This window comes from Hymenobacter piscis (genome assembly GCF_018760735.1).
Lineage (GTDB): Bacteria > Bacteroidota > Bacteroidia > Cytophagales > Hymenobacteraceae > Hymenobacter > Hymenobacter piscis.
In genome coordinates this window covers 1-114,130 of record NZ_JAHHZN010000007.1, presented here as the reverse complement: position 1 = coordinate 114,130, position 114,130 = coordinate 1, and the positions used below count along the sequence as shown (strand labels likewise).

The 114,130-nt window shown below is 63.3% G+C and carries 98 protein-coding genes, 1 tRNA gene and 1 pseudogene; 48 read left to right on the top strand and 52 right to left on the bottom strand.

The genetic code is table 11. The features are described 5' to 3' along the window. Positions 1-189: 189 nt before the first annotated feature. From KLP40_RS09635 to KLP40_RS09625, 3 genes are all read right to left on the bottom strand, one after another. Positions 190-867: a carboxypeptidase-like regulatory domain-containing protein gene (locus KLP40_RS09635; protein WP_215593570.1), complete on the bottom strand. Its 678-nt coding sequence runs from the start codon at positions 865-867 to the stop codon at positions 190-192. Positions 868-1,040: 173 nt separating this feature from the next. Then, positions 1,041-1,685, bottom strand: a complete 645-nt coding sequence (locus tag KLP40_RS09630; RefSeq protein ID WP_215593569.1) for a hypothetical protein — start codon at positions 1,683-1,685, stop codon at positions 1,041-1,043. 144 nt (positions 1,686-1,829) lie between these two features. Beyond that, positions 1,830-3,077: a metallophosphoesterase gene (locus KLP40_RS09625; protein ID WP_215593568.1), complete on the bottom strand. Its 1,248-nt coding sequence runs from the start codon at positions 3,075-3,077 to the stop codon at positions 1,830-1,832. 113 nt (positions 3,078-3,190) lie between these two features. Here KLP40_RS09625 and radC point away from each other — a divergent pair, with 113 nt between their 5' ends. The 7 genes from radC to KLP40_RS09590 all read left to right on the top strand — a co-directional run bounded on the left by radC (position 3,191) and on the right by KLP40_RS09590 (position 11,005). Then, positions 3,191-3,943, top strand: a complete 753-nt coding sequence (radC, locus tag KLP40_RS09620) for a RadC family protein (RefSeq protein ID WP_215593567.1) — start codon at positions 3,191-3,193, stop codon at positions 3,941-3,943. Between the two features lie 163 nt (positions 3,944-4,106). Beyond that, complete coding sequence (locus tag KLP40_RS21200; RefSeq protein WP_215593566.1) at positions 4,107-4,721, top strand: DUF1684 domain-containing protein; 615 nt, start codon at positions 4,107-4,109, stop codon at positions 4,719-4,721. Between the two features lie 153 nt (positions 4,722-4,874). After that, positions 4,875-7,331, top strand: a complete 2,457-nt coding sequence (gene pheT, locus KLP40_RS09610; RefSeq protein ID WP_215593565.1) for a phenylalanine--tRNA ligase subunit beta — start codon at positions 4,875-4,877, stop codon at positions 7,329-7,331. 161 nt (positions 7,332-7,492) lie between these two features. Beyond that, the gene (locus KLP40_RS09605) at positions 7,493-7,792 is read left to right on the top strand and encodes a hypothetical protein (protein ID WP_215593564.1); all 300 of its coding nucleotides are present in this window, start codon (positions 7,493-7,495) and stop codon (positions 7,790-7,792) included. A gap of 37 nt (positions 7,793-7,829) precedes the next feature. Further along, the gene (locus KLP40_RS09600) at positions 7,830-8,120 is read left to right on the top strand and encodes a cell division protein ZapA (protein ID WP_215593563.1); all 291 of its coding nucleotides are present in this window, start codon (positions 7,830-7,832) and stop codon (positions 8,118-8,120) included. Positions 8,121-8,367: 247 nt separating this feature from the next. Beyond that, positions 8,368-10,065, top strand: coding sequence for a ribonuclease Y (rny, locus tag KLP40_RS09595; protein WP_215593562.1), 1,698 nt, complete (start codon positions 8,368-8,370; stop codon positions 10,063-10,065). Positions 10,066-10,207: 142 nt separating this feature from the next. Then, the gene (locus KLP40_RS09590; RefSeq protein ID WP_215593561.1) at positions 10,208-11,005 is read left to right on the top strand and encodes a hypothetical protein; all 798 of its coding nucleotides are present in this window, start codon (positions 10,208-10,210) and stop codon (positions 11,003-11,005) included. Between the two features lie 20 nt (positions 11,006-11,025). Here the strand turns inward: KLP40_RS09590 and KLP40_RS09585 are convergent, their stop codons facing one another. Continuing rightward, complete coding sequence (locus KLP40_RS09585; protein ID WP_215593560.1) at positions 11,026-11,559, bottom strand: GNAT family N-acetyltransferase; 534 nt, start codon at positions 11,557-11,559, stop codon at positions 11,026-11,028. Between the two features lie 56 nt (positions 11,560-11,615). Continuing rightward, entirely contained in the window at positions 11,616-13,019 is a 1,404-nt protein-coding gene (locus KLP40_RS09580) for a mercuric reductase (RefSeq protein ID WP_215593559.1), read from the bottom strand. Positions 13,020-13,159: 140 nt separating this feature from the next. Between KLP40_RS09580 and KLP40_RS09575 the strand changes: the two genes are divergently transcribed. Together KLP40_RS09575 and KLP40_RS09570 are read left to right on the top strand one after the other, a co-directional pair. Next, positions 13,160-13,894 (top strand): porin family protein, encoded by a 735-nt coding sequence (locus tag KLP40_RS09575; protein WP_215593558.1) that lies wholly within the window; start codon positions 13,160-13,162, stop codon positions 13,892-13,894. Between the two features lie 293 nt (positions 13,895-14,187). Further along, positions 14,188-14,925, top strand: coding sequence for a hypothetical protein (locus KLP40_RS09570; RefSeq protein WP_215593557.1), 738 nt, complete (start codon positions 14,188-14,190; stop codon positions 14,923-14,925). A 160-nt stretch (positions 14,926-15,085) separates the two neighbouring features. Here KLP40_RS09570 and KLP40_RS09565 read toward each other — a convergent pair whose 3' ends face one another. Together KLP40_RS09565 and sucD are read right to left on the bottom strand one after the other, a co-directional pair. Further along, complete coding sequence (locus tag KLP40_RS09565; protein WP_215593556.1) at positions 15,086-16,285, bottom strand: hypothetical protein; 1,200 nt, start codon at positions 16,283-16,285, stop codon at positions 15,086-15,088. Between the two features lie 114 nt (positions 16,286-16,399). Then, complete coding sequence (gene sucD / locus KLP40_RS09560) at positions 16,400-17,281, bottom strand: succinate--CoA ligase subunit alpha (RefSeq protein WP_215593555.1); 882 nt, start codon at positions 17,279-17,281, stop codon at positions 16,400-16,402. 295 nt (positions 17,282-17,576) lie between these two features. Here sucD and KLP40_RS09555 point away from each other — a divergent pair. After that, positions 17,577-18,551: pseudogene (locus KLP40_RS09555) on the top strand (PLP-dependent cysteine synthase family protein); the annotation flags it as partial. A 59-nt stretch (positions 18,552-18,610) separates the two neighbouring features. After that, complete coding sequence (locus KLP40_RS09550; protein WP_215593553.1) at positions 18,611-19,021, top strand: response regulator; 411 nt, start codon at positions 18,611-18,613, stop codon at positions 19,019-19,021. A gap of 199 nt (positions 19,022-19,220) precedes the next feature. On the opposite strand, the gene ade is transcribed toward KLP40_RS09550, so the two are convergent. After that, positions 19,221-20,954 carry an adenine deaminase gene (gene ade, locus KLP40_RS09545; protein ID WP_215593552.1) on the bottom strand — a complete coding sequence of 578 codons (1,734 nt, stop codon included), beginning with the start codon at positions 20,952-20,954 and terminating at the stop codon, positions 19,221-19,223. Between the two features lie 84 nt (positions 20,955-21,038). Between ade and KLP40_RS09540 the strand changes: the two genes are divergently transcribed. From KLP40_RS09540 to KLP40_RS09485, 12 genes are all read left to right on the top strand, one after another. After that, on the top strand, positions 21,039-21,197 hold the full coding sequence (locus KLP40_RS09540; RefSeq protein WP_215593551.1) for a hypothetical protein: 159 nt from the start codon (positions 21,039-21,041) through the stop codon (positions 21,195-21,197). A gap of 31 nt (positions 21,198-21,228) precedes the next feature. Then, positions 21,229-21,621 (top strand): hypothetical protein, encoded by a 393-nt coding sequence (locus KLP40_RS09535; protein ID WP_215593550.1) that lies wholly within the window; start codon positions 21,229-21,231, stop codon positions 21,619-21,621. Positions 21,622-21,668: 47 nt separating this feature from the next. Then, positions 21,669-22,373 carry a (d)CMP kinase gene (cmk, locus tag KLP40_RS09530; RefSeq protein ID WP_215593690.1) on the top strand — a complete coding sequence of 235 codons (705 nt, stop codon included), beginning with the start codon at positions 21,669-21,671 and terminating at the stop codon, positions 22,371-22,373. A gap of 141 nt (positions 22,374-22,514) precedes the next feature. Then, on the top strand, positions 22,515-23,405 hold the full coding sequence (locus KLP40_RS09525; RefSeq protein WP_215593549.1) for a 4-hydroxy-3-methylbut-2-enyl diphosphate reductase: 891 nt from the start codon (positions 22,515-22,517) through the stop codon (positions 23,403-23,405). Between the two features lie 152 nt (positions 23,406-23,557). Next, positions 23,558-24,112, top strand: a complete 555-nt coding sequence (locus tag KLP40_RS09520) for a DUF502 domain-containing protein (RefSeq protein WP_215593548.1) — start codon at positions 23,558-23,560, stop codon at positions 24,110-24,112. Positions 24,113-24,257: 145 nt separating this feature from the next. Continuing rightward, on the top strand, positions 24,258-24,545 hold the full coding sequence (locus tag KLP40_RS09515) for a 2TM domain-containing protein (protein ID WP_215593547.1): 288 nt from the start codon (positions 24,258-24,260) through the stop codon (positions 24,543-24,545). A gap of 121 nt (positions 24,546-24,666) precedes the next feature. Further along, the gene (locus KLP40_RS09510) at positions 24,667-25,791 is read left to right on the top strand and encodes a PQQ-dependent sugar dehydrogenase (protein ID WP_215593546.1); all 1,125 of its coding nucleotides are present in this window, start codon (positions 24,667-24,669) and stop codon (positions 25,789-25,791) included. A 191-nt stretch (positions 25,792-25,982) separates the two neighbouring features. Continuing rightward, positions 25,983-26,447 carry an ATP-dependent zinc protease family protein gene (locus KLP40_RS09505; RefSeq protein WP_215593545.1) on the top strand — a complete coding sequence of 155 codons (465 nt, stop codon included), beginning with the start codon at positions 25,983-25,985 and terminating at the stop codon, positions 26,445-26,447. Between the two features lie 59 nt (positions 26,448-26,506). Beyond that, a complete protein-coding gene (gene rimK, locus KLP40_RS09500) occupies positions 26,507-27,436 on the top strand; it encodes a 30S ribosomal protein S6--L-glutamate ligase (protein WP_215593544.1) in 930 nt (309 codons plus the stop codon). Positions 27,437-27,533: 97 nt separating this feature from the next. Next, on the top strand, positions 27,534-28,613 hold the full coding sequence (locus KLP40_RS09495) for a succinylglutamate desuccinylase/aspartoacylase family protein (protein WP_246558745.1): 1,080 nt from the start codon (positions 27,534-27,536) through the stop codon (positions 28,611-28,613). Positions 28,614-28,693: 80 nt separating this feature from the next. Further along, positions 28,694-29,356 (top strand): OmpH family outer membrane protein, encoded by a 663-nt coding sequence (locus tag KLP40_RS09490; RefSeq protein ID WP_215593543.1) that lies wholly within the window; start codon positions 28,694-28,696, stop codon positions 29,354-29,356. 144 nt (positions 29,357-29,500) lie between these two features. Beyond that, positions 29,501-29,752, top strand: a complete 252-nt coding sequence (locus tag KLP40_RS09485; RefSeq protein ID WP_215593542.1) for a hypothetical protein — start codon at positions 29,501-29,503, stop codon at positions 29,750-29,752. 55 nt (positions 29,753-29,807) lie between these two features. On the opposite strand, the gene KLP40_RS09480 is transcribed toward KLP40_RS09485, so the two are convergent. From KLP40_RS09480 to KLP40_RS09450, 7 genes are all read right to left on the bottom strand, one after another. Beyond that, a complete protein-coding gene (locus KLP40_RS09480; RefSeq protein ID WP_215593541.1) occupies positions 29,808-31,130 on the bottom strand; it encodes a hypothetical protein in 1,323 nt (440 codons plus the stop codon). A gap of 235 nt (positions 31,131-31,365) precedes the next feature. Then, on the bottom strand, positions 31,366-31,932 hold the full coding sequence (locus KLP40_RS09475) for a hypothetical protein (RefSeq protein WP_215593540.1): 567 nt from the start codon (positions 31,930-31,932) through the stop codon (positions 31,366-31,368). Positions 31,933-32,032: 100 nt separating this feature from the next. Next, positions 32,033-32,872 (bottom strand): CvfB family protein, encoded by an 840-nt coding sequence (locus tag KLP40_RS09470; RefSeq protein ID WP_215593539.1) that lies wholly within the window; start codon positions 32,870-32,872, stop codon positions 32,033-32,035. A 207-nt stretch (positions 32,873-33,079) separates the two neighbouring features. Next, on the bottom strand, positions 33,080-34,201 hold the full coding sequence (locus tag KLP40_RS09465; RefSeq protein ID WP_215593538.1) for a T9SS type A sorting domain-containing protein: 1,122 nt from the start codon (positions 34,199-34,201) through the stop codon (positions 33,080-33,082). A 32-nt stretch (positions 34,202-34,233) separates the two neighbouring features. Then, the gene (locus KLP40_RS09460) at positions 34,234-34,953 is read right to left on the bottom strand and encodes a hypothetical protein (protein WP_215593537.1); all 720 of its coding nucleotides are present in this window, start codon (positions 34,951-34,953) and stop codon (positions 34,234-34,236) included. Positions 34,954-34,990: 37 nt separating this feature from the next. Next, positions 34,991-35,728: a hypothetical protein gene (locus KLP40_RS09455; RefSeq protein ID WP_215593536.1), complete on the bottom strand. Its 738-nt coding sequence runs from the start codon at positions 35,726-35,728 to the stop codon at positions 34,991-34,993. A 244-nt stretch (positions 35,729-35,972) separates the two neighbouring features. Then, a complete protein-coding gene (locus tag KLP40_RS09450; RefSeq protein ID WP_215593535.1) occupies positions 35,973-37,877 on the bottom strand; it encodes a BamA/TamA family outer membrane protein in 1,905 nt (634 codons plus the stop codon). Between the two features lie 221 nt (positions 37,878-38,098). On the opposite strand from KLP40_RS09450, the gene KLP40_RS09445 reads away from it, so the two are divergent. The 5 genes from KLP40_RS09445 to KLP40_RS09425 all read left to right on the top strand — a co-directional run bounded on the left by KLP40_RS09445 (position 38,099) and on the right by KLP40_RS09425 (position 42,394). Continuing rightward, a complete protein-coding gene (locus KLP40_RS09445) occupies positions 38,099-39,367 on the top strand; it encodes a putative DNA modification/repair radical SAM protein (protein ID WP_215593534.1) in 1,269 nt (422 codons plus the stop codon). A gap of 97 nt (positions 39,368-39,464) precedes the next feature. Beyond that, entirely contained in the window at positions 39,465-39,647 is a 183-nt protein-coding gene (locus KLP40_RS09440) for a hypothetical protein (RefSeq protein WP_215593533.1), read from the top strand. Between the two features lie 126 nt (positions 39,648-39,773). Then, positions 39,774-40,721 (top strand): TIGR03915 family putative DNA repair protein, encoded by a 948-nt coding sequence (locus KLP40_RS09435; RefSeq protein WP_215593532.1) that lies wholly within the window; start codon positions 39,774-39,776, stop codon positions 40,719-40,721. Positions 40,722-40,893: 172 nt separating this feature from the next. Beyond that, positions 40,894-41,757: a dTDP-4-dehydrorhamnose reductase gene (rfbD, locus tag KLP40_RS09430; protein WP_215593531.1), complete on the top strand. Its 864-nt coding sequence runs from the start codon at positions 40,894-40,896 to the stop codon at positions 41,755-41,757. A 10-nt stretch (positions 41,758-41,767) separates the two neighbouring features. Then, positions 41,768-42,394: a hypothetical protein gene (locus KLP40_RS09425; RefSeq protein WP_215593530.1), complete on the top strand. Its 627-nt coding sequence runs from the start codon at positions 41,768-41,770 to the stop codon at positions 42,392-42,394. Here KLP40_RS09425 and KLP40_RS09420 read toward each other — a convergent pair. Next, positions 42,391-43,617 (bottom strand): MFS transporter, encoded by a 1,227-nt coding sequence (locus KLP40_RS09420; RefSeq protein ID WP_215593529.1) that lies wholly within the window; start codon positions 43,615-43,617, stop codon positions 42,391-42,393. The genes KLP40_RS09425 and KLP40_RS09420 overlap by 4 nt on opposite strands. 500 nt (positions 43,618-44,117) lie before the next feature. Here KLP40_RS09420 and KLP40_RS09415 point away from each other — a divergent pair, with 500 nt between their 5' ends. Beyond that, the gene (locus tag KLP40_RS09415; protein WP_215593528.1) at positions 44,118-47,594 is read left to right on the top strand and encodes an Ig-like domain-containing protein; all 3,477 of its coding nucleotides are present in this window, start codon (positions 44,118-44,120) and stop codon (positions 47,592-47,594) included. A 126-nt stretch (positions 47,595-47,720) separates the two neighbouring features. Here KLP40_RS09415 and KLP40_RS09410 read toward each other — a convergent pair whose 3' ends face one another. Then, the gene (locus tag KLP40_RS09410) at positions 47,721-48,647 is read right to left on the bottom strand and encodes an AraC family transcriptional regulator (protein WP_215593527.1); all 927 of its coding nucleotides are present in this window, start codon (positions 48,645-48,647) and stop codon (positions 47,721-47,723) included. 217 nt (positions 48,648-48,864) lie between these two features. Between KLP40_RS09410 and KLP40_RS09405 the strand changes: the two genes are divergently transcribed. Next, complete coding sequence (locus KLP40_RS09405) at positions 48,865-50,391, top strand: aldehyde dehydrogenase family protein (RefSeq protein ID WP_215593526.1); 1,527 nt, start codon at positions 48,865-48,867, stop codon at positions 50,389-50,391. A gap of 148 nt (positions 50,392-50,539) precedes the next feature. Continuing rightward, positions 50,540-50,953, top strand: a complete 414-nt coding sequence (locus KLP40_RS09400; protein ID WP_215593525.1) for a DUF779 domain-containing protein — start codon at positions 50,540-50,542, stop codon at positions 50,951-50,953. Between the two features lie 89 nt (positions 50,954-51,042). On the opposite strand, the gene KLP40_RS09395 is transcribed toward KLP40_RS09400, so the two are convergent. Both KLP40_RS09395 and KLP40_RS09390 read right to left on the bottom strand, forming a co-directional pair. Beyond that, complete coding sequence (locus tag KLP40_RS09395; RefSeq protein ID WP_215593524.1) at positions 51,043-51,516, bottom strand: YybH family protein; 474 nt, start codon at positions 51,514-51,516, stop codon at positions 51,043-51,045. A gap of 99 nt (positions 51,517-51,615) precedes the next feature. Next, on the bottom strand, positions 51,616-52,137 hold the full coding sequence (locus KLP40_RS09390; protein WP_215593523.1) for a glycine zipper 2TM domain-containing protein: 522 nt from the start codon (positions 52,135-52,137) through the stop codon (positions 51,616-51,618). 196 nt (positions 52,138-52,333) lie between these two features. Between KLP40_RS09390 and KLP40_RS09385 the strand changes: the two genes are divergently transcribed. After that, the gene (locus KLP40_RS09385) at positions 52,334-52,639 is read left to right on the top strand and encodes a hypothetical protein (RefSeq protein WP_215593522.1); all 306 of its coding nucleotides are present in this window, start codon (positions 52,334-52,336) and stop codon (positions 52,637-52,639) included. Here KLP40_RS09385 and KLP40_RS09380 read toward each other — a convergent pair. The 5 genes from KLP40_RS09380 to pbpC form a co-directional block, all read right to left on the bottom strand. After that, entirely contained in the window at positions 52,636-53,556 is a 921-nt protein-coding gene (locus KLP40_RS09380; RefSeq protein ID WP_215593521.1) for an alpha/beta hydrolase, read from the bottom strand. The two genes, KLP40_RS09385 and KLP40_RS09380, sit on opposite strands and share 4 nt — an antisense overlap. Before the next feature lie 119 nt (positions 53,557-53,675). After that, positions 53,676-56,876 carry an efflux RND transporter permease subunit gene (locus KLP40_RS09375; RefSeq protein ID WP_215593520.1) on the bottom strand — a complete coding sequence of 1,067 codons (3,201 nt, stop codon included), beginning with the start codon at positions 56,874-56,876 and terminating at the stop codon, positions 53,676-53,678. A 129-nt stretch (positions 56,877-57,005) separates the two neighbouring features. Further along, the gene (locus KLP40_RS09370) at positions 57,006-58,148 is read right to left on the bottom strand and encodes an efflux RND transporter periplasmic adaptor subunit (protein ID WP_215593519.1); all 1,143 of its coding nucleotides are present in this window, start codon (positions 58,146-58,148) and stop codon (positions 57,006-57,008) included. A 24-nt stretch (positions 58,149-58,172) separates the two neighbouring features. Then, positions 58,173-59,528, bottom strand: a complete 1,356-nt coding sequence (locus KLP40_RS09365; RefSeq protein ID WP_215593518.1) for a TolC family protein — start codon at positions 59,526-59,528, stop codon at positions 58,173-58,175. Between the two features lie 450 nt (positions 59,529-59,978). Beyond that, on the bottom strand, positions 59,979-62,411 hold the full coding sequence (pbpC, locus tag KLP40_RS09360; RefSeq protein ID WP_215593517.1) for a penicillin-binding protein 1C: 2,433 nt from the start codon (positions 62,409-62,411) through the stop codon (positions 59,979-59,981). Between the two features lie 78 nt (positions 62,412-62,489). Between pbpC and KLP40_RS09355 the strand changes: the two genes are divergently transcribed. Then, positions 62,490-63,086, top strand: a complete 597-nt coding sequence (locus KLP40_RS09355; protein WP_215593516.1) for a Uma2 family endonuclease — start codon at positions 62,490-62,492, stop codon at positions 63,084-63,086. 7 nt (positions 63,087-63,093) lie between these two features. Here KLP40_RS09355 and KLP40_RS09350 read toward each other — a convergent pair whose 3' ends face one another. The 9 genes from KLP40_RS09350 to KLP40_RS09310 form a co-directional block, all read right to left on the bottom strand. Continuing rightward, complete coding sequence (locus KLP40_RS09350; protein ID WP_215593515.1) at positions 63,094-63,972, bottom strand: hypothetical protein; 879 nt, start codon at positions 63,970-63,972, stop codon at positions 63,094-63,096. Positions 63,973-64,119: 147 nt separating this feature from the next. After that, entirely contained in the window at positions 64,120-64,668 is a 549-nt protein-coding gene (locus KLP40_RS09345; RefSeq protein ID WP_215593514.1) for a transposase, read from the bottom strand. Between the two features lie 73 nt (positions 64,669-64,741). Next, positions 64,742-70,288 (bottom strand): alpha-2-macroglobulin family protein, encoded by a 5,547-nt coding sequence (locus KLP40_RS09340; RefSeq protein ID WP_215593513.1) that lies wholly within the window; start codon positions 70,286-70,288, stop codon positions 64,742-64,744. A 282-nt stretch (positions 70,289-70,570) separates the two neighbouring features. Further along, positions 70,571-71,386, bottom strand: a complete 816-nt coding sequence (locus KLP40_RS09335) for a 4'-phosphopantetheinyl transferase family protein (RefSeq protein WP_215593512.1) — start codon at positions 71,384-71,386, stop codon at positions 70,571-70,573. Continuing rightward, positions 71,373-73,994, bottom strand: a complete 2,622-nt coding sequence (locus tag KLP40_RS09330) for a non-ribosomal peptide synthetase (protein WP_215593511.1) — start codon at positions 73,992-73,994, stop codon at positions 71,373-71,375. Before KLP40_RS09330 ends, KLP40_RS09335 begins: the two co-directional genes overlap by 14 nt. Positions 73,995-74,810: 816 nt before the next feature. After that, on the bottom strand, positions 74,811-76,016 hold the full coding sequence (locus KLP40_RS09325; RefSeq protein ID WP_215593510.1) for a tetratricopeptide repeat protein: 1,206 nt from the start codon (positions 76,014-76,016) through the stop codon (positions 74,811-74,813). Positions 76,017-76,043: 27 nt separating this feature from the next. Next, a complete protein-coding gene (locus KLP40_RS09320; RefSeq protein ID WP_215593509.1) occupies positions 76,044-77,300 on the bottom strand; it encodes a tetratricopeptide repeat protein in 1,257 nt (418 codons plus the stop codon). Positions 77,301-77,332: 32 nt separating this feature from the next. Next, on the bottom strand, positions 77,333-78,601 hold the full coding sequence (locus KLP40_RS09315) for a tetratricopeptide repeat protein (protein WP_215593508.1): 1,269 nt from the start codon (positions 78,599-78,601) through the stop codon (positions 77,333-77,335). 7 nt (positions 78,602-78,608) lie between these two features. Continuing rightward, the gene (locus tag KLP40_RS09310) at positions 78,609-79,985 is read right to left on the bottom strand and encodes an ATP-binding protein (protein ID WP_215593507.1); all 1,377 of its coding nucleotides are present in this window, start codon (positions 79,983-79,985) and stop codon (positions 78,609-78,611) included. Between the two features lie 325 nt (positions 79,986-80,310). On the opposite strand from KLP40_RS09310, the gene KLP40_RS09305 reads away from it, so the two are divergent. Further along, entirely contained in the window at positions 80,311-81,696 is a 1,386-nt protein-coding gene (locus KLP40_RS09305; RefSeq protein WP_246558744.1) for an ammonium transporter, read from the top strand. Between the two features lie 233 nt (positions 81,697-81,929). On the opposite strand, the gene KLP40_RS09300 is transcribed toward KLP40_RS09305, so the two are convergent. The 7 genes from KLP40_RS09300 to KLP40_RS09270 form a co-directional block, all read right to left on the bottom strand. After that, complete coding sequence (locus KLP40_RS09300; protein WP_215593506.1) at positions 81,930-82,727, bottom strand: ZIP family metal transporter; 798 nt, start codon at positions 82,725-82,727, stop codon at positions 81,930-81,932. 84 nt (positions 82,728-82,811) lie between these two features. Continuing rightward, a complete protein-coding gene (locus KLP40_RS09295) occupies positions 82,812-83,075 on the bottom strand; it encodes a DUF167 domain-containing protein (protein ID WP_215593505.1) in 264 nt (87 codons plus the stop codon). A 12-nt stretch (positions 83,076-83,087) separates the two neighbouring features. Next, positions 83,088-83,288 carry a DUF5683 domain-containing protein gene (locus KLP40_RS09290; protein WP_215593504.1) on the bottom strand — a complete coding sequence of 67 codons (201 nt, stop codon included), beginning with the start codon at positions 83,286-83,288 and terminating at the stop codon, positions 83,088-83,090. 172 nt (positions 83,289-83,460) lie between these two features. Continuing rightward, positions 83,461-84,189: an endonuclease III domain-containing protein gene (locus KLP40_RS09285; protein WP_317196763.1), complete on the bottom strand. Its 729-nt coding sequence runs from the start codon at positions 84,187-84,189 to the stop codon at positions 83,461-83,463. Positions 84,190-84,463: 274 nt separating this feature from the next. After that, positions 84,464-85,345 carry a hypothetical protein gene (locus KLP40_RS09280; RefSeq protein WP_215593503.1) on the bottom strand — a complete coding sequence of 294 codons (882 nt, stop codon included), beginning with the start codon at positions 85,343-85,345 and terminating at the stop codon, positions 84,464-84,466. A gap of 160 nt (positions 85,346-85,505) precedes the next feature. Beyond that, positions 85,506-85,916: a response regulator gene (locus KLP40_RS09275; protein WP_215593502.1), complete on the bottom strand. Its 411-nt coding sequence runs from the start codon at positions 85,914-85,916 to the stop codon at positions 85,506-85,508. 81 nt (positions 85,917-85,997) lie between these two features. Further along, entirely contained in the window at positions 85,998-87,494 is a 1,497-nt protein-coding gene (locus KLP40_RS09270) for a sensor histidine kinase (protein ID WP_215593501.1), read from the bottom strand. Positions 87,495-87,647: 153 nt separating this feature from the next. Between KLP40_RS09270 and KLP40_RS09265 the strand changes: the two genes are divergently transcribed. The 3 genes from KLP40_RS09265 (at position 87,648) to KLP40_RS09255 (ending at position 90,373) form a co-directional block, all read left to right on the top strand. Further along, positions 87,648-88,454 carry a TrmH family RNA methyltransferase gene (locus tag KLP40_RS09265; RefSeq protein WP_215593500.1) on the top strand — a complete coding sequence of 269 codons (807 nt, stop codon included), beginning with the start codon at positions 87,648-87,650 and terminating at the stop codon, positions 88,452-88,454. A gap of 147 nt (positions 88,455-88,601) precedes the next feature. Continuing rightward, the gene (locus KLP40_RS09260; protein ID WP_215593499.1) at positions 88,602-90,050 is read left to right on the top strand and encodes an ArnT family glycosyltransferase; all 1,449 of its coding nucleotides are present in this window, start codon (positions 88,602-88,604) and stop codon (positions 90,048-90,050) included. Positions 90,051-90,097: 47 nt separating this feature from the next. After that, the gene (locus KLP40_RS09255) at positions 90,098-90,373 is read left to right on the top strand and encodes an acylphosphatase (protein ID WP_215593498.1); all 276 of its coding nucleotides are present in this window, start codon (positions 90,098-90,100) and stop codon (positions 90,371-90,373) included. A gap of 10 nt (positions 90,374-90,383) precedes the next feature. On the opposite strand, the gene KLP40_RS09250 is transcribed toward KLP40_RS09255, so the two are convergent. The 3 genes from KLP40_RS09250 to typA form a co-directional block, all read right to left on the bottom strand. Then, a complete protein-coding gene (locus KLP40_RS09250; protein WP_215593497.1) occupies positions 90,384-91,133 on the bottom strand; it encodes a YqjF family protein in 750 nt (249 codons plus the stop codon). A gap of 129 nt (positions 91,134-91,262) precedes the next feature. After that, positions 91,263-91,664 (bottom strand): hypothetical protein, encoded by a 402-nt coding sequence (locus KLP40_RS09245; RefSeq protein ID WP_215593496.1) that lies wholly within the window; start codon positions 91,662-91,664, stop codon positions 91,263-91,265. A 142-nt stretch (positions 91,665-91,806) separates the two neighbouring features. After that, positions 91,807-93,615, bottom strand: a complete 1,809-nt coding sequence (gene typA, locus KLP40_RS09240) for a translational GTPase TypA (protein ID WP_215593495.1) — start codon at positions 93,613-93,615, stop codon at positions 91,807-91,809. Positions 93,616-93,871: 256 nt separating this feature from the next. On the opposite strand from typA, the gene msrB reads away from it, so the two are divergent. From msrB to KLP40_RS09225, 3 genes are all read left to right on the top strand, one after another. Further along, on the top strand, positions 93,872-94,447 hold the full coding sequence (msrB, locus tag KLP40_RS09235) for a peptide-methionine (R)-S-oxide reductase MsrB (protein WP_215593494.1): 576 nt from the start codon (positions 93,872-93,874) through the stop codon (positions 94,445-94,447). Between the two features lie 252 nt (positions 94,448-94,699). Beyond that, positions 94,700-95,503, top strand: coding sequence for a DUF3050 domain-containing protein (locus KLP40_RS09230; protein WP_215593493.1), 804 nt, complete (start codon positions 94,700-94,702; stop codon positions 95,501-95,503). A gap of 90 nt (positions 95,504-95,593) precedes the next feature. Beyond that, entirely contained in the window at positions 95,594-95,938 is a 345-nt protein-coding gene (locus KLP40_RS09225) for a hypothetical protein (protein ID WP_215593492.1), read from the top strand. A gap of 87 nt (positions 95,939-96,025) precedes the next feature. Here KLP40_RS09225 and KLP40_RS09220 read toward each other — a convergent pair whose 3' ends face one another. Beyond that, on the bottom strand, positions 96,026-96,658 hold the full coding sequence (locus tag KLP40_RS09220; RefSeq protein WP_215593491.1) for a hypothetical protein: 633 nt from the start codon (positions 96,656-96,658) through the stop codon (positions 96,026-96,028). Positions 96,659-96,873: 215 nt separating this feature from the next. Between KLP40_RS09220 and metG the strand changes: the two genes are divergently transcribed. Further along, positions 96,874-98,922 carry a methionine--tRNA ligase gene (gene metG / locus KLP40_RS09215; protein WP_215593490.1) on the top strand — a complete coding sequence of 683 codons (2,049 nt, stop codon included), beginning with the start codon at positions 96,874-96,876 and terminating at the stop codon, positions 98,920-98,922. 161 nt (positions 98,923-99,083) lie between these two features. Here metG and pth read toward each other — a convergent pair whose 3' ends face one another. From pth to KLP40_RS09190, 5 genes are all read right to left on the bottom strand, one after another. Continuing rightward, a complete protein-coding gene (gene pth, locus KLP40_RS09210; RefSeq protein ID WP_215593489.1) occupies positions 99,084-99,650 on the bottom strand; it encodes an aminoacyl-tRNA hydrolase in 567 nt (188 codons plus the stop codon). 211 nt (positions 99,651-99,861) lie between these two features. Continuing rightward, complete coding sequence (locus KLP40_RS09205) at positions 99,862-100,434, bottom strand: 50S ribosomal protein L25/general stress protein Ctc (protein WP_215593488.1); 573 nt, start codon at positions 100,432-100,434, stop codon at positions 99,862-99,864. A 148-nt stretch (positions 100,435-100,582) separates the two neighbouring features. Then, the gene (locus KLP40_RS09200) at positions 100,583-101,641 is read right to left on the bottom strand and encodes a DUF6340 family protein (protein WP_215593487.1); all 1,059 of its coding nucleotides are present in this window, start codon (positions 101,639-101,641) and stop codon (positions 100,583-100,585) included. A gap of 124 nt (positions 101,642-101,765) precedes the next feature. Continuing rightward, complete coding sequence (locus KLP40_RS09195) at positions 101,766-102,695, bottom strand: ribose-phosphate pyrophosphokinase (RefSeq protein WP_215593486.1); 930 nt, start codon at positions 102,693-102,695, stop codon at positions 101,766-101,768. A 181-nt stretch (positions 102,696-102,876) separates the two neighbouring features. Next, positions 102,877-102,949 (bottom strand) — tRNA-Gln (locus KLP40_RS09190). Between the two features lie 266 nt (positions 102,950-103,215). On the opposite strand from KLP40_RS09190, the gene atpD reads away from it, so the two are divergent. From atpD to KLP40_RS09165, 5 genes are all read left to right on the top strand, one after another. After that, positions 103,216-104,724 carry a F0F1 ATP synthase subunit beta gene (atpD, locus tag KLP40_RS09185; protein ID WP_215593485.1) on the top strand — a complete coding sequence of 503 codons (1,509 nt, stop codon included), beginning with the start codon at positions 103,216-103,218 and terminating at the stop codon, positions 104,722-104,724. Between the two features lie 107 nt (positions 104,725-104,831). Further along, entirely contained in the window at positions 104,832-105,071 is a 240-nt protein-coding gene (atpC, locus tag KLP40_RS09180; RefSeq protein ID WP_215593484.1) for an ATP synthase F1 subunit epsilon, read from the top strand. A 178-nt stretch (positions 105,072-105,249) separates the two neighbouring features. Next, positions 105,250-106,383 (top strand): trans-sulfuration enzyme family protein, encoded by a 1,134-nt coding sequence (locus tag KLP40_RS09175; RefSeq protein WP_215593483.1) that lies wholly within the window; start codon positions 105,250-105,252, stop codon positions 106,381-106,383. 260 nt (positions 106,384-106,643) lie between these two features. After that, on the top strand, positions 106,644-107,102 hold the full coding sequence (locus KLP40_RS09170; RefSeq protein WP_215593482.1) for a DUF2147 domain-containing protein: 459 nt from the start codon (positions 106,644-106,646) through the stop codon (positions 107,100-107,102). A 4-nt stretch (positions 107,103-107,106) separates the two neighbouring features. Next, positions 107,107-108,201 (top strand): DUF6268 family outer membrane beta-barrel protein, encoded by a 1,095-nt coding sequence (locus KLP40_RS09165; RefSeq protein WP_215593481.1) that lies wholly within the window; start codon positions 107,107-107,109, stop codon positions 108,199-108,201. A 347-nt stretch (positions 108,202-108,548) separates the two neighbouring features. Here KLP40_RS09165 and KLP40_RS09160 read toward each other — a convergent pair whose 3' ends face one another. From KLP40_RS09160 to KLP40_RS09150, 3 genes are all read right to left on the bottom strand, one after another. Then, positions 108,549-109,694, bottom strand: a complete 1,146-nt coding sequence (locus KLP40_RS09160; protein ID WP_215593480.1) for a DegT/DnrJ/EryC1/StrS family aminotransferase — start codon at positions 109,692-109,694, stop codon at positions 108,549-108,551. 150 nt (positions 109,695-109,844) lie between these two features. Then, positions 109,845-110,561 (bottom strand): acetyltransferase, encoded by a 717-nt coding sequence (locus KLP40_RS09155; protein ID WP_215593479.1) that lies wholly within the window; start codon positions 110,559-110,561, stop codon positions 109,845-109,847. A 2-nt stretch (positions 110,562-110,563) separates the two neighbouring features. Continuing rightward, a complete protein-coding gene (locus KLP40_RS09150; RefSeq protein ID WP_215593478.1) occupies positions 110,564-111,235 on the bottom strand; it encodes a sugar transferase in 672 nt (223 codons plus the stop codon). A 201-nt stretch (positions 111,236-111,436) separates the two neighbouring features. Here KLP40_RS09150 and ispE point away from each other — a divergent pair, with 201 nt between their 5' ends. Further along, on the top strand, positions 111,437-112,261 hold the full coding sequence (gene ispE / locus KLP40_RS09145) for a 4-(cytidine 5'-diphospho)-2-C-methyl-D-erythritol kinase (RefSeq protein ID WP_215593477.1): 825 nt from the start codon (positions 111,437-111,439) through the stop codon (positions 112,259-112,261). A 230-nt stretch (positions 112,262-112,491) separates the two neighbouring features. Then, complete coding sequence (locus KLP40_RS09140) at positions 112,492-114,027, top strand: RHS repeat-associated core domain-containing protein (protein WP_215593476.1); 1,536 nt, start codon at positions 112,492-112,494, stop codon at positions 114,025-114,027. Positions 114,028-114,130: the final 103 nt, after the last annotated feature.

Here is a 114,130-nt window from a genome sequence, read left to right as displayed (position 1 = left end):
TGGGTTATTGGGGAACTAAGGGACTGGGTTGGCAGGAAACTGGTCCGGCATTTTGCCTGTTCAGGCCGCCGACAACGCCGGACCCAATCAGGCCGGTCTTACCCGGGGGGCTCAACCCAATACGGGAAGGTTCGGACCGGCGTTGGCAGCAACTCTACCTCCGTCCTGGGTTTTCCTGCCCTTGGGCCCTTACTCGTAGCCCTGGTTATCCTTGAAATTGCGGTTATAGCGGCGGCGCTCCTGCAAAGCCCGCTGGGCGGCCTGGCGGGCCGCTTCCTCGGCCTGAATTTCTTCCATCTTGCGCCGCTCCTTGCCGGCCCGCGAAAACTGGTCGTAGAGCAGGCTCACGGGGCTGGCCAGGGTAGCGGTGGGCGGTTTGGGTGCCGTGGAGTCGACGGGAAACAGGGGCTTGGGCGCGGGCGGGCGCTTCACGGCGCTGGTGGGGGCGGTGCTGGGCCGCTTGATGTTGCGCAGGGCCCGGTTGATAACGGCCCGGTCGGGGCGGCCCTCGGTGATGCGCACTTCGCCCAGCAGCACGGTATCGGGCTGGAGCTTGATCTGAACGATGAGCTGGGACAGGCCCGTGTTGCCCAGCGGCAGGAACTGGGTTTTGAAGCCCACGGCCCGGAACATGAGCGTATCGGAACGCTCAGCCGCGAGGCTGAAGTCGCCCTCGGCGTTGGCTACCACCGCCAGACGGGTGCGCCGCACCGTAACGGAAGCGCCGGGAATAGGCCGCCGGGAACCCGCCTCCGACACCGAGCCCGTCACGCGGACCTGGGCCGATGCCAGGGCAGCCGGTAGGAGCAGGGGCAGCAACAGCAGCCAGAAGCGGGGACGAAGAACAAACAAACGGAACAGCAGCATCACCTGACAAACTAACACACCAGCGCCGGAGAAAGCCAGCAAAACCTGCCGGCGGGCCAACTTCATCGACGCAGTAACGCCGGAAGGAGACCAAAAGAGCCCGCACCGTTGCAGGTGCGGGCTCTCGGGCAATAGCAAATCAGCGGCCGGAATGGCCGGATGGGCGAAGCGGATTACTTGATGACGGTTTTGTCGCCTTCTTCAGGCTTCATTTTTACAGTGCCGTCGTCGGCATCCATTTTGGCTTTATTGCCTTCGGCGTCTTTGATTTTTACGTCGCCATCGGCCTGCACTTTCAGTTTGCTGCCGTCGTCGCCCTTGATTTTGGTGCCCGGCTCCAGTTCGCTGCTGGTCATGTCATCCGACGACGAGGAGCTCATCGTGTTATCGTCCATGTACCGGTCATCCATGTAATCCATGCGGCTGGCTTGGTAGGCCGAGTACTGAGTGGGGTCAGTGAAAACGGACTGCATTTCCGTGTCGGCGTTGGCGTACACGTCGCGGCGGGCAGCGGCCATGCCCATGGTATCGGTGGCGTAGCGGCTCTGCAGCTCGGCCAGGCGCTGGCCCCGGGTCACGTACACGGTCCGGACTTTGGTGCGGGTGGCGTCGTCGAACTTCATTTTCGCGGCCATATCGGCGGCAATGCGGTCGGCGCGGCTTTCGATGGCCTCGGGGGTGTAGGCGGTAGTAGCCGTGGAAGAGGTTGTGGTGGCCATTCCATCGGAGAGGGTGGCCGTTTCGGCGGTCTTGTTATCGGAGCAGGAGCCCAGCGAGAAGGCGGCCGCGGCCGAGAGGAAAAGCAGCGTCTTTTTCATAATGGTGAGAGAGTTGGAATAAAGAGGGAGGGAAAGAGAATGGCGCGTATACGGCCCTGCCGGAAAGGCGGTTGTGGGCCGCCCCCAAAAAAACCGCTACGGTGGCCCGTAGCGGTTTCAGTACAATTACGAAGGCGGCAAAAATCAGCCCCGGCGCAGCTCCAGCACGGTAATTTCGGGCAGGAACCCCACGCGGCCGTGGTAGCCGATGAAGCCCAGACCAGCATTCACGTACAGGTACTGGCGGCCGCGCTGGTAGAGGCCGGCCCACTGCTTGTACACGTACTGCACGGGGCTCCACTTCAGAAAGGAGAGGTTCACCCCGAACTGCATGCCGTGGGTATGGCCGGCCAGCATCAGGTCAATATCCTCGTACTGGTGCACCTGCCCGTCCCAATGGCTGGGGTCGTGGCTGAGCAGGATTTTGAAGGGCGCGGCGGGGTCGGCGGCGGCGTGGGTTTTGGCCAGGTTGCCGTACTGGGCAAAGCCCCGGGCACCCCAGTTCTGCACGCCCAGAATGCTGATTTTCTCGCCGTTGCGCTCCACGGTGCGGGCCTCGTCGAGCAGCAGCTGCCAGCCGATTTTGGCGTGGTTCTGCTTGAGCCGGGCCAAGTTGGCGGCCTTGGCGGCGGCCCCGCCCTCGAGGCTCCAGTCCACGTAGTCGGCGTAGTCATGGTTGCCCAGGATGGAATAGATGGGCAGCTCCGAGCGGATGCCGGCCAGCGTGCCGATGTGCTCCTCCACCTCGTGGGCGTAGTTGTTGACCAGGTCGCCGGTCATGAACACCATATCGGCCTGTTGCTTATTGATGAGGTCCACGGCCCGTTGCAGGGGCTCCTTGGAGTGAAACGAGCCGGTGTGCAGGTCCGAAATCTGGAGCACCTTGAACCCGTCGAACGAGGCCGGCAGGTTGGGGAAGCGCAGCACCACCCGCTTCACGGTGTAGTCGGTGCCGCCCTTGGCCATGCCCCAGAGCAACGACACGAAGGGTACGGCCCCGGCCAGCAAAGCGGCCTTGCTCAGAAACTCACTGCGCGAAATGGCGTTGCCCGGGCCGCTGCCCGCGGGCCGGCTGATGGCCTGCACCGCCCAGCGCCCGAAGCGCACCACGTCTTCGAGCAGCAGCGGAATCAGGACCACAATCTTGGCCGCCACCATCGCCAGCAGCACGCCCCCGAGGTAAGACCGGAAGGAGGGGTGCGCATGGCGGTTGCGCATGGCCCAGATGCCCAGGGCCCAGACGGCCACCGTCAGCGCCCAGTACAGCATGTTCACCAGGCGGCGGGTGCCGGGGGAGGAATGCTGGGTGAGCGTGCGGACGGCCTGAAAACCATACCACTCGCCGATAATGACAAAGGCGAGGAAAATAAACGGAAGCGTGCTTCTTGACATAGTACGAGGGCAAACTGGCGGCTCCGGCAGGTAGTTTGGCCGGGCTGCTGCCGCGGCAGACGCGGATACGGGGTTTTTGCTTTAAATTCCGGGGTCTACAACAACGGTGCCCCATGCAGGAGTTTGACAATCTGACGGAAAAATCCGCCGCCCCCGCTGTTCCGGTTCCCTACGCGCCGCCGGCCACCTTCGGCATCAAGAGCTGGGCCGAGGAAGACCGGCCCCGGGAGAAGCTGCTCCAGAAGGGCCGCGCCGCCCTCTCCGACGCCGAGCTGCTGGCCATCCTGCTGGGCTCGGGCACTGCCCGCCTCTCAGCCGTAGACGTGGCCAAGCTCGTGCTCAATGCCGCCCAGAATGACCTGAATTCTCTGGCCCGGTTCTCGGTGAAGGAGCTCATGAAGCAGAAGGGCATCGGCGAAGCCAAGGCCATTGCTATTGTGGCGGCCCTGGAGCTGGGCCGCCGCCGCAAGGAGGCCGCCGCCCCGGCCCGGACCACCATCACCGGTTCGCGGGATATTTACCGCCTCATGCAGCCCCACCTCCAGGATCTGCCCCACGAGGAGTTCTGGGTGGTGCTTCTGAACCGGGCCAACGTGGTAATGCGCACCGTGAGCATCAGCCGGGGCGGGGTGGCCGGCACCGTGGCCGACCCCAAGCTCATCTTCAAGGAAGCCTTGGAGCAGCTGGCCAGCAGCATCATTCTGGTGCACAACCACCCCAGCGGCAACCGCAACCCCTCGGCCGCCGATATTGCCCTCACCCGCAAGCTCAAGGACGCCGGCCTGCTGCTGGATCTGCCCGTGCTCGACCACCTCATCTTCACCGACCAAGGCTACCACAGCTTCGCCGACGAGGGCATGCTGTGAGAAGGAATTAAAAATTAAAAGGGAAGAATTGAAAATCAGACCGGCCTGCCTGCCGCATCTTTGTTGGACCGAAAGGGCGAGGGACGGGGCCTGAACGTAACGGTCTGGCTGCCCCTGCCGGCTCATTTTTAATTCTTCCCTTTTCATTTTTAATTGAAATAAAGTGCGCCTCAATCCTAAACTACTCATCGGCCTCGGGCTGCTGCTGGTGTTCGGCTACTTCCTGCAGGATCTGGTGCTGGGCCAGAGCCAGTACGCGGCCGCCCTGCGCCGCGAGCGGGCCGAGAAGAATAACGGCTTCCGCCGGCCCGAAACCTCCCCGCTCAGCGCCGACCAGCGCCAGACCTTCGACAGCCTCCGCTACTTTGCCCCCGACCGCGCCTACCGCTTCGAGGCTCAACTGGAGCACTTCTCCCGGCGCGATACCGTGGAAATGCCCCTCACCGATGGCAAAACCGATAAGTACCTGCGCTGGGGCCGGGCCAAATTTCTGCTCGACAAGCAGGAGTACCAGCTCACCCTCTTCCTGAAGGCCGATGGCCGCGACACCACCCTGTTTGCCCCCTTCACCGACCGCACCAACGGCTTTGCCACCTACGGAGGTGGCCGTTACCTCGACGCGCCCCTGCCCGCCGCCGACGATACGGAGGTCGTGCTCGATTTCAACCAGGCGTACAACCCCTACTGCGCCTACGCCGACGGCTACGCCTGCCCCGTCCCGCCCGCCGACAACCGCCTGAGCGTGGAAATCAGGGCCGGCGAGCAGAGTTACAAATAGCCGGATACCGCCAACGGCGGCCCGTTTTCTGCCGCCCAACCGAATCCGTACCTTTGTCTTCCGCTGCCAGCAGCCGGTGGCTGGTTGTCAGGGTAATCCTGGCCACCGCCCGCCGCCCGCTGGCAGCTTAAGAATCCTGACCCCTGACTCCCGATGAAAATATCCCTCGACTGGCTCCGCACCCTGATTCCTACCGATAAACCCGCCGCCGAAATCGGCCAGCTGCTCACCGGCTCGGGCCTGGAGGTGGAAGGCCTGGAGGAGCTGGAAAGCGTGCCCGGCGGCCTGCGCGGCCTCGTGCTGGGCACCGTGCTCACCCGCGAAAAGCACCCCGACGCCGACAAGCTCAGCATCACGACCGTGGACGTGGGCGACGGCACGCCCCGCCAGATTGTATGCGGGGCCCCCAACGTGGCCGCCGGCCAGCGCGTGGTGGTGGCCCTGGAAGGCGCCCTGCTCTATCCCACGGGCGGCGAGCCGTTCAAAATCAAGAAATCCAAAATCCGGGGCGCGGCCTCTGAGGGCATGATCTGCGCCGAGGACGAAATTGGCCTGGGCCAGTCGCACGACGGCATCATGGTGCTCGATACCGACCTGCCCAACGGCACGCCCGCCGCCGACTACTTCGGCCTGGGCTCCGACTCGGTGTTCGAAATCGGGCTGACCCCGAACCGGGCCGACGCGGCTTCCCACTACGGCGTGGCCCGGGAGCTGCGCGCCCTGCTGCGCCAGCCCTGCCACCTGTCCGACATCAGCGGCTTCCACGCCCCGGCTACGGCTTCAGCCAACATCAGTGTGACCCTGGAAGACGCCGCCGCGGCCCCGCGTTACGCCGGGCTGCTGCTGGAAAACGTGCAGGTAGGCCCCTCGCCCGAGTGGCTCCAGCGCCGCCTGCGCAGCATCGGCCTCGCGCCCATCAACAACGTGGTGGACGTGACTAATTTTGTGCTGCACGAGCTGGGCCAGCCCCTGCACGCCTTCGACGCCGACCAGATTACCGGCAACCAGATTCGCGTGAAGCGGGCCGCGGCCGGGGAGAAGTTCACCACCCTCGACGGGTTGGAGCGCACCCTGCGCGCCGAAGATCTGGTAATTGCCGACGCGGCCGGCACCCCCATGGCCCTGGCCGGCGTGTTCGGGGGCCAGACCTCGGGCGTGAGCGAAACCACTACCCGCGTATTCCTGGAAAGCGCCTACTTCCTGCCCGCCGTGGTGCGCAAAACCAGCCAGACCCACCAGCTGAAAACCGACGCTTCCTTCCGCTTCGAGCGCGGCACCGACCCTAACATGGTGCTCGTGGCCCTGAAGCGGGCGGCCCTGCTGCTCCAGGAAGTGGCCGGCGCCACCGTGGCCGCCCCCATTGTAGACGAGTACCCGGCTCACCTCGGCCACACCGCCGTGCGCCTGCGCCTGGCCCGCGTGGAAAAGCTCGTCGGCCAGTTCATCGCCCCCGAGCGCATCCGCCAAATCCTCACCGACCTCGATATCCTCATTTCCGAGGAGTTGACGGACGAACAACCAACAACCAACAACCAACAACCAGCAACCACCTGGATTCTGTCGGTGCCGCCGCACAAGGTGGACGTGACCCGGGAGGCCGACGTGATTGAGGAAATCCTGCGCATCTACGGCTACAACCACGTGGCTCTGCGCCCCCACAACTCGGCTACGTACCTGGCCCAATTCCCGAATCCCGACCCCGAAATCATCCGCCAGAATACGGCGCGCCTGCTCAGCGGCCAGGGTTTTTCGGAGATTATCACCAACTCCATCACCAACTCCCGCTACTTCGAGTCGGACGGCCAGCCCGACGAAACGCTGGTGCACCTGCTCAACTTCAACTCCGCCGAGCTGAACGTGATGCGCCCCTCCCTGCTGCCCAGCGGCCTGGAAGTAGTGCGCCACAACGTGAACCGCCGCCAGCGCGACCTGAAGCTCTACGAGTTCGGTAAAACCTACCGCCAGCTGCCCGGCGGCAAATTCGAGGAGCAGAACCAGCTCGTCATCTACCTCACCGGCAACGCCGCTCCCGAAACCTGGCAGCAGAAGTCCGACAAGAGCAGCTTCCACCAGCTGGCCGGGGCGGTGCAGCAGGTACTGGCTTCGCTGGGCTTTGCGGCGCCCACGTCCCAGCCGGTGCAGCACCCCTACCTGGCCGGCGGCCTCACCCTGCTGGCCCAGAACCAGCCGGTGGCCCGCCTCGGGGCGGTTTCCGGGACCCTGCTCAAGCGCCTCGACGTGAGCCAGCCGGTGTGGTACGCCGAGCTCGACTGGGACTGGCTCATGCGCAAGTACAAGAACACGCTGGTGGCCCGCGAGCTGCCCAAGTTCCCGGAAGTGCGCCGCGACCTGAGCCTGGTGGTGGACAAAACCGTGACCTTCGACCAGCTCCAGCTCATTGCCCGCCGCACCGAAAAGAAACTCCTCCAGCAGGTCAACGTGTTCGACGTGTACGAAGGCCCCAACCTGGGCGAAGGCAAAAAGTCCTATTCCGTGAGCTTCCAGCTCCAGGATCCCGCCCAAACCCTCACCGACCAGGCCATCGACGCAGTGATGAACCGGCTCATTCAGCAGTTTGAGCAGCAGGCGGGGGCCGTTATTCGGCGCTGAGTTGGTTTTTGGTTGTTGGTTTTTGGTTATTTGACAAACGGAAGGGTGTCATGTTCCAACAGTAAGTTCGTACCCTGGCCGGATGAACTGCGTGCCCGGCATGATAGTGGCCGGTTACGCAGCGGGCCAACAACCAAAAACCACCCACCAAAAACCAAAAAATGGCTTCAACCCAGCAGCTGGCCCAACTCGACCGCCTGGAGCGGCAGGTGACCACCTTAGTGGCTGCCTATCAGCAGTTGCGTGAGGAGCTGGCCGATGCCCAGACCACCATCCAGCAGCTCCGGGCCGACGTGCGCGACCGGGAGCGGGAGTTGAAGGATTTCCAGAATCAGGAGAATATCACTAAACTTGTCAATACCATAGCCGTCGGAGAAACGGCCAATGTCAACGAGCTGAAACTTCGCCTTAACGAATACATCCGCGAAATAGATAAGTGCCTTGCCTATTTGAGGGAGTAACCACCACCAAACCAACCCCACCGCCCACTGGCTACTGATGTCTGATCTTTCCATTAAAATCCGCGTTGCCGACCGGGATTACCCCATGCGGGTAAGCCCCCAGGACGAGGAGCGCCTGCGCCTGGCGGGCCGGCTGCTCAATGAGCGGCTGAAGGAATTTCGGGACCAGTATGGCATTCAGGACAAGCAGGATCTGCTGGCCATGATTGCGTTATCGACGATGGCTGACCGCCTGAAGGTCAGCAAGGAAAAGGATGGGACCGACGCGGCCCTGACCGAGCGCCTCGCGCGTTTGGACGAGCTGCTGTCGGGCACGGTGTTGGTCTGACCCCGCCTCCGGCAGAGGAGCGGGGCCGATTCGGCGCGAAGTAACAGCCCGGAGCGGGGCAGGGCAATCGGCCCGGCCACCGCGCGGGCATTTGGCGTTTCTGCCGGGGGCATGGCTTCTGGTTTTTGGTTCATGGTTTTTGGTTTTTGGCAATGAAGCCGCTCTGAATGAGCGGCGGCCTGCCTAAAGCCACTGACCAACAGCCGAAAACCAACATCCAACTACCAATTTCACCCCCTCTACGCTCATGTCTGACACTCTTTATATTGTTCTGGCGGCGGTGCTGGCCCTCGTGGCTGGCCTAGTGCTGGGACGCCTGCTGGCCGGCAAGGCCCGGCAGGACCACGAAGGCGATGCTAAGGCCAAGGCCCAGCAGATTCTGGCCGAGGCCGAAGCCCAGGCCACCCGCACCCGCGACGAGCGGATCCAGCAGTCCAAGGACAAGTTCCGGACCCTCAAGCAGGAATTCGAGCAGGACAGTCGCCGCCAGAAGCAGGTCCTGGAGCAGGAGCTCACCGAGCGCCGCGCCAGCGTGGTGGAGCAGGAGCAGAGCATCAAACAGCTTTCCCTGACCACCCAGAAGCAGCTGGAGCAGATTCAGCGCAAGGAAAAGGAGCTCGACGCCACCAAGGAGCGCCTCGAAACCCAGGCCCAGCAGCAGCGCGAGAAGCTCGAGGCCCAGGATGAGAAGCGCAAAGCCACCCTCGAAGGCCAGCTGGCCAAGCTGGAGCAGCGCGAGCAGGAAGTGGAAGCCGAGCTGCGCGACATCCGTCAGCAGCTAAGCGAGAAAATCAGCGCCATCACCACCCAGCTCGAAACCATTTCGGGCCTCACGGCCGCCGAGGCCCGCGAGCAGCTGGTGGAAAGCCTCAAGAACGAAGCCCAGATTCAGGCCAGCTCCTACATCAAGGACGTGGTGGCCCAGAGCAAGCTCACGGCCACCAAGGACGCCAAGAAAATCGTGCTCGAAACCATTCAGCGCACCGCCGCCGAGCACGCCATCGAGAACTGCGTCAGCATTTTCAACATTGAAAGTGACGACGTGAAGGGCAAGATCATCGGCCGTGAGGGCCGCAACATCCGGGCCCTGGAGGCCGCCACGGGCGTCGAAATCATCGTCGACGACACGCCCGAGGCCATCATCATCTCGGGCTTCGACCCGGTGCGCCGTGAGGTAGCCCGCCTGAGTTTGCACCTGCTGGTGAAGGACGGCCGGATTCACCCCGCCCGCATCGAGGAGATTGTGGCCAAAACCCGCAAGAACATCGACGAGGAAATCGTGGAAATCGGGGAGAAAACCATCATCGACCTGGGCATCCACGGCCTTCATCCCGAGCTGATCAAGATGGTGGGCCGGATGCGTTTCCGTTCCAGCTACGGCCAGAACCTGCTCCAGCACAGCCGTGAAGTGGCCAACCTCTGCGCCACTATGGCCGCCGAAATGGGCCTCAACGTGAAGCACGCCAAGCGTGCCGGCCTGCTCCACGACATCGGTAAGGTCAGCACCGAGGAGCCCGAGCTGCCCCACGCCATCCTGGGCATGGAAATGGCCAAGAAGTACAAGGAGCACCCCGACGTGGTGAATGCCATCGGCGCCCACCACGACGAGATGGAGATGACGGCCATGATTTCGCCCCTGGTGCAGGCCTGCGACGCCATTTCGGGCTCGCGCCCCGGCGCCCGCCGCGAGATGATGGAAAGCTACATCAAGCGTCTCAAGCAGCTCGAGGAAACCGCCAACGGCTTCAAGGGCGTGAACCAGTGCTTCGCCATTCAGGCCGGCCGCGAGCTGCGCGTGATGGTGGACGCCGAGAACGTGACCGACGAGCGTGCTTCGGAGCTGAGCTACGAGATTTCCCAGAAAATCGAGAAGGAAATGCAGTATCCCGGCCAGATCAAAATCACGGTTATCCGCGAAATGCGCGCCGTGGCCTACGCTAAGTAGCCCGCCGGCCGTTCCGAATTCAAAAACCCCGCCGGTGCACTTCCGGCGGGGTTTTTTGTACCTGGTGCAACCGTCGGGTGCCGGCCGGACTCCCGTTATCACTCGTCCGGATTATATCGTTATGGCTCAATGCTATTCGTCTATGCTCCTGCTACGCGCGGTCAATATTGCCCTGCTGGCCGTACCAGCGAGCCTGCTGACGGTGGGCTGCTCGGTGTACGTGCCCCTGCTGCCCGCCGCCCCGCAGCTGCGCGAAAAGGGGCAGGTGGAAGTGCAGGCCAACTCCTATTTCAACCGGCGCTGGGAAGCCGGGGCCACGTATTCGCCCGCCAAGTACGTGCTGGTGCGGGCCGCCGCCGGCATCCGCACCAGCCCGAACCGCCGGGCCGACAGTGCCCGGTACGAAAGCAGCCGGCAGTACGAGCTGGCGGCCGGAGGCTACCTGCCCCTGGGCCGCAATGGGCTAGTGAGCGGGCTGGCGGGGTTCGGGCAGGCGCGCAGCGCGAGTGCCTACAACGAAGGCGGCGTGATCCGGCCGCAGGAGTACAATGATTTTCGGGCCCGCTACCACCGCCGGTTCGCCGAGCTGGCCGCGTCATACTTTTTTCCGGGCCGCCGCTCGGGGCTGACAGTGGGAGTGGCCTACCGCCTGAGCGGGGTCCGGTTTGAGGAGCTGACCTACAACGGGCAGCCGGTGGACGTGCGCCGCCTCACGCGCCACGAAACCATGGCGTTCTGCCGGTTCGGAAGCCCCGAAAGTGCCGTGCCCTGGCTGCAGGGGCAGCTGGCTCTGGGAGCTTCCACGGAGCCCCGGCGCGCCTTCGACCCGACCCGGACTTACGCCGAAGCCCGGGTGCGCGCCGGCATTCCGTACCTGGCCCTGAGCCTGATTGTGTTGCCGCACCTGTTCCGGCCGGCGCCGTCGGAGCTGCCGCGCTGAGTGAAACGGCCAGGGCCGCGTCAGGCACGGCTCTGAGGTGGGCGGGCCTCCAGCCAGGCAGTGGGCCCGCCCTCGTAGTCGAATTCGCCCCGGTGCTCGAACCCGACTCTGGCCAGCACGGCGCGGGAAGCCAGGTTCTGCAGGTCGGCCAGGGCGTAGAGTACTGGCTGCTGCAACTCCCCGAAACCATAGGCCACCGAGGCGTGGGCCGCTTCCGTGGCGTAGCCCCTTCCCCAGAACTGCCGGATAAACCGGTAGCCCAGTTCGTAGAAATCAACGTGCCCGTTAAGCGGCTCCCGGATCAGCTTCAGGCCGGCCCAACCCAGGAACTCGCCGGTGGCCCGCAGCTCCACGGCCCAGCGCCCGATGCCGTTTTCTTGGTACTGCCGCCGCACCAACGCAATGGTGGCCTCGCTCTGGGCCAGCGTGGTTACGGGGCGGTTGCCCAGAAACCGGTGTACTTCCGGGTCGGAGTCCAGCGCAAACATGCCGGCGGCATCGGCGGGCGTCAGCTCCCGAAGCAGCAGGCGCTCGGTTTCAACAAATATTTTCATCGGGCAAAGAAAGGCCGGGATGCTTCGGTAGGCGCCGGTTACGACCAGTCTGTTTTCTATTTCCCTCTTTCCAGCCGCTGGAAGGCGTTATTGAGCACCTCGGCCCAGGTGGGGTGGGCAATAATCATGTCTACCAGCTGGGGGTAGCGCAGGTGGCCGGCCATGGCCAGCTGGAACATGGTCATGATTTCGCCGCCCTGCTCGCAGAGGATGGCAGCCCCCAGCAGCCGGTCATCGTCGCCGACCAGCACTTCCACGAAGCCCTCGGTGAGGCCCGTTTCCACGGCCCGGCCGATGGTGCTGGCGGGCAGGCGGCTCACCCGGAACGGAATGTGCTGCTCCCGGGCCTGCTCCTTGGAAAGACCGATGCGGCCCAGCTGGGGCTCGGTAAACACCACGTAGGGCAGGGGCCGCCCGGTGGTGGGGCGCGACTGGTTGTGGAGCACGATGTCGCGCACGATGCGGTAGTCGTCGTAGCTGATGTGGGTGAACTGGGGGCCGCCCTTCACGTCGCCGAGGGCGTACACGCCCTTGGCCGGCGTGCGCAGGTGCTCATCTACCCGGATGTAGCCGTCCTCGTCGGTTTCGATACCGGCCAGCGCCAGGTTCAGGTCCTCGGTATTGGGCACGCGGCCGGTGGCTACCAGCAGGTGGGAGCCGCGCAGGCGCCGCTCCCCGGCGGGGGTATCGGCCGTGAGCGTAAGTACGCCGTTCTCGTTGCGCGAGACGTGGCGGGCCTGGGCTTCGAGCACGAACTCCACACCTTCGGCCTCCAGCAGCTGCTGAAGCGGCGCGCTCACGTCCGCGTCTTCGTGGGCCATGATGCGCGGGGCCGTATCGAGCACCGTGACCCGGGAACCCAGGCGGCGGAACATCTGCCCGAACTCGACCCCGATGTAGCTGCCGCCCAGAATAATCAGGTGCTCGGGCAGCTCCCCCAGGCCCAGCAGCAGGGTATCATTGGTGAGGTAGCCCGCATCTTCGAGCCCCGGAATAGGTGGGACGGCGGCCTTGGTGCCGGTGTTGAGGAAGATGAGCGGGGCCGTGAGGGTAGTCGTGCCGGCGTGCTCGTTCAGGGCTACGTGCAGGGTGTTGGGGGCCGTGAAGCGGGCCCGGCCGCGCACCAGCGTAATGTTGGGGTGCTCCTGGGTCAGCTTGCGCTCCAGACCCGCCCGCGACTCCCGGGTAAGCCGGTCCTTACGGGCTACCACGGCCGCAAAATCCACCACGGGCGCGTCGGCCCGGATGCCCAGCTCGCCGGCCGTGCGCACGTGGTGGGCGCGCTGGGCCGAGGCCAGCATGATTTTGGTGGGCGCGCAGCCATAGTTGATGCAGGAGCCCCCCAGGTGGCTGCTTTCGATGAGGGCCACGCGGCGGCCGGCTTCGGCCAGGGCGTAGGCCAGCGGGTTGCCGGCCTGGCCGGAGCCAATGATAAGAGCGTCGTAGGATGTAGCAGACATAAATGCGAAGTTTGGAAGGCGGCCGGCCCGGTTTCGGTAGGGCTCAGCTTCCTGTACGCAACTGCCGGGCGGGCGGCCGGGCAACGAAACCGGGTTGCGTGCGTTCTGCCAGCTCCCGCCCACCTTTTTCAGCTTCTGCCATGCCTTTTTCGCCCCGTGCGCTGCCCGTTGCGCTGTTGCTGCCGCTGCTGGCGGGTTGCTCCTCGCTCTACTTCCCACCCCCGCCGCAGGTGCCGCTGCTTACCCAGAAGGGCGAATGGAGCGCGGGCCTGCACACCAACCTGAGCCAGAATACGGCCGTGCAGGGCGCCTACGCCGTGTCGGACCACCTGGGCGTGATGGGCTCGGCCTCGTTTCTGCATACCAACAAAACCAAGAAGGCCGAAGACCACGACTTCGGCGAGCTGGGCCTGGGCTACTTTACCCGCCTGCCCGACCACCGGGTGCTGGAAGTGTACGGAGGCTTTGGCCTGGGCCACACCAAGCGGGTGGAGCGCACGCCCACCGAAGGCGTCACGCGCACCCTCGAAGCGGGGCTGAACAAGTACTTCGTGCAGGTCAACTACACGTCCAAGGACAAGAAAACCTACCACGTGCTGGGCCGCGACTGGCCCGTGAGCTACGGCACGGCCCTGCGCGCGAGCTACGTCACGCTCACCGATTTCCGCCTCAACGGCCAACCCGCCGCCAACGAAGACAACATTTTCCTCGAACCCATCACCTACACCCGCATCACGCTGCTCGGCCCCGTTGATGCCCAGTTTATCAGCGGCAGCAACTTTGGCCTCAAGCACCGCAAATTCCTCAAGGCCGCCAACTCCGTCTTTCAGTTCGGACTAGTCGTGAACGTGGGCGGGCAGAGCGGGGGGAAGTAAAGTTTCTCAAAAGTCTCTGGATAGCATGCCGTCAAATGGGATTACGACCTTGAAACCACTATTGACAACTGACTGATTGCCTCAATTCAAAGTCCGCGAAAGTCTGATAATCTCAACTTGTGGTTCCCCTGTGGTAGAAATGGTGCTTAGATTGGGTAATAGCTGTCTATTCTTGCCGTAGCGTCAGTTTCGGGCAGATGTGGCAGCACTGTTACTCATCAGGAAAAAGTATCGTACTTATGATTAGTTTATTGAGAGCCAGTGTAGTGTCGGCCATCTGCTGCTCCTGCTCGGTGTATACGCCCATGCAGCCTCACGCGCCCATAATCCGGGCCAGGGGCGAGGGGGAAACCCAACTTGACATCCAACTTACCGGCCGAACCGAAGTAAAGGCCGCTTATTCACCGATCAACCATATACTGGTGCTGGGGGCAGTTACGGGGAGGCCGGGTAAGGGAATAGACCAAGGTAGTAAGCAAGAAAAATACCGTACGCTGCAATATGAGCTAGGGATAGGTGCTTACCTCGCACTGGGAGATAGTTGGGTGGTGCAAACTACCATCGGCACCGGGGCGGCCCGTACGCAGCGTACGTTGTCGGAGTTCGGCATATTACTGGCCTTCAACAACGACTACGACGCCCGTTACCGCAAAAAATATGGACAGGTGGGCTTGGCCTATCAGGCACCGCGCCGAAGCCTGGGATTGGGCTATCGGCTGACGCAGGTTCATTTTTTGAAGCTAAGTGCCCAAGACCGGCAAACTCCTTTTACGCGCTACCAACTCCCGCTTGATAAGCAGCTACGGCACGAGTTTTATCTTTTCGGCCGATATTATATAGGGGAAAATAACCGCTGGCAGCTTCAGGCAAGCATGGCATACTCCGCCACTTTTCCCGGCCGCGGATTGGTTGATCCCTATACGGAAATAGCCCAGCGGGCTCGATTCAACCGCGGGGCCAGCCTGCTGACAGGATTGGGTATCGTATTCTATCCTTCTCAACTGAGGCAACGCGCCGCTTTCTCTCAGTAAGCCATCCGATAAATAAAAAAACAGCCTCGACCTGCGCCAAGGCTGTTTTCGTATAATCAGTCATTAAGCCAAGCCTATTGGCCGCCCAATACTTTCAGCATCGTTTCGCCGATTTCGGCGGGCGAATCCACAACGTGGATACCGCACTCGCGCACGGTGGCTATTGGGGTTTACTTTCGAAGAAGCTTTTGAGCGGCCGCTTATAAAGGCCGTTAGTAGTACCCAGGTATACAGTGTCGCCGAGTTGCGCCAGGTTCGAGAAATCAGCGTACCCCAAGCCATCGTTCTTTAGTTCGCGTAGCCGGAGCGTGCTGGCATTCAACCACCGCATGGTATAGAGGCTGTTGGTGGTAACGCCGTGCGTAATACCTACGAGGCTGTCGCCCACTGAATAAAAGGAAGAGAAGTTGAGTGCTCCGTTAAAGCCATCGATGCGCTGCCAGCTGGCGCAGTCGTTGGCCGAAGTCCAGATGGTGCCACCACTTTGCAGGGCGTAAACAGTACCTTGACGCTTGAAAACGGCGGTAGGGTTTACCGGACCGGTAGCCTGGCTGAACGTGCCATTGACCTGCTGAAAAGAGCCGTCCTGATTAATCTTAAACAGGCCAAAACCATCGCACCAGACCAGAAAATAGTCATCGACTGCCCAGAACGTTTTATAGTTGTACTGGCTCTGGCCTGGGGTAGGTATGCGAATAAGCTGCGAACTAACCTGCGTAGTGCCCGGAAGGTTGGTGTTCGTAATAGTGGCACCCGTGGTAGCCGTGTTAACAAGTTTGCTCAATACCAAATGGAAGGCATTGTCGGCGGGGTCGGAAGTGCGGTAGCCGCACAGCAGGTAATCGTTGCGGTTAATCGCCCCAAATGGGAAGCGGGGCCCAACCAACTGGTTCTCAAAACGCGTGGCAAGGGGATTGAGTTTGCGCAGACGCAGCTTGGTTCCCCGATCTAAGAACTTGGTCGGGTAGATAGTGAGCACGGTGTCGGTTTCCACGTTGCCGTATCCATTCGGGCTGGCGTAGAAGTTCGCGTTCATCGGAACGGCGTTGCGCACGTCAAAGGGCAGCGGGTGGAATTGCCAGGTGCGGGATTGGCCCTTGCCCGTATAGTACCCGTTGGCCGCTTGCTCCGCCGAGCCAGAAATAGGCGAGAGAACCTCAAATCGGCCTACTACCTGCATATTCAGGGTATTCGTGCCGGGTACCACGCGCAACACATTGCGTTGGTAGCTAATCAGGGGCTTTACCTCCGTCCAGCTGTATTCTTTGTCCTGCAAGACGATTTTCTCCACTTCTTTCGTGCAGGCAACGGTAGCCAGCAAGCTGGCAATTATCAGCGGCTTTGTAATAGTAAAACGCATAATGGGAACAGATCAGATTTATAGACGAACTGCCAAATAAAGGAAATTTAAGGCAAAAAAAGAGCCCCGACGTAAGTCAGGGCTCTTTTAGTAAAGTCAGTTGTCGAAGGACGACTACTTGCTGCCCAGTACGCGCAGCATGGTTTCGCCGATTTCGGCGGGCGAATCCACTACGTGGATGCCGCACTCGCGCATGATGGCCATTTTAGCGGCGGCCGTGTCGTCAGCCCCGCCGACGATGGCCCCGGCGTGGCCCATGCGGCGGCCGGGAGGCGCGGTCTGGCCGGCAATGAAGCCTACGACGGGCTTCTGGTTGCCGCTTTCCTTGATCCAGCGCGCGGCTTCGGCTTCCATGCCACCCCCGATTTCGCCAATCATCACGATGCCCTCGGTTTCGGGGTCGTTCATGAGCAGTTCCACGGCTTCCTTGGTGGTGGTCCCGATGATGGGGTCACCGCCGATGCCGATGGCCGTGGTCTGGCCCAGGCCGGCCTTGGTGAGCTGGTCCACGGCTTCGTAGGTCAGGGTGCCGGATTTCGACACGATGCCCACGCGGCCTTTCTGGAAGATGAAGCCGGGCATGATGCCCACTTTGCACTCGCCGGCGGTCATCACGCCGGGGCAGTTCGGCCCGATCATGCGCAGACCCTCGCGGCCCTTCAGGTACTCTTTCACCGCAATCATATCCTTGGTCGGGATGCCTTCGGTGATGGTCACGATAACCTTAATGCCGGCATCGGCGGCTTCCATGATGGCGTCGGCGGCGAAAGCCGGGGGCACGAAGATGATGCTGGTATCGGCGCCGGCCTGCTCCACGGCTTCGGCCACGGTGTTGAACACGGGGCGGTCCAGGTGCTGGGTGCCGCCTTTGCCGGGCGTTACGCCACCAACCACGTTGGTGCCGTACTCAATCATCTGCTGGGCGTGGAACGAGCCTTCGGAGCCGGTGAAGCCCTGCACAATCACTTTGGAATCCTTGTTTACCAGAACACTCATAGAAGTGGGGTTAGCGGAAGATGCGGGTTGAGGTGGGATACTGCCGCCGCCGGCCCGAGGCCGGCGGCGGGGCAAAAGTAGGCTTTTTTGCGGGCCGGGCGAAGCTGCCTTCTGCTTGGTAGCTACAATTTCCCCCGAGAAAGCCCTTATTCGGCCGCAGGCCGGTTCCGAAACCCGTCGGCAGCGGGCTGCGGCCCGCCCCGGAACCGGGCGATTCGGGGCCGGGGCCGGGCGGGTGGTGCACAAATCCGTACCTTTGCGGCCTCTCCCGCAAACCCGCTTACCTCTCTCACCCATGTATTTGAACAACATCGTTGAGGCTATCGGCAACACCCCGCTGGTCAAGCTCAACCACGTAACCGACGGCATCAAAGGCACCGTACTGGCCAAAGTAGAGTACTTCAACCCCGGCAACTCGGTGAAGGACCGCATGGCCGTGAAGATGATTGACGACGCCGAAAAGGCCGGCCTGCTCCAGCCCGGCGGTACCATCATCGAGGGCACCAGCGGCAACACCGGCATGGGCCTGGCCCTGGCCGCCATTGCCCGCGGCTACAAGTGCATCTTCACGATGAGCGACAAGCAAAGCAAGGAAAAACAGGACATCCTCCGGGCCGTGGGCGCCGAGGTTATCGTGTGCCCCACCAACGTGCCTCCCGACGACCCGCGCAGCTACTACTCCATTGCCCGCAAGCTCAACGCCGAAATCCCGAACTCCTACTACCCCAACCAGTACGACAACCTCTCGAACTCGGCGGCCCACTACGAAACCACGGGCCCCGAAATCTGGGCCCAGACGGAGGGCAAAATCACGCACTTCGCGGCCGGCGTGGGCACGGGCGGCACCATCTGCGGCACCAGCCAGTTCCTGAAGGAGCAGAACCCCGGCCTCGTGTCGGTGGGCCTCGATACGTACGGCTCGGTGTTCAAGAAATACAAGGAAACGGGGATTTTCGACGAGAACGAAATCTATTCCTACAAAACGGAAGGTATCGGCGAAGATATTCTGCCCAAGAATGTTAACTTCGACCTGATTGATCTTTTCATCAAAGTAACCGATCAGGATGCCGCCCTCATGACGCGTCGCCTGGCCAAGGAAGAAGGCCTGTTTGTGGGCTGGTCCTGCGGCTCGGCCGTGCACGGCGCCCTCGAATACGCCCGCGAGCACCTCCAGGAAGACGATACCATGGTCATCATTCTGCCCGACCACGGCACGCGCTACCTGGGCAAGATTTACAACGACGACTGGATGCGCGAGCAGGGCTGGCTCTAGGTCGCCGCGCCGGTTATCAGATTCCGTACTGCCACGTTCATTTTTCGGCTTCCTTTATGGCGCAAAAGCTTCGCAACATCGTGCTGGTTGATGATAACGAAACCACCAGCTTCCTCAACAACCGCCTGCTCAGCCGCCTCAACGTGGCCGAGCAGGTGCACACCTTCAACAAAGCCGAGCAGGCCTACCAGCAGATCTGGGGCGACCGTGAGGGCCACGAACCCGGCCACGACACGCCCGAACTGGTGTTTGTGGACCTGAAAATGCCCGGCATGGACGGCTTTGAGTTTCTCAAGCTCTACAGCGACCTGCCCGAAGTAGTACGCGAGAAAACCGTGATGGCCGTGCTGACGACCTCCATGCACTCCGCCGACACGGCCCGCGTGGCCCAGTACGACGGCGTAGAGTACCTGGCCAAGCCCCTCACCGAGGAAAAAATGAGCAAGCTGCTGGAAAAGCGGTTCTAGGAGTAGCAGTGAGAGCCTAGATTTTAGAACCAAGAACCTAGAACCTAGAACCAAGAACCAAGAAGTGAGCGGGGAGACTCTCGTTCTGACGGACCGATTTGCCGGTTGTCAGAACGAAAGTCTCCCCGCTCACTTCTAGGCTCTAGGTTCTAAAATCTAAGCTCTAAGCTCTAGGTTCTAAAAATCTAAACTCTAAATTCTACACCACTGCCTCCACAAACCGGAAGGCCTCGCCGTCGAACAGGCCTTTGTCGGAGAGCTTGAGGCTGGGGATGACGAGCAGGGCCATGAACGAAAGCGTCATGAACGGGGCCTGCAAGGGCGAGCCCAGCTGCTTGGCCAGGGCATCGACGGCGGTGTAGGCGGCGGCCACGGCCGGCCCGCTCTGGTCCGACATGAGGCCGGCCACGGGCAGGGGCAGCACCAGCTCCTCGCCCCCGGGCGTAACGACGGCCAGGCCGCCGCGGGCGTCCATGACCAGCTGCACGGCGCGGGCCAGGCTCTCATCGTCGCAGCCGACGGCCGTGATGTTGTGCGAGTCGTGGCCGACGCTGCTGGCCAGAGCCCCGCCCTGCAACCCGAAGCCCCGGATGAAGGCCACGGCCGGCGGGGCCGCGTGGTAGCGGTTCACCACCGTGAGCTTGAGAATATCGCGGCTGAGGTCGGGTACCACGAGGCCGTTTTCCACCCGCGCCGGCTCATCCAGCCGGGCCGTAATCAGCTGCCCGTCGAAGCACTCGATGAGGCGGATGGTGTTGGTTGGTGGTTCTTGGTTGTTGGTTTTTGGTTGTTCGTTGTCAGGCTCGTCAAGTTCTTCCGAAGAAGAACTTTTAACGTTTACTTTCTCCCTTTTAACTTCAAAATCGGCCGCTTTCACGTCGTGGGCGGTGAAGTTGTTGACCACGTCCACGGGCACGGCCGGAATGCGGGTTTGGCCGTTTTCGGCCACCAGCTCCCCGTTGAGGTAGGTCTGGCGGACCCGGAAATCCACCAGGTCGTCCACCACGATGAAGTCGGCCGGGTCGCCTTCGCGCAGCAGGCCCACGGGCAGGCGGTAGTGCTCCACGGGGTTGCGGCAGGCCACGCGCAGCACCTGCAACACATCCTGGCCCCGGGCCACGGCCCGCTGCACCAGCTGGTTGAGGTGGCCCAGCACCAGCGTATCGGGGTGCTTGTCGTCGGAGCAGAACATCAGGTGCTCGTAGTGCGCGGGCAGCAGGTCAATCAGGGCCTCGAAGTTGCGGGCCGCCGAGCCTTCCCGGATCAGGATTTTCATACCCACGGCCAGCTTGTCGAGGGCTTCTTCGGCCGTGAAGCACTCGTGGTCGGTGCTGATGCCGGCCGCCGCGTAGCGGGCCGCTTCCCCGCCCCGCAGGCCGGGCGCGTGGCCATCCACGGGCCGCTGGTACTGCCGGGCCAGCCGAATTTTCTCCATCACCAGCTCGTCGCGGTTCAGCACGCCGGGCCAGTTCATCATCTCGGCCAGGTACCCGATTTCGGGGTGGTCGCGGAAAAGCGCCTCGATATCAGCGGCGGTGATTTCGCCCCCGGCCGTTTCGAAGGGCGTGGCGGGCACGCAGGAAGGCGCCCCGAAGCAGAACTTGAACGGCACTTGGGCCGCGTTGGCCAGCATGTACTTCACGCCGGCCACGCCCAGCACGTTGCCGATTTCGTGGGGGTCGGAGACGGTGGCCACGGTGCCGTGGACCACGGCCAGGCGGGCGAATTCGGAGGGCACCAACAGGGAGCTTTCCACGTGCACGTGGGCATCCACGAAGCCGGGCAGGGCGTAGGGCAGGGCGGGGTCGGGGGTGGTGGGACCCAGGGGCACAATCTGCCGGACCCGGCCGGCGGCCACGTGCACCGTGGCGGGGGTTATCGTGTTGCTGAACAGGTTGATAACGTTGGCCTGGAGGGAGAATTCGGCGGGCATAAGCGGGGAAAAAGGCACGGGGAAAAACGGGGCCGGAGGGCGGCAGCCGGGTAAAGAACCGTATATTTGTCGAAAATCTGCGCCGTGAGAAAGATTGTGACTGTGCTACTGGCTACCCTGATCGGGGGCTCCGGCCTGCTGACGGCGGGCTGCGCCGCCCGCTCCCCGCAGCAGAAAAAAACGGCCTCTTTCAAGCGCAAAGCCAAGTTTGGCAAAGTCCCCTGCCCCTGCGACAGTCACTGACTCCTCCTGATTGCCGCTAACCCTGCGCCCTATGCCCGAAGAATCGCCCTTAGCCTCCCTGCGCCAGGCCGCCGAAGCCGTGCGGCAGCAGCTGCAGGTAAATCACTTTGATGCCGCCGCCGTGCTGCGCCTCGATGAGTTCATCGAAGGGCAGCGGCCCATCATCAAGGAGGCCGAGCGCCAGGGGGTTATCACGGCCCTGGGCTGCTTTCTGGGCCAGTGCCTGGTGGATACCTACGGCGGCACCTGGGCCCAGGGGCCCGATGGCACCACCGGCGTGGGCATCAACCAGACGTCCTTTTTCAACCCATTCTACCGCGTGAGCGAACAGCTGACCAAGGGCCCGGCCCAGTCGGTGACGGCGTTTTTTGCGGGCATACCCGAGCGCCTGGCCGCCCAGCCAAGCCGTAAAACCTGGATTTAGTGAGTCTTCCTAGTCTGTTGTCCGACGTTAGCCGCCCCGACCTTGCCATGCAGAAAATCGTCATTGCCATCGACGGCTACTCTTCCTGTGGCAAGAGCACCACGGCCAAAGCCGTGGCCGCCGAGCTGGGCTACGCCTACATCGACACCGGGGCCATGTACCGGGGCGTGACGCTGTACCTGCTGGAGCGCAACATTGCCTTCACCGACTTGCCCCGGGTGGAGCAGGCCCTGCACGAGATGCAGATTACCTTTCGGCGCAACCGCAAAACCGGCCGTAACGAGCTCTGCCTCGACGGCGTGATCCGGGAGGACGAAATCCGGCAGATGCGCATTTCCAACTCCGTGAGCGAGGTGTCCGTGATTCCGGCCGTGCGCCACGCCCTGGTGCGCCAGCAGCAGCAGATGGGCCGCCACCGCGGCGTAGTCATGGACGGCCGCGACATCGGGACTACCGTGTTTCCCGATGCTGAGGTGAAGGTGTTCATGACGGCCGAGGTGCTCACCCGGGCTTTGCGCCGGCAGGAGGAGCTGGCCGCCAAAAACGAGCACGTGTCGGTGGAGGACATCGTGGACAACCTCGAAAAGCGCGACCATCTCGACTCCACCCGCGCCGAAAGCCCCCTGCGCCGCGCCGCCGACGCCGTGCTGCTCGACACGACCCACATGATGATTGACGAGCAGGTTGATTTCGTGCTGGAACGGGTGTCGGCGGCCCTGTTTTCGCGGGCCGCGGCCGGTTCGGCGCGGTAGTTGCCGGGTGGGGCGGAGCAAAACGGCCCCGTAATTGTTGTACAGCCGAGCCCCGCGCCAGCACGCGGCACCGGCCCGAACGGGCTGCGTGGCGGGGCTTTTCGGTAGGATTCGTCGGGCGGAAGTACTAGAGCTAAGCGCATGAACGTCATCATCGATAAAAATTCCGGCTATTGTTTCGGCGTTGAATTTGCCATTCAGATGGCCGAGGACGAGCTGGCCCAGGAGCAAACCCTGTACTGCCTCGGTGATATTGTGCACAACCGCATGGAGGTGGAGCGCCTGCACGCCCTGGGCCTGCGCATCATCGACCGGGAGCAGCTTGAGGACATCCACGATGCCAAGGTGCTCATCCGGGCCCACGGCGAGCCGCCGGCCACCTATGAGCTGGCTTTGCGCAACAACCTGGAGCTCATCGACGCTTCCTGCCCGGTGGTGCTCAAGCTCCAGAACCGCGTCAAGCACGCCTTCGATGCCGCTAACCGCCAGCAGGGCCAGATTGTGATTTACGGCCAGCCCGGCCACGCCGAGGTGGCCGGCCTCACGGGCCAGACCCGCAACCAGGCCATCATCGTGATGACTGAGGCCGACCTCGACCAGGTGGATTTCGCCCGGCCCGTGACCCTGTTCAGCCAGACCACCAAGAGCACCGCCGGCTTCTACCACATGAAGGCCGTGATAGAAGACCGCATCCGGGCGGCGGGCGGCTCCCTGGACGCCTTTGATGCCAACGACAGCATCTGCCGGCAGGTCAGCAACCGGGAGCCCGCCCTGGCCGTTTTTGCCCGGCAGCACGACGTTATTGTGTTCGTGAGCGGGCGCAAAAGCTCCAACGGCAAGGCCCTGTTCTCGGTAGTAAACCGTACCAACCCGCGCAGCTACTTCGTGGAAAACGAGCAGGAACTGGACGAAGACTGGTTCCGCGGGGCCGAATCGGTGGGCATCTGCGGGGCCACCAGCACCCCCATGTGGCTGATGCAGCGCGTAAAGGCGCGCATTGAGGAAGTGGGCGAGGGAGTTGTTAGTGCTTAGTTGTCAGTTGTCAGGCCCGCTCACCAGGCGAGATGAATAATTCCGCATGTTACCGTTGAACTACCTTTGTTTAACGTCAGCATGCGGAATGCTTGTTCTTGTGCCTTGACGTTCGCCTGACAACTGACAACCAAGCCCGAACAACTAAGTAAATGCGCCGTTTTCTTAACTACTTTCTCAGTGGCTTTCTGATTGTGGCGCCCATCGGGCTGACCATTTATATTCTGTACGCCCTGCTGCGCTGGCTCAACGACCTGTTTGCGGGGCTGAGTTTCGATGTGCCGGGGCTGGGGCTGGTGGTGGCCGTGGTGCTGATTACGGCCGTGGGCTTCGTGGCCAAGTCGTTTCTGGTGCGGCCCTTTCTCATCATCACCGAGCGCCTGCTGCACCGCACGCCCCTGGTGAGCATCATCTACTCCAGCCTCAAGGACCTGTTCGACGCCTTCGTGGGCGACAACCAGAAGTTCAACCGGCCGGTGCTGGTGCGCATGAGCGGCCCCGAGCGGCTCTACAAAATGGGCTTCGTGACCCAGCCCACGATGGCCGCCATTCACCGCGACGACCTGCTGGCCGTGTACTTCCCGCACTCCTACAACTTCTCGGGCGAGCTGGTGCTGGTGTCCATCGAGAGCGTCACGTTCCTGGAGCTGCCCAGCAGCGAAATTATGAAGTTCATCGTTTCGGGCGGCGTCTCGCGTTTGGGATAAGCCAATAAATGGCTGCGGCCGAATCGGTTCAAACCACGAATCGGACGGTTGGTCCGGCTGAATCGACGGTTGGGAAACACGGGGTTGCGCCCGCCTGAAGAAAGCCCTAGGTTTGACTCAATCAACCACCTCAACCCTCCCAGCTATGGAAACCACCGACCGCAACCCCGACCTCTGGCGCCAGGCAAAGGACCGGGCCAGATTCAAAGCCAGCCTCTTCTCCTTCGTAGTGGTAAACGCCCTGCTCTGGGCGCTGTGGGCCGTAACAGGTCGCGAGTCGCACCCCATTCCCTGGCCCCTGTGGGTGAGTTTTTTCTGGGGGGTAGGCCTGGTGCTAAAGGCCATCCGGGTGTACAGTGGCTTTGGCTGGGCCCAGCTGTCGGAGCGCGAGTACGAAAAGCTGGTGCAGGAGCAACAAAACAACCTGCGCTGATATTTCCGGAAGCGCGTAACGCCTTGGCGCGCTTCCCTGGCTCCGCCGCGCCGGCCGGCTCTGCCGCCGGCCGCGGTGGCCTACGGGCAACCTTCCCGCCCGAACAGGGGTTGTAAGCGGTATGAAAACCCGCCACTTCCTCCCGCTACTACTGGCCCCGCTGGCCCTGGCCGCCTGGGCCCCGAACCCGGCCGTGCCGGCCGCCGATGCGAATCTGAGTAAAATCAAGCTGCCCGCCGGCTTCACCATCAGCTACTTCGCCCAGGGCGTGAAAAGTGCCCGCGAGCTGGCCGTGGGCCCCGACGGTACCGTGTACGTGGGCACCAAGGACGACAAAGTGTACGCCCTGCCCGACCGCAATAAGGACGGCCGGGCCGACGAGGTCATTACCCTGGCTACCGGCCTGAACGCGCCCAACGGCGTGGCCGTGCACAACGGGGCCCTGTACGTGGCCGAAATCAACCGGATTCTGCGCTACGACAACGTGGGTGCCCGTCTGAGGCAGCCGCCCAAACCGGCTGTGGTGTACGGGCAGCTGCCCAGCAAGGAGTGGCATGGCTACCGCTACATTGCCTTCGGGCCCGATAACAAGCTCTACGTGCCGGTGGGCGCACCCTGCAACAGCTGCCTGCCCGAAGCGCCCATCTTCGCCACCATCAACCGCATGAACCCCGACGGCTCGGGCCTCGAAACCTACGCCTACGGCGTGCGCAACACCGTGGGCTTCGACTGGAGCCCCCGCGACAAGGCCCTCTGGTTTACCGATAACGGCCGCGACCAGCTCGGCGACAATACGCCCGCCGACGAGCTCAACCGCGCCGCCGGCCCGGGCCAGCACTTCGGCTTTCCCTACTTTTTTGCCGGCGACGTGCCCGACCCCCAGCTCAGCAAGGGCAAATCCATGGATACCTACGTGAAGCCGGCCCGCAAGCTGGGCCCCCACGTGGCTGCCCTAGGCATGAAGTTCTACACCGGCCAGCAGTTTCCGGCCCAGTACCGCAACCAGATTCTGATTCCCGAGCACGGCTCCTGGAACCGCAGCAGCAAAATCGGCTACCGCATCACGCTGGTGAAGCTCGATGCTACCGGCAAGCAGGCCATCGGCTACCAGACCTTCGCTGAAGGCTGGCTTCAGGGCCAGAAAGCCTGGGGCCGCCCCGTATGCCTGCTGGTACTGCCCGACGGCTCCCTGCTCGTCAGCGACGACCAGAACGACGCCGTGTACCGGATTAAGTATGGAAGTTAGAAAGGTGGGAAGTTTAGAAGTGAGAAGTAGAACGTCATTCTGAGCGGAGCGAAGAATCTCGCGGGCAATGGTAATTTCTGACGGTAGAATTACTTTGGCCCGCGAGATTCTTCGGCTTCGGCTCCGCCTTCGCTCAGAATGACGTTCCTTTTCTCACTTCCCAGCTTTCTAACTTCCCTATCTTGGCCCGCATGAAAAAGCAACGTGAACCCAAGCGTGTGGTGGGGCGGCGGGAGTTGGTTGATTTCCCGGAATTTCAGCTCTGGGGCGTGGAAGCCAAGGTGGATACCGGCGCTTTTACCGGCGCCCTGCACTGTTCCAACATCCGGGAGGTGCCGGTAGCCGGCGGCCAGACGGCGCTGCACGTGCAGCTGCTCGACCCCTCGCACCCCAATTTCGATGGCTCGCCCATGCGGTTTGAGCGCTTTACCGTGCGCGACATCCGCAGCTCCAACGGCGAGGTGCAGCAGCGCTACGTAATTGAGGCTGTTATCCGGCTGTTCGGCCAGGATTTTCGGACCGAATTCTCGCTTTCCGACCGTTCCGACATGAAATATCCCGTTCTTGTGGGCCGGGTACTGCTGCGGCAGGCCCGGCTGGTGGTCGATGTGGCCCGCCGCAACGTATCCTACCGCCAGCAGCTTACTTCTCTTTAGAAAACCGGGCGGCCAGCCTTCCGGCCGCGTGTAATCTCCCTCCTCTAAGTACCCATCCGATGAAATTGGCGATTCTATCGCGTGAGCCCAAGCTCTACTCCACCAACCGACTGGTTGAAGCTGCCCGGCAGCGTGGCCACGACGTAGTGGTGCTCGACCACCTGCACTGCAACCTGGTGCTGGAGAAAGGGCAGCCGGGCATTATCTACGAAGGCAAAAAACTGGATGGCTTCGACGCTATTATCCCCCGTATCGGGGCTTCGGTTACGTTTTATGGGTGCGCCGTGGTGCGCCAGTTCGAGATGATGAAGGTGCGCACGGCCGTGGAAAGCCAGTCCATTGTGCGCAGCCGCGACAAGCTCCGCTCCATGCAGATCCTGAGCCGGGCCGGCGTGGGCATGCCCAAAACGGCCTTTACCAACTACTCCTCCGAAGTACCCCAGATGATTGAGCAGGTGGGCGGGGCCCCCGTCATCATCAAGCTGCTCGAAGGCACCCAGGGCCTGGGCGTGGTGCTGGCCGAGTCGGCCAAGGCGGCGCAGTCGGTGATTGAGGCCTTTCACAACCTCAAGGCGCGCATCATCGTGCAGGAATTCATTGCCGAAAGCAAGGGGGCCGATCTGCGGGCCTTTATCGTGAACGGCGAGGTGGTAGGAGCCATGAAGCGCCAGGGCAAGGAGGGCGAGTTCCGCTCCAACCTGCACCGGGGCGGCTCGGGCAAGCTCGTGAAGCTGAGCCGGGCCGAAAAGGCAGCGGCGCTGCTGGCTGCCAAATCTCTGGGCCTGGGCATTGCCGGCGTGGATATGCTGCAAAGCAAGCGCGGCCCGCTGGTGCTGGAAGTAAACTCCTCGCCCGGGCTCGAAGGCATTGAGCGCGCCACCGGCCTCGATATTGCCGGCAAAATCATTGAGTACACCGAGCAGCTGGCCCTCAAGAAAAAACCCGTTAAAACCGTTAAGGCCGTTGCCTCCGATAGTCAGCCCGATTAGGCTGGCGGGGTAGTTTCCTGTCCGGCAATCTTCCGGCGGTCGGCGGGCTTCTGCCCGGTCCGGTCCCGGCCATGTTTCACGCTAACCAGTCTGCCATTTGCCTGCCGCCGCCGCTGAAAATCTGCTCTGCCTCAATGGACTCACCATCAGGCCCGGCGAGCAGGTGCTCACGCGCCTGGTTATTTCCCGCCTGCCTTCGGGGACGGTGATTGATATTCCGGTGCACGTATTCCGGGCCGTGGAGCCCGGCCCCACGGTGCTGCTGATGGCCGGCATGCACGGCGACGAAGTGAACGGCATTGAAACGATTCGGCGGCTGATCCGGCGCAACCTGCTTACGCCCCTGCGCGGTACCATTATCGCCATTCCGATCCTCAATATTTACGGCTTCCTGAATTTTTCGCGGGAGGTGCCCGATGGCAAGGACGTGAACCGCAGCTTCCCCGGCAACCCCCGGGGCTCGTTGGCCAGCCGGGTGGCCCACCGCTTTATGCGCGAAATCATGCCCCTGATTGATTACGGCATCGATTTCCACACCGGCGGGGCCGTGCGGGCCAACATTCCCCAGATCCGGTGCCTGCTGCACCAGGACGAGCAGACCGACGCGCTGGCCGCCGCCTTCGCGGCCCCGTTCACCCTGCACGCGAGTCTGCGCCCCGGCTCCCTGCGCGAAACGGCCATGCAGCAGGGGCGCCGCATCATCGTGTACGAAACCGGAGAATCGATGCGCCTCGATGAGGAAGGCATCGATATGGGTATCACCGGCACGCTGCGGGTGCTGCAGTACCTGGGTATGAAGGCCGAAGCCCCTTTGCCGGCCCACCCGACGGTGGTGTGCCTGCGCTCTACCTGGCTGCGCGCCCGGTACGCGGGCATTTTCCGCAGCCTCGTACACCTGGGTCAGTACGTGCAGGAAGGCCAGGTCTTCGGCTCGGTGGCCGACCCGTACGGGGAACGGTCGGTCCGGCTGGAGTCGCCGGTGGCGGGATACATCATCGGTCTGAACCACATGCCCGTGGTTAATCAGGGCGACGCGCTGGTGCACGTGGCCCGCACCGATTCGGCCCCCAGCCGCGCTGATTTCGCCCCTCCCTTCGACGAAAAGCCCGTTCGCAGCACGGAGGAGGAACCTGAGGTCGATGAAGGCTCGGATGGTTTGGGCGAAGAGGTGTGGTAGACCTGGGGCGCATCCGTTCCGGTTTGCCGTACTTTGCACCGCCGCTGGTCGGCGGATTCCGCTAATTTCCCGTTTTCTGCATGAAAAACTCGCTTCAACTTCTTATCAATGTCGTGCTGGCCCTGGCTGTGGCCGTGCTGTTTTACCTCTACCTGGCCGGCAAACCCGCCCAACCCGTCCGCCAGCCCGCGGCCGTGGCAACCACTACCGATTCGGCCAGCGTAGCCACTGCGGATGCGGAGGAAGAAGAAACGGCCGTGCCGGTTGCCGCAGCCCCGGCCGATACCAACAAGGTAGGCTACGTGGAATCGGGCAAGCTGCTCGAGGGCTACCAGGGCATGAAGGATGCCCGCAAGCGGCTGGAGGCCAAGGCCCGGGGCTGGGAAGCCCAGAACAAGAAGCTGGTCACGGGCTTCCAGACGGCCGTGCAGCAGTACCAGCAAAAGGCCGAGAGCATGACTCCGGAGCAGCGCGCCACCACCGAGCAGCAGCTGCAGCAGCGCCAGATGCAGGTAGCCCAGGGCCAGGAAAAACTCCAGCAGGAGGCCCAGGAAGAGGAAGCCAAAATCACGCAACAGGCCCTGGAGCGCGCCAACAAGCAGATTGAGCGCTACGGCAAGCAGCACGGCTACCGCCTGATTCTGCTCTCCGGCGGCGGCGGCATTGGCTACGCCCGCAAGGACCTCGACGTGACCACGCCGGTGCTCAAATTCCTCAACGACGAATATCGGAGCAAAAAATAGTCCGCCCCTTTTTCGGTGGCTGCCCCCGTCCGGGCCCGGTTCTCTGAATCGGGCCCGGCTTCTTTTTAAACCTCCCGGTGGAAGCAGCATCTAAGCCGTTGTCTGCCGCTCCCGGCAGTTGTCCCCTGATTTTCTGCCTTCACTATGCAAATCCAACTGAAATTTCCGCTGCTGTTGGCCTGCGTGCTGCTCCCGGCAGCTGCGTTGCTGACCGGATGCGTGGCCCCGGCCCAGCCCGCCGTGGTGGTGCGGCCCTACCCACCCCGGCCGGTGTACCGGTCCTATCACCGGCCGGTGCCCGTGGTGGTGGTGCCGGCCCCCCGGCGGGTGGTAGTAGCCCCGGCCCCGCGACCCTACTACAACTACCGCCCCCACCGCTACGTGCGGGTTCGGTAAGCAGCCTGTATTCTGAAAAAAGTCCTTCTGAAGCTGCTCAGAAGGACTTTTTTTATTATTGCCGCTGGAAACGCTCCGTTAGCGTGCCGTGGGCGGTACGCAACAGCAGCCAGTAAGGCCCAGGAGGCAACTCCCGCAACCCAATGCGGACCTGTAGGCCCCCCTGGCGCGGCTGTAGCCACATCGTCTGCCGAAGCTGCCCCCGCACGTCGCGAATTTCCAGCCGGACAGGCATTTGCCCGGGCAGGTCACGGACGTCGAGTTGAAGAGCCTCGGTGGCCGGGACAGGATACAGGCGCAATGGCCGGCCGGTTGCCCGGGGGGAGGGCAGGGCCGCCGTTACGACCGTCTGAAAATCGGAGTAGTTGGTTAGCTCCCGGTTGACAAACCGGGCCGTGATGGGCGCGTAGAGCTGTTCGGTACGGCGCGTCAGGCGGTTCTGGGAGTCGTAGCGGAGCTGGGCGCGCAGCTCGTCGGCAAGCACCCAGGCGCCCGCGAGCCAGTCTTCCTGCCGGTAGCCCAGGTCGTTGCCCCGGGCATCGGTAGGTTCGGTGAAGCGCCGGAAGTTCTGCCAGCCGCCGGCGGTGGCCTCTTCCACCGTTTCCACCAGGCTGCCCGCGGCCCCGTAGGTGAAGGCGTAACGCTGAAAGTCAACCCACTGTCCCGTGTTCAGCCAGGACTGCACCCGAAAACCCGCCGGTTGGCGCCTGGCCCAGTCGTGCCAGGTCAGGTCGGTAATCAGCTCCTCGTTTTCCCAGCCCGTGCCGGTCCAGCGCTGGGCCCGGGCCTCGGTCCATTGGCCGTTGCGGAGCGTGTAGGCGAAGCGGCTGTCGTTGCGGTAGGTGCCGGATTCCAGGAGCTGGATAATCTGCTCGGTGAGCACCGCGCCGGCGTAGGTATTCTGGTAGCGGAAGCCGTCGGTGGTCTGCCAGGCGGTGCCGGTCCAGGTCTGGCGCCGGGATTCCGTTAGCTCAGACTGGCTGTCGTAGATCTGCACGGTGCGGAAGGCATTGAGCCAGGGCGTGCCGTTGCCGGTCTGCACCACTGTTTCGAGCAGATTGCCCCGGGCATCGTAGCTGAGCTGCTGGCGCTGGAAGGGCGTGGCCGTGGTGGAGTCGGCCAGGATAAGCTGGGTGAGCCGGCCGGCGGCATCGTAAGTGCGCTGTTCCCGGAGCGGGTTGGTCCAGGCGGCCAGGCTGGTATCCCAGCCGTAGCGTACGGCCTGGCGGGGCAAAGTCGTGGCGGCCGGCCGCTGCAACAGGACGGCGGTTTCCGCCCGGCGCCCCACCGTCAGGGCCCGGGGCAGGTGCTGGGCCCTGACGGTGGGCAACCCCAATAGCAGCCCAATGCCCAAACACCACCCGCGTAACGTTGTCATAGCAGAAAGCATCAGAAAGCCCGCCGGCCCCGGAATTGGAACCGCCCGGGAACTTACATAATAATAGTCAGAATATATAGAATAAATCCGCAGTAAAAATCCGGCCTCGCGAGAGGCGGGGCCGGATAGGGTAAGGCAACTGCGTAAGATGTCCCGGACAGCAGCAGGTTGCGGACGGCAACCGGTAGTCAGGCGTTCAATGACCGGCTGCGTCCGGGCGCGCAGGCGGGAGGGGCTAGAAGGTAAAGCGCAGGCTCAGGGCGGCGTCGCTGTATAAGCCGGTATAACCTCGGAATACTTCAAAAAACGGTTTGTAGTCTACGCCGATTACAAAGGGTAAATCTTCCATCTTGTATTCGATACCGAGAATGAGGTCGGCCCCGCCGACCACGTAGTTGGTGTCGTCAGCGTAGTAGTTGACGTAGTAATATTTGTTCTTGCCGCGGCGGAAGCGCACGTCTTCGAAGTAGTAGCGGCCCTGGTAGGAGCCGATGTGGGCCCCGGCCCCGTAGTAGAACTGCAGACCTTTGAGGTCGGAAACGGGCAGGTGTTTTTCCAGTAGCAGCGTGAGCCGGCCGCCCCGGGCGGCGTATTCGCGGGTGAGCAGGCCCTCGAAGGCCACGTTGTTCTTGCCGCTCAGGAAGTGCTTCACCGTGAGGCCCGACGACCAGCCGCCGCCCCGCAAGCCGATGGCCGTGTTGTAGCCCGCGCCGCCGCCGCTCTTTTTCTTGCTCTGGGCCTGGGCCGTGCCAGTAGTGGCCAGCAGCCCCAGGGCCATCGCGCCAACGAACCGATAGTTCATTCGAAAAGGATGTAAGGCAAAAAGCCAATTTCCCGTAAAAGTACAACCAGTTTGGCAGTCTTGATTACGGAATTTCAGACTTCAGCCTGCGGGCGCGCGCTTACTCCTCGGGGTGTAGCAGTTGGGTGTGCTCGGGGGCCAGTTGCACCAGACCCTGCTTGTAGAGGGCGCCGAGGGCCTTTTTGAATACTTTCTTGCTCATGCCCAGGCGGCGGTACACGTCGTCGGCCAGGCTTTTGTCGCCGAGGGGGAGCAGGCCGTTCGGGGCCTGGCGCAGGGCGGCCAGCAGGGTGTCGGTGGCGGCCAGGGCCTCGTCGTAGCCGGGGCGCTGCAGGCTCAGGTCGAGCTTGCCGTCGGGGCGGATGGTGCGCACGAAGCCCGGGAGTACGTCGCCCAGACGCAGGGGCTTAAACACCTCGTTGTGGTACACGAGGCCCTGGTGGGTGCCATCGACGAGCATTTTGAAGCCCAGGTCGGTTTCCTCGGCCACGAACAGCTCGGCCGCGTCGCCGACTTTGCCGGGGTAGGGCTGGTCGCTGAGAAACCACTCCCACTTAGCCGAGGCCACGATGCGGTCAGAGGCCTCATCCAGGTACACGAACACCGTCACCCGCTCGCCGGGGCGCAGGTTGCGGCGCTGGTTGCGGTAGGGCAGCAGCAGGTCCTTCTCCAGGCCCCAGTCAAGGTAAGCCCCGGTGGTGGTCACGTCGCGCACGCTCAGGGCGGCAAACTGGCCTACCCGGGCCAGGGGCTCCAGGTTGGTGGCAATGAGGCGGTCCTCGGAGTCGCGGTACACGAACACGCGCACCACGTCGCCGATCTGGGTGCCCGGCTCCACGTACTTGCGGGGCAGCAGCAGGTCGCCGTCGTCGGAGGTCAGGTATAGGCCAAAGTCTACCTCCCGGGCTACTTCCAGGTCGTTGAAATCACCGAGGTTCATGCTTTCAATTAAAAATTGAGAGTTAAAAATTAAAAATGGCCGGTGGGGCCACTTCAAGGCAGGGCGTAAAGGTACGCAAACGGGGCGGGGGAGGCGTGGAGCTGAGCGAGTAGCTTCCGGGAAGTATTCGGCCGGAAAATGCAAAACGGCCGGATGCGGAGCATCCGGCCGCAGAGGCTGGCTGGTTTACAGGACTTTCGGCCGGCGCTAGTGTTTAATGATAAGCTGCTGGCGCCTGGCGGCAGGGCCACCGGGCACCAGGTAATAGAGGCCTTCGGGCCAGGTGCGGGTATCGAGGCGGGTGGGCCGCTGACCAGCCCGGCCTTTATAGATGACCTGGCCCTGGCTGTTGTAAATAGTAATGGGTGCGCCGGCGGGCTGCTCCAGGGTAAGGGACGCATCGGCCGGGTTGGGGTAGGCGGGGCCGGCCACGATGGACTGCGGGGAGCACACCGCCCGCTGCTGCACGGGGACGTTCCAGGAGGCAGTTTTTACGCCATCACAGCTGTTGGTGAGCTGGAGCTGCACCGAAACGAAGCCACTCTCGGGCATCTGGAGTTCCAGCGAAGGAGAGGTGGTGCCTCCGGAAACGAAGGCCCCGCCGCTCACCGACCATTGGTAGTTGCTATTGGTACCTGTCTGCTGGTCGCTGCGCACCCCCAGAATCAGGGAGGTGTAGGGGCAGATAATACTATCCGAGCGAGTGTAGTCGGACGACTTAATGGTAATGCCGCCCGAGCCCGTGCGCAGCTGGATCGTAAGGAAATCGGAAGGCTGGCAGTTGCCCGTATTGAGGGCCCGGACCCGCACGAGCCCGGTGGTGGCCAAAAAGGAGGCCGGGGCCTGAAGCTGGAGTTCGGGAGCAGGTGTTACGTAAGGATTGAGAGCCCCGGGGTTACCCGCTACCATGAAGCCAGCCGGATAGGTCCATTCGTAGGACGTGGCCCCCGGCACGGCCGCGATGCGGAATACCGGCTGCTCATTGGCGCAGATGTTCACGTTGCCATTGACGGGCGTGGGAGTAGTAAACGCCGTAGGCGCGGCCACGCGCGGGTCGTAGCCAATGCTGACGTCACTGGCCGGCGTAGTGTAATTCACGCAGCTATAATAGGCCCTAACGGTAACCTGACCGCCGTCGCCCCCGCTGGGCACGACTGAAACGGTGGCCGTGTTGGTGGCCGTATTGGGTACGAAGGTCCAGTTACGGGGCAGGGTCCAGATGAAGGAGGAGGCCCCGGGCTGGCTGGCGGAGGCTGAGAGCGTGAGCGGGCGCTGGTCGCCGCAGGTCAGGGCCGTGCGCGCGGCCGTAACGGCCGTGATGGTGGGCACGGGGCGGGTGATAAGCAGTTCGCGGGGTAGGCTTATGAGCGTGCCCCGGGGTTGTTGAAGTTGGTGTTTTCATTACAGGCCCGACTGTACTGGTAAACCCGCACAATACCACCCGTTGTGCTGGCGGGTGGGATGACACTCAAACTCCGGCCACTCAGATAGCCGCCGGGAAAATCCGGGCTGGTGACGGGGTTGACTACTTGGTAGCCGGTGGGTACCTGCCACACGTACTCGGTAATAGGCACTGAGGAGGCGCCGACGAAGTATTCCTGGGGCAGGGTGAAGGTGATGGGCTGCCCGTTGGAGCACAGGGGTACGTTCAGGTTGGTGGTGCCGTTAATCAGGGCCGGCATCCGGTCCCGCACCGATTGGATGCCTACCGTGACGGTGGGAGAGGGTGGGTAAGTGTCAGAGGTCGTTGTAGTACCATCGGAATTTTTAACGGTAGTCGTCTTTTTCAACTTAAAAACCACTGTGCCTTGCGCTGCTACATCATTCCAGCGCACCGTGCAATCAATCACATTGCCTGTTTTAGCCGGATAGAAGACGAGCGTAGCGTTGGTGAGAGCGGGAGCATCGGCTACCGTGATATTATCGGCGACAGTAAGCCGGAGGGTGGTCTGTTCGCCTGGACAAACAATGGTGGGATAAGATTGAAAGGTGCCTTCAGTCTGGGCGTAGCTCAAGCGAGCTATAAGCAGTAGCAGCAACAGGACAGCCAAACTGCGTAAGTGGAAATAGAAAGTGGGCATAAGTAGAAAGGAAGAAAAGAGGATGAGAAAATGGGCGCTAGAAAAGGAAAATCAGATGTAAGGAATTAATCGGGTGTAGGTTGACGCGAAAATTGTAGTATGTATTGTCGCCCTTTCCTTCAGAATAATCAGCGGGTAATCCGGTTGTGTATTCAAAAACTTTTTCACTCAATTTGAAGTGAGTTCGAGACCAGTTGAATACTATAGCACTCTCCAGTTCTGTGTATAATCGGGCACTTAATCGGAAACGAATGCCTGCAAAGGGTTGTAAGAGGATGCCGGTAGTACTAAAATGCTGTTTTGCCTTTACATAACCCTTGGTAACCTCTAATTGACCAGTACTAGGATTGCGTACTTGGATTTGCTGGTAACGCTTAGAATTACGTTGATTGTTATCGTAATAAGCGCCAATTTCTCCGCCCGCGTAACTGATAAATCGGCTACTAATAGGAAGCCAGTATTCTTTGCCCAAAGCCGCCTCTACACGATATACATTTTCATGATATTCTTCGCCTATTTGTAACGGTGCCACTTGCTCAAAGTACCGGTACAGCAGTTGCGCCCGCACCCGCAGGGCCTGATTGGGCTTGGTTTGCCGCTTGTACATCAGACCCAGGGGCAGGCTGCGGTTGTTTTTGAAGAAGCCGTCGAGCACGGGGCTGGCCGTCAGGCCCAGTTGGTGGCGGTAGGTGGTGGCCGAGTCGGCGGGGGCAGTTTGGGCGGTGGCGGCCAGGGGCAGGGCGGCGGCCAGCAGCAGGCAGGCAAGGGGGTTCATAGCGGGGGAAGAAAGAGGAAACGGAAAGGCCCGAAAAAAGCCACGCAGGCCCGGCAGCCCGGGTGGGCAGGGGGCGGCAGTGGCGGTGTGCGAGGTAGGGAAGCAGCGCGGCCCGGCGCGGGGAACAGGATAGAGCGGGCGGCGGCAGTAGAAGATAGATCGGTAATGCGGGGGCAAGTATAGGGCAGCGCAAGCAAGCAAGCAAGCAAGCAAGCAAGCAAGCAGAAAACGGGGTTTTTAGCGGCTACTGATACCGCGTGATGCCGGGCTGACCGAAGCTGAAATCGGAGAAGTCGTAGTAGGGGCGGGAGTTTTCGAAGATGCGGATGCCGTTGGGCGTGCTCAGGCCCCGGGGGTAAAAGCCCAGCGTGAGCTGGAGCGTGCGGATGGCCGTGTACTCGTTGCGGAAGCGCAGTCCCAGCCCGAACCCGGTGTAGGGCGCCTCGGAAAACGGCAGCACCCGGCGGGGCGTGCGGGCATTGAGCCAGGCCACATCGGCGAAGCCCACCACCGCCATCCGGAAGCCCAGAAACGAAAGCGGCGTGTACATCGTGGCCTCGTAGTTAAGCGTGACGCGGCTGGTGCCCGTGAGCACGCCGTCGGGCCGGAACCCCCGCAGGCCCCGCTCCCCGTTAATGGTCAGGTACTCATCGGGGCGGCGGCGCACACCCAGGCTGTTGCGCTGCCACAAAAAATGCCGCCACTGCAGGTTGCCCGTGTGGTAGAGGCGGGTGAAGTAGAGCACCTCGCTGCTGAACAGGCCCTGCTGCCAGTCGTTGCCGCCCCCGCGCACGTAGGAGCCGAATTCCCCGCTCACGTACAGGTAGCTGCGCTGGGGCCGGTAGCGGGCCGTGGACAGACGCAGGCCGTAGTAGCGGCGGTTGCTGGCTTCGTTGAACTCGTAGCCCGTGGTAAAGCTCACCAGCGAGCCGGTCGGAATGTCTTCGGTGCGCCCGAAGCCGAACAGGTAGCGGTCTTTGTAATAGCGCCGGATGCTGTAGCCCACCGTGCCCAGCAGGAGGCTGGAGTTCTCGTAGAAATCAAAGGACCTGGCCCCGTACCGGGTGCGGATGGCTCTGGCCGATACGATGATGCGGCCCGGACTCTCGTAGCCCAGGTCGTAGCTTTTGGGCTGAAAGGCGCGGCCCACCCACACGTCCTGGATGTTGAAGCGCAGCGGGCGGTACACGTAGGGGTCTTCGGCGCTGCCCGTGCCGTCTACCACGTTCAGGCGGTCGGTGAAGGCGTAATTCACGGCCCCGGCGTACTTCGTGTTGATGGAGTAGAAGTCGCGGCGGAACCCGATGGCACCCTCGCGGTTACGGGTTTCGGTGCGGTAGCTGGCCTGCCCGTACAGAAAATGGCGGAAGGGCACCTGGTAGCTGCCGTTGTAGCGCCAGGTCTGGGCCCGGGGCCCGGTATCGGTGCGGCCGTAGTCGAGGCGGTTGCGGAACTGGTGCCCCTGACCCAGGAAGTTCACGTCGCGCAGGCCCACGGTGCCCGCGCCCACGTCGCGGAGCTGAAACGAGCCGCTGAGGCTGAACAGATCCTTGGTAATGACGACCACGTCCACGCTGTCGGCGGTGGTAGTGCGCTCGTTCACGAACACGCGGGCATCCAGAATCTCGGCCGTCTGGCGCAGCAGACGCTCCGATTCGGCCAGCGCCTGGGGCTCCAGCTCCCGGCCTTCCCGCAGCAGCAGTACCTGCCGCACCCGTGCTTTGGTGGTTTTGGTGTGGAAAACGTTGCCGGCCTTTTCCAGCACGTTACGCGGCACCCGCGCCGAGTCGGTAATGCTGTAGCCGAACGCGTCGAGGGAGCGAATCTCAATCCGCCGCACCGTTTTGTAGTTGTGCCGGTCGAACTGCCGGTCGAGCAGGGCGGCGTCGAGGCCGGCCTGGTCTTCACCCCGCTCCCGGAACGAAAACAGGGCCGCGGCTGCCCGGCCGGCAATGGTTTTGCGGCGGGTGTAGGCTTTCAGGCCCTGGAGCATGCGCTCCTCATCGAAGCGGCGGCGCAGGGAATCGGGGCGGGCGCCGGGCCGGCGGGTGGTATCGGGTGGTAGCGGCGCGGGCGTCTGGGCGGCGGCGGGCGTCAGGGCCGCCAGCCACCACAGCCATATTCCACTAAGCCACAAAAGGTACTTCATCAGCCGGGCACACGAGGGAGCAAGTTACAACGTATGGGGGGCTTTTAGTTGTTCACGGCCGCAGTTTCCCGCCGCATTGGGCCCGTCGCCCGGACCCGGCCGGCCAGGGCGGACAACCGGTGATTTTACCGGCTGGCGGAGGAACAATTCCAATGAAATTAGTCTTATAAGGATTGCGTATCTGCGCACAAGGTCCTATTTTTAAGCCATCAAACTGCCCCATGAACGAACAGCGTCTTCAGGAAAAGCTAAGCATATTGGCAGATGCCGCCAAGTACGACGTCTCGTGCTCGAGCAGCGGCGGCAAGCGCAAAAATGTGGACAAGGGCCTGGGCAACGCCGAGGGCATGGGCATCTGCCACAGCTACACCGAGGACGGCCGCTGCGTGTCGCTGCTCAAGATTCTGCTTACCAACCACTGCATTTTCGACTGCGCCTACTGCGTCTCGCGCAAAAGCAACAACGTGAAGCGCGCCGCCTTCACGGTGGATGAGGTGGTGGACCTGACCATGAATTTCTACCGCCGCAACTACATCGAGGGCCTGTTTCTGAGCAGCGGCATCTTTTCCTCGCCCGACTACACCATGGAGCGCCTCGTGCGCATCATCAAAAAGCTGCGCACCGAGCACCGCTTCAACGGCTACATCCACGTGAAGGCCATTCCGGGCGCTTCGGAGGAGCTCATCCAGGAAGCCGGCCTCTACGCCGACCGCCTGAGCGTGAACATCGAGCTGCCTTCGGAAATGGCCCTTCAGAACCTGGCCCCCGAGAAGAATTACGAAGAAATCCTGACCCCCATGGGCCAGATCCGCGACGGTATCCGCCAGAACAAGGAGGAAAAGGCCCTCTTCAAGAAAGTGCCCCAGTTTGCCACCGCCGGCCAGAGCACCCAGCTCATCGTGGGCGCCTCGGCGGAAAACGACCTGCAGATCATCAATCTTTCGGATTCCTTGTACAAGGGCTACGGCCTGAAGCGGGTGTACTACTCGGGCTACATCCCGATTACCGACGACGCCCGCCTGCCCCAGGTCACGCAGCCGCCCCTGATCCGGGAACACCGCCTCTACCAGTCCGACTGGCTCATGCGCTTCTACGGCTTCCAGGCCGATGAAATCCTCGACCCCGCCCATCCCTTCCTCGACCTGGAAGTAGACCCCAAGCTGGCCTGGGCCCTGCGCAACCGCCACGTGTTCCCGGTCGATGTGAACTCGGCCGATTTTGAAATGATTCTGCGGATTCCCGGCGTGGGCGCGCGTTCGGCCAAGCGCATTGTGGCCGCCCGCCGGTTCGGGCCGCTCAGCCTCGACCACCTGCACAAGTTCGGGGTGGTGCTCAAGCGGGCCAAGTTCTTCCTCACCTGCCGGGGCCAGGCCCTGGAACGCCGCGACTACGATGAGCAGACCATCCGCCGCCAGATCCTGTTCGGGGCCGGCTCCGTCCGCTCCGCCCTCGTCACCCAGCAACTCGACCTTTTTGCGCAAGCATCTTAAATGAGTTGTCAGTTGCTAGTTGCCAGTTGTCAGGCCGGTCCATTTGAGCGGTTTGAAGAACGGCCTGACAACTGCCAACGATCAACTGACAACCGACATGACCGTCTCGCACCGCACTACCGCCGACCTGCCCGTTGCCTCCGCCGAAGTACCCAAGCCCCTCAAGGTGGCCCGGGTGGCGTGCTGCTGCAAGCTCTCGGAGCTGCTGCCGCTGGTGCAGCAGATGCACCAGGAGGCGGCCCGCAACCACGGCAAGTTCCGGCGGCCCAAGGCGGCGTAGCGCCGTGCGAAGTTCCCAGGGTGGAAATCCTGGGCTACGTAGCGCAACCGTTACCGCGGGTTTTACCTTTCCTCCCCACCAACTAGCCCAGGGTTTCAACCCTGGGTAGTCGGCCCCATGCTGCCTATGTCCCGTTTTCCCGTTCGTCGCCGCTCCGCCGCCGAGGCCCTGGCCGCCGCCGCCACCCGCCGCCGGGCCGCGCCCGAGTTGCGCAACCCGCCCCTTGATTACGCCTATGACGGCACGTTCGAAGGTTTGTTGAGCGTGATTTTTCAGGTGTATGACCGCAGGGCGGCGCCCAACAGCATCCAGCCCCTGGGAGCAGTGCAGGCCGGCCTGTTTGCCCGGCCGGTGGCCGTGGATACCGACGAAACGGCCGCCGCCCGCGTCTGGGACGGGTTGCTGCGCTACCTGGATAAGGAGGCCCGCACGCGGCTGTTTCACGCTTTCCTGAGCGAGGTGCCCGACCGGGAGCTGCTCATCTTCCGCTACGCCGACGCGGCCATGCGCGCCGGCCGCGACATTGCCGATAACTACGCCGACGACAACGTGCGCCGCGTCCAGCGCCTGGCCCAGCAGATGTACCGCGAAAAGCACCGCATGGAGGCTTTCGTGCGCTTCGAGAAAACCCAGGACGGCCTGTTTCACGCCACCATCGAGCCCGACTTCGACGTGCTGCCCCTCATTGCCGCCCATTTCACCAAGCGCTACGCCGACCAGCGCTGGCTGATTTTCGACCGCCGCCGCCACTACGGCCTCTATTACGACCTGGAGCGCACCGACATCGTGCAGTTCGACGCCCAGGCCGCGCCCCAGCCCCGGGCGGCGGTATCGGCTACGGTGCTGGATGAGCGGGAGCCGCTGTTTCAGCTGCTCTGGCAGTCGTATTTCGACCATGTGAACATTCCGGAGCGCAAGAACCTGAAGCTGCACCGCCGCCACATGCCCCTGCGCTACTGGAAGTACCTGAGCGAAAAGCAGCCCCGGGAGCAGCCCTTCCAGCCCATCAACAACAAGCGCCCCGTGCAGCCCGGCGGCCCGGCCCTGGCGGCGGGCAGCGAAGCGGCCGGGTAGGAGGGAAACGGGAAAGGCGTAATTTGCGGGGGTAATAACGGCTGTCAACGGCTGTCATCCTGAGCGGAGCGAAGGACCTTGTTACGTCAAAACGAGTCGTTGTTGCGGCTGTTCAGACGGCATAAGGTCCTTCGCTCCGCTCAGGATGACAGACGGTTTCCTCTCCACTCCCATGAACAAAACCCTCGTTTTCGGCGGCTCCGGCCAGCTGGGCCAGTGCCTGCAGCACGTTGCGCAGCAGCGCAACTTCACCGATATCGTGTTCCTGCCCGGAGCCCAGGCCAATATTCTGAACCCGGAGGTGCTGCGGGCCACGTTCGAGCAGCACCGCCCGGCCTACATCATCAACTGCGCCGCCTACACGGCCGTTGATAAAGCCGAGGACGAAGTAGATATTGCCCGGAAGGTGAACCGCGACGGGGCCGAAAACCTGGCCCGCCTCTGCGGGGAGTTCGGCACCACGATGCTGCACATCTCCACCGACTTCGTGTTTGCCGGCACCGGCAACGAGCCCCTGCTCGAAACCGACGAAACCGCGCCCATCAGCGTGTACGGCCTCACCAAGCTGGAAGGCGAGCAGGTAATTCCGGCCCACACCGAGCGGTATTTCATCCTGCGCACCAGCTGGCTCTACTCCGAGTACGCCGGCAACTTCGTGAAAACGATGCTGCGCTTCGGCAAGGAGCGCGAGGAAATGCGCGTTATCTGGGACCAGCTGGGCACGCCCACCTACGCCATCGATCTGGCCGGCGCGCTGCTGCACATCATCGAGTCGGGCAGCACCGCCTACGGCCTCTACCACTACAGCAACGAGGGCGTCACGTCGTGGTATGATTTCGCGGTGGCCATTTTCGAGCTGGGCGGCCTACCTACCCGCACCGTGCCCATCCGCACCGCCGAATACCCCACCAAAGCCACCCGCCCCGCCTTCTCCGTGATGGACAAGACCAAAGCCAAAACCGCGCTGGGCCTGGCCATTCCTCACTGGCGCGCGAGTTTGGTGGAGTGTATGGGACGGTTGGGGGAGCAAAGCTAGACCACCCACTATGCCGGAGGTATACCAAGGCCGTCGGGTTATCTGGGAGAGCAAGGCCCGCCAGTTCTGGCGTATTGGCGGGTGCTTCCTGTTTCTGGGAGTGGCAGTCTGGTTGCGAGAGCAACATACTGCCCTGGAATTCTGGTTGTGCGTTGTCGTGTTTGGCAGTGCAGGAGCTTTTAATGTCTACCAGTTGCTTTCTCCCAGAAATCTGTTCGCAAACCCAAATAACAAGCAGGGGCGTACAATCCGGAAAGAGCTGGACAATGCGTTGCTGGAGCGGATAAGCGTGTATGAAGACGGTCTGCTGGTACGGGAGAATCCAGACCTGCCAGCGCGTCATTTTGCGTGGCGAAACCTGACGGCGGCCTTCGGCTACAAAGTAGACGTTTATACCACCGACGAAATCTGTCTCGACCTGTTTTGGGCAGATGCGCCGCGCCTGACGCTTTCCGAGTCGATGCCGCAGTGGCTTGCTGTGCTGGCGGAGCTGCAGAAGCAGGTGCCGACAGTGCCTCCCGGCTGGTACGCGGATATTTCCGTTCCGGCATTCGAAACGAAGCTGACCCTCTTATTCGAAACGGATGACCTGAGTCTGCCGGAAGCCGGAGTGCTATATTACGGCAGCAAAGGTTAGGCTGCCGCCGAACCTGATCGTCCGTAAAACCGGTTCGCCAGATACGCCAGCGCCACCAGCCCCAGGCCCACGGCGCAGACGCCGGGCCACTGGAAATGGTCCCAGGCGAGGCCGCCGAGGAAGGAGCCGGCCGAGGCGCCGATGAAGCAGGCCGTCATGTACACGGTGTTGAGGCGGCTGCGGGCTTCGGGGCGGAGGCTGAACACGCGGGTCTGGTTGGAGATGTGGGCCATCTGCTGGCCCACGTCCAGGATGACCACGCCCGCAATCAGGCCCACCAAATGGTAGCCGCCGAAACCCAGCAGCAGGTAGCCGCCCAGAAATAGCAGGATTCCCAGCGTGAGGGCGTAGTCGGGCCCCTTGCGGTCGGCGGATTTGCCGGCGAAGGAGGCGGCGAAGGCCCCGGTGGCGCCCACAAGGCCGAAGAGGCCGGCCACGTCGCTGTGGTAGTGGTAGGCGTCGCTTTCCAGGAAGAAGACCAGCGTGGTCCAGAAGGCGCTGAAGCCGCCAAACAGGCAGGCCCCCACAATAGCCGAGCGGCGCAGCGTGGGCAGTTCCCGGGCCAAAGTGCCCAACGAGCGGAGCAGGCTGCCGTAGCTGCCCGCGTAGTGAGCCTGGTTGCGCGGCAGCATCCGGGCCAGCACGGCCGTGAGGAGTACCATAATGACGGCGCCCACCCCGTACATGGCCCGCCAGCCGAAGTGCAGGCCCACGTAGCCGCTGATGGTGCGCGAGAGCAGTACGCCAATCAGCAGGCCGCTCATCACCTTGCCCACCACCTGGCCCCGTTGCTCCTCGCTGGCCAGTGAGGCTGCCATCGGAATCAGCAGCTGGGGCACCGCCGAGAACAGGCCAATCAGCAGGCTGGCGCCCACCAGCAGCCCGAACGTGGGCGCATAGGCGGCCCCGACGAGTCCGGCCGCGGCCAGCAGAATCAGACCCAGCACCAGACTTTTCCGTTCCCGCTTGTCGCCGAGCGGCACAATCAGCAGCAGGCCCAGCGTGTAGCCCACCTGCGTAATGGTAGCCACCAGACTCACCCGGCTTTCGGAGAGGCCAAAGGTGCGGCCGATTTCGGCCAGTAGCGGCTGGTTGTAATAGAGGTTAGCCACTACCAGGCCGCAGGTTACGGCCATGAGCCAGACCTGGGAGGCGGCCAGTGGCGCGGCGGCAGCAGGTGAGGGCGCGCGCGCAAGCGTAGCGGCGCGGGAAGAATCGGACATTGCAGGAGTGCGGCCGGCGGAAGCCGGCCGCGTAAGTATGGGCGCTATAACTCCCGCGGCCGGTAAAAAGTTGGGGCTGTTCTTTGGGTTGACAATGCAGTCGCTCAGAAGTTGATCGAAGATGCCTGGCTACGTAACTGCTCCGGTGAATTGCGGTAAAAGCCTGTCATCCAGTTAAAAATGAGCATATTGGTAACTATGCCTACTTCAAAAAGTACGGATTCCGAATGGCTTTATACACTTACTACACACGCTGACTCAGCCGCAAATCGGCCACCACTCACCCCAAACCAACATTGCTCGGCCCGCCGCCAATCGGGGGGCGTTTGGCCCGGTCGCGTTAGGCGCAACGCCCCGGCTGATGGGGCGGGTTGCTAGCTTGTCGGCTCCCCAGGCCAGCGCATGCTTCCGACTCGCGCCAGCCCGAAAAATCTGACGGTCAGCCAAAAATAGTTTTCCCTTCCTCCAATCCTCACTCATCTACCCAATTCCCACCACGTATGCTTCACTCTACTTTACCGATTTCCCGCTGGCACCGCACCGGCCGCCGGCTGCTGGGCGCCCTGGCGCTGGGGCTGGCCGCCACCGCCGCCGCCCCGGCCCAGACGCTGGTCTGGCAGGAAAACTTCGATGGGGCCACCATCAACGCCGAAAACTGGACCTTTGACTTCGGCGACGGCTGCGAGCGGGGCCTCTGCGGCTGGGGCAACCAGGAGTTGCAGTACTACACCAGCCGCCCCGAAAACGCCCGTCTCGACCAGGGTAGCCTCGTGATTGAGGCCCGCAAGGAAAACTTCCAGACCCGGGGCTTCACCTCCGCCCGCCTCAAAACGCTGGGCCGGGTGCAGTTCAAGTACGGCACGCTGGAAGCCCGCATCAAGGTGCCCAACCTGAAAAACGGCCTCTGGCCCGCCTTCTGGCTGCTGGGCGCTACCGGCACCTGGCCCGCCAGCGGCGAAACCGACATCATGGAAATGGGTTCTAAGGAATCCTACCCCGCCAACGTGAACAACTGGGCCGGCGGGGCCATGCACTGGAACGCCAACGGCCAGCACGAGTACGCGGTGCAGACCTATAAAGGCACCTCCTCGCTCACCGACGACTACCACGTCTACAAGCTGGTCTGGACGGCCCAGGCCATCAAGATGTACATCGATAACAACGAGTACTTCAGCAAGGACATCTCCAACCCCGCCGCTACGGATATGGAGGAATTCCACAAGGCCCAGTTTATTCTGCTGAACATGGCCGTGGGCGGGGTGTACACCGGCATCGACAACGCCAACGGCATCACGGCCGCCCTGCCCGCCCAGATGCTGGTAGACTACGTGCGCCTCTACCAGAACCCCGGCGACGAGCTATACCTGGGCAAGGACAACGCCTATGCCGGCAAATTCGGCGTGTATACCGAGCAGGCCGCCATTACCAACAAGCTGCAGCTGGGCACCAACGCCGAGCTGTTTTACTGGAACAACCTGACCAACATCACGCCCGCTCCGGCCGCCTACGAGGGCAGCGAGGTACTGGCCGTGCAGGCCAAGGCCGGCGACTGGTTTGGCATGGGCTTCGACCACGCCCCGGTCAACCTGATCAACTTCGCCCAGGATGGCAAGCTGAACGTGCAGTTCAAGACCACCTACGCCGGGCAGTTCAAGATGGGCGTGAAAAGCGGCCACGGGGAAAGCTGGATCAACTTCCCGGCCGGTTCCACCCAGTACGGCCTCGTGCGCGACGGTCAGTGGCACCAGATCAGCATTCCGCTCAGCGCCTTCAACCAGCCCAACGTGGGCATGAACATCGACCTGAACGCCATGACCGGCCTGCTCATGTTCGCCGGCGACCCGGCCACGGCCAACGCCGAGTTCTTCTTCGACGACATTTACGTGGGCGGCGGCGTGGCCGCCAACCCGGCCCCTACGGTTTCTCTCACGGCCCCCACCGAAGGCGCCGTTATCACCACCCCGGCCAGCCTCACGCTCACGGCCACGGCGGCCGATGAGAACGGCACGGTGGCGAAAGTGGAGTTTTTCCAGGGAACCACCAAGCTGGGTGAGGCCACTACCGCCCCCTACAGCTACACCTGGGCCGGCGCCCCGGCCGGCGTGTACCAGCTCACGGCCCGCGCCACCGACAACGAAGGCAGCGCCACGACCTCCCGGGCTGTAACGGTGTTCGTGGCGGCCGCCGGCAACGCGGCTCCGACTGTCGCCCTGACTTCGCCCGCGGCCAACGCCAGCTTCTTCACGCCCGCCAGCATCACGCTCACGGCCAACGCCACCGACTCCGATGGCTCTATCTATAAGGTTGACTTCTACCAGGGCACGACCCTGCTGGGCACGGTTTCAACGGCGCCGTACACCTACGTCTGGACCGGCGCCGTAGCCGGGGCGTACAGCCTCACGGCCCGGGCCACCGATAACGGCGGGGCCGTGACCACCTCGGCTGCCGTCGCCATCACTGTGGCCGACCCCATCAAGCCCACCGTGGCCCTGACCAGTCCGCTGACGACCGACACGTTCACGGCGCCGGCCACGCTCAACCTGACGGCTACCGCCGCCGATGCCAACGGTACCGTGACCAAAGTGGAGTTCTTTGAGGGCAGCACCAAGCTCGGGGAAGATGCCACCGCGCCCTACACCTACGAGTGGCAGAGCGTACCGGCGGGCGAATACAGCCTCACGTCCCGGGCCACCGACAACGACGGCAACACCACCACCTCGGCCGCCGTGGCCGTGGAAGTAAAGGCCCTGGCCTGCACCGGCGTGGCCGCCAGCGGCGACTACCGCTACGAGGTATTCAGCACGGCCGGCAACGTGACCTACACCTTCCGTCCGTTGGGCGCGGTGGCGGGCGGCAACCTGGCCCTGATCTTTATTCAGGAAGGCGGCATCGGGGCCTATCCGGGCTACCCCATGACCCGGAAAGCCAACGGCGACTTCACCTTCACCCGGGCCATTGCCGACGGCGTGGCCACCAGCTTCTACTTTACTTACCAGGCCGGAGCCGGCGGACCCGAGCGCAACAGCGCCGACAAACCCCACCGCTACACTGCCGGCCAGAGCTGTGACCCGAACAACCCCGCCAACGAGCCGCCCACCGTGGCCCTGACCGCGCCCACTGCTACCGGCACCTACGTAGCGCCGGCCACCATCACGCTCACGGCCACGGCCGCCGATACGGATGGCACCGTAGCCAAAGTGGAGTTCTTCCAGGGCGCCACCAAGCTTGGCGAAGCCACCGCCGCCCCTTTTACCTACCAGTGGACGGGCGTAACGGTGGGCCAGTACGAGCTGACTGCCAAAGCCACCGATAACGCCGGGGCCAGTACGGTTTCCGACGTAGTGCGCATCAACGTGACGCTGCCGGCGGCTCCCGGCTACTGCAACACCACCCCCGATTACAGCTTCAAGGCCGAATCCAGCGGCGCCGACGTGACCTTCACCTTCCACCCGATTGGGTCGGTGGCGGGCGGCAATCTGGCCCTGATCTATATTCAGGAAGGCGGTATCGGGGCCTATCCGGGCTATTCCATGACCAAGCAGCCTAACGGTGACTTCACTTTCACCCGGGCCATTGCCAGCGGCACGGCCCTGAGCGTGTACTTCACCTACCAGGCCGGCGCCGGCGGACCCGAGCGCAACACGGCCGCCACGCCCTATAACTTCACCGCCGGCCAGAGCTGCAGCGTGACCACGGGCACCCAGTCGGTGCGCCCGGCTACGGCCTTCACGCTCGCGCCCAACCCCGCCCGCAACCAGGTTACCGTTGCCTTCGCGCCAACTACCACCGGTGCCTATCAGCTGGCCGTTTACGACCTGCGGGGCCGCCTGGTGGAGCAGCTCGCGCCCGGCACCGGCGCGGTCGGCCAGACCAGCATCCGCACGCTTCCGGTGGGCAATTATGCCAACGGCGTCTACCTCGTCAAGCTCCAGACCGCTCGGGGCGTAGCCGTGCAGCGGTTGGTGGTCAGCCACTAACCGGCTACGCAGCACCGCCTGAAAAAAGCACCCCGGCCGGGTTGGTCGGGGTGCTTTTTTGTGGGGCTGTCGTGGCGGCTGGAATGACGTTCCGTGTTGAGGGGGGGACGCTAAAGTCGCACAACCCTAAGCCGCGTACTGCTTGCGGTACAGGCCCGGCGTGATGCCCTCGTACTGCTTGAAGAGCTTCTGGAAGTAGGCCGTGTTGTTGAAACCGGCCCGGAAGCACACGTCGGCGACGGTGGCGGCGGGCAGGCGTAGCAGGCGCTTGGCTTCGGCGAGGCGCTCCTGAATCACGAACTCGACCGGCGTCAGGCCCAGCTCGCGTTTGAAAACCCGAAAGAACGTGGCCTTGCTCATGCAGGCCAGCTCGGCCAGTTTTTCCACCGTAATCTGCTCGGTGAGGTGCTGCTTCACGTACTGCACCACGGCCGCGAAGCGGTGGGAGGTGGCGTGCTGGCGGTAGTTATGAAACAGCAGCTGCCGGGCCTGGGTCTGCATGAGGCGCACCAGCATCTCCTGGATGGTGAAATTGGCCAGCACATCCTTGATGCGGCCGGTGCTGCGGGAGAGTTGCACGAGGCGCTCCAGGGTGCCGGTCAGCTCGGGCGGGTTGTGGAAGTGAGCGTGGGCGGGCGTCACCGTATCGAGCTGCCAGGGCTGGTGGGCTTCGGCGCGGGGATATTCCTCGTTGAGTAAATCTACGGTCTGGCGAATGGTATCGGTCGGGATGGCCACGGCCAGGCACTGGGTGGGCGTGGCCGCGTCGGCTTCCGGGAAGTCGATGTGCATGGTTTCGTTCTCGCCCACCACCACCGACTCGCCGGGCAGATATTCGAAAGCCTCGCGCCCGGCCAGATGCATCACCTTCTTACCCTGGAGCATGGTGGTGAGCACCACCTGGCCCAGGTGCAGGGGCACTTGGTGGGCCGTCTGGTGGGTTTCGAACACGCTCAGCTCAAAGGCATCGAGCGAGTACACGGTGCGGTTCTCGACGAGTGTGCCAAGCTGGTGGGGAGCAAGCAGCGCAATGGGAGCGGGCAGGTGAACCATGAGCGAGGAACGAAGGGGTGAAAAAAACGGAGTAACGAGGGTGGCCGCGAGGCCCGGCCGCTGCTTTTAAACAGGACCGCCAGTGAAATCGTTGTAAGAGTAAGTAAGTACTCACGGATTGAGACGATACGCGGCCTTTCTGAGAGAATACTACAATAAAATCAGCATAAAAGCTGCGTAATTTCATCCATCATCCATTCCTAACTTCTACCTATCAATGGAAACCCTCGAAAAACCCACCACCCTGGTCGATCGGCCCAAGTTCAAATCGCACTACGATAACTTCATCGGTGGCAAATGGGTCGCTCCGGTTAAAGGCCAGTACTTCGATAACATCTCGCCCATTGACGGCCAGGCGTTTACCAAAGTCGCCCGCAGCTCCAAGGAAGACATTGAGTTGGCCCTGGATGCGGCCCACGAGGCCTTCAAGACCTACAGCAAAACCTCGGCTACTGAGCGCAGCAACCTGCTCAATAAGATTGCCAGCATCATTGAGGAAAACCTGCCCCACCTGGCGGCCGTGGAGTGCGTGGAAAACGGCAAGCCCATCCGCGAAACCACCCTGGCCGACCTGCCGCTGGTAGTGGACCACTTCCGCTACTTCGCCAGCGTGATCCGGGCCGAGGAAGGCTCTGCCACCGAGCTCAACAGCAACACCCTCTCGCTTATCATTGAGGAGCCCCTGGGCGTGGTGGGCCAGATTATTCCCTGGAACTTCCCGCTGCTGATGGCCACCTGGAAGCTGGCGCCGGCCCTGGCCGCCGGCTGCTGCGTGGTGATGAAGCCCGCCGAGCAGACCCCGAGCAGCATCATGGTGCTCATGGAGCTGCTCGAGGACGTGCTGCCCGCCGGCGTGGTAAACGTGGTGAACGGCTTCGGGCTGGAAGCCGGCAAGCCCCTGGCCTCGTCGCCCCGCATTAATAAAGTGTCGTTCACGGGCGAAACCACCACTGGCCGCCTGATCATGCAGTACGCCGCCGAAAACCTGATTCCGGTGACCATGGAGCTGGGCGGCAAGTCGCCGAACGTGTTCTTCAAGAGCGTGATGGACGCCGACGATGACTTCCTCGACAAGGCCATTGAAGGCGCCGTGATGTTTGCCCTCAACCAGGGCGAAATCTGCACCTGTCCCTCGCGGATGCTGGTGCACGAAGATATCTACGACGAGTTCATGGCCCGCGTGGTGGAGCGCGTGAAGGCCATCAAGCTGGGCAACCCGCTCGATATGGAAACCATGATGGGGGCCCAGGCCAGCAACGACCAGTTCGAGAAAATCCTGAGCTACCTGGAAATCGGCAAGGCCGAAGGGGCCGAAGTGCTGACCGGGGGCGACGCCTACCAGCAGGAAGACGGGGCGCTGGCCGAGGGCTACTACATTCAGCCCACCGTATTCCGGGGCCACAACAAGATGCGCATCTTCCAGGAAGAAATCTTCGGCCCGGTGGTATCGGTCACCACGTTTAAAACGGTGGAAGAAGCCATTGAGCTGGCCAACGACACGCTCTACGGCCTCGGGGCCGGCGTCTGGACCCGCGACGCCCACGAGCTCTACGAGGTGCCCCGCGCCATTCAGGCCGGCCGCGTGTGGGTAAACTGCTACCACGATTACCCCGCCGGTGCCCCCTTTGGTGGCTACAAGAATTCGGGATTCGGCCGCGAGAACCATAAGATGATGCTCAGCCACTACCGCCAGACTAAAAACATGCTGGTATCTTACAGCCAGCAGAAGCTCGGCTTCTTCTAGGCCGTAAAGCAGCCCGAGCGTATGGTGAGCCGATGCTCTGCCGCCGCGCAGGTCGTCGGCTTACCATTTCGGTTTGCGGCCCCCAAACGGCTGCTCACCGCTAAACTTAGCTGATTGCCCCCGGCTCCGGCCGATTATCCCCGTGCTCATGCCCGCTACACCCCGAACTCCGCGCGTTCTTGTGACGCCTGCCGCCGAAGCTACCATTGACTTGCTGCGCGACGAAAACGGCCCCCTGATGTTTCACCAAAGCGGGGGGTGCTGCGACGGTTCTTCGCCCATGTGCTTCACGAAGGGGGAATTCCGGGTGGGCACCAACGACGTGTGGCTGGGCCAGATCCATGGCTGTGACTTCTTTATGAGTGCCTCGCAGTTTGAGTACTGGAAGCACACCCAGCTGACGGTGGATGTAGTAAAGGGCCGCGGGGCCAGCTTCTCGCTGGAAATTCCGCTGGGCGTCCGGTTCCTGATTCGCTCCCGGCTCTTCACCAAGGAGGAGGAAGCCAGCATGGCTCCGGTGTACGACGGCGAGGAGTACCTGACCCGCCCCGAAATTGCGTAGCCGCCGGCGGGCGTATCAGTATTCTTCACTATCGGGAAAGCCCCGCTGGCAACTGCCGGCGGGGCTTCCTTATCTTATCTGAACGGCAGTTATTTCACTTTCACCGGCAGGCCTTCGAGCTGCACGTAGCTAAGCTTCCAGGCGTTTTTAGCGTTTTTCTTCCAGAGCAGGATGAAGTTGCCTTCGCCCTCGCCGCGGGGCTGGTCGGGGCCCTCGGGTAGTACGTCGGTGGAGAAAGTGCCGGCTTCGTAGGCCATGGCCGGGCCGGTGCCGGAAGTGGTGGTGTACAGCTTCAGGTCGGCGATGGTGCCCAGCGTCGCGCGTACCCACTTGTCCGAAACTTCCGATTTGCCATTAAAGCGCGTGGCGCCCTGGGCGTACTGCACGTCGTCGGCCAGCAGGGAATCGAGCTGCACCGTGTTTTTGGCATTCCAGGCCCCGATAAACTGCTGGTTGAGGGTTTGCACGTTCACGGCGTTGGGGTCGGCGGCTCCGTTGGGGTTAGGCGCGGAGCAGGAGGCGAGCAGGGCACCGCCCAGTAGCAGGCCAAAAATAGATTTCATGAGAACAGGGGTTAGGTTGGAGAGCAGAACTGAAAAAGCAGCGGAACAGAAAGCCCAGACCCGGAGGCCTGGGCTTTGAAGCTACGGAATGCAACCGGGCTACCAGCTTTTCCGACGAACTTCCGAAGTCGGGTAAGCGGCCTCACGCTGGCCGTAGGCCTGGTTGGGCAAATAGCCCGAGCTCATGGCAAAGGCGGCGGGAGCAGCACCAGGGGCAGCAAAGCTGCTCATCATGGCCGGAGCCTGCTGGCCGGGAGCAGCGGCCAGGGCCGCCGTGTTGTTACGGGGCGCCGCAGATTTGCCCTGGGCAACGCCCGAGCGATAAGCTGCCTGGCGGTTGGCTTCGGCGCGGCGGGCAGCGGCTACGCGGGCGGCCTCGGCTTTGCGCTTATTATCGGCATTGCGGCCGATAGAGTACCCGATGCCGGCGCCGGCGGCCCCGCCAACTACGCCGCCTACAGTGCGGTTTTTCTTGTTGATGAGGGCCCCGGCGGCGGCTCCGCCTACGCCACCCAGGATGGCACCCTTGGCGCTGGAACTAACTTTGCGGTCCTGAGCGAAGCCACTGAACGCAGTGGTGAAAAACAGGACTAAGGCGAGAAGCAGACTGATCTTTTTCATGGCGTAAAATCTTTTAGCTGGAAGGGCACTTGCGGCCCGTGGTCGGGGAGTGGTTTGCAAGCACCATGCCAATACGAAGATAGCCGGCCCGAGGTTGAGCTTCGCCCGCGGAGCCGGCGGATTTTCCGGCGGGCATACTTGGTGTTGATTTTGTGGTTTTTATGGCCTGTCAGGGGCTTTTTGCGTAAGGCCAGGCATGAAGGAAATTCTGCTGCTAACGGTTCGGGAGAGCCGGCCCCTGACGGGCCTGGGCGTGCTCCTGCAACCAGAATCGGAAGCGCGCGTGCTGGCGTTATGGCCCCTGCATACGGCCCTGCTCGTGCAGCTGCACTACCCCGGTAAACAGGAAATTTCCACCATTGCCAGCGTAGAAGAAGTGGCCCGCGCCGGGGAGCCCGGCCTGCGCAGCCTGCTGCTCACCCAGGAGAATGCCCCGTTGCCGCCCATTGGCACTGAAGTATGGTGGCTGGGGGAGGAAGCCCGGTGGGAGGACCTGCTTTAGCGTAGCCAGCCCCCGGCCGACAGCCAGTTGCGCAGGCGGTCCGTCCAGTTATCGGGGGTGGTGGGGTTGTGCATGCCGAAGCCGTGGCCGCCCTTGGGGTAAAGATGCATTTCCACGGGTACGCGGTGCTGCAGGCAGGCCTCATAAAACCGCAGGCTGTTCTGCACCTTCACCACCTCGTCGTCCTGGGCGTGCACCAGGAAGGTAGGCGGCGTCTGGGTCGTTACCTGCTGGTCGTTGGAGTAGCGCCGGATCTGGGCAGCGGCGGGGGCGGCCCCCAGCAGGTGAGTGCGCGAGCCGGCGTGCATCAGGCTGTCGGATAAGCTGATAACCGGATAAATCAGCATCAGAAAATCGGGCCGCACGGAGGTTGGTTCCCGGGTTTCGGCGGGGGGCGTGACGAAGTGAGTGCCGGCCGTGCTGGCCAGGTGACCTCCCGCCGAAAAGCCCAGCATACCTACGCGGACGGGATTTACCCCAAACTCCGCGGCGCGCTGCCGCACCACCCGCAAAGCCTGCTGGGCATCGAGCAGCGGGGCCTGGCTTTTGTCGAGCTGGCTCTGGTCGTTGGGCAGGCGGTATTTGAGCACGAAGGCCGTGATGCCCCATTCGTTAAGCCGGCGGGCCACGTCGTAGCCCTCATGGTCCATGGCCAGCATGGCGTAGCCGCCGCCGGGGCAGATGATAACGGCCGTGCCGTTGGGCCTGGCGGGTGCAAACACGGTGAGCGTCGGCTCCACCACCTCGGCAATGCGGATTTTGCCTTTCTCATTCGTCACCTTCTCCGGCCCGGTGCCGGGGCGCGCGCCGGGAATGGAACCAGAGTAGAGCGGCAGTACCGGCGGTGCGGGAGCCTGCGCCCGGGCCACGAGCACGGCGGAGCAGACGAGCAAAAGGGGTAGAAGGAAACGACGCATGGGGGAAGGTTGTGAAGACAAATGAGTAGGCCACAGCACCATAAAACAAGAACGTCATTCCGGGCGAGGAATGACGTTCTTTCAACTTAATCCTGCTATGCCGGCTGCTACGCCGGCTGCTACGCCGGCTGCTGGCCTTGGTCGGCGGGGCCGCCGTGCTCTTCGTCGGGCTGGTAGCTGGCTTCCAGCTCGGCCAGCTTCTCCTTGCCGTAGGCGAAGCGCGTAATCAGTACGTAGAGCACCGGCACGATGAAAATGGCCAGCAGCGTGGCCGAGAGCATGCCGCCGAGTACCGTCCAGCCGATGGTCTGGCGACTTTGGGCGCCGGCCCCGGAGGCGAACACCAGCGGTAGCACGCCCAGGATAAAGGCCAGGGAGGTCATCACGATGGGACGCAGGCGCAGGCGCACGGCCTCCAGGGTGGCCTCTACGAGCGGCATGCCCTTATCGACCCGCTCCTTGGCGAATTCGATGATGAGGATGGCGTTCTTGGCCGACAGGCCAATGAGCGTAATCAGGCCGATCTGGGCGTAGACGTTGTTGGTGAGCTTGGGCAGGAAGGTAAGGGCCAGGATGGCCCCGAACGCGCCCACCGGCACGGCCAGCAGCACCGAAAACGGCACCGACCAGCTCTCGTACAGGGCCGCCAGGAACAGGAACACGAACACAATCGAGAGGGCGAAGATGTACACCGTCTGGCCGCCGGCCAGCTGCTCTTCGCGGGTCAGGCCGGAGAACTCGTAGCCATAGCCCTGGGGCAGGGACTTGGCGGCCGTTTCCTGGAGGGCCTGCAAGGCGTCGCCGGAGGAGTAGCCGGGGGCGGCACTGCCGTTGATTTCGGCCGAGCGGAACAGGTTGAAGTGCGAAATCAGCGGGGCCGACTCGGTGCGCCGGTAGCTGGTGAGCGTGCTCAGGGGCACCATGCCGCCGGCGCGGTTGCGCACGTAGTACTGGTCCAGGTCCTTAATGTCGCCGCGGTACATGCTGTCGGCCTGGGCCACTACGCGGAAGTTGCGGCCGTAGAGCGTGAAGTCGTTCACGTAGGCCGAGCCCAGGTAGGTGCGCAGGGCCGTGCCGATGTCGGATACCGATACGCCCAGCTTCTTGGCCTTTTCGCGGTCGATGGTGAGCTGGTAGCCGGGCGTGTTGGCGGTGAAGAACGAGAAGGGCCGCACGATTTCGGGGCGGGCGCTCAGGTCGGCCAGGAATTTCTGCAGGTTCTTGTCAAAGGTCTGGACTTTGCCGTCGCCGTCGCGCTCCTGCAGGATAAACGAGAAGCCCCCGCTGTTGCCCAGGCCCGGAATGGGCGGCGGCGAAATGACCACGATGTTGGCTTCCTTGAGGCGGCTCAGGCGCTGCTGCACGGTGGCCATCAGGGCCTGGAGCTGGAGCTCCTTGTCTTTGCGGTCTTCCCAGGGCTTGAGCTGGCAGAACACGGTGCCGCTGTTCGATTTGGAGGAAAACGTCACCACGTTCAGGCCGCCCAGACCGGCGTAGTGGGCAATGCCCTTGATCTGGCTCAGCTCCTTCATCACCTCCTTCAGCGTGGCCACGGTGCGCTCGGTGGAGGCGGCTTCGGGCAGGGTAAACGTCACGAAAATCCGGCCCTCGTCCTCGGTCGGGATGAACGAGGACGGCTTCTTCACGAACAGGAAACCCGTGCCCACGATGATGCAAACCAGAATCACGACCACGAAGCGGGAGTGCCTGATGCCGCGCTGCACGCCGTTGCCGTACTGGCCCGTTACCTTATCGAACCAGGTATTGAAGCGGAAAAACAGCCGGTCGAGGCCCTTCGAGTTTTCGTCGCGCTTGTGGGGCTTGAGCAGCAGCACGCACAGGGCCGGCGTGAGCGAGAGGGCCACGAAGGCCGAGATAATCACCGAAATGGCGATGGTAATGGCGAACTGCTGGTAGAGCCGCCCGGTGATGCCCGGAATAAAGCCCACCGGCACGAACACCGCCGCCAGAATGAGGGCAATGGCAATAACCGGAGCCGAAATTTCGCGCATGGCCGCCAGCGTGGCTTCCAGCACCGGCATGTTGCGCACGTTCATGTTGTGCTCCACGGCTTCCACCACCACAATGGCGTCATCGACCACAATACCAATGGCCAGCACGAAGCCGAACATGGTGAGCGTGTTGATGGTGAAGCCCAGCGGAATGAACAGGATGAATGTGCCGATGATGGACACCGGAATGGCCAGCACCGGAATGAGCGTGGAGCGCCAGCTTTGCAGGAACAGGAACACCACCACAATCACGAGCACCAGGGCCTCGACGAGCGTGTGCAGCACTTCCTCAATCGACACTTTCACCACCGTGGCGGCCTCGAAGGGCACGATGTAGTCCAGGTCGGTGGGGAACTGCTTTTTGAGCTGCTCCATGGTGGCATTCACGTTTTCGAAGGTTTCGAGGGCGTTGGCGCCGGGGGCCTGGTACACGAGCAGGTAGGCGGCGCGCTTGCCGTCCACGAAGGAGTTGCTGGCGTAGTTGAACTTGCCCAGCTCCACCCGGGCCACGTCCTTGAGGTAGACCACGGAGCCGTCCTCGGGCCGGGTTTTGACGATGATGTTGCCGAACTCCTCGGTATTGGTCAGGCGGCCCTGCACGAACACGATGTACTCGAAGGTCTGACCCGTCTGGGCCGGGGGCGCGCCCACCGAGCCGGCCGCAATCTGGGCGTTCTGCTCCTGAATGGCGGCCGTAATGTCCTGGGCCGTGACGCCGAGCTGGGAGAGTTTATCGGGCTTGAGCCAGATGCGCATCGAGAAGTCGTCGGCCCGGCTCACGATGTCGCCCACGCCCTTGGTGCGCAGCAGCGCGTCCTTCACGAACACGTTGGCGTAGTTGTCGAGGAAGGTGGTGTTGTGGGTGCCTTTGGGGGCGTAGAGGGCCACCAGCATCAGAATGCTGGGGTTGCGCTTGCGCACCGTCAGGCCCAGGCGCTGCACCTCCTGGGGCAGGCCGGGCAGGGCAATGCCCACCCGGTTCTGCACGTCGAGGGCGGCAATGTTGATGTCGGTGCCGACTTCAAAGTTGACCGTCATGCTCATCTGCCCGTTGCTGGTGCTGTTGCTTTGCAGGTAGGTCATGCCGGGCACGCCGTTCACCTGCACTTCCACGGGCGTGGCCACGGTCTGCTCCACGGTCTGGGCATCGGCCCCGGTATAAATGCCCGACACCGACACGGTGGGCGGTGTGATTTCCGGGTACTGCCCCACGGGCAGGTTCAGGATGGCCAGCACCCCCACCAGCACAATCACCAGCGAGATGACGATGGCCGTAACGGGACGCCGGATAAAGGTTTCTGCAATCATGGTGGGGGTTATTAGCTATTGAGGCCGTCATTCCGAGCGCAGCCGAGGAATCTCGCTTGCTGATGTTGAGTAGCTATTCCAACGTCAGCACGCGAGATTCCTCGGCTGCGCTCGGAATGACGTTCTTATTTACTTCGCAGCCGGAGCCGGAGCCGCGGCCGCGGCCGGGGTGCCGGCCTGAATGGCGCCGCCGTCGCGCAGGCGCTGGATGCCTTCGGTGATGACCTGGTCGCCGGCCTTGATGCCGTCGAGGATGACGATCTGCTCGCGCAGGCGGGGGCCGAGCTGCACTTTGCGCTGCTCCGCCTTACTGCTGTCGCCGGCCACGAACACGAAGTTCTCGCCCATCTGCTCGGTCACGGCCTTGAAGGGAATCACCACGCGCTGGCCCGACTGCCGGTTGAGCACGTGGAGCACGGTGCTCATGCCGTCCTTGAGCTCCCGTTTGGGGTTGGGGAACTGCACCCGGATCTGCACCGTGCCGGTCTGCTGGTCCACACCCCGGTCGATGGCCAGAATGCGGCCCGGCTGGGGGTACATCGTGCCATCGGAGAGCTCCAGCCGGAACAGCGAATCGGGGTTGCTGCCGGCGCGGCGCTGCAAATCGGCAAAGCGTCCCAGGGCCGATTCGGTCACCACGAAGTCCACGCCCACCGGGTCTTCGCCGCTGATGGTGTTGAGCAGCGTGCTGCCGGGGCTGACCTGGGAGCCCAGCCGCACCTGCGAAATGCCGATGCGCCCGCTGAACGGGGCTTTGATGAGGGAGTAGTCGAGGTCGGTGCGGGCGGCATCCACGCCGGCCTGGGCCTCGGCCACCTGGGCCTGGGCCGTGGCGTAGGCGGTGGCGGCGTTGTCCACAATCTGCAGGGCAATGGCGTCCTGCTGGGCCAGGCGCTGGTACCGGTCGAGGTTGGTTTTGGCGTTCTGGGCGCTGGCCCGCACGCTGCGCAGCCCCGCCAGGGCCTGCTGGTAGGCCGCCTGGTACTTGCGCCGGTCGATTTCGTAGAGCGTTTTGCCCTTGGGCACCACTTCGCCTTCCTTGAAATAGATGCCCGTGATAAAGCCGGCCACCTGGCTGCGCAGCTCCACGCTGTTGAGGGCTACTGCGGTGGCGGGGTACTCGTCGTAGTACACGGCGGCGATGGTGCGCGCTTCCACCAGCGTGACGGGCGTGGCGGGCGGCGGACCGGCTTTTTCTTCTTCTTTCTTACCGCAGCCGGCAAGTAGCAGGAGGCTCAGCAGGCCGCCGGCAACGAGGTTCTGGTTTTTCATGAGGGTCGGCAAACAGCGGTAAAATCAGTAGTCCGTCGGCAGCTCGCCGCGGGCCCGCAGCACATCCACTTTGCTGCTCAGCAGCTGGAACAGGGCGGTGTAGTAGTTGAGCTGGGAAGTGCGCAGGGTGGTCTGGGCCACAATCAGGTCCACGTAGGCCCGGATGCCTTCCCGGTATTGCAGGTTGATGACGTTGTACACCTCCCGCGAGGCCTCCAGGTTGCGCTTGCCCAGCGCGTACTGGGTGTAGTAGCCCTGGTAGTTGGCCAGGGCGGTGGCGTATTCGGTGTTGATCTGGTTGCGGGTGTTCTGCAGGTCTTCGTCGAGGCGGGTGTTTTCGAGCCGGGCCCGGCGGATGTTCTGGGTGCGCCGGAAGCCCGTGAACAGGGGCAAACCCAGCTGCAGGCCGGCGTAGGAGTTAGGGAAGCGGGTGCGGTACTGCTCGCTCACCGCGTTGTTCTGAAACACGGAGTTGTAGTTGGCAAAGGCTGAAACCGAAGGCAGAAACCCGTTGCGGTAGTAGTCCACCGTGATATCCTGCAAGGATTTCTGGGTCTGGAGCTGCTGAATTTCGATGCGGTTGCTGAAGTTGAGGGCCGCGGTGGTGTCCAGCGTGGCGTTGAACTCCAGCTGCAGGGTGTCGTACTGCAACGCCAGGGGGCGCTCGGGCGGCAGGCCCATGAGCTGCTTAAGGTAGGCCAGCCGCGCCCGCACCGCTTCCTGGCTCTGCCGGCGGCCCACCAGCGAGTTATTGAGCGAGACTTCGGCCTGGAGGTACTCGGTTTTGTCGGCCAGGCCCACATCGTAGCGCGCCTTCGCGTCGCGGTAGTTGCGCTGGAGGCGGGCAATGTCTTGGCTGAACACATCGAGCTGGCGCTGGGCCAGCAGCACGTCGTAGAAGCTCTTGCTCACGTCCGACACCGTGGCAATCTGCACGTTCACCGTGTTCTGGGCGGCGGCCTGGTTGTTGAACCGCTTGCTGCGGGCGGCCAGGTGCACGTCGTTGTTGTAAATCACCTGGGTGCCGCTCAGGCCCAGCGTGGTCACGTTGCGCACGCCCAGCTGGCGGGGCGTCAGCTGGCCGGTTGTCGGGTCGGGGAAAATGGTGAACGGCAGCTGAAAATAGTGCTGGGCCGTGCCCTGGAGCCCCACCTGGGGCAGCCAGGCGGCCAGGGCAATCTGGTTAGCCGACTGGGTGATTTCCTCATCAATGCGGGCCTGACGCACCAGGGGCTGGTTGACCAGGGCCACCTGCAGGCACTCGGCCAGGGTAAAGGCCGCGTCGGGCGAGCGGGGCGGGGCCGTGGGCTGGGCCCGCAGGCCGGCCGGAGCCAGCCAGAGCAAGCCCAGCAGCAGCAGGGCCTGAGAAAGGTAGTTCATCACGAAAGAAAGCGGCTACCCCGCGGCAAAGCGGAGCGGTGGCGGGCGCGGCAGCCCAAAGGGGAGGAAGAGCAGAGCGGGTGGAAGCAGAGACGGTCAGCCCCGGGTTCGGGCTGCACTGCGGGGTAGAAAAGGGGCCGAGGGCGGGAAGCCGGCCCGGGCTATCGGGGGCGGGTTGGAATACAGGGAGGGTAAACCAGCGAGGTTGCGAAAGGTTGGCCCCGATGGATAATCACCCGTGCAAACGAGCCGGGAGTACCCAGGGGTAAAGCCCTGGGCTAATGAGTGCGTAACATCAGCCGCTGCATAGCCCCGGGCTTCAGCCCTGAGACGTCGGGGCTGGGCTGGTGAGTGCGTAACATCAGCCGCTGCACAGCCGCTGAACTTCAGCCCTGGCACGTCGGGGCACGTGCGGGTGTCAGCAACGAAACGCAAAGGCAAGGCTTCGCGCTACAGCTCGCTCACGGTGACCAGCACGTCGGTGTTGCGGCCGTGGTCGTCGGCGCAGGAGATTTTCAGGGGGCCGGGGCCGGGGCGGAAGAACACCCGCTCGGTGGCGGCGGCGGCGCGCAGGAACTGGTCGTTCACGTACCAGTACACCTGGCGCACTTCGCTGTCGGTGGTGCAGCTGAGCAGGAGCTGGGGCTGCTCACGGGCGTTGAGCACGTACTCGGTATTGGCTGAGGGCGAGGTGATGGTGGGCGCGCGCTCGGGGCCGCCGCGCACGCGCTGGCACTGGGGGTTGTGGGGCGGCAGGCGGCGGTAGGGCAGGCCCTGGGCTTCGCGGTAGGCGGCCACTTCGGGCAGCAGGTTGGGGTAGAGCGCCCGCCGGAAGCCGGCCGCCGGCGCGCAGGCCCGGCAGTAGGTGAAGCTGCCGTCGGCCGATACCAGCACCTCGCGCTGGTGTTGGCAGCGCTGGCCGCTGCTTACGCCAGGCAGGAAGTAGTCGATTACCTGATTGGGACAGTTCTCGCCCGGCACCCGCCCCGATTCGGCGCACACGAGCCGGAAATCGAGGGCGGCGGGGGGCGCGAACCAGTCGTTGGGCGAGTTGTAGGCCAGGGTGTTGAACAGGTCGAAGAGCAGGGGCGTGGCCACGTCGGAGCCGGTGAGGGCGGGGCTGCCCTGGCCGCTGAAGTTGCCCACCCACACCCCGATGGTATAGTCGCGGTTGTAGCCGATGCTCCAGGCGTCGCGGCGGCCGTAGCTGGTGCCGGTTTTCCAGGCAATTTTGGGCAGGCGGGTGCTGCGGGCCGCGCCCAGCGGCAAATCGGGCCGCGTAAGCTGGCTCAGGATGTCGGTGACGAGGAAGGCGGCGGCGGGGGAGACGAGGGCCGTTCCGGTATCGTTCTGGCGGAACGTCTCACCCCCCCGGCCCCCCTCTCCGGAAAGGGAGAGGGGGGAGCCAGACAGCTTCACGGGCACAGAGCCAGCATTCGGTCCCCCCTCTCCCCCTGGAGAAGGGGGTAGGGGGGGAGGCTCCTTAACCGCAGTAAATTCCAACTGCCCGTACCGCCCCCCATTGGCCAGCGCCGCATACAGCCCCGTCAGCTCTTCCAGGCTCGCCCCGCAGCCGCCCAGGATGCTGCTCAGGCCCAGGCGGGCGCGGTTGCGGGCCACACTGCGGAAGTCTGCCCGCTGGAGCTGCCCGGTGAAGGCAGGCACGCCCAGGTCCTGGAGCACGCGCACGGCCGGAATGTTGAGCGAGTAGGCCAGGGCCCGTTCCAGCGTCACTTCGCCGTGGCAGTGCTTATCGAAGTTTTCGGGGCGGTAGCCCTGAAAGTTGGTGGGCACATCGGGCAGCAGCAGCTTGGGCGTGACCAGGCCCCTGTCTAGCGCCAGGGCGTAGAGGAAGGGCTTGAGGGTGCTGCCGGGGGAGCGCACGGCCCTGATGCCGTCGTTCTGGCCCTGGCCCCGGAAGTCGCGGAAATCGGCCGAGCCCACGTAGGCTTCCACTTGCCGGGTGCGGTTGTTCACCACCAGCACGGCGGCCTGCGTGATGCCCAGCTCATGCAGGCGGCGCACGTAATTGCGGGTCAGGTCCTCGGCCTTGCTTTGCTTGGCCCGGTGCAGACTGCTGCGGATGATGGCCGCGCGCGGATACTGGCGCACCAGCCGGCGCGCGAGGTGGGGGGCCAGGGTGGGGGCGGCGTGGCGCTGTACCTGCAGGGGCTCGCGCAGGGCGTCGGCAATATCCTGAGCCGGAAACAGCCCGGCCGCCCCGAAGCGGCGGAGCCAGCGGTTCCGCTCCCGGCGCACGGCCGCGTTGTTCTTGCCCAATACCAGGCCCCGGGGCCGGTTCGGGATGATGGCCAGCGTCACGGTCTGGGCCAGGGAGAGGTAGTCGGGCGGTTGCTGGAAGTAGAGCAACGCGGCCGATTTCACGCCTTCCACGTTGCCGCCGTAGGGCACCAGGTTGAGGTAGAGCTGCAGGATTTCGTCCTTGCTGTAGTGGGCTTCGAGCTGGGTAGCGCGGGCCATCTCGAGCAGCTTATTGCCGAAGGTGCGCTCCTTGGGTTCCAGCAGCCGGGCCACCTGCATGGTAATGGTGCTGGCCCCGGTGGTGCGCCCCCGCCCAAACACGTTGCGCCCCGCCGCCTGCACCAGCGCCAGCGGGTTCACCCCAAAATGCCACCGGAACCACCGGTCTTCCTTCTCGATGATGGCTTGGCGCAGCACCGGCGTAATCTCGCCCAGCTCCGTTTTCATCCGCCACTTCTGGGTGGGGTTGAGGTAGGCGTGCAGCACCGTGCCATCCTGGGCCAGCACCAGGGGCGAGTACTGCGGCGCGGGCGGCACCGGAAACAGCCGGTCCAGCCCCAGCAGCAGCCCGCCCAGGATGCCCAGAACCACCAGGAGCCGAATGCCGATGCGCCGTTTCATGGGGGCAAGATAACCGTTGGCAGGGCTTCGGCGTGCGGGCTTTCCCGTATATTCGTTACCCAACTACGCTTCCCTGCTATGGCCCTCATCACCGATATTTCCCAGCTCGACCTGACTAAAAGCTATACGGCGGCCGACTACCTGACGTGGCGGCTCGACGAGTTCATAGAGCTGATTCGGGGGAAAGTACGGTTAATGAGCCCGGCACCGCGGGTGCGGCACCAGAAAGTAGCGCGTAATCTGGTCCGTGCCATCGACCATCAACTGGATGAAAGCCCGTGCGAAGTGTTCTTCGCGCCGTTCGATGTGCGCCTGACCCGCACTACCGGCAACGGCGACGCTTACATTACAACGGTGGTTCAACCCGATATCTGCGTGGTTTGCGACCCGGCCCAATTAGACGAATTCGGTTGCGTAGGGGCCCCCAACTGGATTATCGAAATCCTGAGCCCCGGCAGTACCACGCACGATAGCAAAACCAAGTTCGAACTGTATCAGGAGAGCGGCGTGCAGGAGTATTGGCTTGTTGATCCGGGACTGAAGAATGTAGTGATTTACAGTCTGCAAAACGGGCAGTACGAATTACGGGGGGAGTTTTTCGAGCCCGGCCGCGTTCCGGTGGCCATGCGGCCGGAGTTGGTAGTAGAATGGCAGGACGTTTTCAGGGGCCTCTAGCCGTCGGCTACTGCCCCGAGGGCTCGATGAACGTCACGTCCCGGGGCGGGAACAGGCGGCCCACCAGCTTCTCCAGCCGCCCCCGGGTGCTGCGGACGCGGTGTTTCACGGGCAGCGTGCCGTAGCGGAAGTCGGCCAGGGCGGCTACTTCCTCCGCCACGCTGCGCCCGCGCAGGTGCGATTCGAGCAGAAACGCGCTGATGGCCGCGTTCCACTCCGCCTTCGTGCTCCAGTAGTGCCCGATGGCGGGGCTGGCGGCTGCCAGCGGACCGGTTTCGGCCAGAGCCACCGAGAGGGCAAACTGCTCGATGAGGCGGGGTGTGACCTGCTGCCGGCTCAGGTCGTCGCAGATGCGCAGGGCCAGGGGCAGGGCCGCCGCCCGGCTGGCCGGAATGCCCACCACGCCCGCGTTCCACATCACGTGGCCGGCCTCCATGGTAACACCCCCGAAGGTTTGCTGGCGCACCTGCTGCCACATGCGCTGCTCGGTTTTGCTGGTCAGGGCGGATAGCGGGCCTTCCGCCTCGTGCATGAGGGCCGTGCCCGCCGCCAAGTGGGCGCTCAGCGTGGCTACGGAGCCGTGCAGGAAGGTGTCGGTATCGAGGTAGAGCAGGTTGGTGCCGGGCCGCTGCTGGAGCACGTACTCGAGGGCCTTGATTTTGATGCGCCAGAAAAAGTCGAATTCGCCCCGCCACTCCCGCAGCGTGGCGGCCGTCACGGGTAGCACGCTTACGTAGTCGGCCGCGTGGTGGTAGAACTCGGGCGCGTCCGTCACCACCGTTATGCCGTCGAGGCCCTGCGGCTGGCGCAGAAACGAGAGCATGGAGAAGTGCGCCTGGAAGTGGTTGGCCGCCGCGTTACCGAAGACGATATAGAGTAGGTGCATTGGGCAGGACTGTAGAGACGCAATATTTTGCGTCTCGTCGTTGCTGACGTTGGTAGTAGTCGTTGCTGAGGTTGGATATGGCATTTGTCACGTTGGCCGTTCAACTTCAGCAACGACGAGACGCAAGATATTGCGTTTCTACGCCGTTCAGCGGAAAATACCGTCGGGCTTGTCCTCACTGGCTGCCCACTGCGACGGATTCTGCAAGATATACTGCCGGGCTTTTTCCAGTTCCTGTTCGTTGCGGATAACCCGGTCGTGGTAGCCGGCCTGCCAGTTGAATGGCTGGTTGTGACGGGTGGCCCAGCTTTTTACGCCTACTTTGAAGCCGCGCACAACCGCCGCCAGGTTCTGGCGCTGCGGCCCGAAGGTGTTGGGCCTTTCTGTTTCAGCGGTGGCTTTTTCGAAGAGCAGAATTCCGTGGATGTGGTCTGGCATCACGACGAACGCATCGGGCAGGGCAAACGGGAAGTGCTGCGGTACGTCCAGCCAGCAGGTCAGGGCCCGGTCGGCCAGCTCGGTTGGTCGGAGTTTTGATTCTTCACCGATTCGCTGGCCGGTTTTTATCTCGCCGAAATACCGCTTCCGGTGCTGGGTGCAGATGGTCACGAAGTACATGCCATTCTGTCCGTAATCGTGCCCAATCCACCGGGCGGAAGCAACCCGGTATTTATCCTGATAAAGTCCCGATTCCATACAGATAAAGCGTGTAGAGACGCAATATTTTGCGTCTCTACCTCCGTACATCAGCCTGAAAGCTATTGCGTCTCTACCGCACCCGCACCACGCCGGCGCCGCTGTAGCTGTGGTATTCGGCGTTGTACATGGCGTCGGCACTCACCGGGCCCAGCTTAAACGTGCCTTTACTCACGGCGCGGGCCAGGTAATAGAACACCTTGGGCTGGGGCGTGGCGGTGGTGAACAGGTTCAGGCGGTCGTCGCGCACGTCGAGGTAGTCGGGCTGGGCGGCGTCCCGGGCCCAGGCCAGGTCGCGGACGGCCCCGATGCGCGGGTTCTCGATTTCCAGGCCCGCGGGCAGCAGGTCGGTGATGGCCACGTTCGGCACCTGCCCGGCGCTTTCGGCCGACTGAACCGTGATGCGCACCACCACCAGATCGTTCTGGCGGAAGGTGGGGGAGCCCAGGGGCGTGCCGGTGCGGTCGAGGAACTGGCGGCGCACCTGCAGGTAGGCGTCTTCCTCGGGCACGCGGCCGGTGGGCGAGATGCCCTCGGTTTCCCAGAAGTAGTAGAGGCTGCCCCGGCCGCTGGTACGCAGGGCCAGCTGGCGGTTGGCCACGTTGCTCACCGTGAGGTCTTTGCCCGAGAAAGCGCCGATGCTTTTGCCGTCGGCCAGCAGCTGGGCTACCGCGGTGCTGCCGGCGTTCTGGCGGGCCAGCTTGCCCAGGGCCAGCAGGGCGAAGGCGCGCTCCTGGGTGCTGAGCCAGCCGGCCTGCTTCACCTGGCGGCTGAGCTGCCGACTGAGCGTGGTTACCTGCGGGTTGGCGGGGTCGGCGGCGAGCAGGGCGTTCAGGATCAGGGCCATGTCGCGGACGGGCGAGGCGAAGGAGCCGGCCAGCTCCCGGCCCGCCATGCTGGGCGCGGCTCCTAAGCGGGCCGGCACGGTGCTTTGGTAGGCGCGCTGGTTGCCGCTCAGGGCGAAGGCCGCCGCCAGCAGGTAGCGCGAGTCCTCGGCCAGCAGGGGGCGGTTGGCGCGGTAGTAGTTCAGGCCCACGGCATCGGGGCGGCCGGCCAGGGCCAGCACGTAGAGCGAGTAGGCAATTTCCTTCTTGGCCAGGGTGGTGGGCCGAATCACGCCGCCCGTCTGGATGATGTTGTAGGTCTCGGTTTCGCGCTGACGCACCCGGGCCTGGAGGTAGCGCAGTACCCGGTCGAGTACGTTCTTGTTCACCTCGAAGCCGGCCTGCTGAGCTTCGAGCAGGAAATGGGCGGCGTAGGCCGTGGCCCACCAGTTGTCGTAGTCGCCGCCGGGCCAGTAGCTGAGGCTGCCGTTGTACATCTGCTGGGCTTCCACTTTACGGATGGCTTCCTGGACGTGGTAGTTGGGGTTGAACTTGTTAAAACTTAGATTAGAGAGCTTAGCGCTTAGCCCGTTCTTCTGGCCCAGGGTGGCGGCCAGGTCGCCGTAGTACAGCTGCGGGAAGGCGGCTGACACGGTTTGCTCCAGGCAGCCGTAGGGGTATTGCAGCAGGTAGCGCAAATCCTTGGCAAACTCCGTCATCGGGGAGCGACTCACCACCAGCTGGCTCCGCAGCGAGGACGGCAGGAAGTCCGTCTTCAGGTTCAGCGCCTGATTCGCGCCCCCAGCTACCACGCCCGCCCCCGTGCGCTTCTGCAGCGGCGAAGCGGGCCGGACGGGGATTTCGATGGTTTCGGTGAATTTCTCTTTGGATTCAAACTGCTTGGCGATAATAGCTACAGTTGCATTACCGATGACTGACTTTACTCTGAAATGAAAGACTAGTCGCTGCTCTGTGTTCGGCTTCAGATGAAAGAGCTTAATATTAAGTTTGGTGAACGTTTCAGCCTTATCGTTAAATACGCCATCTAAAGGCTCCAAAGACTCACTCACTTTTAATGTAGCCTCCCCATCCATTTGTTTCCCCGTCGTATTCGTCAGCGTCACCGGCACGTCAATCGTGTCGCCGGGGCTTAAGAAGCGGGGTAGTGCCGTGCTAATAACCACCGGGTCGGCAACGCGCATGGTGTGCTCGGCCGAGCCGAAGGCGTCGCCCTTGTAGGCCACGGCCATGATGCGGACGGCCCCGCTGAACTGGGGGACCTGGAGCTTGTAGCGCACTTTGCCGCTGGCGTCGGCCGTGAGCACGCCGCTCCATTTGGCCAGCAGGCGCACGCGGCGCGAGGGCACGGGCGTGGTGCGGCGGGAGAGGTCGTAACCGTCGCCGCCGGTGCTGCTGGTGCCCAGCTCGGGCAGCAGGAAGGGGTACACGTCGTGGGCCGCTACTTCGAGGGCGCGCTTCTGGTAGAAGTAGCCGTGGGGGTCGGGCGTGCGGTAGTCCTTGAGCTGCAGAATGCCCTCGTCCACCATGGCCAGCGTCACCTGGGCGCCGGGGGCGGTGCTTACCTCGATGGTCTGGGTGGTCTGGGAGCGGCTCAGCGCGGGGGCTTTGATGGTGACCGGCAGGCGGCTGCCGGGCTTTTCCACGGCCAGCGGCACGAAGCCCCGGGCCACGGTGAGCGGCAGGCGGTTGTCCCTGATTTCGCGGATGGCGGTGGCCGTTACGTACACGTTGGGCACGTGGCCCCCGCGAATCGGGATGTTGACTTTGGCCGATTTCTCGTCGGTATCCACGTAGAAATGGTCGAGCACCCGGTTGCGCTCCACGGTCACGAGCACGCGGCCGGGGAAGGGCGTTTTGAGCAGCAGGTGGGCCACGTCGCCGGGCTGGTACTTGGCCTTGTCGGCCTCGATGGTCACCTCGCCCTCGTTGCTCACCTCGAAGCTGTTGCTCTGGGTGTTGCCGTAGCCGTAGGCGTACACCCGCTGGGCAACGAACGTGGCGGCCCCGGGCCGGGAAACACGGATTTCGTACTCGCCGGAGTAAGTGGGCGTGAAACCCAGGCCGGCGTCGGAGCCGCCGCGAGCCACCGTCAGGCTCCGGGTGAGCACGGTTTGCTCGCGCTGCTGGGAGTTGTAGATGTAGCGGCCGCCGCGGCGCTCAATTACGGTTTCCCAGAGCAGGCGCACCACCCGTACCTCGGCCGCGGCCTGGGTGGACTGGCCGGCGGGCGTGAGGGCCACCACCCGCACCGGCAAGGGCCGGCCGGTGCTCACCAACTCATCCAGATTCTGAATCCCGAACAGCACCGGCTGGGTCTGCACCTCGAAGGTGGCCAGGCGGTTGACGGGGCGGCCGGTTTCATCGAACACGGTGGTAAAAGCCGCGCCTTCCAGCAAACCCAGGTCGGGGTAGTCGGGCACTTCGTAGGTGGCCGTGCCCCGGCCGGCCGCGTCGGTGGTGCCTTCGCGCACGGTTTTCTCGAACCGGTCGGTGAGGGGCGTGGCGTCCTCGTTGCCGTCGTTGCCGTTGGGCCGGTCGCCGCTGCGGATGGCGAAGGTGTAGTCGTCGTAGCCTTTGGGGGCGAAGCGCTTTTCCTTAAGCGAAAACTCGACCTCAAACTTGCGGTCGGCGGCGGGCGGCCCGAATAGGTTCTGGGCCGTAATCAGGGCCTGCACCGGCTGTCCGGGCTTCACCACGGCCCGACTGGCTTTCACGGTCACCTTCAGCCGGTCGGGAATGAATTCCTCCACCGAAAGCTGGCGCGAGGTCAGCAGCACGTCGTTGCCGGTCAGCACTTCCAGGGTGTAAAGGCCGGTCATTACGCTGGGCGGCAAAATGAACTGGGCCTCGCAGGAGCCGGCCCGGGAGGTGGTTTTGCGCAGGCTGGCGTATTCCTTGCCGGTGGGCAGCAGCAGCCGTACTTTCAGGGGCAGGCCGGCGGGCGGAGTGCCCCAGCTTTCGGTGCGCAGAATGGTGTTGGTGCGCACCGTGTCGCCGGGGCGGTACAGGTCCCGGTCGCCGTAGAGGAAGGCCTGGTAGCGGGCGGCGTTGCTTTGCAGGCCGCCCACGTCGAAGCGCGAGGTTTCCACCCGGCTGCGGCTCAGGTCGAGGAAGGTGAAGTCGTTGCCCTGGCGGGCCACCACCATGCCCAGCCGGAACCGCGCATTTTGGGCCGTGCTGTCGAATTTGGCCACGCCCTCGCCGTTAGTGACGCCCGTGCCCATGATCTGGTTGTTGGTGCTCAGGTAGCGGATTTCGACCCCGCTCAGGGCCTTGGCGTGGCGGATGGAGTTGGCGAATACCAGCGTGCTGCCGGCCGCCCCGGCTTTCACAATCAGCCCGATATCCGACACGGCCACCAGCTTGCTCACCTGCAGCCACTGCCGCTCGGTGTCCTGCACTTTGATGATGTAGAGGCCCTTGAGCCCGTCGCTGAATTCGAGGTCTTTCAGGCTCAGGTTCAGCAACCGCAGGCCCTGCTCCCGGGGTAATCCGGCCACGGTGTAGGTGCGCTCCGAGAGCACGTTGCCCAGATTCTCCACGTCGTAGTACTGAAACGAGCGGTCCACGTACTCGCCGTTTTCGTCCTGGCGGCCTTCGTCGTCCTCGTCGTATTCGGGGTAGCCGTACTGGGAGCCGGCGCGCAGCAGCTGCTGAATGTTGTTGGCGTAGACCTTGGCAATGGTCACTTTCACCTTATCCACCTCGTTGATGCGCACGCCCAGGTTGCGGGAACCCAGCGCGTCGAGGTACATAGCTTTATCGGCGCTGGCAAAGCTGATGGTGGGCCGCTCGTCAGAAAAGCTCACGGTTTCGGTTACGTCATTATCCAGCTGGCCGCCCAGGTTGCCGCGCAGGCCGCCGGCCAGGCGCACCTGGTAGGTTTTACCCACCTCGAAGCCGCCCCTAAGCCGGAAGCCGCTTTCTAGCTCCTCCACCTCGTAGGCCACCTGCGGCGACACGGCCAAAGCCGCCCGCAAATCGGGCAGGCTCACCGGCTGGTTGGTCAGGATGGTGATGATGGGGTCGGCGCCGCTCAGGCTGCCCGTCACGGAGCGCACCTCCAGGGCCTGGGGGTCGGGCACGGGCAGCTGCTTTTCGTAGTCGGTGGCCGAGGGCTGGTCGCTGCCCACGGCGCTCAGGCCCCGGGCCAAAGCCAGGTTGAGGGGCGCGCCGGGGCGCACCGTCTGGTTGAGGCTCAGGCGCACCGTCTGGCCCGGCTCGGCGCTGGCCAGCTCGAAGGCCACCGGCTCCCCGTTCTGGGTCAGGCGCAGCAGGGGCTGTACGTCGGCGGGCTTCACGGCGTAGTTGAAGGGCAGCTCCACCCGCATTTCGGCGGTGCCGGCAGCCCGACTGGAGCGGCCCCAGAACGCCTGGGGCTCCTGCAACTGCAGATAAGGCGTGTGGAATTTGCGGCGGTTCTCGGGCAGCTCGGTGGCCGGGGCGCCGGCGGGCAGGGCTTCCTTGCGCAGGGTGGCCGTGAAGGCGGTGCTGGGCCGGAAGGGCGTGCTGGGCGAGAAAATCAGCTCCCACTCACTGGCCCACTTGAAGCGTCCCCGCACGGCCGGCTCGAAGCGCACCACCTGAGTCGTATCCCAGCGGTCCAGCGCCTCCGCCCCGACCACGTTATCGGCAAACTCGAACACCAGATTCTGGTAGGGGTCAATTTCCGCGCCGTTGGGGTCCTGTCCGGCCTCGGAACCAGAGTGGGAGCAGGCACACAGCACCGCCAGTACCAGCAGCAACGGCAGGCGGGAAAGCGTTTTCGATAGCATGGGTAGGGAGGAGCGTAGTAGGATGCCGGAAGGTATAGAAAAAGGGGAATGTTATAGGCTTTTGAGTAGGTTTGACCAACAAATTGATATGTGCGCTCACTACCTGAAATAGTAGATGCAACACCTCCGCCCATTCCAGGCTGAACCCCGGTAACGCCTGCACCGGAATGAAATCCTTCTCACTAACAGAACCGCGCGGAAGCTGGGTGCTGCTTTTGTAGTCGCCGAAACGGCTGCTATTTTGCCGGAAGGGCCCTGGAAAACGGTCAGAGGTTGCGGGCGTTAGTCCAGCAAGTGCTCATTCAGGTCGTAGAAAAGCGGGGGCTGGCCGGCCGGGCTGGCGGGGTAGGCCAGGCTGGCCGGGCAGTGGGCCGCGGCCGGAAAACTGATAACGCGCCAGCTTTGCTCCGAGGCCAGCACACCCGGCCCGGGCTCGTGGGCGCCATCCAGCGCAGGCAGCCGGGCAAAGTGCTGATCGATACCCTGGGCAGTGGCTTTGGCCAGGGCTTCCTTACGCGTCCAGAGCTGAAAAAAGGCCGTCGCCGGACAAGTTGCCTCCGTTATGTGGCGCGACTCGGCGGAACTGAAGCACTGGCTCAGCAGCGGCTGGTAGGCGAATTCCGGATCAGCCGCTTCCACATCGATGCCTACGCTGCTGCCATGCACGGCCAGCAGCACCAAAGAACCGGCGTAGGAAACGGAAAAGTGCAGGCCGGCGGGCTCAGCCAGCAGGGGTTTGTGGTGAAGCCCCGTCGCAAAGGAAATGGTGCGGGGTGAAACCCGGGTGATTTTACCAAGAACCAGCCGCAGGACGGCCCGGGCCACAAGGTGCTGCTGGCGGTCGGCTTCCCGGAAATACTGCTGCCCGCGCCGGATTTCCCCGGGCGCCAGCAGAGAGGCCAGATACGGGAAATGCGGTAGAAACTGCGCCACGCTGAACCGGTAAACGTGCGGGGTGCGGGGCACGCAGAACTCGGCCGCGGGGTTCCAGCCCCCGGCCGCCAGGGTGCAGCACGTGATGGTACTGCCGTGCCGCGGGCCGGGGAGCGGGGGCGTAATCACCGCCGGGCCCGATGGGGGAGTTTCAGGAAGAAGCATCCAGCACGCGCTGCATAATCCGGGCGAAGGCCTGGTCGTTGGGGGCTCTGAGCAGGTTGTCGTGGTTGCCGGGGCAGTCGTGGACCCGCACTCCCTGCCGGGCAAACGGTTTCCAGCCGTACCATTCCCGGTCCTGAATCGAGTGGATGCGGTCTTTGGCCCGAAATACATCAATTACGCCATCGTACGGGCGCACCACGTACCGGCGGCTGGCGGCTTGCAGCTTCTCCCAGATGGCGCGCCTATTTCCGGCTGCGCTGGCCTCGCCGGCGGTCGGCTGAGGCATACCGCGGCTGAGCAGGCCCTGCAAATGCCAACGGACAAAAGACTGGTAGTGCCGGGCCGTTTGCCGGGGCTGTTTCAGCAGGGAGCGGCAGACCCAGCCCACCCGGTGCAGGTAGGTGCCCATCAGCCCCAGTGCCGCGGGGGGCGTCTGGTCAGAAATATCACTGTCGAGCATGCCCAGCAGACTTACCTGCCGGTTGAGGCGCCGCAGCTGCTGGGCCATTTCAAAGGCGATAAGGCCCCCGAAGGAGTAGCCCGCCAACGCGTAGGGGCCGGTGGGGTTGTGGGCCAGCATCTCTTCGAGAAAGGCGGTGGCCATCTCCTCAATACTTTCCAGCGGCTCGGTTACGCCATCCAGCCCGATGGCCTGCAAGCCGTACACGGGCTGCTCCGGGTCCAGGCGCCGGCTGATGTCGTTGAAAATCATTACGTTGAGGCCCATGCCGTGTACCAGGTACAGCGGCGGCTTGCTGCCCTGGGGCTTGATGGGCACCAACGCCTGCCAGCCCTGGCCGGCGGGCCGCGCTTCCAGCAGCTGGGCCAGTTCCCGGATGGTAGGGGCCGTAAACAGGGCGGAAATAGGCAGGCGCTGACCGGTTTCATCCTCAATGGCGCCCATGAGTTTGAGGGCCAGCAGAGAATTGCCTCCCAGCTCAAAAAAGTTATCGGTATTGCCAATATCGTCCAGGGCCAGCACCCGTTGCCAGATGGCGGCCAGGCGGGCCTGCCGGGGGGTGGCGGGGGCCACGTACAGGCGGCCTTCGGGGCGACTGGTGGGTGGCGCCGGCAGGGCGTTGCGGTCGGTTTTTCCGCTGGTGGTAGTTGGGATGGCCGGCAGCCACACGAAGGCCGTGGGCACCATGTAGTCGGGCAGGCGCTGGGCCAGGTGCTGCCGCACCAGGGCAGAGGGCAGGGGCGTGGTAGCGGCCACCAGGTAAGCCACGAGCTGGCGGGCGCCGGTGGGCGTTTCGCAGGCAACCACCACGGCCTGTTTGACGGCGGTCAGCTGGTTGAGTGCGGCCTCGATTTCGCCCAGCTCAATGCGGTTGCCCCTGATTTTTACCTGCCCGTCCTGGCGGCCCAGGTACTCCAGGGAGCCATCGGGCAGGTAGCGGGCCAGGTCGCCGCTGCGGTACAGGCGCCGGGGCGCCTGGCCGGGGCCGGGCTGCCACCAGATGAATTTGGTTCGCGTAAGCTCGGGCTGGTTGAGATATTCCCGGGCCAGCCCGATTCCACCGATACACAACTCGCCTTCCGCGCCCGGCGCCACGCGCTGCAGGTTTTCGTCCAGCACTATAATCTCGGTGTTATCAACGGGAAACCCGATGCCGGGCAGCAGGGGCCACTGGCCGGGCGGGCCCGGGAGCTTCAGGTTGGTGGCCGTAATGCTGGTTTCGGTGGGGCCGTACTGGTTGTAGAAGTCGCAGGTGGGCAGGGCGCTGAAAAACTGCACAATCTGGGGAGTGATTTTCAGCTGCTCGCCGCCGGTGAGTACCTCCTGGAGGCAGGTCGGATAGTGCTGCGCGGCCACGGCGGCTTCCGTCAGGTATTGCAGGGCCACAAACGGCAGGTCAACGCGGGTGATGCCCTGCTGGCTGATATAGCGCAGCAGCCGCTTGGGGTCCAGGCGCAGGTCGTTGTCAATGAGCACCAGCGTGGCCCCCACGTGAAACGCAAAGAATATTTCCTGGATGGAGGCATCAAAGGTGAGGGGCGAAAACAGCAGGGCCTTGCCGCCCACCGTCAGGCGGGAGTGGCGGGCCTGCCACTGAATCAGGCTCACGACGCCCGCGTGCTCCACGGCAACTCCCTTGGGCGTGCCGGTGGAGCCGGAAGTGTAAATGACGTAGGCCAGGTGCCCATCGGGCGGTAAATCCTGCTCGGGTTGCCCGGCTATGGGGGCCTCCTGGGCGGAGCTGACCACGTGCAGGCCCAGTTGCTCAAACACCGCCCGGTCGGCTGCCGTGGCCACGCAGCAGGTAGCGCCGGTTTCGTGCAGGCAGTGCTGCAGGCGCTCCAAAGGGTAGGCGGGGTCCAGGGGCAGGTAGGCCTTGCCGGCTTTCAGAACGGCCAGCAGGCCCACAATGCTTTCGATGCCGCGCGTAGTGCTGACGGCCACAAACTGCGCGGCCGGCGCAACGGCACGCACAGTTTGGGCCAACCGGTTGGCCCGCTGCTCCAGCTGCGCATACGTCAGCGACTCAGACCCAAAGCGCAGCGCCTCGGCGGTGGGCGTTCGGGCCGCCTGGCGCTCAAACAACTGGTGCATCAACCGGGTGGATGTCGGCGTTGGAGGAAGCTCCAGGGCGGTAAGCGGAGTCATAGTTGCTGCAATAGAAGCGGAAGCAGAGTGCGAAGGATGTTGGGCCAGGCCCAGGACGAATGGCTTTCGGCCCGTGGCGAACAGATAAAGCCAGTTCAGCGGAAAAGCTGACCCAATCGGCGGAACTGTGCCCGCCAACTGACAGCGCCACAAGTCAGACCGAAGTGCCAGGAAGCACAGTTCTTCTAAACCAGGAATTCCTCAGAAACCAAGCAGGTACGAGTGGTGAGCCGGGTACGAATGAAAGCAAAATTATATCCAACAAAGCTATATTACTATTCTGTTAACAGATATACTAATTCTGTTATCTATTTCTGTGTGCCTATAGCCGCCAATGCGCCGGGTAGTGCAGGGTTATAGGGTGTATGTGGTTGTATTTCAAATGTTTAATGATCTTAAAGCAGGGCGAGTCCCGCATCACCAACGGAATTGCAAAAACAACCAGGAGCGTTCTATTTTGGAAAGCAGCCGGGTTCGGTACGAGCCATGGGTTCAGTGCCCTGAGCTTCTGTTGGGAACACGGCCGCACCCCAATGGTCCGGCGGGTGTGTTTAGCGCTACCCATCATAGGATGAAGCACCGCTACCGCAGGCTGCTGCCGCTTCCAGGCAGGGCGGCGGCCGTGCGGCCGTAGTGACGGCACGTAGTTCACCAGCTGAAACTGCCGCAACTGGTTGCGCGCACGCCGCATCGGCTGGCCCGCCGCCGCCGCTCAGCCTCCAGGTGCCCGGCCAATAGCAGCTCGCCGCCCAGCGCCCGGGGCCGCAACCCCCAGAGCAACTCGTTGGAGCGGGCCGTTGCCGGTTTGGGCGCGGTTCAGGTGCTGCGCAGGCCCATCAGCCAGACGTAGGCCAGGGTGCCACCCACAAAGGCGAGGAACACCACGCTGCTGCCAGCCACGGCTGCCGCCTCCAGCACCACGGCCAGCGTGCCCAGCCCGGCCAGGCCCCAGCCAAACCACCGGGACTGCTGCTGCCGCTTGGGGTGCCACTGCCGCTGGGTGCCCACCAGCGGGAACAGCAGCCCCAGGGCCACCACGCCACCGTTGCCCAGCACCGGCACCGTGAGGAGGCGGGCGGCCAGCAGCAGGCCCACTCCACTGAGCAGCAAGGCCAGAAACTGGTTGGAATTCCGGGTGTCGTCCTCGCTCAGGGCGAAGCGGCCGTAGCGGTTCAGGCGCAGCAGGGAGTTGAACAGGGGCTCGGCAAACCAGCTCATGTACACCAGCACCAGGTAGAGCGGCAGCAGTCCCGGCACGAACCGCGAAAGCACGAACAGCCCCACGAACAGCCCCTGCCGCATGCCCGGGCTCAGCGTCTGGGTCCAGACCATGAAGCGGTAGAAGCCGTTGTAAATCCAAAAACGGGCTTTCAGAGCCGATACCAGGCCTTCGCGGGCGTAGTCGGAGGTGGGGTTGAGGCGCAGGGCTTCGCGGAAGTGGCCGGCGGCTTCTTTGGCGCGGCCCCGCTCCAGGGCCACCCAGCCCAGGTCGGCGTGGGTACCGGCGTCGGAGGGGTTGTGGCGCAGGGCTTCATTGAGGTCGGCGGCGGCCTCCTGGCGGCGGCCGAGGCGGGCCAGGCAGCGCGCCCGCAAACCCAGGCAGTCCACGTGGGTGGGGTCGGCCCGGAGGCCGGCTTCAGCGGCGCGCAACGCCCCGTGCAGCTGGCCCTGCTGAAACCGGATCAGCCCCAGCACATGCTGGTAGTCGGCGTCTTCGGGGTCGAGGACCAGGGCCTGCTCAATGGCTTCCAGCGCCGCCGGCAGTTCGTGTTGGCGCTGGAGCACGGCGCTCAGCACGTAAAAGCCGAAGCTGCTTTCCGGGTCGAGGTGAACGGCCTGCTCGGCTTCGTGCTGGGCTTCGGGCAGCTGGCCCTGCTCGGTAAGGGCCAAAGCCAGCAGGGCGTGCAGGAAGCTGTGGTCGGGGTCGTTGCGGAGCTGGCGGCGGGCTTCCTGCTCGGCCTCCTGGGGGCGCTTGTGCTGCAGCAGTAACTGTACGCGGCTGATATTCTGGTAGGAGTTCATGTCAATTCGGAATGCGCAAAAGAGCCCTTATTCGAGATAGGAAAAAGCCAGCAGATACAGCCACGTGCCCAGGTTGAACCAGAGCATGAACGCCCGGTTGCTGAGACCATATTGCAGTTGAAACGTCGCCAGTCTTGCTGCCAGCAACAGCAAAATAGCACCGTACAGGTAGCTCGCGCGGCGGCCCCGTACGGTGCCCAGCGTTTGCCCGCCCAGCGCTACTGCCCCCAGGCTACCGGCCACCACTGCCCCGGCTACGAGAGTTGTAGCGGGCAGCAGCAGGGCGGCGAGGGTCAGGTAGAACGCCACAAGGGCTCCGGCTTCCATGGCCAGCAACTGGCGCAGCGGGGGGGGCAGTACGTGGCGGGTAGCCGGCCGCAGCAGCTGCCAGCTCAGGTGCAGCGTTTTGAAGCTGACAATCAGTACAGCAGGTGAGACAAACAGCAGGAGAGCCCCGGCCGCTACCGGTGGCGCATACTGCCGCAGCGTGGCCGCTTCCACGTCTTCCAGCGCTACATAAAATATTACCAGAAACAGCAAGACAAACGGACCAATCAGCAGGAGGCCGGCCCATTTGTCTTCCACAAACCACGGCTTGGGGGGCTTGGGCCGGGGAGCCAGGCCCGCGCGGGAAACGGCCGCTGATACCACCCCCACCCGGGCTTCGTGGGAAGTTGGGTCGAGGGCCAGGGCCTGCAAAAAGTGCGCTTCGGCCTGCCCGAACTGGGCGTGCTCCAGGTGGCTGAATCCCAGGTTGACGTGCGTGGGCGCAAACAGCGGTGCCTCGCGCAGCGCCTGCCGGTACTCCGGCTGCCAGTCGGCTCCCCCGTCGAGCCTGGACAGGGCCCGCGCCCGCAGATTGAGACACTGGACATGCTGCGGATGCAGGCGCAGACCCTGGTCGGCGGCGGTTAAGGCAACTCCCGGCCGGCCGGCGGCAAAGGCTACGGAGCCCTGAATGAAATGGTAATCGGGCACGGTGGGCTGCAGTTGCAGGGCCGTGGCAATGTGCAGGGCGGCCGGCTCCAGCTGCCCGCTCTGCAGGCAGGCGAGGCTGAGCACGTAGAAGCCGAAGTCGTTCTGCGCGTCCAGGGCCACGGCCCGCTCGGCGGGGGGCTGGCTTTCGGCCGCCTTATGCTGGCGAATCAGGCTCAGCCCCAGCAGTGCCTGCACCTGGCTGGATTCCGGAAACCGGGCCAGCTGCCGCCGCGCTTCCGCTTCGGCCAGATCGGGGCGCTGCTGACGGAGCAAAACCTGAATCCGGCGCGGCTGAGGGGTATCCATAGAACACGGGATAAAATAGAGAAGAGCGGTAGTCAGGCAGCAGCAGCTCCCATCCGCCGAAAAATATAGACCAGCAAGCCACCCGCCACCAGCACACTCAGGGGTGGTCCGTAGGGCCAGGCAGCCGGCCAGCATGCCACCGTAATGCTCCCTGCAAACACGGCTGCCGCTACTCCCACCCCCCCCAGCGGCGACTTTTCCGGCACGGGCTGGTCGGAGGCGTGCTTGAAGGCGCCAATAATGGCCATCACCACCGTGGTGAGGCCGCCGGTCAGGCCCGGCCCCAGGCTGTCTTCCCCCACTCCCAGCTGCAGCAGCCCCCAGATGAGGCCGGGCAGCAAGGATATTACCAGCAGGCTGAGCGCGGCGGCGGGCCCGTAGCGGTACAGGGTTTCCTGGGCGTAGGGCATGGCCGCGTCGGGGCGGTTGCGCAGTCGTCTTACCTGCGGGTGCAGGCGCCAGTACACGGCCTCAAACCCCATGAAAAGCAGAAGGGGAATGCACAGCAGACTCAGCGGAATCAGAATCAGCAGAAAATGGCCCCAGGCTTTCAGCTGGCCTTTTTTCGTGCCTTCTGAAATGAACGTCAGGTACTGGTCAAGCCCCAGTGCCCACCTGCTGATCAGCAGCTGCCGCCGGATGGCCTGGCTGGCTTCCTGCAGCGCCTCCTGGTTCAGCGGCTGGAGGCGTAATACATCCTGAAAATGGGCCTGCGCCGCGCCATATTGCTTTTGCCGCATGGCTTCATGACCCAGGAGCAAATGGGCTTTGGGCAGATTGGGGTGGGCAGCCAGCAACTGCTGCAGGGCCGGAGCCAGCTCCGGCCAGCGGTGCTGGGCCCGCAGGGCATCGGCCCGGGCTACCAGGCAATCGGCGTGGGTGGGGTGGTGGGCCAGGCCCTGCTCGGCGGCGGCTTGCGCCGCTGCGGGCTGATTCTGATGCAAGTACAGCTGCGCCTGCGCCGCCAGGTATTTGGAGTTGAAGGGCTGCAGGCGCAGGGCTGAGCGCAACGCCCGGGCCCGGGCTGCTCCGTGGCCGGCCTGGTCTTCTACCAGAAACAGCACATAAAACGCCTCACTGGCGGCCGGGTTCAGGGCTAATGCCTGTTGTGCCGCCTGCCGTGCCCCGTCCAGCCGGTGCTGCTGGTAGAGCGCAAAGGCGAGCAGGATGTGCGTAAACACATCCTGCGGATTACGCGTCAGCTGTTGCCGGACCAACTGCTCGGCCTGCTCCGGCCGCTGCAGGGCCAGCATATTCTGCACTGCGTCCTGCCACTGCGAGGCCGGGGGATGGGGCAGCATAAGGCCGTTATTTCTTGGTGCCCAGGTAGGTTAGGATGTCGTCGTAGGTGCCGCCTTCGTTGGAGTAGAGGGCGTAGTTCTTGGCCGTGGCAAACCACTCCTTGGTGCTGGGGCGCACCTGCCGGGAGGCGGCCAGCAGGTGGCTCTGCTGCACCGGCCGCACCTGGCCCGCCTTCATCGACTCGCGCAGGCAGGCTTCCACGGCCTGGTCCACTACCGCCTGCAGGTCGGCGCCGGAGAGGCCGGGGGTTTGGGCCGCCAGGGCGGGCAGGCGCAGGTCGGCGGCCACGGGCTTGTTGCGCAGCAGCACTTCCAGAATGGCCGCGCGGGCGGCCTCGTCGGGCGGGGTCACGAGCACCATCTTATCGAAGCGGCCGGGGCGGCGGAAGGCGGGATCGAGCTGCCAGGGGGCGTTGGTAGCGGCCAGGATGAGCACGCCGTCGTTGGAGCTGCGCGCCCCGTCCAGCTCCTCCAGAAACTGGTTGATGAGGGTGCGGCCGGCGCTCTGGCGCAGGTCGTGGCGGTTGGCGGCCAGGGCATCTACCTCGTCGAAAAACAGCACGCAGGGGGCCTGCACGCGGGCCAGCTCAAACAGGTCGTGGAGCTTCTTCTCGCTCTGGCCCATCCACATGTCCAGAATATCGGTGATGCCCACGTGGATGAAGGACGCCTGCACCTCGCCGGCCGTGGCCCGGGCCAGGTAGGTTTTGCCGCAGCCGGGCGGGCCGTAGAGCAGCAGTCCGCCGCCGGCGGCCTTGCCGTAGGCCTTGTAGAGGTCGGGGTGCAGCAGCGGCTGAATCATCTTCAGGCTGATTTCCTCCTTCACCGCGTCCATGCCGCCCACGTCCTGAAAGGTGATTTTGGGCTTCTCCAGGCCCGCGAACAGGGCGCGCTCGTCCAGACCCAGGTCCGAGACGTGGGTGGCGTTGTAGTCGGCGGGGGAGCCGCCGGCGGCGGGCTGGGCGGCCGGGCGCAGGCCCAGCTGCTCGTCGAGGTCGGCAGCGCGCAGGCCGGGGTCCAGCGCCAGGGCCTGCTGGTAGGCGGCGCGGGCCTCGTCGGGCGGACCGCCGGCGCCGGCCAGCACCCGGGCGTGCAACAGATGGGCGGCGGGGTGGTCGGGGTGGGCGCGCAGCAGCTCCTCCAGCACCACCAGGGCCGCCGAGGTCTTGAGCAGGGCCGCGTAGGTTTCGGCCAGCCCGAGCTGCAGGGCCTCATCATCGGGGGCCTGGCGCAGGCCCTGGCGGTAGTGGTCTTCGGCTTCGGCAAAGCGGCCGGCCTGGCGCAGCAGCGTGGCCACGTGGCGGCGGAGGGGCAGGTTTTCGGGCGAAAACGCCAGGGCGTCGAGCAGGGGCTGAAGGTCAGCGGGATGGGGTAGCGCGGCCATAGTAGAATAAAGAGCTAACAGCGAAGCCGCAAGCTACGCGTTTTGCACCCGAAAATGCAGCTTCCGGCCGCTGCCGCGAGGCAGCAATCGGCTACCGGAGGTCAGCATGAGGGAAAGTGTGTTCCGCCACTCTATAAATAAGGGGTAGAAGGGATGAATAATATAGTGTTTGGTGCCTAAGGGGGTAAATCGAATAGGGTGTGTTGTTTGAAATAGGTTAGTTGTCATGTTTTGGGTGTTTAAATAAAGGGTATATTCTGAAATAAATACGTTTTGCTCTTATATTGACCCTCGGAAGTAAGGATACACTCTAAAATAACGTAGCATGACGCCTAAATCTGCTCCCCTGAAGATGAGCTTTGGCCTGGTAGCACTCCTGGTGCTGGTGGTCATGGCCTTTGTCGCGGCCTTTGTGCGGGTGCCCCACCCGGCGGCCGCGCCCGGTTCGCTCAACGGCGCCGACGTGGCCTGGATGCTCACGGCCACCGCCTTCGTGCTGATTATGACGCCCGGTCTCTCGTTTTTCTACGGCGGCATGGTGCGGCCCAAGAACGTTATCAGCACCATGCTCCAGAGCTTTGTGGCGTTGGGCGTTATCTCGGTGGTGTTCTACTTCGTGGGTTTCTCGATCTGCTACGGCGACTCCTGGCACGGCATCATCGGCAACCCGCTGACCTACGCGCTGCTGCGCAACGTGGGCACGGCCCCGCATCCGGTGCTGTCGCCCACCATTCCGTTTATTCTTTTCTTCGCCTTCCAGCTCAAGTTCGCCATCATCACGCCCGCCCTCATCACCGGCTCCTTCGCCGAGCGGGTGCGCTTTAAGGGCTACCTGGCCTTTATGGTACTGTTCAGCCTGTTCATTTACTGCCCCCTGGCTCACTGGACCTGGCACCCCGAGGGCTTCCTGCGCCAGTGGGGCGTGCTCGATTTTGCGGGTGGCACGGTGGTGCACATTTCGGCGGGCGTTGCTGCGCTGGCCGGGGCCCTGGTGCTGGGCCGGCGCTCCACACACCTGCAATCCACGTCGTTTTCCACGCCTAACGTGCCGTTTGTGCTGCTGGGCACGGGGCTGCTGTGGTTTGGCTGGTTTGGCTTCAACGCCGGCTCGGCGCTGGGGGCCAACGAGCTGGCCGCGCTGTCGTTCGTAAACACCAACCTGGCTTCGGCCGCTGGTTTGCTGGCCTGGATTCTGGTGGAAGTAGTGCGGGGCGGCAAGCCCACGGCCGTGGGGGCCTGCACCGGGGCCGTGGTGGGCCTGGTGGCCATTACGCCCGCCGCCGGCTACATCGACTACGGGCAGAGCGTCCTGTTCGGGGTGCTGGCGGCTCTTATCAGCCACGCCGCCGTGCACTGGCAGAACTCCCGCACCACCATCGACGATACGCTGGACGTGTTTCCCTGCCACGGGCTGGGCGGCATCGTAGGCATGCTGCTCACGGGCGTCTTCGCCGATAAAGTAGGCCTCGTTTATGGTACCAGCACCACCTTCCTCTACCACGTGCTGGGTTTGGCCATCGTTATCACCTTCTCCTTCGGGGGCGCCTGGGTGCTGCTGAAAATAACCGACCGCCTGTTCGGACTGCGCGTGAAGCTCCAGGAGGAAGAGCTCGGCCTCGACTTAAGCCAGCACGAAGAATCCACCTACCACATCGACGAGGAGTACGAGCGCACCTACCGCCGCGCCGCCAGCGGCCAAGCAGTGCTGTAATCGCCCGTTGTGCGATATAAGGGTAAAGCAGAACGGCATCCTGAGCATGTGGCGCATCAAGCCAGGGACAAGGAATCTCGCGTGCTGAGGTTGCCAGCGTAATTCTATCATCAGAGTTACCGTTGCAACGTCAGCACGCGAGATTCCTCGTCCCTGGCTTGATGCGCCACATGCTCGGAATGACGTTTTTTTCCCTAATCCCTAATCCCTAATCCCTAATCCCTAATCCCCAATTACCCCATCTTACTCAGGAAGAAGGAAACCAGGAAGCCCAGCACGGTGATGAGGCCGGTGAAATTGTGGGTTACCTCGAAGGCTTCGGGAATCATGGTATCGGCAATCATGGCCAGCACGGCCCCGGCCGATACGGCGGTGGTGGCGGCTATTATTTCGGGGGAGAAGCCGCTGAACACGGAGTAGCCCAGCAGCGAGGACAGGCCCGAAATAATGGCGATACCGCCCCACAGGCCCAGTACGTAGCCGGGGCGGCGGCCGGCCTTGCGCATGCCGGCGGCGCTGCTCAGGCCCTCGGGCAGGTTGCTCAGAAAAATGGCCACCACGGCCACCAGGCTCACGCCGCCCCCGGCCAGCAGGCTCAGGCCAATCACGATGCTTTCGGGAATGCCGTCCAGCAGCGCCCCGATGGCCAGGGCCATGCCGTTGTCGTCGCCGGCGTCGTTGCCTTCCGTCTGGCCTTGTTGCACGGCCGCGCGCTCCCGGCCCTGCAACTCGCCGGACCGCTTGCGGTGCCTGGCCCCGTAGCGGGCCAGCAGCCAGTTGGCGAGCGTGTACACCGCTGCCCCGCCCACAAAGCCAAGGGCTGTGGAATCGAAGCCGCCCTGGTGGTAGGCCTCCTCCATCAGTTCCAGGGAAAGGGTTGAAATCAAAACGCCGCTGCCAAAGGCCATGGCAGCGGCAATGAGGCGTTGCGGAACGTGGGCAAAATACCCGATGGCGGCACCCAGCAGCAGCGCGGAGCCCGAAACCAGACCCCAGAAGCCGGCCACGGCCCAGGTAGGAAAATCGTACATGAAACGAAAACGGGAGGGGAGAGGAATCGGCAAGCCCGGACGGACCGCCCCGGTTCAACGCCAAACCTCTGCTGAAGGATGCCGCTACGCCACCGTGTACCGGGCCAGTACCGCCCAGAACTCCGTTTCCGCCAGCCCCCCAATCTCCACTTTCTTGAAGGGCGCCGTATGGCCGCTGAGCAGCGTGAGGCTGGATTTGCTCACCCCGAACACCTCCGCTAAGTAGCCCAGCAGGCAGGCGTTGGCCTTGCCGTCCTGGGCCGGGGCGTTCAGGCGCACGGTCACGGTGCCGTCGGGCGCTACTGTCAGCTGATTGCAGCGGCCGTTGGGCCGGGCTTTAAGGTGCAAAACCGGCACAACTCAGGCGGGGGAGTTATAGGCGTCGTACACGTTCCAGGCCCAGATGACGAAGGGCACCACCACCGTCCAGATCAGCAGAAAGCTCAGCACGCCGCCCACGGCCCAAATAAAAAACGCCTTGATAAACTGCCCCTTCACCAACTGCCCCAGGCCCGGAAAGAAAATGGAAAGTAGCGCCGGTAAACCGTAAGTCTGTTTCATAGTGGTAAGGTAATGGGGTGAGGAGGTAATGGGGTGAGGAGGTGAGGAGGTAAAAATCGAAAGTACAATTCCTGTACTCAAATCGGCAGCTTTCGGGCCGCTGGTGCGTATTTTACTCACTACTCACTACTCACTACTCACTACTCACTACTCACTACTCACTACTCACTACTCACTTCACCCGGCGCTGGCCGAAGGGGCAGCGGGAGAGCAGGGGGCAGCGGCCGCAGGCGGGCGTGTGGAAGTAGCAGCACTTCTGGCCGTGGAACATGAGCACCTCGTGGTGGTCGTAGACCTGCTGGGCGTCCCAGTCGGGGGGCAGCAGGGCTGCCAGCTGCTTGTGGGCCGCCGCCTCGCCTACTTTGGGGCCAATGAGGCCCAGGCGCTGGGCCACGCGGTGGTGGTGGCTGTCGACGGGCATGGCCGGGCGGCGCAGGGTGCTGAACAGCAGCACGGCGGCGCTGGTTTTGGGCCCTACGCCGGGCAGCTGCTCCAGCCAGGCCCGGGCCTCAGGAATAGGCAGATCGGCCAGAAACGCCAGGTCGCAGGGGCCACCGGCGCAGCGGGAGGCCACTTCGCGCAGAATCTGCTGAAGGCGGGGGGCTTTCTGCTCGGGCCAGGTGCAGGGACTGATGGCGGCTTGCACCGCGGCCGTGGGCGCGTCGCGCACCTCCTCCCAGGTGGGAAACCGGGCCCGTAGCTGCTGGTAGGCCCGGTGGGAGTCCTGGTTGCGGGTGCGGTGGGAAAGCAGGGAACTGATCAGCTCACTGAGCGGATCCTTGGTGGCGAAGAAGGCCACCGGACAGCCGTATTCGGCGCAGAGCAGGCCGTGGGTCCACAGGGCCAGTTCCCGGCGCTCGGTCAGTGGTAATTCAGAGGAAGCAGCAACGGATGTTTTCACCCGCCTGCCTACGTGGAAAGAGGCCGCTTTAGTTGCTGGCTCCTGGTTTTTGGTTGGTGGTTCTTGGTTAGTGGTTCTTGGTTTTTGGTTGGTGGTTTTTGGTTAGTGGTTTTTGGTAGATAGAACGGCTTCCTGAGCCGGCGAAGGATCCTGTCAGGCTGGAACGGCCGTCGTACTAACGACTCGATTCAACGGGAAAAGATTCTCCAGCGGCTCAGGAGGCCGTTCTATTCACCAAAAACCAAAAACCACCAACCAAAAACCAAAAACCCGCCTACTGGCCGCGGTTATACAGCAGGATGGCCTGTTTGACGTTGTTCTGGGACTTGCCGCCGATAACCAAGGGCACGATGGCCAGGGGAATGGCCGCGTACACCAGCGGCGAAACATTGAACCCGTTGCTGCTGCCGTTGAAGCTCGAAAGTACGCCCGCCAGCATCAGGCCCCCGGCCCCGATGTAGCTCAGGGTAGTGTAGGTCTGGTAGCGGCGGGCGTCGCTCAGCAGCTGCTGGGCGCCTGGGTTGTCGCGGGTGGCCAGTTGCAGGTTCCGTACGCTCAGGTCCTCAATGGGGCCGTTGTCCTTGCTGAAATACTCGTTCCGGACCGTGCGGTAGCCGCCGAACCCGCCGTAGGGCCCGAAGTTGCCGTACCGGCCGTAGCCGTAGGGCCCCATGCCGTAGGGGTTGTTGGTGTACTGCTGGCTGGTAATGGAATAGAGGCTGATGCGGCCTACCCGGTCGCGGCGCAGGGTGCTTTCGCGCTTGCTGCGGCCCGGCAGCGTGGTGCGCACGTAAAAACCGGTTTCGTCCTCATAGTAGCGCACATCGTTGAGGTCCAGCCGCTGCTGCCCGTCGACGAGCAGGAAGGTGCGGCCCAGCAGGGGCTGCTTAATCTCCACATCGTAGCCCTTGAGCACCTGCCCCGATTTAAGGCCCACCGAATAGCGCGTCGTGTTGGCGGGGGGCAGCGGGGCCTGATCCGGGGCCGGGGTGGGTGCCGCGGCGGGCGGGGCGGCCAGCACGCGGCGGGTGGTGTCGGGGGCGGCGGGCGTCACGGGGGCGGGCGCCGTGTTCAGCTCACCGCGGGGCGTTTGCTGGGCCAGCCCGGACGTGGCCAGGGCACTCAGCGTCAGGAAGGAGAGGGTACGAAGCAGCATACGGGTAAGTAAGGCAGAAAGCGCCGGAAGTACGGCACCGGAACAGGAAGGAAATCAGCAGGAGCAAAAGCAGCGGGCCGGGGCGGCCCCTCCGCCGGCCTAACGGCCCCCGGTCCGCCAAAGTGCCCGCCAGGCACCCGGAGCAGGTGGCCGCCGGCCGTTAGCGCAGCAGCTTTTCCAGCAGGTTGAGGCTGTCCACCATATCCGTGCCGGATTCAAAATCCAGGGGCTTGAGGATGTAGCCGCTCACGCCCAGGTTCTGGGCATTCAGCCGGTCGACATCCATGCCCGAAGTGGTGGTGATAAACACCGGAATGGCGGCCAGCTCGGGATTGGCGCGGATTTCGGCCAGAAACTCGTGGCCGTTCATCTTGGGCATGTTCAGATCCAGCAGAATCACCTCGGGCAGGGGCCGCAGGGGCGCTACCCCGTTGGTGCCCAGCAGCAGGTCGAGGGCTTCCAGGCCGTTGAAGGCCGTGTGCAGCTGGTGGGGCACGCTGAACTTCTCGAACGCCTTCTTGGCCGTCATCGTATCAAAAAAGTCGTCTTCAACCAGCAGGACGGAACGCATAAGCGGGGGAGGTGAAAAAGTGAGGTGAGAAAGGATAAGCGGATGCGGAAACGCCGGGGCGGGAATGGCCCCGGGCCAGCTCTAACCGGGGGCTTGGGCGTTGGGCCAGGTAAAGATAAAGGCGGAGCCCTGGCCTTCCGCCGATTCCACGCGAATAGTGCCCTGCTGCTCCTCCACAATGCGCTTGACGATGCTCAGGCCGATGCCAGTGCTTTCGGCCGTGTGCCGGTCGCGCAGGGTCTGGAACATGAGGAAAATTTTCTGATGAAACTGGGGCGCGATGCCCGGGCCGTCGTCCTGGATGCGGAACTCAAATCCGTCGCCTGAGTCCCGGGCCGTGATGGTAATGCGGCCATCGGGGCGGTGGTGGTACTTGGCCGCGTTGCCCATCAGGTTGGTAAACACCTGCTGCAGGCTCAGGCGGTCGGCCAGCAGCACCGGCAGCGGCTGCGGAATGAGGACCTCGAAAGTGGGCGGCACCACCAGCTCGGCTACTTCCTGCACCAGCTCCTGCACGGGCACCGGCTCGAGGGGGCGTTCGGTGCGGCCGGCGCGGGCGTAGGCCAGCAGCCCGTTAATCAGGTCTTCGAGGCGGTGCAAACGCCCCTTCATCATGGTCAGGTACTGGCCCATCTGCGGGCTGATTTCATGACTGAGCTCATCCTCAATCCACTTTACCACCGTCAGCACCCCGCGCAGGGGCGCCTTCAGGTCGTGGGAGGCCACGTAGGCGAACTGGTCGAGTTCCCGGTTGCGGGTTTCCAGGGCCGTAAAACTGGTGTCCAGGGTCTGGGTCATGCGGTTGAGCGAGGCCGCCAGGTTGCCCAGGCTGTCCTGCTCCCGGTCCGTGATTTTCACGCTGTAGTCGCCCTGCACCACGCGGTCGGCCAGCGCATCAATGATCTGAATCCGCTGGTTTACCTTCTCGTTGGTCTGGGCCAGGGTCGTCTGCAGCTGCTCGTTGGCACGCAGTTCCCGGGTGATTTTGCCGAACAGCCAGAACACCAGCAGGGCCGCCAGCACGGCCGAGAAAACGATGGCGGCCGGGGTGGTGTTCTCATAAAAATCCTGCTGCCGGCGGCGGCTCTGCAGCAGCTGGTTTTCTTCCGCCTTGATGCGGTTAAGCAGGGCCCGCAGGCTGTTCATGCGTTCATCCCCGACAATGAGCTGCTGCACGGCCTGGCGGGTGGGCGTATTGCGCCGCCAGCTGCGCAGGTAGGCTAACTCGTCGTCGGTGGCCAGGCGGAGCGTGTCAAGGCGCCGCTGCTGGCGGATATTGTCGCGGGTGAGGGCCTGGAGCGTATCGAGCGTGGCGTGGGCCTTGGGAATGGCGGTGTGAAAATCGGGCAGGTAGGAGGAGTCGTTGAGCAGCAGGTAGCTGCGGGCCTGGCCCTGGATGTCGCGCAGGTGCATGCGCAGCTCGCTGGTGCTCTGGATGATCTGGTAGGTATGCTCCACTTGCCGGGTGTAGAAGCCCAACTGCTGCATGCTGTACCAGGAGGTAACTGAGGTCAGCAGCAGCACGCCCACGGCAATGATGAAGCCCAGAATAATTTTGGTGTTGAGCCGAATGCTCATAGGTACGGTCAGAAGAAAGGGAGAGGGGAGCGTAACGCGCGGGTTGGGGACCACCCTGGTGCCTCGCCAACGCAAGTTACCGCCCCCGGGTTAGCCTGCCTATCTTTGCGGCCGCGCCGCCCTGCGGGCCGCGCCTGTATCTGCCCCCGCCGTATGCCCCAGCCCGACCTGATCTCCAGCCCCCAGAATCCGCGCATCAAGAACCTGCTCAGGCTCCAGCAGAAGTCGGCGGAGCGCCGCGCCCAGAATCTGACTATCCTGGAGGGCCACCGCGAGCTGACCATTGCCCACCAGGCCGGGGCGGTGGTGCAGGCCCTGTTCGTCTGCCCCGAGCTGGCCGCCGAAAATCAGTTGCGGGAGCTGGAATCGATGTTCGGCCAGCTGCCCGACTGGTTTATGGTGTCGAAGGCGGTGTTTGAGAAAGTGGCCTACCGGGAGGGTTCCGACGGCGTGCTGGCCCTGGTGCGCCCACCCCGCCACACGCTCGAGGCGCTGGTATTGCCGGCCAACCCGCTGCTGCTGGTGCTGGAAGCCGTGGAGAAACCCGGCAACCTGGGCGCCATCCTGCGCACCGCCGACGCCGCCCGCGCCGACGCCGTCATCATCTGCGACCCGCGCACCGACCTCTACAACCCCAACGCCATCCGCAGCAGCATCGGCTGCATTTTCACGGTGCCCACCGTGGCCACCTCCCGGCCCGAGCTGCTGAACTGGTGTCAGCAGCACGGCATCCGCACCTACGCCGCCGCCCTCACCGACCACGCCCTGCCGTACACCGAATTCGATTATCGGGGTCCCACGGCCTTCGTGATGGGCACCGAGGCCGACGGCCTCACCCCTGAGCTGATGGCGGCCTGCGACCAGACCATCATCATCCCCATGGGTGGCTATATCGACTCGCTGAACGTGAGCACGGCCACTGCCATTCTCACGTTTGAGGCCGTGCGCCAGCGCCGCTAGCGGCGCGTCTCTGCTTTTTAACCCTTTTTCGCCCTGTTTTCTGGTAGGTTTCAGCCTACCTCCTGTTTGTGTATGACCCCAACCCTTCCGGAAGTACGTCAGCTAGTTCGCTGGGCCCCTTGGCTGGCCCTACTCATTGCGGTAGGAATGCTTATTGATCTGAATGGATTGGTATTGAGCCAATGGGATGAAGCCCGCCTGGGGGTAAACGCGCTGGAGATGGTGCAGAGCCGGAACTGGCTGGTGACCACGTACGCCTTTCAACCGGACCTGTGGAATACCAAACCCCCGCTCATGATCTGGTTGCAAGCTGGCCTGATCAGTTTACTGGGGCCCACCGGCTGGGCGGTGCGGCTGCCCGCCGCGCTGGCTATGCTTACGACCATAACCCTCCTGTGCCTGTTTATCACCCGGTTTCTGGGCCGCCCGGTGAGTGCGCTGGTGGCAGGCTCGGTACTGGTAAGTACGCTCGGGTTCGTCGGAGAACACCACGGTAAAACGGGTGATTACGACGCCCTGCTCACCCTGGCTCAACTCGTGGCCGGCCTTTCGGTCGTGCTGTTGCTGGAAACCGGCCGCTCGCGCTGGTGGGTTGGCGTGGGAGCAGGGCTGGTGGTGGCCACTCTTACCAAGGGGGTAGCAGTGCTGCTGCCCTGGCCTGGGGTAATCATGTATTGTCTGGCCCGGCGACGGGGGCGAAACCTGCTGCGTATGCCCGGCTTCTGGCTGGTGCTGCTGGCCTGGGTAAGTGTAGCCGTGGCCTGGTACGTGCTGCGCGAACAGGCCAGCCCGGGCTACTGGGCGGCCATCAACGCCAACGAACTAGGGGGGCGATTCGGTAGTGCGCTGGAAAACCACCAGGAAGTCTGGTACTACTACCTGCAGCGGTTAGGTACTACCAAATTCATCCCCTGGATCTATCTGGTGCCCCTGGTCGTGCCCTTCGCCCTGCGTCACCCGAACGCCCAGGTGCGGCGGGTGGCCTGGTTTGCCCTAAGCTGGGCCGCTGGACTACTGCTGGTGCTGACCGTAGCTAAAACGAAAATTGAGTGGTACATCGCGCCGGCCTACCCCTGGGTGGCATTGTTGCTGGGCCTGGGTGGACCGCGGCTGGCTGCGCGGCTGCTGGCCCGCATTCCTGCCGGCAGTGGGCGGCTTAGCTTCCGGGTGTTGCTGGTGCTGCTGGTGCTGGCGCCGCCCTTTATTATGATGTGGCGGCAGCTGCGCAGTAACCGCCGCGATACGCTCGACTACATTCGCGTCGGCTACGGGGTACGAGCGCTCCAAAACGAGGCCGACCCGCCCAGTCCGTTGGCCGTGGTGGCCGAAGCGGGCTTCTACGAGTCGCGCCAACCGCTGGATGTATATAATGGCGGGCCGGGCTATAACGCTTCGTTGCGCTTCTACGTGCTGGCTTACCCGCGCGCCATACGGGTAGTGCCACCCACCGCGGTGGCCGCTTTACCGTCCTCCTGGCAGGTGCTGACCGGCTCGGCGGCCGACTCCGCCCTCGTGCGGGCCGCCTTCCCCGAGGCCCGTTGTCGGGCCGTGGGCCGTTTCCCGTGCTGGCTCTGGACGCGGCCGGCCGCCAAATAAGCGCCAAGCCAAAGACGCTCTCCCGCTTCTGATTCAGCAAAAATATAATGAGTATCGAACACCGTATTTTCCGGGTGCACGGCCGCGTACAGGGCGTGTTCTACCGCCAGAGCACCCGCCAGCAGGCCCGGCAGCTGGGCCTCACCGGCTACGCCCGCAACAACCCCGACGGTACCGTCACCATCGAAGCCGAAGGCCCGCCCGAAGCGCTGGCCCAGCTGGAGCAGTGGTGCCACCAGGGACCACCGGCCGCCCGCGTGGAGGAGGTGGAAGCCACCACGGGGCCGGTGCAGGGCTATCCGGAGTTCGAAATCCGCCGCTGAAGCGGCCCGCTCACACCCGCCGCAGCTCCCGCACCGTCACATCCAGGGGTTCAGCAGCATAGAGCAGGGGTGGGCCGACCGGGGTGGGCAGGCCATGGCTTTCCACCAGCGTGGAGTCCCATTCCTGCAACGTGGCCTCCCGCAGCTGCCAGGGCTCGTGCCAGAGGTGGCCCCGCCACAGGCTGCTGCCCAGCACCCCCTGCCGGAGGTTGGCTCCGGCCGTGTACAGGTGGTAGCGTTCGGTGAGGAAATGGGCCAGCGTACCCGGTTGTGCCAGCGGCAGCCTGGCACCCGGCGTCCAGGTGGCGGCGAAGGTGGCGGGGGCAGCACCCCGGTGGGTGCGCTCGGCCACGGCCCGCAGCGTACCATTCGTTTCGGTCAGGCGGATGCGGGCGTGCAGGTAGGGCAGGTGAAACAGGGTGCGGGCGGCCCACACCCCCAGGGGCTGGGTAGCATCGAGCGACAGAAACCACACGCCCGGCACGCCGTCGAGGGTGGCGTAGGTGCGCACGTTCAGCTCGTGCAGGGCGCTCAGACCCGGCACGGCGGGCAGTCCCAGGGGACGGATCTGGCTCATCGTGAACGGCACCACGCCCAGCCAGGCCTGGTCCGCAAACGTATCTACTTCCAGGCGGGCCGGCAGGTAGGGGCGTAGCAGCTCGGGCGGCACGGGCCAGTGGGCAAACAGCAGGTTACTCCAGCGCTGCCGCATCAGGTGCGGGCGGTAGCGGCGTGGGGTGGGAGAGGGGGCAGAAGGCACGGGCGCAGTTCAAAAGGAGAAATAGGACAGGCTGCCATACAACAACAACAGCCCGCATCTGGCCTTCCGGCAACAAAAAAGCGCGGCCTTTGGCCGCGCCTGCTGCTGCACTATAGCCTGTCGGGAAACTTAGCCGGCTTGCTTGTACACGATTTTCTCCAGGTTCTCCAGCCGCTGCCGCAGCTCTTTTACCTCCGATTGCTGGGTGTTCTGCGTGGTGTGGACTGTGTCATAGCGCTCCGTCTGCCGGTTCATGGCGTCCAGCACGGCCGTGGTCATGTTATTAAAGGCGCTTTCCAACCGATCAAAGCCGTTCCCCACCTCTTGGCGCAGACCGCCCACCTCTTGGCGCAGGCCGCCCACCTCTTGGCGCAGACCGCCCACCTCTTGGCGCAGGCCGCCCACCTCTTGGCGCAGGCCGCCCATTTCCTGTTGCAGGGCGGAAACATCGCGCTGCACTTTATCCAGCGTGATCAGAATATCAGCTACCACTTCGGGCAGGTCGCGCTTGTTGCGGTTTTCGGAATCCATAAGAAATAAAGGCTAAGACGTGGTTTACGAAGATACGGAATCCGCTCGGTACCGGTCCAACTGGTTATAACGAAAGAGGGGCCCGACTTGCGCCGGGCCCCTCTTACTATTTCAACGAAGTCAGAGCTCCGAAAAACGAAACCTAGTCGACCTTCTTGGCCGAGCGCAGACGCTCGTTTTCGTCGAGCAGGATTTTGCGCATCCGGATCGACTTGGGCGTTACTTCCAGGTACTCATCCTTCTGGATGTATTCCATGGCTTCTTCCAGCGAGAACTGACGCTTCGGGATGATCTTGGCGTTGTCATCGGAGCCGGAAGCGCGCATGTTAGTGAGCTTCTTGCCTTTCTGGATGTTGATGGTCAGGTCGTTGGGGCGGGTGTGCTCGCCGATAACCTGGCCGGCGTACACCTCTTCGCCCGGATCAACGAAGAACTCGCCGCGGTCCTGCATCTTGTCGATGGTGTAGGCGGTGCCGGCACCGGTATCCATCGAAATCAGCGAACCGGCAATCCGGCCGGGGATAACGCCTTTGTAAGGCTCGTAAGCGGCGAAACGGTGGTTCATGATGGCTTCCCCGGCGGTGGCGGTCAGCACGTTGTTGCGCAGGCCGATCAGGCCCCGGGCCGGGATGTTGAACTCCAGGTGCTGCAGGTCGCCCTTGGGCTCCATGATGGTCAGCTCGCCCTTGCGCATGGTCACCAGCTCGATTACCTTACCAGCCGTTTCCTCCGGTACGTCGACTACCAGGTGCTCAACAGGCTCGAGGCGGTTGCCGTTTTCGTCTTCCTGGAACAGTACCTGGGGCTGGCCTACCTGCAGCTCGAACCCTTCGCGACGCATGGTCTCGATGAGTACCGACAAGTGCAGAATGCCGCGGCCGTACACCAGGAAGGAGTCCTCGCGGTCGGTTTCCTTTACGCGCAGGGCCAGGTTTTTCTCGGTTTCCTTGAACAGCCGGTCCCGCAGGTGACGCGAGGTCACGAACTTGCCTTCCTTCCCGAAGAAGGGCGAGTTGTTGATGGTGAAGAGCATGTTCATCGTCGGCTCATCGATGCTGATGGTCTTCAGCCCTTCGGGGTTTTCGGCGTCGGCGAGGGTGTCGCCGATGTCGAAGCCTTCGATGCCCGTTACGGCGCAGATTTCGCCCGAGCTAACCTCGGTTACTTTCGTGCGGCCCAGGCCTTCGAACACCTGCAGCTCCTTGATTTTTACTTTCTTGATGGTGCCGTCGCGCTTCACCAGGCTCATGTTGGCGCCTTCCTTCAGCGTACCGCGGTGCACGCGGCCGATGGCGATACGGCCCACGAACGACGAGTAGTCGAGCGAGGTCACCTGCATCTGGGGCGTGCCTTCCAGGGTGGGGGCAGGCGGGATGGAGGCCACTACGGCATCGAGCAGCGGGATGATGCTGTCGGTTTTGGTTTTCCAGTCGGTGCTCATCCAGCCCTGCTTCGAGGAGCCGTACAGCGTCACGAAGTCCAGCTGGTCTTCGGTGGCGCCGAGGTTGAACATCAGGTCGAATACCTGCTCGTGCACCTCGTCGGGGCGGCAGTTTTCCTTATCGACTTTGTTGACCACCACGATGGGCTTCAGGCCCAGGTCGATGGCTTTGCCCAGTACGAAGCGGGTCTGGGGCATGGCCCCTTCGAAGGCATCGACAAGCAGCAATACGCCGTCGGCCATCTTGAGTACGCGCTCCACCTCGCCGCCGAAGTCGGCGTGACCAGGGGTGTCGATGATGTTGATTTTTACGTCCTTGTAACGTACGGATACGTTCTTGGATACGATGGTGATGCCCCGCTCCCGCTCCAGGTCATTGTTGTCGAGGATGAGGTCGTCGAACTGCTGGTGTTCGTCGAACAGCTTCGAGGCGTGAATGATCTTGTCCACGAGCGTGGTCTTGCCGTGGTCAACGTGGGCGATGATGGCGATATTCCGGATGTTCTGCATACAAAGGGTTTTCCGGGCGCAAAGGTAGGGAATGTTTGGCGCAAATTCGCGCCGGTAATTAATTGTTACTGAGCCGGGAAGAAACGGGCCGGCCCCCCGCGTCAACTCGCTGGCCTGCTGATACTCCCCGTAACCGTCCCCGGGCCCCGATGGGCCCCGCCTAATGGCCGCACGTCCGAACCGGCGCCGGTCTGCGTATGTTACCCGGCGGCGGCCAACGTGGCCCGCCCCTATTCTGGCTTTTTCCCTGCTTGCTATGCGCGCTTCCCTGCTTATTCTGCTGCTTTCCGCCGCCACGCTCCACTCTGCCTGCTCCCAGCAGGCTAAATCCCGCGACGCCCAAATGGACCTCGCCGACTCGCCCCGCCCCGTGACTACGGCTTCCCAATCGGCCAAAAACTACCCCGTCCCCCAAACCGTGACTGGCAAGCCCGGCGAGTTTCCGGTGCAGAAAACCGACGCCGAGTGGAAAAAACAGCTCACCCCCGAGCAGTACTACATCCTGCGGGAGCAGGGCACCGAAAAGCCCTTCGCCAACCCCTACTGGGACAACCACGAGAAGGGCAATTACTACTGCGCCGCCGACCACAACCTGCTGTTTACTTCCGACACCAAGTTTGAGTCGGGTACCGGCTGGCCGAGCTTCTGGGCCCCGGCCACCAGCACCAGCCTGAAGGTAACTGCCGACAACAGCCTGGGCATGAGCCGCGACGAGCTGGTGTGCGCCCAGTGCGGGGGCCACCTCGGCCACGTTTTCAACGACGGCCCCAAACCCACCGGCCAGCGCTACTGCATGGATTCCTACGGCATGGTGTTCGAGAAAGCCAAATAAGTTGTTGGTTGATAGTTGTCAGTTGTCAGGACCACATTCCTTCACTGACAACTGACAACTGACAACTGACAACTATCAACCGACAACTATCACCTGACAACTCAATTACTTTTGCAAATGGCCCGCTGGCAATCCGAGCCGGTGGGCCATTTCGTTTGTTGTCAGTCCGAAAGGCCTGGTTCGGGCGTAGCCGGGCTTTTCTACTCCTGTTTCGTACCTGATGCCCGTCGCGAAAAGCGTGTTGCCTGCCTTATGCTGACTCAAACCAAACCCGATTCTATTGCCGACCTCCAGGCCGCCCTGGCGCCGGCCCGCGCGCAGCTGGTGGCCCACGGCGTGTACCAGTCGCTACACTCGCTGGAAGACCTGCGCGTGTTCATGCAGCACCACGTGTTTGCCGTCTGGGATTTTATGTCCTTGCTCAAGGCCCTGCAGCGGGACCTGACCTGCGTAACGGTGCCCTGGGTGCCCCGCGGCAACCCCGCCACCCGCCGCCTCATCAACGACATCGTGCTGGAGGAGGAAACCGACGTGGACCCCGAAGGCCGGCCCGCCAGCCATTTCGAGCTGTACCTGCGCGCCATGCGCGAGTGCGGGGCCGATACTGCGCCCGTAGAGCGCCTGCTGGGCGCCCTGGCCCAAGGCGCTTCGGTGGCCGACGCCCTGGCCGCGGCCGATGCCCCGGCCTCGGTGCGCGAGTTCGTGCTCGATACCTTCCGCCTCATCGATTCGGGCCAGACCCACGCGGTGGCTGCCGCCTTCACCTTCGGGCGCGAAGACGTGATTCCGGATATGTTCCGCCACCTCGTGCACGATTTGCGCCAGCGTTTCCCCGGCCAGCTCGACACGTTTACCTACTACCTCGACCGCCACATCCAGCTCGACGAGGAAGTGCACACGCCCCTGGCCCAGCAGATGGTGCGCGAGCTGTGCGCCGACAACCCCCAGCGCTGGATTGAAGCCGAAGCCACGGCCGTGCGCTGCATGCAGGCCCGCGTAGCCCTCTGGGACGGCATCCGGGCCGATTTGGCGGGCAGCGCTGCCGAAGCCCGGTAATTTAGCCCTTGCCTGCCCCAACTTCGCGGGGTGCCGCCCGTTAGCAAAGGGAGCCGACCTACTGGAGGTCGGTTCCCTTTGCTTTTTGCCATGCGCCACCCTGCTTTTTTTCGAATTCTAATGCCCGCCGCGCTGCTGCTGGGCGGCTGCACTACGGCCCAGGATACGGCCGCCGAGGACTCGGCTGCCCGCCGGGTTCCCAGCCGCATTCTCACCGACGCCGACCGCCAGGCCGCCTACAACAGCAACGCCGGCTACAGCGGGGCCACGCCCGACGCCACCCCGGGCCGCGTTCGGCTGGGCAACCAGGCCAGCGGCATCAACTCCCAGAAGCGCCCCGAAACCCTCAACACTGACGACAACAACACCAGCACACCCCAGACCCGCCTCCAGCGCGTGCAAGGGGCCCCCGCTGATACCCTGCGCCTGCCTTAGCCCGGCTGTGATTTTCGCTTATATTCAAACGGAAAGGCCCGTTACCGGAATGGTAACGGGCCTTTCTGCCTACCAGGTGCCTGCGGGTTAGGCGCCGGTTTCTTCCGTTTGGGGAGCTGAATCGGCGGGTGGGGTGGGCTTTTTGGCGGCGGGGCGGGGGCGGGTGGCCGACGCTTTCGGGGTGGCCGTTTTAGCGGCTGCAGGGCGGCTGGTCCGGCTGGTGGCTGGTTTAGTGGCCGAGGTAGCAGCGCTGGCGGCGCGGGCCCGGCTGCGGCTAGCGGCGGGCTTGGGGGCCGGAGTGGGCTCGGGCAGGGAGGCCGGGTCAGCGGTGGCCGAAATGCTGTCGGAGGCGGCGGGCGTGCCGGTTTCGTGGTGGCGCACGATGGTATGCAGGGCCTGCTCGAAGAGGTGCTCCATGTCGGTGTCGAGGCGGCGGGTGGCATCCTGCACCACCTCCTGCAGCCGGGCTTTGGCTTCCTTGCGCACGCGCTTTACCACCTCCTTGATGCGGTTGTCAAGCTCCTTCTGCAGCTGCTTGGCGGCTACTTTGAGAGCCTTTTTCTGGTCGCCCTTCTTGGTGCTCCGCTTCTCGTTAAGAGCTGCCGCGGCCGATTTGGTGGCTTTAGCCGCCTTGCGCTGGGCTTTTTCGGCCGGGTCTTTAGATTCCTTGGTCGCTTTGGCTTTCTTGGCCGGCTTCTCCGGGGCTGATTTCTTGGACATGTTTGGGGGAAAGAAGTAGAAAGGGGTGTGGAACCTGGTACGACAAACCGCGACGGGAGGTGGTTTAAATATAGAAGAATTAACATAACCATCCCGCCGCCCGCTGCCCAACAGCCGGCCGGCCGCGGCTTTCCTCTTTATTCCTCGTTCCTTTGCACTCCCGTGGGCTTTCTGGCCGCGGTTCTCTTCTGATTTAGTTGCATTCTGCCCCCGATATGGCCTCATCTGCCCCCAAGCGCTACACCGTTACGGCCGCGCTGCCCTACGCCAACGGCCCCGTGCACATCGGCCACCTGGCCGGCGTGTACCTGCCCGCCGACATCTACGTGCGCTACCTGCGCGCCCAGCAGCGCGACGTAAAATTCATCTGCGGCTCCGATGAGCACGGCGTGCCCATTACCATCCGGGCCCAGAAGGAAGGCGTCACGCCCCAGCAGGTGGTGGATAAGTACCACGCCATCATTCGCGACTCGTTCCAGGATTTCGGCGTGTCGTTCGATATCTACTCGCGCACCTCCTCCCAAACGCACGCCGAGGTAGCCAGCGGCTTTTTCAAGAAGCTCTACGAGGAAGGTGAGTTCATTGAGCAGACTTCCGAGCAGTACTACGACGAGAAGGCCGACCAGTTTCTGGCCGACCGCTACATCGTGGGGACCTGCCCCAACTGCGGCAACGAAAACGCCTACGGCGACCAGTGCGAGAAGTGCGGCACTTCGCTCAGCCCCACCGAGCTGATCAACCCCCGCTCCATGCTCTCGGGCAACCACCCCGTGCTGCGCGAAACCAAGCACTGGTACCTGCCCCTCGACCAATACGAGCCCTGGCTGCGCGAGTGGATTGTGGAAGGCCACAAGCAGGACTGGAAAGCCAACGTGTACGGCCAGTGCAAATCGTGGATCGACCAGGGCCTGCACCCCCGCGCCGTGACGCGCGACCTGGACTGGGGCGTGCCCGTGCCGGTGGCCGGGGCCGAGGGCAAGGTGCTCTACGTGTGGTTTGATGCGCCCATCGGCTACATCTCGGCCACCAAAGACCTGCTGCCCGACACCTGGGAAACCTACTGGAAAGACCCCGAAACCAAGCTGGTACACTTCATCGGCAAGGACAATATCGTGTTCCACTGCATCATCTTCCCCACGATGCTCAAGGCCCACGGCGACTATATCCTGCCCGATAACGTGCCCGCCAACGAATTCCTGAACCTGGAAGGCGATAAAATCAGCACGAGCCGCAACTGGGCCGTGTGGCTGCACGAGTACCTGCAGGATTTCCCCGGCCAGGCCGACGTGCTGCGCTACGTGCTCTGCGCCAATGCCCCCGAAACCAAGGACAACGACTTCACCTGGAAGGATTTCCAGGCCCGCAACAACAACGAGCTGGTCGCCAACCTCGGCAACTTCGTGAACCGGGCTGTAGTGCTCACCCACAAGTTCTTCGAGGGCAAAGTACCCGCCGCCGTGGGCTTTACCACCGAGGATGAGGACGTGCTGCGCCAGCTGCAGGAGTTCCCGGCCCGCATCGGAGAGCTGATTGACAACTACCGCTTCCGCGACGCCCTGAACGAGCTGATGAACCTCTCGCGCCTCGGCAACAAGTACCTGGCCGACCAGGAGCCCTGGAAGCTCATCAAAACCGACGAGGCCCGCACCGGTACCGTGCTGCACGTTTCCTTGCAGCTGGCCGCCGCTATGGTTACGCTACTGGAGCCTTTCCTGCCCGAAGCTGCCGCCCGCCTGGGCCGGATGCTCAATACCGAGAAGGGCACCTGGCCCCAGGCCGGCCGCCCCGACGCGCTGCCCGCCGGCCACCAGCTGGCCGAAGCTGCCCTGCTGTTCACCAAAATCGAGGACGCCACCGTGGAAGCCCAGGTGCAGAAGCTGCTCGACACCAAGAAAGCCAACGAGCTGGCCGCCGCCGTAGCCGCCCCCGCCAAGGATGACGTGAGCTTCGAGCAGTTCCAGCAGATGGACCTGCGCATCGGCACCATCGTAGCCGCCGAGAAGGTCGCCAAAACCAAAAAGCTGCTCAAGCTCAGCGTAGACCTCGGTTTCGAGGAGCCCCGCACCATCGTCTCGGGCATTGCCGAGCACTTCCTGCCCGAGGCCCTCATTGGCCAGCAGGTGCAGGTGCTGCTCAACCTCGCCCCCCGCGAAATCAAAGGCATCCAAAGCCAGGGCATGCTCCTGATGGCCGAAAACGCCGACGGCGTGCTCAGCCTCATGCAGCCCAGCAGCCCCGTCCGGCCGGGTTCGGGCGTGGCGTAAATCAGGAGTAAGTCTGTAAAAAAAACGCTTGTCATCCTGAGCGGAGCGAAGGATCCTGTCACGCCAGCACGAGTCGTTATTACGACTGCTAACGTGACAGGATCCTTCGCTCCGCTCAGGATGACAGGCGTTTTTATATTGACCTGATGTTGCCCTGAAGGCTATTTCACGTTCACCACGTTCATAGCCCGTTCCACGCCCATTGCCCCAAAAGCCAGTACGGCATCGGCGGCTTTTTCCAGGCGACCTTCCAGGTCGATGTTCTCATCGGCGGAAAAGGGGCTGAGCACGTAGTCCACTTGGCGGCCTTTGGAGAAGCTGGAGTCGATACCGAAGCGCAGGCGGGCGTACTCGTCGGAGCCCAGGGTTTCCTGGATGTGCTTGAGGCCGTTCTGGCCGCCGGCCGAGCCTTTGGCTTTCAGCCGCAGCTTGCCGAAGGGCAGGGCCAGGTCGTCGGTGACCACCACCATGTTTTCCTTGGTGAGCTTGAGCGTGCTCAGCCAGTGAGCCGCCGCCTTGCCGCTCAGGTTCATGTAGGTGGTGGGCTTCACCAGCACGTAGGTATGGCCCTTGTGGCGGATTTCGGTGGTGAAGGCGTGGCGCCCCAGCTGCCAGGGCGCCGCGTCGTGTTTGCGGGCCAGGTAGTCGCCCACCATGAAGCCCACGTTGTGGCGGGTGTCGGCGTATTCGGGGCCAATGTTGCCCAGGCAGAGCACTAGAAACTTCATAGCACGGATTTTCGCGGATGTTGGGGCTGACGACGCCGATGCCGGGGCGCTGGTGCGTCCGGCTACATCCGGCTTAGTTACAATGGAGAAGAAAGAGCAAAAATAAAGAGCCGCCCCAGCAAGCAGGACGGCTCTTTACGCAAATTTTCGGGGAAGGCTGCGCCGCCGGAATCGGCGTCAGCAGGCTGAACATCCGCGAAAATCAGGGATATTACTTGTCGGCCGACATCTGGCCTTTCAGGGCACGTGGGATGGCCACGGTGGCAATGGGAGCCTGCTCGTTGGTGAGGATGGTGTAGCCTTTGGCTTCCACTTTGCTCACTTTGATGGATTTGCCCAGGCCCAGGTCCGAAATGTTTACCTCCACGTAGTCGGGCAGGTTTTCGGGGGTAGCCTTCACTTTGATTTTGCGCAGCTTGCTCACCAGCTTACCACCGGCCAGTACGCCCGGCGAAACGCCCACGTACTTCACGGGGATGTCCATTTTCACTTCTTTGCCTTCTTCCAGCTCCAGGAAGTCAACGTGCAGCAGCATCTCGTTCACGGGATGGAACTGGGCGTCCTGCACGATGGCGCGGTACATGGTACCTTCCACGTTCAGGTCTACGATGTGCACCTCGGGGGTGTACAGCAGCTCGCGGAACAAAATGGCGGGAACGGAGAAGTGCACCTGCTCAGCGCCGCCGTACAGTACGCAAGGAACGTACGAGTCGAGGCGGAGCGCCTTGGCGTCCTTCTTACCGAGATTCGCTCTTTTAAACCCTACAATCTCGAGGCTTTTCATAAAAGTGTGCTTTGGGGAGTGAAATCCGCTTACCCACAGCAGGCAAACGGGCCGCAAAGATAGGGGCTTTCCGCGGGAATTGAAACCTTTATTCCCAGGCAGTTTCCCAAGCCGGCCGACCCGCGGCCCGCGCGCCTGCCGCCGGAAGCTAGTGGGTGGCGGGCAGCTGCCGGCTGGCTTCGGATTCGCTCTGCTGGCGCAGCTGCAGCTCCCGCAGGTAGGCGGTAGCAGCCCGCAGCCGGTGGGTGTAAGCGGCCTGGCGGGCGTACTCAATGGCCTCGGGCAGGCGGTTGTTGAGCTCCTCGTACACGGCCAGGTTATAATAGGCGCGGCCGGCCACGTCGGGGTTGGCGCTGCGGGCGGCCTGCTGCCAGGCGGCGGCGGCTTCGGCCCAGTCGGTGGCGGCCACCATCTGCCTGGCCTGCTCCATGTGGGCGTCTTTGCGGGCGCGGGTGAACACCTGGCGCGACAGGGCCACGTAGGACGGCGCAATACGGCGGGCGTACTGGTCGCCGACGCGGGTGGCTACCTGGCGGATGCACTCGGCCGGGGCGGGCATCCGGCGCAGGGCTTCCTGGTAAGTGGGGCCTTCGTTGGTCCATACCATCCGGTCTTCCTGCTTGGCCTGGTCCACCACGGTGCCGTCGGGGCCGTAGGTGCGGAAGCCGGTGACCAGCCGCATTTCCAGCACGGCCACCGTCACGGCCACCTTGCGGTCGGGCTTGTCCTTCTCCTTGATCACGCGCTCCTCCTGGTGCTGGGTCACCTGCATGTCGGAGTCGAAGGCCTCGAGCACCACCAGCCCATCCACCTGGCTTTCGGCGCAGACCCGCCGCACGTAGTCGGGGGCCATGGGAGGCAGGAAGAACTCCCGGGTGCGGCCCAGCAGCTGCAGATTGGCCGGCGTGACTTTAAAGCGGGGGCTGTTGCGCATCAGCGACTCGCCCACGCTCATGGCGCAGGCTTCGGTACCGGCCCGGTCCACCAGCAGGCCCTCGCCGGTAAAAATGCCTTCCAGCACATCGAAAAACTTGTCGCGCCCGCTTTCCGGCAGCACCCGGCTGGCCGTGGCAATGCGGCTCATGGAGGCGGGCATCGTGACGGCCGCCGGGGCCAGGGACTGCATGGGTACGGTGGCGGTGCAGGCGGAGAGCAGGCTCAGGGACAGCAGGCCGGCAGTAGCGAGGTGGAGGATAGCAGTTTTCATCGCCGTAAAAATAAAAAAGAGAAGGAGGGAACCATTTTCGGTTTCCTCCTTCTCAAGACCGTGCCAGTTTTTGGCTAAACCAGCGGCCGGCAGCGACTAAAGCAACCGGACCGGGGCCGGGAGCTTAAATGAACAGCGAGCTGATGGACTCGTGGGTGACCACGTTGCGGATGGCCTGGGCGAAGAGGCTGGCCAGGGAAATAACCTTGATTTTGGGGTTTTCCTCCTTCAGCGGAATGGTGTCGGTAATTACCAGCTCCTCCAGCACCGAGTTGCGGATCCGCTCGTGGGCCGGGCCCGAGAGCACGCCGTGGGTAATCACGGCCCGCACCGATTTGGCCCCGCGCTCCATCAGCAGCTCGGCGGCCTTGCAGATGGTACCGGCCGTGTCCACGATGTCATCCACGAGCACCACGTTCATACCCGTCACGTCGCCAATAACCTGCATGGAAGCAATTTCATTGGCCCGCAGGCGCATTTTGTCGCAGACCACGATTTCGGCCCCGAACTTCTTGGCGAAGGCCCGGGTGCGCACCACGCCCCCCACGTCGGGCGAGGCGAAAATCAGGTTGTCGAGGCCCAGGGACTGGATGTAGGGCGCCGAGACGGTGGCCCCGTCGAGGTGGTCGACGGGAATATCAAAGAAGCCCTGAATCTGGCCGGCGTGCAAATCGCAGGTCATCAGGCGGTCGGTGCCCACGCTCTGCACGAAATCGGCCACCACTTTGGCCCCGATGCTCACGCGCGGTTTGTCTTTGCGGTCCTGGCGGGCATAGCCGTAGTAGGGCATCACCACGGTCACGGAAGCGGCCGAGGCGCGCTTGGCCGCGTCCACCATCAGCATGAGCTCCATCAGGTTTTCGGCCGGCGGGTTGGTGCTCTGGATCAGGAACACGGCGCAGCCCCGGATGCTCTCGTTGAAGCTGGGGCCGAGTTCCGTGTCGGCGAAGCGCTGAATGCTCAGGTCGCCGAGCTGGGTGCCGTAGGCGGCGGCAATTTGCTGACCTAGTTCGCGGGAGGCGTTGCCGGCGAAGATTTTGACTTGCTGTGCCATGAAAAGGGTAGGGGTGGAAAAGAAAAAAGTCATTCCGACCAAAGTGAGCAAGCGGAGCCGGGGGCAACTTCGCTTCCTCGCTGCGGGGGAATGACACGGAAAAGGCAGAAACAATAAAAGCGAAAGGCGCCGACTCTTCCGGCAGGGGAAGAATCAGCGCCTTTCGCGTTGTGGTAGTCGGTTGTCCGACCAGGGCTCGAACCTGGACTTTCTTGAATCAAAATCAAGCGTGTTGCCAGTTACACCATCGGACAATTTCCCGCTGACAACCTGTGGAGGTGTGCCGTTTGGTTGTGCAAATGTACGGCGGCTTTTATTCCAGGCAAATTTCCGGCGAAATATTTTTCCCAACTTTTTCGCCTCCGAGGCCCGTTGACGCCTTTTTGGGGCTGAAAATCAGTCATTCAGGCCCCGAAAAAAAAGTTGAAAACCGCCCGTTTTCGGTTGCCTTGCCAATGCCGGGATTAAGCCGTAGTTTTGCGGCCTGAATCGTTGCACCCATCCCAATCTATAAAACGCAATGGCGAATACCGGTAAAATCACCCAGGTCATTGGTCCCGTCGTGGACGTGAGCTTCGCGGGTGAAGGCTCCAAGCTTCCCAACATCCTCGACGCCCTCGAAGTCACGAAAGGCAATGGCCAGGTGGTCGTGCTCGAAGTACAGCAGCACCTCGGTGAAGACCGGGTCCGCACCATCGCCATGGATTCGACCGAAGGTCTGACCCGCGGTGCCGCCGTGCGCGACCTGGGCGCTCCTATGTCGATGCCCACGGGCGAAGGCATCAAGGGCCGTCTCTTCAACGTTATCGGCCAGGCCATCGATGGCATTCCCCAGCCCAAGAGCGACGGCCCCCTGCCCATTCACCGGCAGGCCCCGCCCTTCGAGGACCTGGCTACCTCGTCGGAAATCCTCTACACGGGTATCAAAGTAATTGACCTGCTCGCTCCCTATGTAAAGGGTGGTAAGATTGGTCTGTTCGGTGGTGCCGGCGTAGGCAAAACCGTACTCATCATGGAGCTGGTAAACAACATCGCCAAGGCCTACGCGGGTCTGTCGGTGTTTGCCGGTGTGGGCGAGCGGACCCGCGAGGGCAACGACCTGCTGCGCGAATTCATTGAGTCGGACATCATCAAGTACGGCGAGGACTTCAAGCACTCGATGGAGCAAGGCGGCTGGGACCTGACCAAGGTCGACGAAACCGAACTGCTCAAATCGCAGGCTACGCTTGTGTTCGGGCAGATGAACGAGCCTCCCGGAGCCCGCGCCCGCGTCGCCCTCTCGGGCCTCACGGTAGCCGAGAACTTCCGCGACGGGGATGGCACCGGCTCCGGCCGCGACATCCTGTTCTTCATCGACAACATCTTCCGCTTCACCCAGGCCGGCTCCGAAGTATCGGCTCTGCTGGGCCGGATGCCGTCGGCCGTAGGGTACCAGCCCACGCTGGCCACCGAAATGGGCGCCATGCAGGAGCGGATTACCTCCACCAAGCGCGGTTCCATCACGTCGGTACAGGCCGTGTATGTGCCGGCTGATGACTTGACTGACCCGGCTCCGTCGACGACGTTTGCCCACTTGGACGCTACCACCGTACTGAGCCGTAAAATCTCCGAGTTGGGCATCTACCCCGCCGTGGACCCGCTGGACTCGACCTCGCGCATTCTGGATGCCACCATCCTCGGCGACGAGCACTACAACACGGCCCAGCGCGTGAAGGAGATTCTGCAGCGCTACAAGGAACTGCAGGACATCATCGCCATCCTGGGTATGGACGAACTCTCGGAGGAAGACAAGCTGACCGTAACGCGCGCCCGTCGGGTGCAGCGCTTCCTGTCGCAGCCCTTCCACGTAGCCGAGCAGTTCACCGGCCTGAAAGGCGTACTGGTTGACATCAAGGAAACCATCGTGGGCTTCAACGCCATCATCGACGGTACCTACGACCACCTGCCCGAGGCCGCCTTCAACCTGGTAGGCAACATCGACGACGCCGTGGCCAAAGGCGAGAAGCTGATGGCCGAAGCTGGGAAGTAATTTTTTCTAATGTGGGGAATGTGCTGATGGGGGAAATGTGAATATGCTTCGGCTCACACCCTCATCAGCACATTCAACACATTTTCACATTTCTCACATTAGAAAACATGCATCTGGAAATCATCACGCCCGACCGGAAGGTATTTGAAGGCGAGGTTAGCTCGGCCCGGTTTCCGGGTGCCGACGGCCTGTTTGAAGTGCTGAACAACCACGCGCCCATGATTTCGGCGCTGAAAGAAGGCGACGTGGTGCTCAACAACGGCGCGACTACCTTCCGCATTGAGGGCGGGGTAGTAGAGGTGCTGCGCAACAACGTAATCGTGCTGGCCGAAGGCGCTTCGGCGTAACTTCCGGGTTTCAGCTTCCGCTTGAAAAGCCTTTCCTTTGCGGGAAAGGCTTTTTGTTTGCGCACTAATGTTCGCTGCTTGCCCTTGATCTGGCTGATTCCCAACGAGTCAGCTAGTTGAGGTGAGTCAGCACGAAGAGTCAGTGCCATCACAGTTATTCAGCGCGAAGCAGCGGTTTATGGAAATTCACCCCAAAATCACCCCGATTTACCAGACGTCGGTTTTCAAGTTCGAGGACCTCAACGAACTGGAGCTTTACTTCGGGGAGCCCGGCAGCCGCTACCTGTACTCGCGCAACGGCAACCCTAACTCCGACGAGCTGGCCCAGGCCCTGACGCGGCTGGAAGGCGGGGCCGGAGCGGTGGCTACAGGCTCGGGCATGGCGGCCATCTTCGCGGCCCTGCTGACGTACTGCGTCGCCGGCGACCATGTGCTGTGCGCCGCCGATATTTACGGGGGCTCGTCGGCGCTGCTGAATCAGGAGCTGAGCCGGCTGGGCCTCACGGTGAGCTACGTGCCCTTCGGGGAGCTGACCACCAACCTGGCGGCCTACCGGCAGCCCCGTACCCGCCTGCTGCTCTGCGAAACCATCAGCAACCCCCTGCTGCGGGTGGCCGACCTGGGTGCCGCCGCCGAAGCCGCCCACGCCCTGGGCCTGAAGCTGGTGGTGGACAACACGTTTGCCTCGCCCATTATTACCCGCCCCTTCGAGCACGGCGCCGACCTGGTCATGCACAGCGTGACCAAGTACGTGGCCGGCCACTCCGACGTGACGGCCGGCGTGGTAGTGGCCCGCACCGCCGAGGATGCCGCCCGGCTCCAGCAGCTGGGCACCTTGTTCGGGCTCACGCTGAGTCCCATGGAAAGCTGGCTGGCCGTGCGGGGCCTCAAAACCCTGCGTTTGCGCATGGCCGCCCACTGCGAAAACGCCCAGGCCGTGGCCGAGCTCCTGGTCGCGCACCCGGCCGTAGGCGAAGTATTCTACCCGGGCCTGCCCCAGCACCCCCAGCACGCGCCGGCCGCCATTCAGGGCGCCGGCCAGTTCGGGGGCATGGTTTCGTTCCGCCTCGCCGCCGATACCACCGACGCCGTGAACCGCTTCATGCGGGCCAGCCAGCGGTTCCCGTTTGCGCCCTCCCTGGCGGGAGTAGATTCGTCCTTGTCGTACCCGGCGGGCACCTCGCACCGGGCGCTGACTGCGGAGCAGCGCCAGGAACTGGGCATCACGGCCGGGCTGGTGCGGCTGAGCGTGGGCATCGAGCCGGGGGCTGAGCTGCTGGCCGACTTGCGGCAGGCGCTGGCCGCCGTCTGATCCGACGGTTAGTGGTTACGCAGGGCAGACGGTGCGGGCCAACCGGCCCCGGGCTTCCAAAAGTAGATCAGGGTGGCACGGTATTGGGCTTGATGCTAGCCGGGAGCAGAAAGTGCGTTGCGAGCGTACCACTAAGCGACCGGCCTGCTGGGTAACGGCATTAAAACGCGGTTAAAGCTGTTTTTTTACGGTTTTATTGTTTCTATTTGAGAAACGTATTGTTCTGCTTCTTCTTCCCACTCACTTTTCCCACTACCGTCATGAATACCCTGAAACAAACCCTTTTCGCGTTGCTGCTGGTCCTGGTGACTTCGGCTGCCGCCCTGGCCCTGGCTGACAATCCGGATGCGGTGCTGGGCGTATGGAAAAATGGGGAAGGCACGGGCATGGTGCAGATCTACAAAAGCGGCGACAAATACTTTGGCCGCATCGTGTGGCTTAAAGTAGCCAACAACCCCGACGGCACGCCCCGCACCGACGTGAACAACCCCACCGAGTCGGTGCGCAGCAAGCCCCTGCGCGGTTTGGTGAACATGCGTGATTTCAAGTACGTGGGCAACAACAAGTGGGAAGGGGGCCAGATTTACGACCCCAAGAACGGCAGCGACTATTCCTGCGAGATGACCCTGACCGACCCCAACACCCTGGAAGTGCGGGGCTTCATCGGGGTGTCGCTTTTCGGCCGCACCGACGTGTGGAAACGGCAGGTAAAGAAGTAGGCTCATGCACCATCTCTCCCGTTTCCTAGTGCCCGGGGCCCTGCTGGCCCTGGGTTCCCTGCTGGTAGCGCCCGCCAGCGCCCAGGACCTGCCCACAGCTCCCGCCGACTCCCTGGGGATGGACGACTTCAGCAGCTTCGGCAACGCCGACGCCACGGAAAATCGTCCCTATGCCAGCCAGAAAGTGCTTTTGCAGAGTCCTACCAAGCTGATTTCGGTGGGCTACGAAGGCCAGTTGTCCTTCGATCTGACGTCGACCGGTCCTCACCAGCCGTCGGTGATTACTCCCGGTCCGGGTCATACACCACCGCTCAACACGGAAGTTACCGAGCAGGTAGACCGCTTCGCGGGCCTGCGGCTGGGCTTCAACGCCCCGGTTATTTCCAATTCCAGCCTGATTCTCAACCTGGGCCTCACGTACTGGAACACCGGCGTACGCATAGCCAATGCCAATCGTACGCCCCTGTTCCGGTCGATGGAGGACGGGCTGCGTTCCACCGGCTTCAACGCCACGGTGTTCCGGCCCCTCAACGACAAGAACTACTTGCTGATTCAGGGCAACGTGGACCTGAACGGCACCTACCGCAACTTCGACGACGTCAGCAGCAAGGCCCTGACCTACAGCGGTACGGCCATTTACGGCTGGAAACCCACCGACTCCTACATGTGGGGACTGGGCGTTACGCGCACTTACCGGGCGGGGCAGCAGCTGCACATTCCGGTGGTGTACTACTTCCGCACCTTTAACCCCAAGTGGGGCGTGGAGGCCATTTTTCCGGCCCGCGTGAACGTGCGGCGTAGTTTTGGCGCCAACTCCCTGCTCATGTTCGGGTACGAGATTGAGGGCAACGCCTATTACCTGGGGCCGGTGAATGGGCAGGACGTGTACCTGCGCCGGGGTGAGCTGAAACCGCGCATCACCTACGAGCGGCAGCTGGCGGGCTTCGTCTGGCTCTCGGCCCAGGCCGGCTACCGCTACAACTACCGCTTCGATGCCTTCAGCAACCAGAACCCCACCGGCGACAACAATCCGCTCTACGAAAATGAGTTGGGGAATCCACTGTACTTTAACCTGAGTATCAATCTGGTGAGTCCCTGAGGCGCGGAGGTAAGCCGCATCGTCAGCGTCTGAACTGCCCCGTCCAGCATATTTTCCGCATGTGAAACGGGTTATAGGCCACGCCTGCTGCAACGGGCGTGGCCTTTCTGTTGCCGGTTGTCAGGTCATCGCCCGAGCCCCGTGGGGCCCATCCACGGGGCTCGGGCCGGTTGCTGGAAACACGAAGCTGAGCAGCGTCCCAGAAGCCCAGCTAATCAGGTGCGTGGCATCTGATTAGCTGAATTACATACCAGTAACGTGGGCTATATACCAGGTTCGCGGAAGTTTGTGCTCCAGGAACTACCCCCGGAACTTTATGTGCTACCGGAGCGGCCGTTGTACTGAATTCAGGCGGGTATTATCTCGCGTATGGCATCGGCTACGCGGCGCAGGTCGGTTTCCTTCATGGCTGAGCCGGAGGGCAGGCACAAACCGCGGGTAAATAAATCGGTACAAACGGCACCACCGTACATGGTCGCGCCTGCGAAGAGCGGTTGCAGGTGCAGGGGTTTCCAGAGCGGGCGGCTCTCCACGTTGTGGGTTTCGAGGTGGAGGCGTAGCTGCTCGGGCGTAACGGCGGTAGCGGCGGGGTCGAGGAGCAGGCAGGACAGCCAGCGGTTGCTGCGGCCCCCGGCGGGTTCGGCGGGGCCGAAGGAGAGGCCGGGCAGGCCCGTCAGGTGCTGCTGGTACCAGGCGTAAATTTCCCGGCGCTTCTTTACGCGGTCCTCGAGCAGGCCCATCTGGCCCCGTCCGATGCCGGCCAGCAGGTTGCTCAGGCGGTAATTGTAGCCCAGCTCTGAGTGCTGGTAGTAGGGCGCGGCGTCGCGGGCCTGGGTGGCCCAGCTCAGGGCCTGCCGGGCCCAGTCGGCGTTGTTGGTTACCAGCACGCCGCCCCCGCTGGTAGTCAGGATTTTGTTGCCGTTGAAGGAAAATACGCCCACCGCCCCGAAGGAGCCCAGGGCCCGGCCTTCGTAGGTGGCGCCCAGGGCCTCGGCGGCATCCTCAAGCACCGGCACCCCGAATTCCTCGGCCACGGCCAGAATTTCGGCCAAGCGGCAGGGCATGCCGTAGAGGTGGACGAGGATGAGGGCCCGGGGCCGGCGGTTCTGGCGGCGCAGGTCTTCCAGGGCTTCGCGCAGCCGCTCGGGGCACATGTTCCAGGTCTGGGCCTCGCTGTCGATAAACACGGGCGTGGCGCCCAGGTAGGTGATGGGGTTGGCCGTGGCTACGAACGTGAACGAGGGGCACAGCACTTCGTCGCCGGGGGCCACGCCCAGCAGGCGCAGGCCCAGGTGGATGGCGGCCGTACCCGAGTTCAGGGCCACGGCGTGAGCTACGCCGGTGGCCTCGCAGATGTCGCGCTCAAACCCATCCAGGTTGGGGCCTACGGGCGCCACCCAGTTGTCCTCAATGGCCTTGTGCAGATAGTTGAGCTCGTGGCGGCCGAGGTGGGGCGGGGAGAGGTATAAACGGTCGTAATCCTGACTGTGCATAAGCGGCGGTGCCCGCGAAGGTCCGCAAAAAAGGCGGCGCGGCAGTAATTTAAGTTGTCAGTTGGTGGTTGTCAGTTGTCAGTGCCTATATAAATAACTGACTGACAACTGACAACTGACAACCGACAACCACCAACTGACAACTAATGGCTAACGACCCGCGGGCGGCGTCAGTATCCGGGCCGGCACGCCTACGGCGGTGCAGTCGGCGGGCAGGTCGCGGATGGCCACGGCCCCGGCTCCGAGGATGGTGCGGGCGCCCACGCGCACCTGGTTGAGCACGGTGGCGTTGGTGCCCAGGTACACGCCCTCGGCCAGGTGGGCCTCGCCGCCCACGTTGGCGTGGGGCATCAGGGAGCAGAAATCCTCCAGCACGGCGTCGTGGCCCACGGTGCAGCCCAGGTTCAGGAGCACGTGGCGGCCCAGGCGGATATCGGTGGTCAGGATGCAGCCCTGGGTGATGAGGCAGCCCGGCCCGATGTGCAGGTGCTGGAACGATTCGGTGCTGACGCCGGGGTGAATCAGGGTCGGAAAGCTCAGCTGCGGCGACGTGAGCCGGCTGACCACCGCGGCCCGGCTGCGGCTGCTGCCCACAGCCACAGCCACGGCCAGTGGGGTAGGGGTGGCGTTGAGGTCCTGAGCATTGCCGAGGTAGCGCAGGCCGTGGATGAGGTCGGTGGCGGGCGGCTGGTCGTCGTAGAAGCCCACCAGCTCCCAGGTGGGCGCCAGGGCGTTGAGCTGGCGCAGGAGCACCAGCACTTCCCGCCCCAGCCCGCCGGCCCCGAAAATGGCCAGCTGCTGCGGCGTCACTGGCGCGGGCGGACGGGTAGGAGCGGGGGCAGCGGGCGACGAAGCGGAAATATGCACGGTCAGGACGAAGAAGGTTCCGAGGTAGGAGCAGAGAGGCTGGCCGAAGCCGGGGAGCCGGTGAAGGCGGTGGTGGTGGCCTGGCCGGCGGCCGTAATGTCGCGGGCGCCCAGCACCCGGGCCACGGTGCGCAGCAGAATCCGCAGGTCAAGCCCGAACGACAGGTTATCGACGTACCAGACGTCGAACGCAAACTTTTGTTCCCAGCTCAGGGCGTTGCGGCCGTTCACCTGGGCCCAGCCCGTGATGCCGGGGCGCACGGCGTGGCGGCGGGCCTGCTCGGGCGAGTACAGGGGCAGGTACTGCACCAGCAGGGGCCGCGGGCCCACCAGGCTCAGGTCGCCGCGCAGCACGTTCCATAGCTGGGGCAGCTCATCGAGGGACGTGGCCCGCACCCAGCGGCCCAGGCGCGGCAGGCGCGCCGCGTCGGGCAGCAGCCGGCCCTGGGCGTCGCGCCGGTCGGTCATGGTCTGGAGCTTGTAGAAGGTGAAAATATGCCCGTGCCGGCCCGGCCGGGGCTGGCGGAACAGCCACGGCCCCCCGTTCTGCCAGGCCAGGGCCAGGGCCACGGGCAGCAGCACCGGCCCGGCCAGCAGCAGGGCCGGGGCCGCCAGCGCCACATCGAGCAGGCGCTTGCCGCGGCGGGCGTACCAGCTTTCTGAGCGGGTAGCCATTGGCGGGTAGCGGTTAGCATTCATTGGGCGAGCCAAGGCAAGGAATAGATGAAAAAGGTGGCCAAAACTGGTCGGAATGCAGCTTCAGCAGCTGTTCATAGGCTGAAACCCGCAAATTCCTGCCAGAACTTAGAATATTGCGCGCTGATTCATCCCCAAAGCTAACAGCCGCCAGCTAACAGCGAACAGCTTTTCAACCCCATGCTCGTCTTCCCCAACGCCAAGCTCAACCTGGGCCTCTACATCACCAGCCGGCGGCCCGATGGCTTCCGCAACCTCGAATCGGTGTTCGTGCCCCTGCCCTGGGCCGATGCCTTCGAGGTGCTGCCGGCTCCGGCCGAAGCCGCCGAAACCACCCTCACGCTCACCGGCCTGCCCATTCCCGGCGACCCGGAAACCAACCTCTGCCGCAAAGCCTATGAGCTGCTGGCTGCCGATTTCAGCCTGCCGGCCGTGCAGTTGCACCTGCACAAAGTCGTGCCCATCGGGGCCGGGCTGGGGGGCGGCTCCGCCGATGCGGCCTTCGCCCTGCAGGCTATCAACAGTCAGTTTGAGCTGAAGCTCACGCCTGGGCAGCTCGAAAGCTACGCCCGCCGCCTGGGCTCCGACTGCGCCTTCTTCATCCGCAACCAGCCCGTGTTTGCCCACTCCCGGGGGGATATGTTCGAGGAATTCGCCCTCGACCTGAGCGGCACCCCGGCCCTGGTGGTCTACCCCGGCCTGCACATCAGCACCGCCGAAGCCTACGCCCGCGTGCAGCCCCGCGCCCCGCGCCACGACCTGCGCCAGAGCCTCGCCGAACCCATGCCCACTTGGCGCGACACCGTCAGCAACGATTTCGAGGAGGCCCTGACCCCGCTCTACCCCGTGCTCGGCGACATCAAGCAGCAGCTCTACGCCGCCGGGGCCACCTACGCCAGCCTCTCCGGCTCTGGTTCCGCCGTCTACGGCCTGTTCCCGGAACTGGCGGAGGCTCCGGATCTGACGTGGCCAGCGGGCTACACAGTCTGGCGCGGGCAGTTGTAGCGTGTGCATTGCACGCGCCTGTCTGATCTGCCAACGTGATAGGAAATGCGTAGCGCGGGGGCACGGGCTCGTACTGGTCGGAGGAGAACCGGCCCTTCAGCACCGGCTACAGCTACGACGCCAACGGTAATCTGCAAACCCTGAACCGCCGCGCCAACAGCCCCAACGCCTACCTCGACCAACTGGAGTACCACTATGGGGCAGGCAACTTTGCCAACCAGCTCCAGTGGGTGGGCGACAAGACCGGAGCGAATGTCTCGGTCGAGGATGTGGACGACCAGTCTAAGTCGCTGACCGAAAACCGGCGCAAGGAGCAGGCCAACTACGACTACGATGGAGTGGGCAACCTCATCCGCGACAACCAGGCGGGCGTGACGAGCATCAGCTGGACGCCCTACGGCAAGATTGCCCAGGTGCTGCGGCCGGGGGGCGTGACAACGAGCTACCTCTACGATGCCCAGGGCAACCGCATCCGCAAGCTGTGGGCCCCGGTGGGCCCGACCAAAACGACCTACTACGTGCGCGACGCCCAGGGCAACCCGTTGGCCATTTACGAGGCCGCGCAGGGCCAGGCCCCGCAGCTGGTGGAGCAGCCGCTCTACGGCAGCGCCCGCCTCGGGGAGCGCAAGCCCGCCGCGCCGCTGAGCGCCGCCGCGCCCCAACCGGGCGTGAGCGGGGCCACCTACGCGCGGGTGCTGGGCCAGAAGCTCTACGAGCTGAGCGACCACCTGGGCAACGTGCGGGCCGTGGTAACGGACGAAAAAACGAGTACCTTGAGCGCCAGCACCGGCAAGCCGCTCACCGGCAGCCTGCAACCGGTGCTGAGCGCCTACTACAACTACTACGCCTTTGGCCAGCTCCAGCCCGGCCGCTACACGGCGGCAAGCATCTCAGCGGGCGGCTACCGTTATGGTTATAATGGACAGGAGAAGTCTGATGATATAACACAAGGACATTACACAGCTGATTTTTGGGAATACGACAGTCGAATCGGTAGGAGATGGAATGTAGATCCTGCTACTAAGCATGACCAATCATCTTACTCAGCATTTGCAAACAATCCTATTTGGTTTGCTGATCCCTTAGGCAATGACACGTTAAAAGTGCAAGGTGCTAATAACTCTATGTTTACGGCATCATATGGGACAGGAACAAAATCTCACTCTTATAAACTATCTGATTATGGTATTAATAAGGATATAGGGAGGCATAACGTAGATTTGGGCATCACTCAGCCTGATGTAATCGGTTTAGATTTGCAAGCATCAGGTCAGTTTACTGTTGCTTCGGCACAACTCGGCGTTAATGTACTTTGGCACACTAGAGGAGAAGAAAATCCATTTGCCCCAGAGGTACACGCATACCATGGTGCCGCAGCTTCATTTAGTTCTAGCTCTTTTATGGCTGACATGAGTGCTTCCGGTTCAGTATCGCTTTTTTGGGGTTGGGCAAAACAAGTCGATAGGATGGGAATTGAAAGACCTGCGCCAAGCAGTTGGGTTGGCAACGGTTATAACTGGACAGGAGATTTTTGGGGAGCGGCATTTTCTATCGGTGAAGGTTACCAAGTCTCAGGCTCGCGGTTTACATCATTAAAGCCTGGATCATCTCCGAGTCCAGGTAGCCCATACTGGAGCGGGTATTCACTTGGTTGGGGTGTAGGAGCAAGTGCCACTGGTGGGTTTCAAAAGGCGGCTAACTTCCTAGATGCTTTAAAAGCTGCTTCAGGAAGTTTTAACCACCTACTCTACCCTACTAAATTTTGAGGGCTAAAACGGGGCGGTCGACCTTTGGGGTTCCTACACCATCCAAATCCGTTCCGCCCCGTGAAGCAACGCCTCAAAGCCAAACTTACGACCCTTTTGCAAC

Excerpts from the sequence above, each read along its gene's own strand:
- KLP40_RS09275 (WP_215593502.1), bottom strand. The coding sequence starts at position 85,916 with ATGCGTTCCGTCCTGCTGGTTGAAGACGACTTTTTTGATACGATGACG.
- KLP40_RS09330 (WP_215593511.1), bottom strand. The coding sequence starts at position 73,994 with ATGACTCCGCTTACCGCCCTGGAGCTTCCTCCAACGCCGACATCCACC.
- sucD (WP_215593555.1), bottom strand. The coding sequence starts at position 17,281 with ATGAGTGTTCTGGTAAACAAGGATTCCAAAGTGATTGTGCAGGGCTTC.
- KLP40_RS09205 (WP_215593488.1), bottom strand. The coding sequence starts at position 100,434 with ATGAAAAGCCTCGAGATTGTAGGGTTTAAAAGAGCGAATCTCGGTAAG.
- KLP40_RS09160 (WP_215593480.1), bottom strand. The coding sequence starts at position 109,694 with ATGCACAGTCAGGATTACGACCGTTTATACCTCTCCCCGCCCCACCTC.
- KLP40_RS09520 (WP_215593548.1), top strand. The coding sequence starts at position 23,558 with ATGCGCCGTTTTCTTAACTACTTTCTCAGTGGCTTTCTGATTGTGGCG.
- KLP40_RS09375 (WP_215593520.1), bottom strand. The coding sequence starts at position 56,876 with ATGATTGCAGAAACCTTTATCCGGCGTCCCGTTACGGCCATCGTCATC.
- rfbD (WP_215593531.1), top strand. The coding sequence starts at position 40,894 with ATGAACAAAACCCTCGTTTTCGGCGGCTCCGGCCAGCTGGGCCAGTGC.
- KLP40_RS09455 (WP_215593536.1), bottom strand. The coding sequence starts at position 35,728 with ATGAACCCCCTTGCCTGCCTGCTGCTGGCCGCCGCCCTGCCCCTGGCC.
- KLP40_RS09305 (WP_246558744.1), top strand. The coding sequence starts at position 80,311 with ATGACGCCTAAATCTGCTCCCCTGAAGATGAGCTTTGGCCTGGTAGCA.
- KLP40_RS09385 (WP_215593522.1), top strand. The coding sequence starts at position 52,334 with ATGAAGGAAATTCTGCTGCTAACGGTTCGGGAGAGCCGGCCCCTGACG.
- KLP40_RS09390 (WP_215593523.1), bottom strand. The coding sequence starts at position 52,137 with ATGAAAAAGATCAGTCTGCTTCTCGCCTTAGTCCTGTTTTTCACCACT.
- KLP40_RS09580 (WP_215593559.1), bottom strand. The coding sequence starts at position 13,019 with ATGTCTGCTACATCCTACGACGCTCTTATCATTGGCTCCGGCCAGGCC.
- KLP40_RS09400 (WP_215593525.1), top strand. The coding sequence starts at position 50,540 with ATGCCCGCTACACCCCGAACTCCGCGCGTTCTTGTGACGCCTGCCGCC.
- KLP40_RS09260 (WP_215593499.1), top strand. The coding sequence starts at position 88,602 with ATGCTTATTGATCTGAATGGATTGGTATTGAGCCAATGGGATGAAGCC.
- KLP40_RS09410 (WP_215593527.1), bottom strand. The coding sequence starts at position 48,647 with ATGGTTCACCTGCCCGCTCCCATTGCGCTGCTTGCTCCCCACCAGCTT.
- KLP40_RS09585 (WP_215593560.1), bottom strand. The coding sequence starts at position 11,559 with ATGAAAATATTTGTTGAAACCGAGCGCCTGCTGCTTCGGGAGCTGACG.
- KLP40_RS09480 (WP_215593541.1), bottom strand. The coding sequence starts at position 31,130 with ATGACAACGTTACGCGGGTGGTGTTTGGGCATTGGGCTGCTATTGGGG.
- typA (WP_215593495.1), bottom strand. The coding sequence starts at position 93,615 with ATGCAGAACATCCGGAATATCGCCATCATCGCCCACGTTGACCACGGC.
- KLP40_RS09635 (WP_215593570.1), bottom strand. The coding sequence starts at position 867 with ATGCTGCTGTTCCGTTTGTTTGTTCTTCGTCCCCGCTTCTGGCTGCTG.
- KLP40_RS09320 (WP_215593509.1), bottom strand. The coding sequence starts at position 77,300 with ATGGATACCCCTCAGCCGCGCCGGATTCAGGTTTTGCTCCGTCAGCAG.
- rny (WP_215593562.1), top strand. The coding sequence starts at position 8,368 with ATGTCTGACACTCTTTATATTGTTCTGGCGGCGGTGCTGGCCCTCGTG.
- pheT (WP_215593565.1), top strand. The coding sequence starts at position 4,875 with ATGAAAATATCCCTCGACTGGCTCCGCACCCTGATTCCTACCGATAAA.
- KLP40_RS09550 (WP_215593553.1), top strand. The coding sequence starts at position 18,611 with ATGGCGCAAAAGCTTCGCAACATCGTGCTGGTTGATGATAACGAAACC.
- KLP40_RS09605 (WP_215593564.1), top strand. The coding sequence starts at position 7,493 with ATGGCTTCAACCCAGCAGCTGGCCCAACTCGACCGCCTGGAGCGGCAG.
- KLP40_RS09425 (WP_215593530.1), top strand. The coding sequence starts at position 41,768 with ATGCCGGAGGTATACCAAGGCCGTCGGGTTATCTGGGAGAGCAAGGCC.
- KLP40_RS09435 (WP_215593532.1), top strand. The coding sequence starts at position 39,774 with ATGTCCCGTTTTCCCGTTCGTCGCCGCTCCGCCGCCGAGGCCCTGGCC.
- KLP40_RS09255 (WP_215593498.1), top strand. The coding sequence starts at position 90,098 with ATGAGTATCGAACACCGTATTTTCCGGGTGCACGGCCGCGTACAGGGC.
- metG (WP_215593490.1), top strand. The coding sequence starts at position 96,874 with ATGGCCTCATCTGCCCCCAAGCGCTACACCGTTACGGCCGCGCTGCCC.
- KLP40_RS09460 (WP_215593537.1), bottom strand. The coding sequence starts at position 34,953 with ATGCCCACTTTCTATTTCCACTTACGCAGTTTGGCTGTCCTGTTGCTG.
- KLP40_RS09165 (WP_215593481.1), top strand. The coding sequence starts at position 107,107 with ATGCACCATCTCTCCCGTTTCCTAGTGCCCGGGGCCCTGCTGGCCCTG.
- KLP40_RS09630 (WP_215593569.1), bottom strand. The coding sequence starts at position 1,685 with ATGAAAAAGACGCTGCTTTTCCTCTCGGCCGCGGCCGCCTTCTCGCTG.
- KLP40_RS09265 (WP_215593500.1), top strand. The coding sequence starts at position 87,648 with ATGCCCCAGCCCGACCTGATCTCCAGCCCCCAGAATCCGCGCATCAAG.
- KLP40_RS09230 (WP_215593493.1), top strand. The coding sequence starts at position 94,700 with ATGCTGACTCAAACCAAACCCGATTCTATTGCCGACCTCCAGGCCGCC.
- atpD (WP_215593485.1), top strand. The coding sequence starts at position 103,216 with ATGGCGAATACCGGTAAAATCACCCAGGTCATTGGTCCCGTCGTGGAC.
- KLP40_RS09485 (WP_215593542.1), top strand. The coding sequence starts at position 29,501 with ATGCAAATCCAACTGAAATTTCCGCTGCTGTTGGCCTGCGTGCTGCTC.
- KLP40_RS09315 (WP_215593508.1), bottom strand. The coding sequence starts at position 78,601 with ATGCTGCCCCATCCCCCGGCCTCGCAGTGGCAGGACGCAGTGCAGAAT.
- KLP40_RS09515 (WP_215593547.1), top strand. The coding sequence starts at position 24,258 with ATGGAAACCACCGACCGCAACCCCGACCTCTGGCGCCAGGCAAAGGAC.
- KLP40_RS09325 (WP_215593510.1), bottom strand. The coding sequence starts at position 76,016 with ATGAACTCCTACCAGAATATCAGCCGCGTACAGTTACTGCTGCAGCAC.
- KLP40_RS09345 (WP_215593514.1), bottom strand. The coding sequence starts at position 64,668 with ATGGAATCGGGACTTTATCAGGATAAATACCGGGTTGCTTCCGCCCGG.
- KLP40_RS09625 (WP_215593568.1), bottom strand. The coding sequence starts at position 3,077 with ATGTCAAGAAGCACGCTTCCGTTTATTTTCCTCGCCTTTGTCATTATC.
- KLP40_RS09280 (WP_215593503.1), bottom strand. The coding sequence starts at position 85,345 with ATGCTGCTTCGTACCCTCTCCTTCCTGACGCTGAGTGCCCTGGCCACG.
- KLP40_RS09200 (WP_215593487.1), bottom strand. The coding sequence starts at position 101,641 with ATGAAAACTGCTATCCTCCACCTCGCTACTGCCGGCCTGCTGTCCCTG.
- KLP40_RS09175 (WP_215593483.1), top strand. The coding sequence starts at position 105,250 with ATGGAAATTCACCCCAAAATCACCCCGATTTACCAGACGTCGGTTTTC.
- ade (WP_215593552.1), bottom strand. The coding sequence starts at position 20,954 with ATGCCCGCCGAATTCTCCCTCCAGGCCAACGTTATCAACCTGTTCAGC.
- KLP40_RS09350 (WP_215593515.1), bottom strand. The coding sequence starts at position 63,972 with ATGCACCTACTCTATATCGTCTTCGGTAACGCGGCGGCCAACCACTTC.
- KLP40_RS09300 (WP_215593506.1), bottom strand. The coding sequence starts at position 82,727 with ATGTACGATTTTCCTACCTGGGCCGTGGCCGGCTTCTGGGGTCTGGTT.
- KLP40_RS09440 (WP_215593533.1), top strand. The coding sequence starts at position 39,465 with ATGACCGTCTCGCACCGCACTACCGCCGACCTGCCCGTTGCCTCCGCC.
- KLP40_RS09380 (WP_215593521.1), bottom strand. The coding sequence starts at position 53,556 with ATGCGTCGTTTCCTTCTACCCCTTTTGCTCGTCTGCTCCGCCGTGCTC.
- KLP40_RS09590 (WP_215593561.1), top strand. The coding sequence starts at position 10,208 with ATGCTCCTGCTACGCGCGGTCAATATTGCCCTGCTGGCCGTACCAGCG.
- KLP40_RS09365 (WP_215593518.1), bottom strand. The coding sequence starts at position 59,528 with ATGAACTACCTTTCTCAGGCCCTGCTGCTGCTGGGCTTGCTCTGGCTG.
- atpC (WP_215593484.1), top strand. The coding sequence starts at position 104,832 with ATGCATCTGGAAATCATCACGCCCGACCGGAAGGTATTTGAAGGCGAG.
- KLP40_RS09225 (WP_215593492.1), top strand. The coding sequence starts at position 95,594 with ATGCGCCACCCTGCTTTTTTTCGAATTCTAATGCCCGCCGCGCTGCTG.
- KLP40_RS09355 (WP_215593516.1), top strand. The coding sequence starts at position 62,490 with ATGGCCCTCATCACCGATATTTCCCAGCTCGACCTGACTAAAAGCTAT.
- KLP40_RS09470 (WP_215593539.1), bottom strand. The coding sequence starts at position 32,872 with ATGAACCTCGGTGATTTCAACGACCTGGAAGTAGCCCGGGAGGTAGAC.
- KLP40_RS09525 (WP_215593549.1), top strand. The coding sequence starts at position 22,515 with ATGAACGTCATCATCGATAAAAATTCCGGCTATTGTTTCGGCGTTGAA.
- KLP40_RS09575 (WP_215593558.1), top strand. The coding sequence starts at position 13,160 with ATGCCTTTTTCGCCCCGTGCGCTGCCCGTTGCGCTGTTGCTGCCGCTG.
- KLP40_RS09340 (WP_215593513.1), bottom strand. The coding sequence starts at position 70,288 with ATGCTATCGAAAACGCTTTCCCGCCTGCCGTTGCTGCTGGTACTGGCG.
- KLP40_RS09415 (WP_215593528.1), top strand. The coding sequence starts at position 44,118 with ATGCTTCACTCTACTTTACCGATTTCCCGCTGGCACCGCACCGGCCGC.
- KLP40_RS09310 (WP_215593507.1), bottom strand. The coding sequence starts at position 79,985 with ATGGCCGCGCTACCCCATCCCGCTGACCTTCAGCCCCTGCTCGACGCC.
- KLP40_RS09505 (WP_215593545.1), top strand. The coding sequence starts at position 25,983 with ATGAAAAAGCAACGTGAACCCAAGCGTGTGGTGGGGCGGCGGGAGTTG.
- KLP40_RS09220 (WP_215593491.1), bottom strand. The coding sequence starts at position 96,658 with ATGTCCAAGAAATCAGCCCCGGAGAAGCCGGCCAAGAAAGCCAAAGCG.
- KLP40_RS09395 (WP_215593524.1), bottom strand. The coding sequence starts at position 51,516 with ATGAAATCTATTTTTGGCCTGCTACTGGGCGGTGCCCTGCTCGCCTCC.
- KLP40_RS09475 (WP_215593540.1), bottom strand. The coding sequence starts at position 31,932 with ATGAACTATCGGTTCGTTGGCGCGATGGCCCTGGGGCTGCTGGCCACT.
- ispE (WP_215593477.1), top strand. The coding sequence starts at position 111,437 with ATGCTCGTCTTCCCCAACGCCAAGCTCAACCTGGGCCTCTACATCACC.
- KLP40_RS09450 (WP_215593535.1), bottom strand. The coding sequence starts at position 37,877 with ATGAAGTACCTTTTGTGGCTTAGTGGAATATGGCTGTGGTGGCTGGCG.
- KLP40_RS09405 (WP_215593526.1), top strand. The coding sequence starts at position 48,865 with ATGGAAACCCTCGAAAAACCCACCACCCTGGTCGATCGGCCCAAGTTC.
- KLP40_RS09420 (WP_215593529.1), bottom strand. The coding sequence starts at position 43,617 with ATGTCCGATTCTTCCCGCGCCGCTACGCTTGCGCGCGCGCCCTCACCT.
- KLP40_RS09600 (WP_215593563.1), top strand. The coding sequence starts at position 7,830 with ATGTCTGATCTTTCCATTAAAATCCGCGTTGCCGACCGGGATTACCCC.
- KLP40_RS09245 (WP_215593496.1), bottom strand. The coding sequence starts at position 91,664 with ATGGATTCCGAAAACCGCAACAAGCGCGACCTGCCCGAAGTGGTAGCT.
- KLP40_RS09290 (WP_215593504.1), bottom strand. The coding sequence starts at position 83,288 with ATGAAACAGACTTACGGTTTACCGGCGCTACTTTCCATTTTCTTTCCG.
- KLP40_RS09335 (WP_215593512.1), bottom strand. The coding sequence starts at position 71,386 with ATGCTTCTTCCTGAAACTCCCCCATCGGGCCCGGCGGTGATTACGCCC.
- rimK (WP_215593544.1), top strand. The coding sequence starts at position 26,507 with ATGAAATTGGCGATTCTATCGCGTGAGCCCAAGCTCTACTCCACCAAC.
- KLP40_RS09370 (WP_215593519.1), bottom strand. The coding sequence starts at position 58,148 with ATGAAAAACCAGAACCTCGTTGCCGGCGGCCTGCTGAGCCTCCTGCTA.
- KLP40_RS09510 (WP_215593546.1), top strand. The coding sequence starts at position 24,667 with ATGAAAACCCGCCACTTCCTCCCGCTACTACTGGCCCCGCTGGCCCTG.
- pth (WP_215593489.1), bottom strand. The coding sequence starts at position 99,650 with ATGAAGTTTCTAGTGCTCTGCCTGGGCAACATTGGCCCCGAATACGCC.
- cmk (WP_215593690.1), top strand. The coding sequence starts at position 21,669 with ATGCAGAAAATCGTCATTGCCATCGACGGCTACTCTTCCTGTGGCAAG.
- KLP40_RS09270 (WP_215593501.1), bottom strand. The coding sequence starts at position 87,494 with ATGAGCATTCGGCTCAACACCAAAATTATTCTGGGCTTCATCATTGCC.
- KLP40_RS09195 (WP_215593486.1), bottom strand. The coding sequence starts at position 102,695 with ATGGCACAGCAAGTCAAAATCTTCGCCGGCAACGCCTCCCGCGAACTA.
- KLP40_RS09170 (WP_215593482.1), top strand. The coding sequence starts at position 106,644 with ATGAATACCCTGAAACAAACCCTTTTCGCGTTGCTGCTGGTCCTGGTG.
- KLP40_RS09490 (WP_215593543.1), top strand. The coding sequence starts at position 28,694 with ATGAAAAACTCGCTTCAACTTCTTATCAATGTCGTGCTGGCCCTGGCT.
- KLP40_RS09565 (WP_215593556.1), bottom strand. The coding sequence starts at position 16,285 with ATGCGTTTTACTATTACAAAGCCGCTGATAATTGCCAGCTTGCTGGCT.
- msrB (WP_215593494.1), top strand. The coding sequence starts at position 93,872 with ATGCGCGCTTCCCTGCTTATTCTGCTGCTTTCCGCCGCCACGCTCCAC.
- KLP40_RS09445 (WP_215593534.1), top strand. The coding sequence starts at position 38,099 with ATGAACGAACAGCGTCTTCAGGAAAAGCTAAGCATATTGGCAGATGCC.
- KLP40_RS09535 (WP_215593550.1), top strand. The coding sequence starts at position 21,229 with ATGCCCGAAGAATCGCCCTTAGCCTCCCTGCGCCAGGCCGCCGAAGCC.
- KLP40_RS09150 (WP_215593478.1), bottom strand. The coding sequence starts at position 111,235 with ATGGCTACCCGCTCAGAAAGCTGGTACGCCCGCCGCGGCAAGCGCCTG.
- radC (WP_215593567.1), top strand. The coding sequence starts at position 3,191 with ATGCAGGAGTTTGACAATCTGACGGAAAAATCCGCCGCCCCCGCTGTT.
- pbpC (WP_215593517.1), bottom strand. The coding sequence starts at position 62,411 with ATGAAACGGCGCATCGGCATTCGGCTCCTGGTGGTTCTGGGCATCCTG.